At 36.6% G+C, this 89828-nt stretch carries 85 protein-coding genes, 3 pseudogenes and 2 riboswitches (1 of these 90 running past the window's edge); of the genes and pseudogenes, 59 read left to right on the forward strand and 29 right to left on the reverse strand.

All coding sequences use genetic code 11. The features are described 5' to 3' along the window. Both lysA and AN161_RS10995 read left to right on the forward strand, forming a co-directional pair. Window positions 1–668: the 3' portion of a diaminopimelate decarboxylase gene (gene lysA, locus AN161_RS10990; RefSeq protein WP_053594390.1), read on the forward strand. The gene continues 652 nt to the left of window position 1, outside the view; 668 of the gene's 1320 nt are visible here — the last part of the coding sequence; its start codon lies off the left edge, out of view; the stop codon is at window positions 666–668. Window positions 669–867: 199 nt separating this feature from the next. Beyond that, window positions 868–1242, forward strand: coding sequence for a GNAT family N-acetyltransferase (locus tag AN161_RS10995; protein ID WP_053594391.1), 375 nt, complete (start codon window positions 868–870; stop codon window positions 1240–1242). Here AN161_RS10995 and AN161_RS11000 read toward each other — a convergent pair. Continuing rightward, the gene (locus AN161_RS11000) at window positions 1236–1742 is read right to left on the reverse strand and encodes a DUF309 domain-containing protein (RefSeq protein ID WP_053594392.1); all 507 of its coding nucleotides are present in this window, start codon (window positions 1740–1742) and stop codon (window positions 1236–1238) included. The two genes, AN161_RS10995 and AN161_RS11000, sit on opposite strands and share 7 nt — an antisense overlap. A 55-nt stretch (window positions 1743–1797) precedes the next feature. Between AN161_RS11000 and AN161_RS11005 the strand changes: the two genes are divergently transcribed. From AN161_RS11005 to AN161_RS11070, 14 genes are all read left to right on the forward strand, one after another. Next, window positions 1798–2577 carry a segregation/condensation protein A gene (locus tag AN161_RS11005; RefSeq protein WP_053594393.1) on the forward strand — a complete coding sequence of 260 codons (780 nt, stop codon included), beginning with the start codon at window positions 1798–1800 and terminating at the stop codon, window positions 2575–2577. After that, complete coding sequence (gene scpB / locus AN161_RS11010; protein WP_053594394.1) at window positions 2549–3142, forward strand: SMC-Scp complex subunit ScpB; 594 nt, start codon at window positions 2549–2551, stop codon at window positions 3140–3142. The genes AN161_RS11005 and scpB overlap by 29 nt, the downstream gene beginning before the upstream one ends. Before the next feature lie 81 nt (window positions 3143–3223). Then, window positions 3224–4294: a serine hydrolase gene (locus tag AN161_RS11015; RefSeq protein ID WP_053594395.1), complete on the forward strand. Its 1071-nt coding sequence runs from the start codon at window positions 3224–3226 to the stop codon at window positions 4292–4294. 189 nt (window positions 4295–4483) lie between these two features. Further along, window positions 4484–5071 (forward strand): hypothetical protein, encoded by a 588-nt coding sequence (locus AN161_RS11020; protein ID WP_053594396.1) that lies wholly within the window; start codon window positions 4484–4486, stop codon window positions 5069–5071. A gap of 440 nt (window positions 5072–5511) precedes the next feature. Beyond that, window positions 5512–6243: a pseudouridine synthase gene (locus tag AN161_RS11025; protein ID WP_053594397.1), complete on the forward strand. Its 732-nt coding sequence runs from the start codon at window positions 5512–5514 to the stop codon at window positions 6241–6243. A gap of 327 nt (window positions 6244–6570) precedes the next feature. Further along, window positions 6571–7104, forward strand: coding sequence for a thiol-disulfide oxidoreductase ResA (gene resA, locus AN161_RS11030; RefSeq protein WP_053594398.1), 534 nt, complete (start codon window positions 6571–6573; stop codon window positions 7102–7104). A 13-nt stretch (window positions 7105–7117) separates the two neighbouring features. After that, a complete protein-coding gene (locus AN161_RS11035) occupies window positions 7118–8791 on the forward strand; it encodes a cytochrome c biogenesis protein ResB (protein WP_053594399.1) in 1674 nt (557 codons plus the stop codon). Next, complete coding sequence (ccsB, locus tag AN161_RS11040) at window positions 8788–9975, forward strand: c-type cytochrome biogenesis protein CcsB (protein WP_053594400.1); 1188 nt, start codon at window positions 8788–8790, stop codon at window positions 9973–9975. Before AN161_RS11035 ends, ccsB begins: the two co-directional genes overlap by 4 nt. Window positions 9976–10157: 182 nt before the next feature. Further along, entirely contained in the window at window positions 10158–10874 is a 717-nt protein-coding gene (locus AN161_RS11045) for a response regulator transcription factor (RefSeq protein WP_049668637.1), read from the forward strand. Beyond that, window positions 10867–12642, forward strand: coding sequence for an ATP-binding protein (locus AN161_RS11050; protein ID WP_053594401.1), 1776 nt, complete (start codon window positions 10867–10869; stop codon window positions 12640–12642). The genes AN161_RS11045 and AN161_RS11050 overlap by 8 nt, the downstream gene beginning before the upstream one ends. Before the next feature lie 64 nt (window positions 12643–12706). Continuing rightward, the gene (gene sigX / locus AN161_RS11055; RefSeq protein ID WP_075807222.1) at window positions 12707–13261 is read left to right on the forward strand and encodes an RNA polymerase sigma factor SigX; all 555 of its coding nucleotides are present in this window, start codon (window positions 12707–12709) and stop codon (window positions 13259–13261) included. Continuing rightward, window positions 13258–14556 (forward strand): hypothetical protein, encoded by a 1299-nt coding sequence (locus AN161_RS11060; RefSeq protein WP_053594403.1) that lies wholly within the window; start codon window positions 13258–13260, stop codon window positions 14554–14556. The genes sigX and AN161_RS11060 overlap by 4 nt, the downstream gene beginning before the upstream one ends. A gap of 219 nt (window positions 14557–14775) precedes the next feature. Further along, window positions 14776–14971: riboswitch (FMN riboswitch) on the forward strand. 222 nt (window positions 14972–15193) lie between these two features. Then, the gene (locus AN161_RS11065; protein WP_053594404.1) at window positions 15194–15781 is read left to right on the forward strand and encodes an ECF transporter S component; all 588 of its coding nucleotides are present in this window, start codon (window positions 15194–15196) and stop codon (window positions 15779–15781) included. A gap of 276 nt (window positions 15782–16057) precedes the next feature. Beyond that, window positions 16058–17404 carry a sodium-dependent transporter gene (locus tag AN161_RS11070; protein ID WP_053594405.1) on the forward strand — a complete coding sequence of 449 codons (1347 nt, stop codon included), beginning with the start codon at window positions 16058–16060 and terminating at the stop codon, window positions 17402–17404. 70 nt (window positions 17405–17474) lie between these two features. Here AN161_RS11070 and AN161_RS11075 read toward each other — a convergent pair whose 3' ends face one another. From AN161_RS11075 to AN161_RS11090, 4 genes are all read right to left on the reverse strand, one after another. Further along, the gene (locus AN161_RS11075; protein ID WP_053594406.1) at window positions 17475–17861 is read right to left on the reverse strand and encodes an STAS domain-containing protein; all 387 of its coding nucleotides are present in this window, start codon (window positions 17859–17861) and stop codon (window positions 17475–17477) included. Between the two features lie 246 nt (window positions 17862–18107). Further along, complete coding sequence (locus AN161_RS11080) at window positions 18108–19802, reverse strand: methyl-accepting chemotaxis protein (RefSeq protein ID WP_053594407.1); 1695 nt, start codon at window positions 19800–19802, stop codon at window positions 18108–18110. A 15-nt stretch (window positions 19803–19817) separates the two neighbouring features. Next, window positions 19818–20243: an ATP-binding protein gene (locus tag AN161_RS11085; protein WP_241774545.1), complete on the reverse strand. Its 426-nt coding sequence runs from the start codon at window positions 20241–20243 to the stop codon at window positions 19818–19820. Next, on the reverse strand, window positions 20243–21373 hold the full coding sequence (locus AN161_RS11090) for a SpoIIE family protein phosphatase (protein WP_053594408.1): 1131 nt from the start codon (window positions 21371–21373) through the stop codon (window positions 20243–20245). Before AN161_RS11090 ends, AN161_RS11085 begins: the two co-directional genes overlap by 1 nt. Window positions 21374–21810: 437 nt before the next feature. On the opposite strand from AN161_RS11090, the gene glnA reads away from it, so the two are divergent. From glnA to AN161_RS28765, 4 genes are all read left to right on the forward strand, one after another. Further along, entirely contained in the window at window positions 21811–23145 is a 1335-nt protein-coding gene (gene glnA / locus AN161_RS11100; RefSeq protein ID WP_053594410.1) for a type I glutamate--ammonia ligase, read from the forward strand. A 315-nt stretch (window positions 23146–23460) separates the two neighbouring features. Further along, the gene (locus AN161_RS28760) at window positions 23461–23637 is read left to right on the forward strand and encodes a sporulation protein Cse60 (RefSeq protein ID WP_143114725.1); all 177 of its coding nucleotides are present in this window, start codon (window positions 23461–23463) and stop codon (window positions 23635–23637) included. A 23-nt stretch (window positions 23638–23660) separates the two neighbouring features. After that, window positions 23661–23870 carry a hypothetical protein gene (locus tag AN161_RS11105; protein WP_053594411.1) on the forward strand — a complete coding sequence of 70 codons (210 nt, stop codon included), beginning with the start codon at window positions 23661–23663 and terminating at the stop codon, window positions 23868–23870. Window positions 23871–23903: 33 nt separating this feature from the next. Further along, the gene (locus AN161_RS28765; RefSeq protein ID WP_143114728.1) at window positions 23904–24110 is read left to right on the forward strand and encodes a hypothetical protein; all 207 of its coding nucleotides are present in this window, start codon (window positions 23904–23906) and stop codon (window positions 24108–24110) included. Window positions 24111–24331: 221 nt separating this feature from the next. Here the strand turns inward: AN161_RS28765 and AN161_RS28770 are convergent. Next, window positions 24332–24540 (reverse strand): annotated as a pseudogene (locus AN161_RS28770) (NUDIX hydrolase); the annotation flags it as partial. Between the two features lie 268 nt (window positions 24541–24808). Here AN161_RS28770 and AN161_RS11115 point away from each other — a divergent pair. After that, entirely contained in the window at window positions 24809–25672 is an 864-nt protein-coding gene (locus tag AN161_RS11115; protein WP_053594412.1) for an AraC family transcriptional regulator, read from the forward strand. Between the two features lie 67 nt (window positions 25673–25739). Here AN161_RS11115 and AN161_RS11120 read toward each other — a convergent pair whose 3' ends face one another. Further along, window positions 25740–26264 carry a GNAT family protein gene (locus AN161_RS11120; protein WP_053594413.1) on the reverse strand — a complete coding sequence of 175 codons (525 nt, stop codon included), beginning with the start codon at window positions 26262–26264 and terminating at the stop codon, window positions 25740–25742. 181 nt (window positions 26265–26445) lie between these two features. Between AN161_RS11120 and AN161_RS11125 the strand changes: the two genes are divergently transcribed. From AN161_RS11125 to AN161_RS11195, 15 genes are all read left to right on the forward strand, one after another. Continuing rightward, entirely contained in the window at window positions 26446–27237 is a 792-nt protein-coding gene (locus AN161_RS11125) for a GNAT family N-acetyltransferase (RefSeq protein ID WP_053594414.1), read from the forward strand. Between the two features lie 653 nt (window positions 27238–27890). Beyond that, complete coding sequence (locus AN161_RS11130) at window positions 27891–28631, forward strand: GntR family transcriptional regulator (protein WP_053594415.1); 741 nt, start codon at window positions 27891–27893, stop codon at window positions 28629–28631. A gap of 18 nt (window positions 28632–28649) precedes the next feature. Beyond that, window positions 28650–30176, forward strand: coding sequence for a xylulokinase (gene xylB, locus AN161_RS11135; protein ID WP_053594416.1), 1527 nt, complete (start codon window positions 28650–28652; stop codon window positions 30174–30176). A gap of 147 nt (window positions 30177–30323) precedes the next feature. Next, a complete protein-coding gene (locus tag AN161_RS11140; RefSeq protein ID WP_053594417.1) occupies window positions 30324–31100 on the forward strand; it encodes a glucose 1-dehydrogenase in 777 nt (258 codons plus the stop codon). 147 nt (window positions 31101–31247) lie between these two features. Next, window positions 31248–32315 (forward strand): substrate-binding domain-containing protein, encoded by a 1068-nt coding sequence (locus tag AN161_RS11145; protein ID WP_053594418.1) that lies wholly within the window; start codon window positions 31248–31250, stop codon window positions 32313–32315. A 113-nt stretch (window positions 32316–32428) separates the two neighbouring features. After that, window positions 32429–33910, forward strand: a complete 1482-nt coding sequence (locus AN161_RS11150) for a sugar ABC transporter ATP-binding protein (protein ID WP_053594419.1) — start codon at window positions 32429–32431, stop codon at window positions 33908–33910. A gap of 3 nt (window positions 33911–33913) precedes the next feature. After that, window positions 33914–34873, forward strand: coding sequence for an ABC transporter permease (locus AN161_RS11155; RefSeq protein WP_053594420.1), 960 nt, complete (start codon window positions 33914–33916; stop codon window positions 34871–34873). Window positions 34874–34893: 20 nt separating this feature from the next. Next, entirely contained in the window at window positions 34894–35931 is a 1038-nt protein-coding gene (locus AN161_RS11160; protein WP_075807223.1) for a zinc-binding dehydrogenase, read from the forward strand. A 13-nt stretch (window positions 35932–35944) separates the two neighbouring features. After that, window positions 35945–36970 carry an alcohol dehydrogenase catalytic domain-containing protein gene (locus AN161_RS11165; protein WP_241774546.1) on the forward strand — a complete coding sequence of 342 codons (1026 nt, stop codon included), beginning with the start codon at window positions 35945–35947 and terminating at the stop codon, window positions 36968–36970. 166 nt (window positions 36971–37136) lie between these two features. Next, window positions 37137–38081 carry a phosphoglycerate dehydrogenase gene (locus tag AN161_RS11170; RefSeq protein WP_053594421.1) on the forward strand — a complete coding sequence of 315 codons (945 nt, stop codon included), beginning with the start codon at window positions 37137–37139 and terminating at the stop codon, window positions 38079–38081. A gap of 8 nt (window positions 38082–38089) precedes the next feature. Continuing rightward, window positions 38090–39046 carry a hypothetical protein gene (locus tag AN161_RS11175; RefSeq protein WP_241774547.1) on the forward strand — a complete coding sequence of 319 codons (957 nt, stop codon included), beginning with the start codon at window positions 38090–38092 and terminating at the stop codon, window positions 39044–39046. Window positions 39047–39065: 19 nt separating this feature from the next. Next, window positions 39066–40010, forward strand: coding sequence for a shikimate dehydrogenase (locus tag AN161_RS11180; protein WP_053594423.1), 945 nt, complete (start codon window positions 39066–39068; stop codon window positions 40008–40010). A gap of 17 nt (window positions 40011–40027) precedes the next feature. Beyond that, window positions 40028–40603: a glucose-6-phosphate isomerase gene (locus tag AN161_RS11185; protein WP_053594424.1), complete on the forward strand. Its 576-nt coding sequence runs from the start codon at window positions 40028–40030 to the stop codon at window positions 40601–40603. Between the two features lie 11 nt (window positions 40604–40614). Further along, window positions 40615–41259, forward strand: a complete 645-nt coding sequence (locus AN161_RS11190) for a bifunctional 2-keto-4-hydroxyglutarate aldolase/2-keto-3-deoxy-6-phosphogluconate aldolase (protein ID WP_053594425.1) — start codon at window positions 40615–40617, stop codon at window positions 41257–41259. Window positions 41260–41376: 117 nt separating this feature from the next. Then, entirely contained in the window at window positions 41377–42000 is a 624-nt protein-coding gene (locus AN161_RS11195; protein ID WP_053594426.1) for an HAD family hydrolase, read from the forward strand. Between the two features lie 357 nt (window positions 42001–42357). Here AN161_RS11195 and AN161_RS11200 read toward each other — a convergent pair whose 3' ends face one another. The 4 genes from AN161_RS11200 to AN161_RS11215 all read right to left on the reverse strand — a co-directional run bounded on the left by AN161_RS11200 (window position 42358) and on the right by AN161_RS11215 (window position 44685). Beyond that, entirely contained in the window at window positions 42358–42702 is a 345-nt protein-coding gene (locus AN161_RS11200; RefSeq protein ID WP_053594427.1) for an antibiotic biosynthesis monooxygenase, read from the reverse strand. Window positions 42703–42921: 219 nt separating this feature from the next. Next, window positions 42922–43374: a hypothetical protein gene (locus tag AN161_RS11205; protein WP_053594428.1), complete on the reverse strand. Its 453-nt coding sequence runs from the start codon at window positions 43372–43374 to the stop codon at window positions 42922–42924. Window positions 43375–43553: 179 nt separating this feature from the next. After that, on the reverse strand, window positions 43554–43982 hold the full coding sequence (locus AN161_RS11210) for a hypothetical protein (protein ID WP_053594429.1): 429 nt from the start codon (window positions 43980–43982) through the stop codon (window positions 43554–43556). Between the two features lie 436 nt (window positions 43983–44418). Next, entirely contained in the window at window positions 44419–44685 is a 267-nt protein-coding gene (locus AN161_RS11215) for a Parvovirus coat protein VP1-like protein (protein ID WP_343069255.1), read from the reverse strand. A 216-nt stretch (window positions 44686–44901) separates the two neighbouring features. Here AN161_RS11215 and AN161_RS11220 point away from each other — a divergent pair, with 216 nt between their 5' ends. From AN161_RS11220 to AN161_RS11240, 4 genes are all read left to right on the forward strand, one after another. Continuing rightward, window positions 44902–45948, forward strand: a complete 1047-nt coding sequence (locus tag AN161_RS11220; protein ID WP_053594431.1) for a DUF418 domain-containing protein — start codon at window positions 44902–44904, stop codon at window positions 45946–45948. 149 nt (window positions 45949–46097) lie between these two features. Further along, window positions 46098–46439, forward strand: a complete 342-nt coding sequence (locus AN161_RS11225; RefSeq protein ID WP_053594432.1) for a hypothetical protein — start codon at window positions 46098–46100, stop codon at window positions 46437–46439. 564 nt (window positions 46440–47003) lie between these two features. Continuing rightward, on the forward strand, window positions 47004–47837 hold the full coding sequence (locus tag AN161_RS11235; RefSeq protein WP_053594434.1) for a hypothetical protein: 834 nt from the start codon (window positions 47004–47006) through the stop codon (window positions 47835–47837). A 118-nt stretch (window positions 47838–47955) separates the two neighbouring features. Beyond that, window positions 47956–48447, forward strand: coding sequence for a hypothetical protein (locus AN161_RS11240; RefSeq protein ID WP_053594435.1), 492 nt, complete (start codon window positions 47956–47958; stop codon window positions 48445–48447). 300 nt (window positions 48448–48747) lie between these two features. Here the strand turns inward: AN161_RS11240 and AN161_RS11245 are convergent, their stop codons facing one another. Continuing rightward, window positions 48748–49284, reverse strand: a complete 537-nt coding sequence (locus AN161_RS11245) for a hypothetical protein (protein WP_053594436.1) — start codon at window positions 49282–49284, stop codon at window positions 48748–48750. 818 nt (window positions 49285–50102) lie between these two features. On the opposite strand from AN161_RS11245, the gene AN161_RS31010 reads away from it, so the two are divergent. Beyond that, window positions 50103–50474: a glutathionylspermidine synthase family protein gene (locus AN161_RS31010; protein ID WP_277815936.1), complete on the forward strand. Its 372-nt coding sequence runs from the start codon at window positions 50103–50105 to the stop codon at window positions 50472–50474. Between the two features lie 5 nt (window positions 50475–50479). Next, window positions 50480–51358 carry a glutathionylspermidine synthase family protein gene (locus AN161_RS11255; RefSeq protein ID WP_277815937.1) on the forward strand — a complete coding sequence of 293 codons (879 nt, stop codon included), beginning with the start codon at window positions 50480–50482 and terminating at the stop codon, window positions 51356–51358. Between the two features lie 113 nt (window positions 51359–51471). Here the strand turns inward: AN161_RS11255 and AN161_RS11260 are convergent, their stop codons facing one another. Continuing rightward, complete coding sequence (locus tag AN161_RS11260; protein WP_053594438.1) at window positions 51472–51945, reverse strand: YbaK/EbsC family protein; 474 nt, start codon at window positions 51943–51945, stop codon at window positions 51472–51474. A 140-nt stretch (window positions 51946–52085) separates the two neighbouring features. Next, a riboswitch (guanidine-I (ykkC/yxkD leader) is annotated at window positions 52086–52182 on the forward strand. Window positions 52183–52483: 301 nt separating this feature from the next. Between AN161_RS11260 and AN161_RS11265 the strand changes: the two genes are divergently transcribed. Both AN161_RS11265 and AN161_RS11270 read left to right on the forward strand, forming a co-directional pair. Further along, on the forward strand, window positions 52484–52825 hold the full coding sequence (locus AN161_RS11265) for a multidrug efflux SMR transporter (protein WP_053594439.1): 342 nt from the start codon (window positions 52484–52486) through the stop codon (window positions 52823–52825). Further along, window positions 52825–53139 (forward strand): multidrug efflux SMR transporter, encoded by a 315-nt coding sequence (locus AN161_RS11270; RefSeq protein WP_053594440.1) that lies wholly within the window; start codon window positions 52825–52827, stop codon window positions 53137–53139. The genes AN161_RS11265 and AN161_RS11270 overlap by 1 nt, the downstream gene beginning before the upstream one ends. A gap of 412 nt (window positions 53140–53551) precedes the next feature. Here AN161_RS11270 and AN161_RS28200 read toward each other — a convergent pair whose 3' ends face one another. From AN161_RS28200 to AN161_RS11290, 4 genes are all read right to left on the reverse strand, one after another. Continuing rightward, window positions 53552–54427, reverse strand: coding sequence for a glycine betaine ABC transporter substrate-binding protein (locus AN161_RS28200; protein WP_053594441.1), 876 nt, complete (start codon window positions 54425–54427; stop codon window positions 53552–53554). A gap of 105 nt (window positions 54428–54532) precedes the next feature. Beyond that, window positions 54533–55387: a proline/glycine betaine ABC transporter permease gene (locus AN161_RS28205; RefSeq protein ID WP_053594442.1), complete on the reverse strand. Its 855-nt coding sequence runs from the start codon at window positions 55385–55387 to the stop codon at window positions 54533–54535. Further along, on the reverse strand, window positions 55380–56579 hold the full coding sequence (locus tag AN161_RS11285) for a glycine betaine/L-proline ABC transporter ATP-binding protein (RefSeq protein WP_053594443.1): 1200 nt from the start codon (window positions 56577–56579) through the stop codon (window positions 55380–55382). Before AN161_RS11285 ends, AN161_RS28205 begins: the two co-directional genes overlap by 8 nt. A 159-nt stretch (window positions 56580–56738) precedes the next feature. Continuing rightward, the gene (locus AN161_RS11290; protein WP_053594444.1) at window positions 56739–57374 is read right to left on the reverse strand and encodes a TrkA C-terminal domain-containing protein; all 636 of its coding nucleotides are present in this window, start codon (window positions 57372–57374) and stop codon (window positions 56739–56741) included. A 337-nt stretch (window positions 57375–57711) separates the two neighbouring features. Here AN161_RS11290 and AN161_RS11295 point away from each other — a divergent pair, with 337 nt between their 5' ends. The 4 genes from AN161_RS11295 to AN161_RS11310 are packed head-to-tail and all read left to right on the forward strand — an operon-like array spanning window position 57712 to window position 61231. After that, complete coding sequence (locus AN161_RS11295) at window positions 57712–58443, forward strand: GTP cyclohydrolase II (RefSeq protein WP_053594445.1); 732 nt, start codon at window positions 57712–57714, stop codon at window positions 58441–58443. A 15-nt stretch (window positions 58444–58458) separates the two neighbouring features. Further along, a complete protein-coding gene (gene ribD / locus AN161_RS11300; protein ID WP_053594446.1) occupies window positions 58459–59568 on the forward strand; it encodes a bifunctional diaminohydroxyphosphoribosylaminopyrimidine deaminase/5-amino-6-(5-phosphoribosylamino)uracil reductase RibD in 1110 nt (369 codons plus the stop codon). Next, window positions 59565–60650 (forward strand): FAD-dependent monooxygenase, encoded by a 1086-nt coding sequence (locus tag AN161_RS11305; RefSeq protein WP_053594447.1) that lies wholly within the window; start codon window positions 59565–59567, stop codon window positions 60648–60650. The genes ribD and AN161_RS11305 overlap by 4 nt, the downstream gene beginning before the upstream one ends. A gap of 17 nt (window positions 60651–60667) precedes the next feature. After that, window positions 60668–61231 carry an HAD family acid phosphatase gene (locus AN161_RS11310; protein ID WP_053594448.1) on the forward strand — a complete coding sequence of 188 codons (564 nt, stop codon included), beginning with the start codon at window positions 60668–60670 and terminating at the stop codon, window positions 61229–61231. 65 nt (window positions 61232–61296) lie between these two features. Here the strand turns inward: AN161_RS11310 and AN161_RS11315 are convergent, their stop codons facing one another. The 5 genes from AN161_RS11315 to AN161_RS11335 form a co-directional block, all read right to left on the reverse strand. Further along, the gene (locus tag AN161_RS11315) at window positions 61297–62064 is read right to left on the reverse strand and encodes an IclR family transcriptional regulator (protein WP_053594449.1); all 768 of its coding nucleotides are present in this window, start codon (window positions 62062–62064) and stop codon (window positions 61297–61299) included. Window positions 62065–62144: 80 nt separating this feature from the next. Continuing rightward, on the reverse strand, window positions 62145–63287 hold the full coding sequence (locus tag AN161_RS11320) for a CoA transferase (protein WP_053594450.1): 1143 nt from the start codon (window positions 63285–63287) through the stop codon (window positions 62145–62147). 18 nt (window positions 63288–63305) lie between these two features. Continuing rightward, window positions 63306–64112, reverse strand: coding sequence for an enoyl-CoA hydratase/isomerase family protein (locus AN161_RS11325; protein ID WP_053594451.1), 807 nt, complete (start codon window positions 64110–64112; stop codon window positions 63306–63308). A gap of 63 nt (window positions 64113–64175) precedes the next feature. Continuing rightward, the gene (locus AN161_RS11330) at window positions 64176–65252 is read right to left on the reverse strand and encodes an acyl-CoA dehydrogenase family protein (RefSeq protein ID WP_053594452.1); all 1077 of its coding nucleotides are present in this window, start codon (window positions 65250–65252) and stop codon (window positions 64176–64178) included. Continuing rightward, a complete protein-coding gene (locus tag AN161_RS11335) occupies window positions 65249–66403 on the reverse strand; it encodes an acyl-CoA dehydrogenase family protein (protein WP_053594453.1) in 1155 nt (384 codons plus the stop codon). The genes AN161_RS11330 and AN161_RS11335 overlap by 4 nt, the downstream gene beginning before the upstream one ends. A 220-nt stretch (window positions 66404–66623) precedes the next feature. Between AN161_RS11335 and rpoN the strand changes: the two genes are divergently transcribed. Next, complete coding sequence (gene rpoN / locus AN161_RS11340) at window positions 66624–67961, forward strand: RNA polymerase factor sigma-54 (protein ID WP_053594454.1); 1338 nt, start codon at window positions 66624–66626, stop codon at window positions 67959–67961. A gap of 96 nt (window positions 67962–68057) precedes the next feature. Here rpoN and AN161_RS28775 read toward each other — a convergent pair whose 3' ends face one another. Further along, window positions 68058–68273: a hypothetical protein gene (locus AN161_RS28775; protein ID WP_143114731.1), complete on the reverse strand. Its 216-nt coding sequence runs from the start codon at window positions 68271–68273 to the stop codon at window positions 68058–68060. A gap of 242 nt (window positions 68274–68515) precedes the next feature. Between AN161_RS28775 and AN161_RS11345 the strand changes: the two genes are divergently transcribed. From AN161_RS11345 to AN161_RS11375, 6 genes are all read left to right on the forward strand, one after another. Then, complete coding sequence (locus AN161_RS11345) at window positions 68516–69931, forward strand: amino acid permease (protein ID WP_053594455.1); 1416 nt, start codon at window positions 68516–68518, stop codon at window positions 69929–69931. A 168-nt stretch (window positions 69932–70099) separates the two neighbouring features. Then, a complete protein-coding gene (locus AN161_RS11350) occupies window positions 70100–71746 on the forward strand; it encodes a sigma 54-interacting transcriptional regulator (protein WP_053594456.1) in 1647 nt (548 codons plus the stop codon). 575 nt (window positions 71747–72321) lie between these two features. Continuing rightward, complete coding sequence (locus AN161_RS11360) at window positions 72322–73650, forward strand: aspartate aminotransferase family protein (protein ID WP_053594458.1); 1329 nt, start codon at window positions 72322–72324, stop codon at window positions 73648–73650. Window positions 73651–73688: 38 nt separating this feature from the next. Then, window positions 73689–75086, forward strand: coding sequence for an aldehyde dehydrogenase family protein (locus AN161_RS11365; RefSeq protein ID WP_053594459.1), 1398 nt, complete (start codon window positions 73689–73691; stop codon window positions 75084–75086). Between the two features lie 187 nt (window positions 75087–75273). Next, window positions 75274–77298, forward strand: coding sequence for a hydantoinase/oxoprolinase family protein (locus AN161_RS11370; RefSeq protein WP_053594460.1), 2025 nt, complete (start codon window positions 75274–75276; stop codon window positions 77296–77298). Between the two features lie 23 nt (window positions 77299–77321). Continuing rightward, window positions 77322–79301: a hydantoinase B/oxoprolinase family protein gene (locus tag AN161_RS11375; protein ID WP_053594461.1), complete on the forward strand. Its 1980-nt coding sequence runs from the start codon at window positions 77322–77324 to the stop codon at window positions 79299–79301. A gap of 304 nt (window positions 79302–79605) precedes the next feature. On the opposite strand, the gene solA is transcribed toward AN161_RS11375, so the two are convergent. From solA to AN161_RS11400, 6 genes are all read right to left on the reverse strand, one after another. Next, window positions 79606–80730, reverse strand: a complete 1125-nt coding sequence (solA, locus tag AN161_RS11380; RefSeq protein WP_053594462.1) for an N-methyl-L-tryptophan oxidase — start codon at window positions 80728–80730, stop codon at window positions 79606–79608. 123 nt (window positions 80731–80853) lie between these two features. Continuing rightward, the gene (locus tag AN161_RS11385) at window positions 80854–82206 is read right to left on the reverse strand and encodes a solute carrier family 23 protein (RefSeq protein ID WP_053594463.1); all 1353 of its coding nucleotides are present in this window, start codon (window positions 82204–82206) and stop codon (window positions 80854–80856) included. 53 nt (window positions 82207–82259) lie between these two features. Continuing rightward, a complete protein-coding gene (gene guaD / locus AN161_RS11390; RefSeq protein ID WP_053594464.1) occupies window positions 82260–83627 on the reverse strand; it encodes a guanine deaminase in 1368 nt (455 codons plus the stop codon). 535 nt (window positions 83628–84162) lie between these two features. Further along, entirely contained in the window at window positions 84163–84549 is a 387-nt protein-coding gene (locus AN161_RS11395; RefSeq protein WP_053594465.1) for a DUF5071 domain-containing protein, read from the reverse strand. Window positions 84550–84767: 218 nt separating this feature from the next. Further along, complete coding sequence (locus AN161_RS30575) at window positions 84768–84974, reverse strand: hypothetical protein (protein WP_075807225.1); 207 nt, start codon at window positions 84972–84974, stop codon at window positions 84768–84770. 431 nt (window positions 84975–85405) lie between these two features. Next, window positions 85406–86296 (reverse strand): LysR family transcriptional regulator, encoded by an 891-nt coding sequence (locus AN161_RS11400; protein ID WP_053594466.1) that lies wholly within the window; start codon window positions 86294–86296, stop codon window positions 85406–85408. Between the two features lie 118 nt (window positions 86297–86414). On the opposite strand from AN161_RS11400, the gene AN161_RS11405 reads away from it, so the two are divergent. From AN161_RS11405 to AN161_RS11420, 4 genes and pseudogenes are all read left to right on the forward strand, one after another. Beyond that, a complete protein-coding gene (locus tag AN161_RS11405) occupies window positions 86415–87617 on the forward strand; it encodes a YbfB/YjiJ family MFS transporter (protein WP_053594467.1) in 1203 nt (400 codons plus the stop codon). Window positions 87618–87803: 186 nt separating this feature from the next. Next, window positions 87804–88564 (forward strand): annotated as a pseudogene (locus AN161_RS11410) (class I SAM-dependent methyltransferase). A gap of 13 nt (window positions 88565–88577) precedes the next feature. Next, the gene (locus tag AN161_RS11415; RefSeq protein WP_241774548.1) at window positions 88578–88811 is read left to right on the forward strand and encodes a DUF6886 family protein; all 234 of its coding nucleotides are present in this window, start codon (window positions 88578–88580) and stop codon (window positions 88809–88811) included. Between the two features lie 113 nt (window positions 88812–88924). Continuing rightward, window positions 88925–89828: pseudogene (locus AN161_RS11420) on the forward strand (hypothetical protein); the annotation flags it as partial.

The raw sequence follows: 89828 nt of genomic DNA on the forward strand, positions 1-89828 counted from the left end.
TTGGCTTAGCAGGAGAAAAATTAATTGATAAAATTTCTGATTGGAACAAGACTCACGATTTTACATGTACTGTGTTAAACTTAGGAGGGGGCTTCGGAATTCGTTATACTGAGGAAGATGCACCGCTTGAGCCACAAGTATATGTAGAGGATATGATTACGGTTGTTAAGAACAAAGCGACTGTACTTGGTCTAACTATGCCTGAAATTTGGATCGAACCAGGACGATCACTTGTAGGCGATGCAGGAACATCACTTTATACAATTGGTTCACAAAAAACAGTACCCAATGTTCGTAAATATATTGCTGTTGATGGTGGCATGAGTGATAATATCCGTCCGGCATTATATGATGCGAAGTATGAGGCGGTCATTGCAAGTAAAGCAAATGAATCAAAAAGTGAAACATATACAGTGGCTGGTAAACTTTGTGAATCAGGCGATAAATTAATTATTGATGCTAAGCTTCAGGAAGCAGCTTCTGGAGATGTGCTAGCAATTTTCTGTACAGGTGCTTATGGATATTCTATGGCGAGTAACTACAACCGTGTGCCACGACCAGCAGTTGTATTTGTAGAAAATGGCGAGCATCAATTAGCGATTCGACGCGAAAGTTATGAAGATATTGTACAAAACGATCTCCCGCTAACGTTAAAAAAGGGTGAGTAAATTTGAGAAAAAACAAATGGGTATTACTAGCGTCCATGTCAACTTTTATTTTGTTGTGGGGCGTTGTTTATTGGGTATTGGCGTCTAAAGGTATTCTCGGACCTGGTTCGTAAGACAGAAATTGACTTGCGGTAAAAGTACAAATCGTGTAGGATAGTCAAAGATTATGTACAGCTAGAAAAAGAGGGAATAGACAAATATGTTAATTCGATATAAGAAAGCTTTCGAGAAAATAGCAATGGGGCTACTCTCGTTTATGCCTAACGAAAAAGACATAAAGAAGCTCAAAGAGACAATCCACTCCTATGAAAATGAAGATAATTGGGTATTATATTTATGGAAAAAGAACGATGAGTATGTTGGCATTGTTGGACTTATAACAGACAGTAATAATATAGCTACGATTCAACACGTTTCCGTTGTCCCTTCTTATAGAGGTGAAGGTGTTGCGAAGGAAATGCTACAGGAAGTAGCAGAACTTGGCCAGTACGAAAGTGTGCGTGCGACAGAGGAAACGCGTAAATTTGTTCAAAAATGTATAAATTGTATCGATGAAGAAGCAGACGATCATTGACGTCTGCTTTTTCTTTGTTTGCTTTCTTGTCGCTCTGTAAGAATATGTGAGCGATCTCGAAGCATATGTTTATGAAGAAGATAGTTAGAGCTACTTGATGGTAAAAGCTGTATGCGAGCAAATACTAATTCCTCCAATACGGGCGAAAGTGGAAGCTGAAATGCTTGGAAGGACTTGCCTATTTGGATGGCAGAAAGTGCATCTGATAGTTGTATTAGTAGTTTATCGTAGTCAATTTCGTCAAAAAAAATATGCCCGATATTATATTGAAAATTATGGAGTGCTTTTTCTAAGATTCGTGCAGCGCCTATATAATTGTCACGTCGCCAATGATATAGACCTGTTGCGAGCTGTACGTATCCAACAAGAGGGTGCTTTTTATCACCGGGAGCAATATCCTTCCAGAATTCCTCAAGTACTTCATGGCATTCAAAAAAATCTTGATTACCATTGAAGTAGGCACAGTAATCGATAAATAAAGTATGATGCTGTGGATGCATTTTGGACTCCTTTCCACTATACTAAAAGAACATAGAATCTCAGGGTGGTAAAACAATGTCGTATGAAGTAAAATTAGAAGCCTTTTCAGGGCCTCTTGATTTATTATTGCATTTAATTCACAGATTGGAAATTGATATTTATGATATCCCAATGGCTGAAATTACTCAACAATATATCGACCATATACATGCTATGCAGGTACTGGAGTTAAATGAGGCTAGTGAATATTTAGTGATGGCTGCAACATTATTGGCCATTAAAAGTCGTATGCTCCTGCCAATTCATGAAGGTGAGCTTGAAGATGCCGAATTAGAAGTCGACGGCCCAGACCCTCGTGAAGAACTTGTGCAACGTTTAATAGAGTATAAGAAATATAAAGAAGCAGCGAGTAGCCTGCAAGAGCTTGAAACAGATCGAGCACAGGTATTTACACGGCCACCAGCAGATTTATCAGAGTTAGCATCAGATGAGCAAATGGCGTTATTTGATTTGAACGTCAACATCTTTGACATGCTTGGGGCCTTCCAAAAACTGATGCGTCGAAAAAAATTGAAAAAACCACTAAGGACAACTGTAGCGAGACAAGAACGCTCAGTGAAGGATCAAATGCGTTCAGTTGTCGATACATTACGATCTACAGGTGGACGTGCATCATTTTTCGAGCTTTTTCCCTATGAAGATAAGCCAACGCTTATTCTGACGTTTTTATCTCTTCTTGAATTGATGAAACGTCAGGTCGTCATCGTAGAGCAAAATGGTAACTTTGAAGAATTATCAGTTACCTTACAGAAGGAGGAATGGGATGATGACGAAAACAATGATGCTACAGAGTAGAATAGAAGCCCTATTATTTGTTGTTGGAGACGATGGCTTAACTATTAAACAATTATCACAACTTTTGGGCGAACCGGAAGAGTTAGTCGTACAGGCAATGGAAGAGCTGCGTACAACATCTGAAGAAGATTTAGCTAGAGGTATTACTGTAAAAGAAATAGCTGGAGTTTATCAGCTCATAACAAAATCTGAACTTGCAGATACCATTCAAAGATTAGTAGAAAATCCAACTGTTCAATCATTATCGCAAGCCTCACTCGAGGTGCTTGCTATTGTGGCTTACAAACAGCCAATTACACGTGTAGCAATTGAGGATTTACGCGGTGTGAAATGTGAAAGACCAATACAAACGCTCGCTTCTAGAGGTTTAGTCAAGGAAGTTGGTCGCTCAGAAGGGACAGGACGTGCAATCTTATATGGCACAACAAAAGAATTCTTAAACTACTTTGGTTTAAATAGTATAGAAGAAATGCCACCTTTACCTGACGAAGAATTAGTTGAAACAGAGCAAGAAACAGATTTATTTATGACGAAATTCCAAGAAACCTTTAGTGGGGTAAAGTAGATGAGCAAGATGGTATAATGCTTTGCTTGAAACATAAATATATTTTATATTTTTCTATTACTTTAAATAAGGAGTGGCTCGTTGCTTCGGTTAGTACGTTTAATATTGTTCATGATAGTCGTGGTAATGTTAATGCTTCCACAAACCAGTTTAGCACGAGGTGGTAGCGGATATGCTGTCTTAGATGGGGATACGGGCCGTGTTTTATTAGGATCGAATAGTGATGCACGGTTACCAATTGCTAGCTTAACAAAAATTTGGACAGCACTCGTTGCTATTGAAAATAGCAATCTTCAAGATGAAGTGGTTATTTCACCGAGGGCTGCAATGGCGGAGGGCTCATCAATTTACTTGCAGGCAGGTGAAACAGTTACGGTAGAAACACTGTTATATGGTTTGATGCTACGCTCCGGGAATGACGCAGCAACAGCTTTAGCAGAGCATGCCGGGGGATCAGTAGAAGGATTTGTAAAGTTAATGAATGAGCGAGCCGTTGTTGCTGGTCTCACAAATACTGTATTTATGAACCCGTCTGGCTTGCACCATGATGAGCATTTATCGTCAGCGAGAGATACTGCTGAGATGCTGAGAATTGCTCTTCAAAATAAAACTTTTAAGAAGATTGCCTCAACAGTTCTATTTCGTGCCAATACTGAAAACGGGATGTTATGGGAAAATAAGCACCGATTATTACGAGAAGGGTCAGGGGTTGCTATCGACATAGACGATGAGACACAACAACCTGTTAGTGCATTAAAATCAGCAAAAGGTTCAGCATTTGCCGGAAAAACAGGCTTTACAAAGGTGGCTGGTCGGACCCTTGCAACCGCCTTCCAAAAGGACGGGCAAACCTGTATTGTTGTCACTTTGAATGAATCAGATGACTGGAATGTTCATCGGGGCTTAGCCAACAAGGTTTGGCAAGATTACAGCCTTGAGACTGTAGTGAAAAAAGGTAAATATAAAGTCAATAAAAACCTTTCCATTCGTTTAGAGCAACCAATAAGTTTGCAGTTAAATAAAGAAGAAAAAGAAAGTGTAAGGCAAGTGTTACATGTTTCTAGAAAACGTAAGGAAGGCGTTTTATCCATCTTTATCGGTGAAGAGCGTATTTATGCAAGGCCAGTATCAGTTGAATCAGCGGATCGTTAAAAGCGATACGCTGATTTTTCTTTGTTACGCCATTCAGGATAATGTTTGTGGGTTTAGAGCATAAACTATAGCGTGTAAAACGAATTAGATGTAATTAACAAATGAGATGGAATTTGGTAAAATAAATCAGGGTGACAGTTAAAATTAAAATTCTGAATTTTCGAATGTTAACGGGGGGGGGAAGTATTTATGACTACTGAATCAAACAGTAAGCAATACCAATTAGGGGTAATAATAATTTTATTTTTGTCTAGCTTTATCGCTCCCTTTATCTTTTTATACCCTATTCAAGAGTTGTTCTATCGACCTAAGGAATACTATTTTTTCGATACTTTTTATCAAGCATATATTATATTAATAATAGTTTTGATTGTGTTGGCAGTCATGTTATTAGTCAATTTTTTAGTGACTCCTAAAACAAAAAAAAGGAAGAATATTCAACGAGGAATTATGGGGACATCGTTTGTAATTGCTGGTGCATTCATATTTTTATGTATTAATAACTATCAATATATTGATACAAAAGGAATTCACATGAATCATTTTTTTAGTTTGCAAGAAGATTACATAAGTTGGGAAGATATTGTGAAGGTTGAACAAACTATTGTAGAAAAAAATGGTGTAAGTTTACCAGATAAATTGATTTTCACATTACAAGATGGTTCTACAATTGAACAAACTTTAACAACAAAGTTATCAAGTGTGAAAAAATTCATTAATAAAGAATTAAATAACTATGGACTTAAAATAGAAAATAAATATAGTGAAACTGAGTAATGATGAAGAGCTGCCCAAAATGGTGGCTTTTTATGTTTTAAAAAACTTTTAAAAGAGATTGCTATTTGATGAAAAGTAATGAGAAGATTTGATTAAAATTAGACCATCACTAAAAGTTGGGGATGATCGTTTGTTCAAACGTATGCCGTTTATCTAAGTTGATTTCCGTTCCGGTTGAACGCACCCAGCCGGAACGGAAATCGATCCCACATTTTGGTGATGACCCTTAAAATTCAGGTACAAGTTATCCAAAAACTAGCTGATGAAAACTATTTCAAATAATCAAATTACTTACGCATAATTAGTTTTTCTTTAATAATGTATAAAAGTATGACATAATTTTCACAGATTAGCGGGAAAAATAACCTTATTCATCATATGCGAATAAGGTTTAAAGTTTGGTGTCTATGCCAATGTGAATGAAAACTAGAGGTGAAAGAATGGAAAGATTACAAAAGGTCATTGCGTATGCAGGTGTTGCGTCAAGACGTAAGGCGGAGCAATTGATTTTAGAAGGTAAAGTAAAAGTGAACGGAGTCGTAGTGCGTGAGTTAGGTACAAAGGTTTCCAACTCAGATACGATAGAAGTAGAAGGCGTGAAGCTTGAGAAAGAGGATAAGGTTTATTATTTACTATATAAACCACGTGCAACGATATCAGCTGTAACAGACGACAAAGGACGCAAAACTGTCACAGATTTGTTTAAGTATATTCCACAACGTATTTTCCCAGTTGGCCGTCTTGATTATGATACATCTGGCTTGTTGTTGTTGACAAATGATGGGGAATTTTCCTATATGCTGACACATCCGAAGTTTAAGATCGACAAAACTTATATTGCTCGTGTCAAAGGTATTCCAACGATCGAAGGTTTAAAAAAGCTTCAACGCGGAATTAAACTAGAAGACGGCAAAACAGCTCCAGCAAAAGTTAGTATGACTTCTTTTGATGAAAAAGCAGGTAAGGCGATTTGTGAGATTACTATTCATGAAGGGCGAAATCGTCAAGTGCGTCGCATGTTTGAGGCAATCGGTACTCCAGTTGTTAAACTGAAACGCGAGCGCTTTGCCTTTTTAGATTTATTTGGACTAGCGCCGGGGGAATATCGTGAATTAACAAAGCATGAAGTGAAGCAATTGCGAGTGTTAGCGGAGACAGGGCAAATCGGATAATTAGCATTTTCTATGAGAAAGTGAAATACTGCTATGTGTAATAGTAATGTTTTCACTTTCTTATTAGTGAAATCGTTCATAAATCATTCATAATTATTAGCTAAGCGTTTGTGTTTCATTTTGCTATAATAGGTGAGAATAGTACACCTAGATAAGTTTCGTCCTGATGAAATCGTTTCCATAATTTATCAGGAGGTGTTTGGCGCAACCGAATGACAAACATAAATGTGGTAAATTAGACGATAAAATCTATACATATGAATGTTTGTATGAAAAGCTTAGCGTCAATTGAAACTCTAAGCCGTAATAGATAGGGGGGTTATTAACTTGGAGAAAAAGAAAAAACGTCTCGTCATTCGTACCATTATTTTGGCGGTTTTAGTATTAGCAATTGGTTACACGGTATACGGAACAGCGACAAAGGATAAAGTAGAGTTAATAGCAGTAGGCTCTAAAGCACCAGACTTCACGTTAGTAGATTTAAACGGTGAGAAACATAAACTTTCTGATTATAAAGGGCAGGGAGTATTTTTGAACTTCTGGGGAACTTGGTGTAAGCCATGTGAGAAGGAAATGCCTGCAATGGACCGTCAGTATAAAGTCTTTAAAGATCAAGGTGTACAAACATTGGCTGTCAATATTGCACAAACAGATTTTGAAGTACAGAATTTTGTCGATAGATACGATTTAACGTTCCCAGTAGTTATTGACAAAACGAAAAGCGTTATGACTGCCTACAATGTAGGTCAATTACCTGCAACACTCCTTATTGATCCAGATGGTAAGGTAGCCAAAATTATTACTGGTGAAATGACGGAGGGAAATATTGCTTCGTACATGGAATTAGTGAAGCCAAAATAAGGAGAAAATGACTATGGAAAACATCATTTGTGCTTGTGGTCATAGTAACCCATATGGCACGAAGCTTTGTGAGAAATGTGGTCGTCCTTTAACTGAGGAAGGTAAGCAGACAAAAGTTGTTGATATGCGCTACGATGGAACGGCGATTCGTTCAAAAACGTATAATAAAACAGTCATCGATAAAATTTGGAATTTCTTCTCGAATGTAAAAGTCGGGATTGCTCTCATTATTATAACGTTGGTCTCTGCGTCAATCGGGACAATCCTACCGCAAGAAATTTATGTAAATGCACCAGATGCTGGAAAAGCGGAGTATTATGAGAAAGTGTATGGTTGGTTTGGCAAACTCTATAATTATTTAGGACTTTCTGATTTGTATAGCACTTGGTGGTTCCAAATTTTAGTGGGAATGCTTGCGACATCTATTATTGTTGCGAGTTTAGACCGCGGCATCCCATTGCATAAGTCTCTGAAAAATCAACGAGTTAAACGTCATGAGAGTTTCATGAAGCGTCAACGTATCGTCGCAGAAGGACAAGTGCTAAACCCTGACGAAACACTTGATAAAGTTGAACAAAAAATGACTGAATTAAAATATCATGTTCGTCGTGATGGAAGTGCATTGTTAGCAGAGCGCGGCCGTTTTGCTCGGTATGGTCCATACATAAATCATGTCGGTCTCATTATCTTTTTAGCAGGTGTTATGTTGCGTTTAGTACCTGGTTTTCATGTGGATGAGACGATTTGGATACGTGAAGGTGAGACACGAGCTATACCAGGTATGGATGGTTATTTTGTAAAAAATAATAAATTTATTTTGGAAACCCATGACAATAAGCCGCAGGGCGAGCAAGAGAGTCAAGGTGTAAATGTTGTGGCGAAAAACTTTCAAACAGACGTCACATTATACAAACAACCTGAGGGTTCTCTTCCGGGAGACTTAGACAATCTTGAAAAGGTGAGAGATTACTCTATTCGTGTCAATCATCCATTAAAAGAAAGCGGTTTTGCGCTGTATCAAATGAATTATCGACTTAACGAATTGAAGCAGATGAATTTTAATTTAGTGAATAAAGGAACTGACGAATCATTTGGTCAAATTGAAATTGATTTAACGAATCCTAAAAAAGAATATGATTTAGGGAATGGTTCATCAGTACAGATACTTGTTTATACACCAGATTTTGATGGTTTTGAAAATGGTGAACCACAGACAAAAACATCAATACCAAATAATCCAGCATTTTTATTTAAAATGACCACACCAGAAACTCCAAAAGGTGAAGTAAGCTTTGTACAAATCATGCAACAACCACTTGAACCACTTGGAGAAAACAAATATAGAATGAAATTTGCTGGTGCAGAAACACGTAATACAGCAAACTTTACAATTCGTAAAGATAGTACGATACCAATTTTATTTGTAGGTGGTATTATTTTCATGATTGGTGTAGTGATTGGCTCGTATTGGAATCATCGACGTTTATGGTTACAGATTGAGTCAGATGGCCGAGTGTTGATGGCTGCCCATGTAAATAAAAATATGTTCAGTATGAAAAAGGATTTAGATGCTGTTTCTACATTTGCTGATCTACCACCATATAAAGATCAGTTAGAAAAGATAGAAGATGTTGGGAAGTCCACAAAGCGAGGCACTAAAGAAAAGGAAGGTGACAACACCTTATGAGTTTGATTGACATAAGTGGAAACCTGTTATATGTAGCGTTTGTAGCCTACTTAGTTGCAACTTTATTTTTTGGTGGTTCGATAAAGCAATCGAATGCTACAGGCAAGAATACTGATAAATGGGGCAAGCTTGCTATTGTTATAACAATTATTGGTTTCCTATCGCAGCTTGGTTATTTTATTACTCGTTGGATTCATACAGGGCATGCACCTGTTAGTAATATGTTTGAATTTACGACTGCGTTTGGGATGTTCATTGTTGCGGCATTCATTTTAATTTATTTTATTTATCGCGTGACAGCTCTAGGTTTAGTGGCATTACCTGTGGCGCTATTAATTATTGCCTATGCGGCGATGTTCCCGAACGAGGTTAGTCCTTTAGTGCCGTCTTTACAAAGTCACTGGCTAACAATTCATGTTATTACAGCTGCTTTAGGTCAATCGATTTTAGCGATTAGTGCAGTAGCAGGACTGATTTATTTATTAAAAGTAGTTGATTTAACGAAGCCTTCTAAACAACGTTTCTGGTTAGAAGCGGTCATGTTCTTCCTTGTAGTAGTCGTTGGTTTCGTAGTTGCTACATCAATATTTAATATGATGGATTACGAATCTACATATACTTACGTTGATAAAGAAGGTAGTGAACGTGAAATTACCTACAAAATGGCGCCGGTATTTGGTATGAATGAATATAAGGCAGTAGAAGAACATGGCATGTCTCCATTAGTAGAAATGCCTCCACTTATTAATGCGAAGAAATTAACAACGGTTGTTTGGTCATTATTAGTAGGATCTGTTTTATACTTATTAATCCGTTTAATTGCACGACGTCGAATTAGCGCGATATTCCAACCTTTTGTCAAACGAGTAAATTTACAATTAGTTGATGAAATCGGTTATCGTTCAGTGTTAATTGGTTTCCCAGTATTTACATTAGGGGCTTTAATCTTTGCGATGATTTGGGCACAACTTGCGTGGAGTCGTTTCTGGGGATGGGATCCAAAAGAAGTGTGGGCGCTTATTACATGGTTATTCTATGCAGCATTCCTACATTTACGTTTATCAAAAGGATGGGAAGGCCAAAAATCTGCTTGGTTAGCATTAATTGGTTTCGGAATAATCTTGTTTAACTTAATTGCTGTTAACTTAATTCTTGCAGGTTTACACTCATACGCTGCAGGATAACTAAGACGAATATCCATTTGATAAAAACTGATTAATTTGAGCACATATGAGATTTTCTACGTCGCTAGTATTTGAAAGAAAAGCCTTCTTGCTGTGGCAAGAAGGCTTTCTTTTCTTTTCAATATGTGCTGTACCATGTACAATAGAAGGTAGAGAAAGATTAGAAGAGAGGGATCGTGAAAGTGTCAGAAAATATTTCAGTATTAGTAGTAGATGACGAGGATCGTATTCGACGCTTATTAAAAATGTATTTAGAGCGAGAAGGATACCTTGTTGACGAAGCAGAAAATGGTGAACAAGCGATCGAAAAATCTTTAGAAAAAGAGTATCACTGTATCTTACTAGATATTATGATGCCTGAAAAAGACGGGCTCGAAGTATGTGCGGAAATCCGCGAACGAGCAGCAACACCGATTATTTTATTAACTGCCAAAGGCGAGGAAGCAAATCGAGTACAAGGTTTTGAGCTTGGTGCAGATGATTATATTGTAAAACCATTTAGTCCTCGTGAGGTTGTGTTACGTGTGAAGGCTATATTACGTCGTTCACAAGCATTCTCACCTTCGACAAATGCATCTTCTTCAAAAGATTTAGTTGTGTTTCAACATTTAATGATCGATCACGATGCGCACCGTGTAACAGCAGAGGGTATTGAAGTAAATTTAACGCCTAAAGAGTATGAATTACTTTATTTCCTAGCGAAATCACCAGACAAAGTATTTGACCGTGAACAATTACTAAAAGAAGTTTGGCATTATGATTTCTTTGGCGATTTACGTACAGTTGACACACATGTTAAACGTCTACGTGAAAAGCTCAACCGTGTATCTGAAAACGCTGCAAAGATGATCGTTACTGTATGGGGCGTTGGCTACAAATTTGAGGTTGTCAATGAATAGAATATGGAATAGTGTTGTCGGGAAGCTATGGGTAACCATATTGCTTCTCGTTTCATTTGTATTGTTTGTTTTCACGGTTCTAATGCTCGAGTTTCTTCAAAATTACCATATGCAGCAAGCAGAGAGTTCCTTGCGTCAAACAGCAGCAACCGTTGCTAGTATAGTAGATGATAATGAAACAGCTGAGTCGACTTCAGAATTATTAAAAGATATTTTACCTGAAAGTACGAATGCGCTTATTGCAACGAGTCATGATGTAGTATCATTTGCTTTGCAGGAAGGTGTAAATAAAAAAGAAATCCAGGATATGATTTTAGCCAATAAATCATTCCATGAAATTTTTCAATCAGATGAACCGATTACTAAGGAAATGATGATGCCGTCTTCTACAGACAAGGAAACAATGGAATCGTATGTTGTGCTCGGTTTCCCGCTAAATGTGGAAAATGCAGTGCACGGAGCTGTCTTTATTTATCAAAGTCCAGATGCACTACATAAAACATCGAAAGAAACGACGAAAATTGTCTTTCTGTCTGCTTTCATTGCCTTTGTGTTGACGACATTCTTTGCGTTTTTCCTTTCATCACGTATTACGTCACCATTGCGTAAAATGCGTGAATTAGCGTTTGAGATTTCTAAAGGAAATTTTGAAGCGAAAATGCCGACTACACAAAACGATGAAATCGGCCAGCTTGCTGTTGCCTTCAATCAAATGGGACGTCAATTGAAACACAATCTAGAAGTGATCAATCAAGAAAATGAACAGCTATCAAATATATTGACATCGATGACAGACGCGGTCATTACGTTTAATCGTGATCGTACAATATTATTAAGTAACCCACCGGCAGAGCGTTTAATGCAAACGTGGTTTGTTAATAAGGGCTCACAAAGTGCGAAACCGATTCCGCCAGAGCTTTATCATATGCTCGATCATGTGTTGATGTTTGAGGATAAGCTTGAAGAAGAAATTGAGATGGATGGAAGTTACTATACGTTTACGATTAGCCCTCTTTATAGTGAGGAATCGATACGTGGAGCTGTTGCAGTTATTCGTGATATGACAGAGCAGCATCGCTTAGAAAAACTGCGTTCAGACTTTATTGCCAATGTATCTCATGAGCTACGGACGCCAATTTCGATGCTTCAAGGCTATTCAGAGGCCTTAATGGATGATGATTTTATTCAGGATCAAGAAGAACGTAATGAGATTACAAAAATTATTTACGATGAATCGAAGCGTATGGGACGCCTCGTAACAGATTTATTAGACCTTGCGCGTATGGAATCAGGGCATATGACGTTATACAAAGATGAGCTTCCAATTAATTCTATATTTGAACGTATTACTCAAAAATTTGCACAGGTTGCAAAAGAGAAGCATGTTAGTCTGATATTTGACAGTGAATTTAATGATGAAGCTACGATTAGTATAGATGAGGATCGGATTGAACAAGTGTTAACGAATTTAGTTGATAATGCTCTTCGTCATACAGATGAAGGGTCAGTAACAGTGAAGGTTGAGCAAGAGCCTACCTTTGCAAAAATATCTGTCCAAGATACAGGACATGGAATTCCACAAGAGGACTTACCATATGTCTTTGAACGTTTCTATAAAGCAGATAAGGCACGTACGCGTTCTAAAGGCGGAACTGGCCTAGGTTTAGCTATTGCTAGAAATATTGTCAAGGCACATTCAGGTAATATTATGGTAGATAGTGTGCTGAAAGAGGGGACTACCTTCACGTTTTATTTACCATTCGATTAATATCATCGTACTATAGTGGTATTAATTGGCTGTAACTTCTGTGAACGTTTAGACGACAAATATAATAGAACGGGGGTGGAGTGCTTTGAATGACTCCGTGTTCCATCGACTATACGATGCATATCATCAAGACGTGTTCCAGTTTCTTATTTATTTAGTAAAAAACCGTACACTTGCTGAGGATTTAGCGCACGAGGTTTATGTACGCGTATTGCGCTCATATGATCAGTTTGCAGGAAATAGCAGCGAAAAGACATGGCTTTTTGCTATTGCTAAAAATGTCGCCATTGATCATTTTAGAAAGCAGGCTGTACGCCAAAAACATTCACTTGATTTTTTTGACTGGGAAACGGAACAGCTACATTCAACCACACCATCACCGGAAGATATGCTACAGGCCAGTGATGAATTTATGCAGGTACAATCAGCACTTGAAAACTGTACAGGCGACCAAAAAATGGTCATTATTATGCGCTACTTTCAAGATTTATCGATTACGGAAACAGCGCAAATACTAGATTGGACTGAAGCGAAGGTAAAAACCACTCAGCATCGTGCCATTAAATTTTTAAGGCAACAGCTACAACAGGTTAGAGAACAGGAGGCGAAACGGCAGTGACACATAACCAATTTGATGATGACCAACTGGAACATGTATTGAATAATGCCCCTAAGCTTTCTGACCGCCGTTCGAAAGAAGAAGTGTTAAATCGATTGTTGGCAGATGCTCGCTTGCAGGATAATGGCCATCTTCAAGAAGCCTTACAACAAAAAGATGACGAAATAACATCGCAAGAGCAACAGCATAGTATCCATCCGCAACAAGAGAGTACCGAGACAGCAACAAAGCAGAAAGTCCGTAAATGGCCAATCTTTACGAGTGTTGCAGCTGTTTGCGCCCTAACTGTGCTTGTAGGCTCTATGTTCATGAATAATAATGATGCAAATATGGACCAAGCTAATGCTCCTGAAACTTCTCAATATTCTACAATGCAGGATAATCGTGCAGCAAATAGCTCAGTCAACCATGACAATTTTATGGACTCCAACATAGTAGCGGAACATTCACGGATTATGTCTCTACGATCATCTGTTTATGATGAAGATTTAACAGATGCAGTAGTGTTCCGTATTGGTTTGGCAAATCGTGATAAGGAAAGTGTGCCGATGACATATATCATTCCAAATGAACGAGTTGCTACTGATTTTGGGAAGAAAAAGCCTACAACATTACAAATGTATGAAAAGTATGCGCCTCAAATTGATGAGGAAGAAAAGGGTTTTACTAACTATCATCCATATAAGGGAGAGCTAAAGGAGAAGGACGATAAACTGGTTCATGTATTGCCGAAGAAAAATGACTATGATGTCGCGTCGGCAGATACTAGCGAATATAAAGGGACATTACAGGATACATTCTCAGATTCAGAGTATAAAGATATTGAGTTTGAAAATCAGGATGGTACAGCATACGAGTTTTCCAAGGAAGAAGAGTCAAGTAAGCCTATGGAATTAACAAGCTCAAATCATTTTAATTATTATTTATATAAAGATGAAAATGGAACTGAGTATTTATCGCCTGATTCTCGCAAAACTTATCCCACTGTAACAGAAGCTCTTACCGTTATGCGAAATAAAAATGATGATGTATACGTTCCGGTAGTACCTGAAAATATAACATACTCTGTGACTGAGGTAGCAGAAGGCGTTATTGTTACATTTAATGAGCCACTTGATTTAACGACAATGGATGCGGTTCGTGCAACTCAATTAATTGAAGCGATGATGCTCACTGCTGCAAGCTTTGATAAACAAATACGTCTAGACAATGTTGTACAGGAGAGCTGGGAAGGATTTGATTTAAAAAACTTTTTGCCAAAACCTGTGGGAGCCAATAAACAATATATGCCATAAATAGCATGATGCTAAATTTGGACAAATGGATGCATGGAATTTAATAAGTAAATTTTTGGAGCATTTTCGCCATTGTCTGTGCGTGAATGCTCCTTTTAGTTAATGGTGCTTTTAGCGAGTATCGGTAAATCATACAAATCTAATCGGATTTTTTTGAGCAAAGCTATTTACTTTTTCCTAATAATTCATTATAGTAAAGCTAGAAACAAAAAAATATTGATTCATCTTCGGGGCAGGGTGAAAATCCCGACCGGCGGTAATAGAGTTGTAAATCGCTAATGTTTCTTTTAAGATACATTGGCTCGAATGATTTACTAAAGACTCTTCAGCCCGCGACCTGTGCAAAGTTTTTTGCATGGCTGACTTGGTGCAATTCCAAGGCCGACAGTTAAAGTCTGGATGGGAGAAGATGGAGGTACGATCGTCATTCGTTGTTATGAATTTAGCTATATACGAGCGTTTTTTTCGGTGTGACTTCACACAGCTCTTGCTCAAAAATAGCTAAATAATGGCGTTTTTTAATCATGCCTATTCTCCCTTATGCTCTTTTGCATAAGGGTTTTTTCATGATAACAATTGATTAGGTCGTAACCTTTCTTCTTGCGAGATTGAATCAGCAAAGAGGAGAGAGTTTTCAATGAAGAAAAATGTCAAACTCCAATCATTTATTACGATTGGCATGCTGAGCAGTATTTCGTTTTTATTAATGCTTTTTAATTTCCCAATTCCGCCATTCCCGGCGTTTTTGGAAGTCGACTTCAGTGATATGCCAGCATTACTTGCAGCAATCACAATGGGGCCAGTAGCCGGTATTTTAGTAGAATTATTTAAAAATGTGTTGGACTGGATTTTCTCAGGCACGCCAACGGGAGTACCGGTAGGACATATCGCGAACTTTACAACAGGTATTTTATTTATCTTACCAGTTAGTTTTATTTTTAACCGCTTCAAAACAATTAATGGTCTTATCGGAGGTTTAGCTGTTGGAACAATCACAATGGCAGTAGGAATGAGCCTTCTAAACTATGCAGTATTTTTACCAATGTACACTTACTTTTTAGGTATGGAGCCTGTTGTAGGTGATTCACTATATAAAATGATCGTGGCTGGAATCTTGCCATTTAATATTGTGAAAGGTATTTTAATAACGGTCATCATGGCGTTACTATTCACAACAATGCGTAAATGGATTGATCATCAGCGTTCCATGTATTTAACAAAATAATTAGGATGAAACCTCGAGTAGTTAAGTGCTCGAGGTTTTTTTATGTGAGACGGATAGAATTGCGGAAACGACGGATAGAGTTGTCAAAGTGATGGATAGAATCATCGAAGTGACGGATAGGCCCGCCGAAGTGACGGGTAGAATCAACGAAAAGACGGATAGAACCGCATAATCGAAGTATAGAATCGTTAAAACGACAGTTAGAATTTATCTAGTCGAGCTTAGTATTTTCATGTAGAATAAGGAAGAGTTTAGAATGTTGAGGAGTTTGAAGAGATGAGTGAAAAAAAGAGTCAGTGGTCTAGTAAACTAGGCTTTATTTTAGCATCGGCAGGAGCTGCAATCGGACTAGGGGCAATTTGGAAGCTTCCGTATGTTACTGGACAAAGTGGTGGAGGAGCATTTTTCCTTATTTTTGTTCTATTTACATTGTTGATTGGTTTACCGATGCTTTTATCAGAATATGTTTTAGGTCGTGGTACACAGTCTGAGGCTGTGACTGCATATAAAAAAATTGCACCAACGAAAAAAGGCTGGGCATGGGTTGGCCGTATGGGCGTGCTTGGTTGTTTTTTATTGTTAACTTTTTACAGCGTTGTAGGAGGCTGGATTTTTATATATAGTGGCCTTGGTGTGACTGGGGCTGTTATTGATCCTGCTAATGATCCTAGTGAACTATTTGGAAAGATTATAGGAACGCCTTGGATTACACTACTAGGTTTAGGATTGTTTACGCTAGTAAATGTGCTAATCATTTCACTTGGCGTGCAAAATGGTATAGAGAAGGCCAATAAGTGGATGATGCCGTTATTATTTATCATGTTTATTGTGCTTGTTGTGCGGGCTTTAACATTAGATGGGGCAATGGAGGGGGTTAAATTCTTCTTGTGGCCTGACTTTTCGAATATAACTGGAAAGGCTATTTTAGAAGCGTTAGGGCAATCCTTCTTTGGCTTAGCGGTAGGGTTTTCTTGTCTTGTGACATACAGCTCATATTTAAAGAAAGATGTGAGCTTGCCTAACTCGGCGGGCTCCGTAGTCCTTCTTACTGTGCTTGTATCGTTTTTAGCAGGATTAGCGATTTTCCCAGTTGTATTTGCTTTTGGTTTAGAGCCGAATTCTGGACCAGGCTTACTATTTATGGTTCTGCCAACAGCATTTAGTCAAATGCCATTTGGTGAAGTATTTTTAGCGATGTTTTTATTATTATTTTTATTCGCTACATTTACATCTTCCTTCAGTTTATATGAAATTATCGTAGCTGCATTTATTGAGAAGGGGCGTATGTCTCGTTCTGCATTGACGATGTTAATAGGTGTAGTAGTCTTTATTGCCGCGATTCCAGCAGCGCTTTCATCAAGTACCTTAGCGGATGAATCAATTTTTGGGAAAACAATTTTCGATGCAACAGATTTCTTAGTATCAAATTTAATGCTTCCGTTGGGTAACTTATTGATTGCTATCTTTATTGCGTATGTGGTTGATAAAGAATTTGTGAAGAAGGAATTACTGATAGGTAGTCAAATGGGACAAGGTTTCTATTCAACATATCGTCTATTGATGTTAATAGTAGTACCTGTTGTGATTATCGTTGTGTTGGTAAATATGCTTTTACAATATTAAGAAAGTAGGTTGTATTCCATCTAACAGGGATACAACCTACTTTTTTATAATGATGGGGGCAACAATAGGGTTAATATTCGCTAAGGGATAGTTCACCTAGCCAGCCTTCTTTAATAATCTGTTTCGCTTGCTCTTCGCTTTTAGTAATAGGGAATACTTTATCAACTTGCGAAATAGCGAACAAGTTGCGAATGAAATCATCGACGACAATAATGGCGATCTTCTTTTCTTTTACAGATACTTTCTTTGCGAAATTGACGATCATGCCAAAGCCTGTACTATCAATATTTGAAACTTTTTGCATATCGATAATGTATCCATGCTTTGTTTCTAAGTTTAACGATTGAAGCTCTTTTTTTATCTCTTCAATCATCCCGTATTCTAAATCGCCAGTAAACGCAATTAAAATATAATCAGCCTTTGTGTCAATATTCATCGCAATTTTCTTCTGATTCATACTATAGCGCCTCCATTTTCTTTTTAATGTTTGAAATTTAATTATGCCGCGGCGTCCGGAATCGTCTTTGTGCTTGCAAAAAGAACTCTTTTCCGATTCCGTGGCACGCGCCGTACTTCTTTCAGTGGATGTTTGGACACCCCTGAAAAGGGACTTAAACTAGCGTGCATCTCACCAGCTATAGAGGGGAGAGATTTCTATAGCTGGCGCTGTGCTTTCGCTACAAAAAACATTTGCTGAAAGAAGTTAAAACTTGAATTTATTGACTTCATTTTGTAATTTATCAGCAATTGAGGCTAATTCATCTGAACTTTGTGTAATTTCTGCAACAGTTGCATATTGTTCTTCTGATGTTGCAGCGATTTCCTCTGTTGCTGCTGCGGAGTCTTCGATGATACGAGAAATATCTTGAATAGCTTGTTGTACACCTAAGGAGTTGTCGTTTACATTTGTGAATGCAACCTTCATTTGCTCAACACCTTTTTCTGTTTCTTCAACCTTTTCAACAATTTCCTTTAAAGCAGCTCCTCCTTTATTAATAATGGTTACCTGCTCTTCTACTGCGAGCAGATTACTTTCCATTGTGCGAACTGTCACAGAGGTTTCAGCCTGGATATCATTAATAAGATTTGTAATTTGTCCTGATGCTAAGCTTGACTGTTCAGCTAACTGGCGTACCTCTGATGCAACAACGGCAAAGCCTTTTCCTTGCTCGCCTGCCCGTGCTGCTTCGATGGCTGCATTAAGGGCAAGTAGATTTGTTTGCTCTGCGATGCCGGTGATAACGGTAATAATGCCTCCAATTTCTTCAGATCGTTTACCGAGTTTTTGAATAGAATCTGTCGCATAAGATACTGTTTGTGTGACATCGCTTAAATGCTTGATGGCCTCATTAATCGCCTCTTCGCCTTTACGTGCAATATGAGTTGATTGTATAGCGCTATTTAAAGTGTCCTCGGCCTTTTGTAAACTACTTGATACTTCTTTAATCGTTTTTTGCATCATTGACACAATTTGTTCAGCTTGATCAGATTGTGTCGTAGTACCAACTGCAATTTCATTCATCGTAAGTGCAATTTGGTTAGAAGCCTCACTTGTTTGATGTGATGATTCTGCTAATGAGTGTGATGAGTTAGCTATTTGGCTGGCGCTACCAGCTACGATTGTCATCGTCTCTGTTAAACGATTTTTCATATCACTAAAGGCATTTGCTAAGACAGCAATCTCATCTTTACCTTTAGGGTTTAATAGCTTTACATTTAAATTTAAATCTGCTAACTCTTTGGCGTTTGTACTTAAAATATTGATAGGGGTGATGATTTGTCGTTGTAAAAACCAACTAATCCCAACAATTATTAAAATGGCAATTCCTAAGGAAATCGCTACATTTTCCAGTGCAGATTTTGTAGCAATGCTTATATAAGGAGCGGTTGGAACAGCTGTTGCCCATACTCCAATAACATCTCCTTGGCTATTTAAAATTGGATCATAGGCTCCTTGGTGCATACTACCTAAGACATTTGCTGAACCGATAAAACGCTTTTTTTCTCCTAACACAACAGTCGCAACTTCATCAGAAACCTTTGTATTTAATGCGCGATCACCATTTTCAACGATATTTGTACTAATACGAGTATCGTTTTGAAAGATTGAGACAGCGTTTCCGTTTGTTAACTCTCCAACTTTATCAGCGACGTCAAAATTGTCTACCATTTTGACGTCGCCTTTATACAATTGATCATTTTTAATGGACCATTCTCCAGGGAATTTAGCATCTAAATATTCATAGCTCACTTGAATATCTGATAAAAGCTTTGTATTTGCGCTTTCTAAAAGATTTTTTTGGGCAACATAAAAATTTATTCCTGCTAAAAGTGTAGTGAGTAGTAAAATACAACCAAATATAAGCAGGCTCATTTTTCTTCGGATTGACAGCTTCATTAAAACTCCTCCATTTTATACATGAATCTTTTTTGAAATACCAACTAAAAATTTCGTTTCAGAAATATTTTCAAACCAAATATGGTCGACCATATTTTTAACAAAAAATAAACCTCGCCCGCGATCTGAATAATCGAGTTCGTCTAAATCAAACTGTAGAACGTTATCCAAATCATTTTCGGCAATCCCTTTCGCTTCATCAATAACCGTTATTTTTATTTCTTCATTTGATTGGGATACATAAACTTGAATTTCCTTTTTGGAGCATGAGTCGATTTTTCCCATTGCTTCTACTGCATTGATAACTAATTCATGTACGACAAAACGTAATTCTCTTTTATGAGATAGATTATATATATTTGTATAATTTTCCATAATTTGATCTACAAAGGCTATAGCTTGTGTATCAGGATTTACTTTGAGTGTGAATTCCATCATCATCACCGACCCTGTAATGTAATTGTTATTGAAACTACTGTTATATCATCACTGTAATCATTGTCGAATAAATCGTATTTTTGAGAAAATTTTTGCAAGGCATAGCTATTGTCTTGTGAAGCGTAGGAATGGAAAAAGTCCATATCAATAACATGCTGTTCATTTATTGTCAGTAATCCATCCGTATAAAGTATTATGCGATGCCAGCCAGATAAAGGTATCGTTTTTTTATTGATAAAAATGGTTGGGAATAGCCCCAGGATGGGTGTAGTTGCTGGGAGAAACACCGTCTCTCCGTATTTTCCAAATAAAAAACCAGATGGGTGAGCCGCATTAACATAGTGTAAAGTTCCATTTTTCGTATCAATAAGTATGTAGATAGCCGTCATTAAAAAACGGTCCATATCTTCATCAGAAAATAGCTCGTAAATTTGGCGGTTAAGTTCTCTAATCACAGAAACTGGATCAATTAATGTTGTAATCATACCTTTTAACAGAGATCTAATGGACATGGTAACGAGTGATGCGGCAATGCCGTGCCCCATAGCGTCGTAAAGAAGAATGGCAGTTAAATGTTCATTAATCTTAAACCAGCAGTACATATCACCCCCTAATGTATTAGATGTAACATAAAGCCCATCAATCTGAATATGTTCAAGATTCAATGGAGGTGATAATGCATTTTTTTGAAATTTTTTTGCGACAATTAAATCTTTTTGAATAATGCTTTCTTGCTGCTTTCGTAGCTTGGCTTCCTTTTGATATTTGAGGGCAACCTGAATTCGAGTCTTAAATTGGGTGAAGTCAAATGGTTTTAAAATAAAGTCGAAAATACCAGCTTCAAAAACCCTATCAATTGTAATGTTTTTTTCGTAAGTAGTAGAAAGAAGGATAGGGGCATCAATCCAGTTTTTTAATGCGTCAATTTGCTGACAAATGTTCTCGCAATTTTTAAGTGTCATTTTTGCATCGAGAATAATTAATTCCAACTCTGCTTTCAAAGGATCTAATAAATAATTCATTGCAGCTTCAGGTGTTGTAAAGCAATGAACATTTTTGATGTCGATACGATGAAAATATTTTTGCAGACGCAACACATCATTACTTACGCTGCCAATAATTAATACTGACATGCTTCCTACATTCACCGCCTTATGTATCTTTAACTGAAGATTTCTAGGAATCGTATATAATAATTTCTGACTATTATTATATACGCCTTATTTACTTATCTGATGAATAATACAGAAATTCTAATTTGCTATAAATTTACCAATAAATATGACATTATACAAGACTATTGTGATATAAAATATGGAAAAAAAGTTTTTGTATCAAGTGATAAAGTCAAAAACTTTTAACTGAAATACTTTTTGGTGAGTCTAAAGACCTTAATTGGAAAGTGAGAGGAAAGTGCAGCTCTATCCATCTGAAAAAAAGATTAATATATTCGAAAAAATCTATGTAATAAAACCTAACATAAACATTGCGTTTTTTGTCCTTGTATTGTATTTTAAAAACAGTTGCAAAGAAATGATGTTAATTAAAATTACATTGGAGTGGTGGGAAAATGAAACATTATACAAGAGAAGATATTAAACGCCGAGTGAAGGAAGAAAATGTGAAATTTATTCGCCTACAATTTACTGATATATTGGGAACGATTAAAAACGTTGAAGTACCCGTTAGCCAATTAGAAAAAGCATTGGACAACAAAATGATGTTTGATGGCTCATCCATTGAAGGCTTTGTACGCATTGAAGAATCAGATATGTACTTACGTCCGGACCTTTGTACCTTCGTGATTTTTCCTTGGACTGCTGAAAAGGGTAAGGTGGCGCGCTTTATCTGTGATATTGTTAGGCCAGATGGTACACCGTTTGAAGGCGATCCACGCTCCAATCTGAAGAGGGTTTTAAAGGAGATGGAGGAGTTAGGCTTTAGCTCATTTAATTTAGGACCAGAGCCGGAATTTTTCTTATTTAAGCTAGATGAAAAAGGACATCCAACACTTGAGTTAAATGATAGCGGTGGATACTTCGACTTAGCCCCAACTGACTTAGGAGAGAACTGTCGACGTGATATCGTATTAGAGTTAGAAGGAATGGGCTTTGAAATCGAGGCATCACATCATGAGGTTGCGCCTGGTCAACATGAAATCGACTTTAAGTATGCAAGTGCAATCGAAGCATGTGATAATATTCAAACGTTTAAGCTTGTTGTAAAAACGATCGCTGCACAGCATGGATTACACGCAACGTTCATGCCAAAGCCATTATTTGGTGTCAACGGTTCTGGAATGCATTTCAACCTATCCTTATTTGAAGGGGATAAAAATGCGTTTTATGATGAAAATGCAGAATTGCAATTAAGCCAAACAGCGCGTAGCTTTATAGCAGGAATACTAAAACATGTACACGGTTTTACAGCTGTCACAAACCCACTTGTTAATTCCTATAAACGATTAGTGCCAGGCTATGAGGCTCCTTGCTATGTAGCATGGTCTGCACAAAACCGTTCACCACTTATTCGAATTCCAGCTGCACGAGGATTATCTACACGTATCGAGCTTCGTTCTGTCGATCCGGCAGCAAATCCTTATTTAGCAATGGCGGTTATTTTAGCAGCTGGGCTCGATGGAATTCGCAATGATCTAACCCCTCCAGATGCTGTAAATCAAAATATTTATAAAATGTCACGAGCTGAGCGGGAATTAAACGCAATCGATAGTCTCCCATCGTCATTGGAATATGCACTCCTTGAACTAGAAATGGATCATATCGTCCGTGAAGCACTTGGAGACCATATCTTTGAAAAATTCACTGCTGCTAAAGAAATAGAATGGAATAAATACCGCACACGTGTCCATGATTGGGAGAGGGAAGAATATTTGAAAATGTATTAGAAGGGGAGTGTTGGAGCTTTGGGGCTCCGACACTTTTTTGATTTAAAATACAAAGAAGAAGGCCAGGCCACCCAATCTTTCCTAAATAGGGATAGCCTTTTTTAGTTAGTTAGCTCACTTTGGATAATTAATTTGTATTTTTCATTTAGTTCTTGGTTAAAGATGTAAGTATTATTTTCAGTTGAAAATCTAAAAGTATAAGGTATTTCTAACCACCCTCCTAATATACAGCTTTTGCTTTTACTCCTGATATATTTTATTGTGACAAATCTTCCCTTTTATTCTATGATTAGAAGAAAAAGGGGGATAAAACATATGGCGCAAGCGACTCAAGTAGTTACCATCCAAAATAATGATATTGTGCAATTTGAAAATGATATTAATAATGCTCTATTAGATTTAAGTGGCTATCTGATTGTAGATATTAAATACAATACTTTATATATTGGTGATCAGACAGTTATACATTCGGCTTTAATTATTTATAAATAGCTTACTTAAAGGGGAGATAGAACTTGTCAAAAGTATATTGGGTATCAATTGCTAAAAGAACAGATGAATCTGAAGTGGAGCAGAATGTCATTGAAAAAATATTTGCCAAGAAATCTGAGCTAAAGGATTTTCTAGATAAAGAAGGTTATTGTAAGGCAGCGAAAAATCAATATATTAAAATCAATGATGAATCGATATACGAAGCGGCAATTGAGAAAGTAAAAATGAAATAATCATTGATATAAGAGTTTACCCGCGGAAAAGAAGTGAATACCCGCGCGAATCAGGGAAATACCCGCGGAAGAGAAGCGAATACCCGCGCGAATCAGGGAAATACCCGCGGAAGAGAAGTGAATACCCGCGCGAATCAGAGAAATACCCGCGGAAGAGAAGCGAATACCCGCGCGAATCAGGGAAATACCCGCGGAAGAGAAGCGAATACCCGCGCGCCAGAGAAATACCCGCGAGAATAATGTCGCAATTACCCTAAGCCATGCTCACTTGATTTAAGCATGACTCCATTATTAAAATAATGATAAAAGAAATTGCTTATCTTCAGGGAAGGTTAATGTTAAATTGAGTAATTCATCTTTTGATTTCCAGCATTTTCATAAATCAGTTCATCAGGATAATATCATCATTTGTCCACCGATAATGATTGTCTCAAAGTAACGAACTTCCACTGCGTCATTATTTTTATGTAACACTTCTTGACGACATCTACTACAAATCCAGTTTCTTCATATACTTCACGTATACAACATGACTCAAAATTTTCGGTAGCTTCCTTTCCACCTGATGGTACTGCCCATGTTTTTGCTTCTTTTTTTGTACCTTGCAAAACCATTAATAATTGATTGTCTTCATTGAAGCAAATTATGCAGCTCCTTGCCACTTAATCAATATCAAAACCTCCAATCCGTTTCGGTCTTTTAATTCTATTTTTAACCAATAATACTGATTGTGTAAATTAATAAGGCCCAAGGAGTCGCCCAGTCGGAACGAAGATCAACTTATATACGTGGTATACGTTTCAACATATGTTATCCCTTATTTTTGGTGATGTCCCAATAAAAAATAATGCTTTCATTTTAACCAGTCCAAAGTTAGCATAAAAAGACAGGAATAACGAATTCAGATATTTTAAGCTATAAGCAAGGAGTGAGAGCACTTGAGTTGGATTGAGTCGATTCAAAAAGCAATTAATTATATCGAGGAGCATTTATTAGATGACATCACAATGGAGCAACTCGCGCGAGAGGTAAATTCTTCGGTCTTTCATTTTCAACGGACTTTCTCAATTCTAACAGATATGTCTATTGCAGATTATATAAGACGCAGAAGATTAACATTAGCGGCACAAGAATTAATGAATACGGAGCAAAAAATAATCGATCTCGCCTACAAATATGGCTACGACTCTCCTGAAGCTTTCACAAAGGCATTTCGGAAGCAGCATCATGTATCGCCTAGTGAAGCAAGAAAGAAACAAGGACAACTACAATCATACAATCGCCTGGTCATCCAGGTGAGCTTGAAGGGAGCAGAACCAATGAAGTATAAAATCGTAGAAAAAGAAAAGTTTCAAGTGGTTGGAGTAAAAAGAACGTTTGATTGTCAGAATGGTGAGAATACGCGAGGCATTCCTCAATTTTGGGATGAAATAAACAGCAAAGGGATGGACGATCATTTATTTAAATTAAATAATGGAGAAATTAAAGGGGTACTTGGTGTATGTGTACCAAATGCCGGGGAAGAAAAAAATGGCCTAATTGATTATTGGGTTGCAACGGATCATATGGGCGATGTCCCAGAAAATCTATTAGCGATGGAAGTACCAGCATCTAAATGGGTTGTGTTTGAAGTACATGGCCCTATGCCGGATGCTATGCAAAATACTTGGAAACAAATTTACTCTGAATGGTTCCCATCTAATTCATACGAACCTACTGGGACGGCTGAGCTGGAAGTGTATTCAGACGAAGATCCATTTAGTCCTGACCTTTATTCTGAAATTTGGATTCCGATTAAGTAACAGAAATGAAAGCAGCCAAGAATGTTCTTAGGTAAACATTCTTGGCTTTTATATTTTTTATTTCAAGTTATTTTAATAAAGAGTAAACATTAATGTCATAAAAAGATTCTTTTGATTCTTTGTATTCTTGAAATGTTCCTTCAAACGTAAAATTCAATTTCTCTACTACTTTTATAGAATTACTATTACCAGGCTCTACTTTTGCTTCAATTCTATTTATGTCCAAGGTGTTGAAAGCATAATCAATCAAAGCTGAAATACTTTCTGGCGCATAGCCCTTTCCCCAATATGCTTTAGCAAGATCATAGCCAATTTCTGCTGTTGCGTTCTCTACGTCAAAAGAATTGAATCCACAAGAGCCGATAATCTCATTGGATTCCTTCTCAATAATTGTTAAGCGAATAGCTTTATGCTCCTCAGTCAATTGATCAAAAAGCTCAATCATTTCCTTTGCTTGTTCTTCGTGAGTAAAATTGGTGATATTCATAAATTTAGTAACTTCCGGGTCTGACCAAATGTTAAATAAACTATGTGCATCAGCCATCTTCATTTTTCTTAAATATAATCTTTTTGTATCAATTTGTTCTATCAATACTTTTACCTCCAAGTTTTTAATTAAGTTTGGATGAAAAATATTGCTATCTGCGCATAATTCAGTCCCTTCAAATTTTATGTACTTATTATACATAATTTCAATATTAAACAACAGTTCTAGTATTTACTATTAAAGTTATAATGTATGAAGATATATCAAAAGAATGGAGGAAATGAAAATGATAAAGGTAACAGCTGAAAATTTTCCCGGAATAAAAGAAACGATAAAGAGTGCACCAACATTTGTCTACAGTATACTAGATCAGGTAATAGAAGGCACTGTCTATGCCGACGATGCAAGCTTTCGTTCACTACTATTTCAAACCAAAGCAGGGATATACTTTGTTCATGGCGATTCGTCCAGCGAGAAAGTTATAAGTAAACTCGCGGCTTTATTAAAAGAATCGATTGTGGAAAGTAAACGTTTCACATTATTCAGTTATTCAGATGAATGGAGCGCAAAAATTGAGCAACGATTAAATAATTATGTGAATAAATTAGAAAGATACAATTTTAGCTTTGATATAAATGCTTATAACAATAGAGAGAAACGAGATTCACTTGATTACGAATGCATTAAAATCAAGCAACATCAAATTGATCATAGTTTAGAATTTGACAATCAATATTATGAGGAATACTGGGGATCTACTGATGATTTTCTAGAAAAAGGCTTTGGTTTTTGTCTTCAGCATGAAAATAAGATCATTAGCGAAGCAGTTTCTATTTTTAAATCTCATCAATTTGCAGAGATTGATATAATAACTGATTCCAACTATAGAGGAAAAGGATTAGCAGGCTTCATTGTAGAAAAATTTATTGATGATTGCCTTTTAAATGATTTACAGCCTTGTTGGGATTGTGATATTGATAACCATGGATCTTATCATTTAGGCGCTAAGTTAGGCTTTACTAATCCAGTAAAATATACAGTTTTTTATAAAAGCACAAAAGTTAAGCTCACGGTGTAGAAATAACATCGTGAGTTTTTTTTATTATTCAAAAGAATATATTACGCATATCAAAGATATTTTAGAATAATTTGGTATCTCTAATTTCAATATTTTAAATGTGAGAATATCATTATGTAATGACATAATGATATTGATATATTTCAACTTAGTGCTATAATGAACGGTAAGTAAACGTTTACCATTCTCGGAAGTCAGAATATTCTTATATATATTCAACGCTTGTTCATTATTAGTTATATAGAGAGGTGAACTAATTACATATATCTTTACTATATTGTAAGAGAAAGAAGTTCGAAAAATTTTAGTGGGATTAGTTAATTGTGAGTCATCTCTTTAAAGATGATGAAAATATATCATTCACATTCGGTTTGTATAAATAAAGTCCGATTTGTACTGTTATCAATTTCGTCTCAGCTAATGTTGTTCAGATTTTTCCCAGAAATACTTTTTTAAATCTGTGACATATACTAGAGGATTTATCTTGATTATTAAATTGATCACTAAGATGTATGTAAATATTTCAAAATACTTTGCTTTTAACTAGAACATTTATAAAATAATCTTAGGGAAAGTTTTATATATAATAAGGAACTTTACGACTAAAAAACGGACTTATTTATTTTAAATAGCTGCATGTTGGAGGTATAAATATGGCTCATCAATTAGATAAATCAATACCAATCCCTTTGTATTACCAATTAAAGGAATTGATTTTAAACGATATAAAAAATGGAACATTAAAAGTAGGTGATGCGATACCAATAGAAAAAGAATTAAGTGCTATTTATGGCATCAGTCGAACAACTGTACGTCAAGCAGTAGCTGAACTCGTTCAAGAAGGATGGTTATACAGAGTAAAAAGTAAAGGAACATTTGTAAAAGCGCCAAAAATTGAACAAAGCTTTATTCAAGCACTTGGTTCATTTAATGATCAAATAAGAGACCTTGGTATGACACCAAGCACGGAAGTAGTGGAATTAGAAGTAATAGATGTACCTGGATTTGTATCAGAGAAATTAAATATTCCATTAGGCTCAAAAGTTATTTATTTACATCGAAGAAGGTTTGCAGATAATGAGCCAATTGTGATGGTCAAAACGTACCTTCCATATGATAAATGTAAATTTGTGCTCGAAAAGGATCTTGTAAAAGAATCTTTGTACCCTATTTTAGGTGAATTTTCAGAAACACAAATAAGCAAAATTAGACGTTATATCGAAGCTGTTGAAGCGGAGAAATATGATTTTGACTATTTAAATATGGAAAAAGGTAAGGCAATCCAAAAATTTATTTCCATTGGATTTAACTATCGAGATGAACCAATTGAATACTCCATTGCACGATATAGGGGAGATAAAAATAGTTTTGAAATTATAATTACAGCTACTTAAATAGAGGTGAGCAGAAAAGTGGAAAGATATATCTTAGCGCATGATCTTGGTACTTCTGGAAATAAGGCAACGTTATTTCATGAATCAGGAAGATTAATAGATAGTTATATTTCTTCGTATCCCACTCACTATTTTAATGAAAATTGGGTAGAACAAAACCCAAATGATTGGTGGGATGCGGTTTGTTCATCTACTTTGAATATCCTTAAAAACTCAAATATTGACCCAAAACAAATAGAAGTGGTGAGTTTTAGTGGCCAAATGATGGGGTGTTTAGTAGTAGACAAAAAAGGTGAACCATTACGTCCCTCCATAATTTGGGCTGATCAACGTTCAGTTAAGCAATCAATGGAATTAGAGAAAACCATTGCTCAAACAGAGTTTTATCAGATTGTTGGACATCGTAATACACCTTCTTATGGTATACAAAAATTAATGTGGATACGTGATAATGAATCTGAAATTTATAAAAAAACTTATAAGACGCTAAATGCTAAAGATTATATTGTATTTAAATTAACAGGGAAATTTGTCACTGATTACTCAGATGGAAACAGTATGGGTTGCTTCGATTTGAAAACATTTACATGGTCTAAACGCATTATCGAGGCGAGTAACATTGAGATATCGAAATTACCTGACTTAAAACCATCTACTTATCAAGCAGGTGTAATTTTACAAGATGCAGCAAAAGTAACTGGTCTTGCTGAAGGAACAAAAGTTGTCATTGGTGCTGGAGATGGTGTGACAGCGAGTATCGGTGCGGGATCTGTTAGGGAAGGAAAGACGTATTGTTCCCTAGGTACATCTGCATGGGTTACTACGACTTCTAAAAACCCTATTTTTGATCCAGAAATGCGCATTGTAACATGGGCACATGCAATTCCAGGATATTATGCGCCTAACGGTACAATGCAATATGCAGGTGGCTCGTTCAACTGGATGAAAGAAACACTATGTCAGGCTGAAATACAAACTGCTGAGCAAACAGGTAGTTCACCATATGATCTAATAAATAAAAAGATTGAAAAGGCGTCCCCTGGTTCGCAAGGAGTTCTATTTTTACCGTATCTTTTGGGAGAGCGAGCTCCACGCTGGGACACCGTCTCTAAGGGGAGTTATTTAGGCATTAAATCAGATACCACCCATGAAGAGATGCTAAGAAGTGTTGTAGAAGGTGTTACCTATAACTTGGGGATTGTTTTTGACATTTTAAAGGAGCATATCGACATTGAAGACCTAATTGTGATTGGTGGTGGCGCCAAAAGTAAGGTTTGGTGTCAGATTATTGCAGACGTATTTCAGTTACCTGTCCATATCCCTAATTATTTGGATGAAGCTGGATCTATGGGTGCTGCAATTATAGGTGGTGTGGGCGCAGGTATTTATGATAGCTTTGATGTTATTGAAAATTTCTTGCATATTCAAGGTTCTCAACAGCCTAATCCACAGTTGGTCGAAACGTATCAACTTGCTAAAAGACAGTTCGATGACTTTTACTTTGCTATACAAAAGGTATATGAAAAATATAAATCTGTTTATTAGTTTAATAATGAAGGATACGTATCTAAGTAAATCATTAAGCTGAAATTCCATTATGTACCTTTAATATTCAGAATATTACGACGATTAAATCGATGATATAGGCAATATTGATTTGAATAAGGTAGACGAAAAAAGGGAGGTATAGATGTGCAAATACTGACAGAGCTATTTTCATTAAAAGGAAAGGCCGTTTTAATTACAGGAGGAGCTCGTGGCATTGGCAAGACTGTTGCAGAAAGTTTAGCTGAAGCGGGAGCTAATGTAGTTATTTTTGATATTAATGGTGAACAGGCAGAAGAAACAGCAAAAGAAATTGCAGAGAAAACAGGGAGAAGGACATTTTCTCAGGAAGTAGACGTTACTGATTATCAAGCCATTCAAAGGGCATTAGAACGTTCGATTTATGAAATGGGTAGTATTGAGTTACTTTTGAATAACGCAGGAATTGTTATTCAAAAGCCTGTAATTGAGTCAACACCAGAAGAATGGAACCGCGTTATAGATGTAAATCTAAATGGAGTTTATTATGCTGCTCAATTATTTGGTAAGTATTTAGTACAAAACCAAATCAAAGGTTCTATTGTAAATACAGCATCAATGTCAGGTATTATTGTTAATTATCCACAATTACAGGCATCATACAATACATCGAAGGCGGGTGTTACACATTTAACAAAATCATTAGCCTATGAATGGGCTCAGTACGGCATCCGAGTAAATTGTATTAGTCCAGGATATATGTTTACAGAGCTTACAGCATTTGTTCGAGAGGATTGGCAAGAACAATGGGCTACATGGACACCAATGAAACGTCTAGGTGACCCAGCTGAATTAGTCGGGGCAGTTATTTATTTATTATCAGATGCAGCATCTTTTACTACTGGAAGTGAGCTTGTAATAGATGGAGGATTTACGATTATTTAATATTAAAAGACAGAATTTACTGAATAGTTTTTAAATGAGGTTGTAAACGCTTCCTTTAGATAGTATAGTATGTCTTATTAAGTTGTAATGTCATTACATAAGGATGTAGTGATATTGCGATAATACAAATATAAGGAGGAAAAGACCATGAAAGTAAAAAAGTTTATGTTATTTCTAGCATTATTTGCAGTGATGCTTATCACAGCAGCATGTAGTGGGGATTCAAATTCAACAGGAGATGGAAAAAGCGATAACACATTTAAAGTAGGTTTTTCTATAAAAACGCAGGATTCACCATATTTTGTATCCCTTGTAGAAGCTGTTAAAGAATATGCAAAAGCTGAAGGGTGGAAAATAACTATACTTGATGCGAATGGTGATTCAACAAAAGAAGCTGAAAACATGGAAACATTTATTGCACAAGGTATGGAGTTAATTTTCCTAGATGCAACTGAACCAGATGCAGTAGTACCAAGTATTAATAAAGCAGCTGAAGCTGGTATCCCTGTTATTAACTTAGATAGTGGTGTAGCAGAGGAAGCGAATAATGTAACGACTGTTTACTCTGACAATAAGCAAAATGGTAGGTTAGTAGGTTTAGCATATGCAGAGAAAATGGGGGATGCAGAAATTATCTCAATCATTTTAAGTGGAGCAAAAGGAAATGTAGCAGGTATGGAGCGTAGAACAGGCTTATTTGCTGGTATTTTAGAAGGTAAATTAGGTGTGTCAGAGGACGAGGCTTGGAAATTAGCAAACGAAATGGATGCACAACTTGCTTCAAGTGGCAAAGCTTCAAATGCTGATGCGAAATTTTCTGTAGTTGGTCAAGGATGGGGTGCTTGGACTCGTGAAGCGGGTTTAACTGCTGCGGAGGATCTTATTACAGCAAACCCAAATATTACGACTGTCTTAGGTGAAAATGATCACATGCTATTTGGTGCTATGACAGCCCTTGAAAATGCTAATAAATCAAATGTAGACATTGTAGCGGCAGCAGACGGTGCTATCGAAGCCTACGATTTAATTAAAGAAGGTAAATATTTCGCAACTGGTGAAAACAGTCCATTCAAGGTAGCTAAATTAGGTGTAGAAATTGCTAAAGAAATTTTAGTGGATGGCAAAGATCCAAAAAGCTATGAAGAAATTACGTTGACTCAACCAGCAGCTGTTACAAAAGATAATGTAGATGAATATTACGAGTTTGGTTTCTAAAAGTTTCATATAAAGAATCCCTCCTTTCTAAAGGTGAGAGTGGGGATTCTATATACATATAATTTGTTTAGTTTATAAGAAAATTGAAAAAATAAGGAAGGGGTGTAAGAAAATTGGATTCTAAATACATCATCGAAATGAATCATATATCAAAAAATTTTGGTGGTATTCAAGCACTGAATGATGTGCAATTAAAGGTGCAAAAAGGAGAAATACATGCTCTTATTGGTGAAAATGGAGCAGGAAAATCCACATTGATGAAAATATTGGCTGGTGCTTATGCGAAAGATACAGGCACGATTGTTATTGATGATCAAGAAGCAAAAACAGCAACACCGAAAGCAATGATTGATATGGGAGTTTCGGTTATTTACCAAGAATTTATGCTTGCTCCCGATTTAACAGTTGCTGAGAATATGTATATTGATAACTTAAGCAACAGTGGTATTTTTATAAATTGGAAAAAAATGAGGGAAGATGCACAAAAAGAGTTAGATAAAATTGGGTTTGGTCATATTGATCCGAATACAAAGGTAGGAGAATTAAGTGTAGCCTATCAACAAATTATTGAAATTTGTAAATGTCTTGCGAAAAATTCTAAGATTCTCGTATTTGATGAACCTACAGCAGTACTTACTCATTCTGAAACCAAAAAATTATTGGAATTAATCAAAAAATTGCAGGCACAAGGTGTAACAATTGTATATATTTCACATCGTCTTGAAGAATTATTTGCTATTAGCGATAAAATTACAGTTTTAAAGGATGGAAGATATATTGATACGGTAGAAACGAAATCAATTACAAAAGAGCAACTTGTCACAATGATGGTTGGACGAGAAATTCAAACATTATTCCCTGAAAGACAAGCTACAATCGGTCAAGAAGTTCTAAGAGTTGAAAATCTATCTACAGAAGAACTTATTCATAATGTAAGTTTTTCTATTCAAGCTGGTGAAGTGGTTGGATTTAGCGGTTTAGTTGGCTCAGGTAGGACAGAGACGATGAGAGTTATTTTTGGTGCTTCACCAAAAAAGGATGGGAAAATTATTTATTTTGGAAATGAAATTAATGTAAGGAGTCCTAAACAAGCCATTAAATTAGGAATTGGTCTATTACCTGAAGACCGAAAAAAACAAGGATTGTTGTTAAAACAATCTATTCGTATAAATACAACAATGGTTTCCAATCAATCTAATGGATGGATAGCACACTATAAAGAAAAACAGGAAGTCGCAACACTATTAGCGCGTATTAATACAAAGTATGGTTCAACAGAAGATCTAGCTGATAGTTTGAGTGGTGGTAATCAGCAAAAAATTGCACTTGCTAAATGGTTAGCAATTGATACGAAATTAATCATTTTGGATGAGCCAACACGTGGGGTAGACGTAGGTGCTAAAACGGAAATTTATAGGCTTATCAATGATTTGGCGGAAAAAGGCGTTGCTATTATAGTTATCTCCTCAGAAATGCCTGAAATTATAGGGCTTTGCGATCGCGCAATAGTAATGCGTGAGGGACAAATTACAGGAAGTTTAGAGAAAGAATCTTTAACAGAAAATAATTTAATCAAATTAGCGATGGGGGTTTAAGTGATGACATCTACAGCTAAAAAATTTAACTGGAAAGGATTCCTAATTAATAATAATACTTTTATTATTTTACTGCTGCTCATTATTATTAGTGCAATACTTTCTGATACATTTTTAACGACAATGAATATTCGAAATATTTTACTGCAGCAAGCAGGCCCCATACTTGTAGCAATCGGTTTGCTTTATGTTATTTTAGCTGGTGGTATTGACTTATCAGTAGGTTCAATTATGGCATTAGGGGCTACTATATCAGCGCTTTTAATTACTGATATAGGCTTACACTTTTCTGTATCCATTGCGGTAGCAGTTATTGTGGGGCTATTATTTGGGATTTTTTCTGGTGCACTTGTAGCTTATACCGGTATTCAAGGTTTTGTAGCTACCTTGGCAACAATGACAATTGCTAGAGGGGTGGCCTTTGTTATAACAGAAGGTAGACCCATAAAGGTTGAATCTGGAACAATTGATGTGCTGACGAGTAAAGATTTTCTGTATCCACTTATTTGGATAGCGGCTTTATTGGTTGTGATGTTTACACTTATACAACGTTATACAGGTTTTGGACGTAAGATTGTAGCAATTGGCAGTAATGAAACAGCTGTTCAGTTAGCGGGTGTCCGTACAAAGGTTTATGTGATGTCAACCTATGCAATTTCTGGTGCACTTGCTGCATTAGCAGGAGTGTTTATAGCTTCGCGTACATCTACTGGTAGTGCCACTATTGGAATGGGACAAGAACTAGATGCCATTGCAGCAGTTGTTATTGGTGGTGCGAGCTTAATGGGTGGGAAAGGCTTTGTACTAAATACAGTAGCAGGCGCTTTAATTCTTGGTCTTATTGGAAACATAATGAATTTAATGGCTGTACCATCTTACCCTCAGGATATTATTAAAGGAATTATTATTATTGCTGCTGTACTTCTTCAAATTATGACTAGTAAAAAGGAAAGAACTATTTAGATAAAGAAGGGGGAGGTATATTGAAAACGCTAATTGTTAATGCCGAAAGTGAGCTGTTTCTTAAAGAGGTGCCAATGCCAACTATTACTACAAAGCAAGCGCTTGTTAAAACATTAGCATGTGGTATTTGTGGTACGGACGCCACAATTATAAAAGGTGGATTCAAAGGCTTTAAGGCATCATCATATCCAATTATGCTTGGGCATGAGGCAGTAGGTCGTGTTGAAAAAATAGGGGCGGAGGTAGTTTCCTACAAAGAAGGAGACATCGTTATATTGCCTTTTGCACCAACAGTTCACCTAGATGATGGAACAATAGTTACTTCAGGTTGGGGTGCTTTTAGTGAATTTGGTGTAATCGATGACCAACAAGCACATGGAGACGATGAGTGCTCAGAGGTTGCTTATGCTCAGCAAGTATTGCCTGCTAATCTTTTAATAGAAGAAGCCCCAATATTAGTAACATTGCGAGAAGTATATAGTACGATTCAATATTTTGACATTAAAAAAGGTGCAACAGTATTAGTTTATGGTAGTGGTCCTGTGGCATTAGCATTCATTAAGTTGATGCAATTAAGTGGTATCGAATCAATTGCAGTAGTTGTTAGAAATGGAGCGAAGGAAGAATTAATGCGTAAGTTTGGTGTAGCAACCATTATTAATACTGAAAACGGAACAGTAAAGGAACAAATCCAAAAAATTTATCCGAACGGCGTTGAATATGTATTAGATGCTGTTGGGAATGAGCGAATTTTGAATGAAGGCCTTACTTTATTAAAAGACCGTGGAGAATTACTTTGCTACGGTGTTCCAAAAGGAAACCAACTGTATTTAGATTATGAAGAAGCCCCTGGCAATTGGAAAATCAACTTCCAACAGATGCCTTATAAAAATGAAGAAGGTGCTTGTCACGAAAAAGTTCTTCAGTGGATTGATGAAGGAAGGCTAGTGTTACGTGATTTTTTATCAGATGTTTATTCCTTTGAAAATATTATGCAAGCGCTTGAAGATTACTTATCTGGCAAAACAGAGCGCAAAGTAGTCATAGTGTACGGATAGAGGAGGAAATGGCATGAAAATGAAACAAGCCATTATGACAAAGCCTGCCACAATTATATTTCAAGAGGTGGATGTTCCAGAGGTAGGAGACAATCAAGTAAAATTAGCAATCAAAAAAATTGGTGTTTGTGGATCGGACATTCATGTTTATCATGGTCAACATCCTTACACGCAGTTTCCCGTAGTGCAAGGTCATGAAATAGCTGCTGAAGTTGTTCAAGTAGGTACTAATGTATCCTCTGTGCAAATTGGAACGAAAGTGACAGTCCAGCCTCAAGTAGTTTGTGGAGAATGCTTCCCATGTGAAAATGGCATGTACCATGTTTGTGAGGATTTAAAGGTGATGGGCTTCCAAACAACAGGGCTTGCTTCTGAATATTTTGTTGTTGAAGCAGATAAATTAACAGCGCTCCCTGATAGCCTTTCGTTTGATGAAGGAGCTATGGTTGAGCCATTGGCTGTTGCCGTACATGCTGTGGGAAGAGTTCGGAATATTGGAAATAAAAATGTGTTAGTAATCGGTGGAGGACCAATAGGCAATCTTGTTGCGCAAACGGCTAAAGCATTTGGGGCAAATAAGGTCGTTGTGTCAGAGCTAAGTGAAGCAAGACTAGAAATGGCTAGAAAAGTTAGATTAGAGGTTATTGATAATAAAAGTGAAGATTTACAAGAGGGTATTATTAGGTATTTTGGTATGCAAAAGGCAGATGTGATTTTTGAGTGTGTTGGTTCTTCTTTTACTGTAGCAAATTCTATTAATATTGCTAGAAAAGGTAGCACAGTAGTTATCGTAGGTGTTGTTTCAAATCTTACAGAAGTAAATATGGGCTTTGTTCAAGATCAAGAGCTACAAATTTTAGGTACGGCAATGTATCAATCACAAGATTTTGATAAAGCTGTCGAGTTATTAACAAATAAAGACATTGAGGTTGGATTATTAATTACAAATCATGTGAAATTTGAGGATTATTTAGAGGCGTATCATATTATCGAGGAAAACAAAGATAAAGTAATGAAGGTCATTATTGATGTTGATTAACTTCTTTCAGCAAGGTCCAAACACTGCTGAAATAGAGGAACTCAGTCTAAGAACGCCACGTCATGTGGCAACGACCGAGTGGCCAACATCGTGTTGGCCTAAAGCCTTCGGACGCTGAGGCATAATTGATTATGATTTGTAACTTCATATAAAAGGAGAGAAGCAAATGCCGAAAATATTAATTACGCCAAAATCATTTCAAAAATATAAAGAAAAGCCAATAGAAATGCTAACAGCTATGGGCTATGAAGTAATCGAAAATACGACAGGTAAAACATTAACAGAGGAGCAATTATTGAGCTACATAAATCAAGATATTATAGGGATTATTGTTGGTGTAGACCCTTTAACAGAAGAAGTATTACAGAAGTTTCCTAGTTTGAAGGCAATCTCAAAATACGGTGTAGGAATGGATAATATTGATTTACAGGCAGCCGCAGCACTAGGGATTAAGGTAGGAAATGCAAAAGATACAAACAATATTTCGGTATGTGAGTTGGCGCTTGCTTTAATGTTTGAATGTGCAAGAAAGTTGTCTTCCGCAATCAAAGGTGTCAAGGATTTCGGGTGGGATCGTTCTATCGGAATTGAACTAACAGGCAAACATTTATTAATTGTCGGTGGCGGGAAAATAGGAAAAGAAGTTACAAAACGTGCCAAAGGCTTAGCGATGGAGGTTACGATTTATGATCCATATATGCGAGATGAAGAATTCCTTCAAGCGCACCAAATTGGATACGCGACTGATTTTGCAGAAATTATTCAGCAAGTGGATATCGTCTCCTTGCATTTACCCGCGACGCCTGAAACAAAGCACCTTATGAATGCGACAGTTTTTGAAAAAATGAAACCGTCCGCGATGCTCATTAATACAGCACGTGGGGAATTGGTAGATGAACAAGCGCTACTAAGTGCATTGGTTCAAGGACAAATTGCTATTGCTGCTCAAGATGTTTATTCGGTGGAGCCTCCAGAAGTAGGAGATGCTCTTGTTCAACTCGATAATTTTATTTTAACGCCACATATTGGTGCTTATACAGAGGAAGCGGTAGAGCGCATGGCGATTGTTTCAACACAAAATATACTGAACCTGTTGAATGAGCAGGGGTGAATAGTAAAGTGCAAACGGCTATTACAACGATTATTGGTAAAAAGGGAATAAATGAACTTGGTATTACGCATCCACATGAGCATCTTTTTTTAAAAAAGGGCGTCCCGATGCAGGTAGATCCGTCACTTGTTATTGATGACTATGAAAAAACGAAAAATGAAGTGATATTGGCAATGGCGCACGGTGTGCAAACAATTGTAGATGCACAGCCAATCGGTGCAGGAAGAAATGCAGCATTGCTAAAAAAAGTGTCTGAGGAAAGCGGGCTAAATATCATAGCATGTACAGGTTTTCATAAGCTTGTATTTTATAAAAGTAATCATTGGATTCATAGTGCTTCTTCAGAAAAATTGACGGAATTATATGTCGATGAGTTAACGAATCATCTTTACCAGGATGGTGAAGACAACTGGCCGTCTACAATCGTTGATGGTAAAGCAGGACTAATTAAAACCGCAGCAGATATGCAAGGGGTAGCAGGTCGATATTTCTCATTATTTAAGGCGGCAGCTACAGCTTCAAAATTAACAAATACAGCCATCATGTCTCATACAGAACTAGGCTATCATGCTTTAGAGCAGATTTCTTTTTATGAAAAACATGATATAGCACCTGAAAAATTGATTATTTGTCATTTAGATCGAAAGACGGAAAACTTGGAATATATGCTTCACGTAGCTGAGAGTGGCGTTTATATCGAGTTAGATACAATTGGTCGTTTCCGTTATCATTCGGATGAAGATGAGATAATTATGATTTTAAGACTTTTAGACAAGGGCCATGAGGATCGTATTTTACTTAGTCTTGATACAACAAATAAAAGAATGCGTCATTACGATGGAGGTAATTTTGGCTTAGATTATTTACAGACAACTTTTTTACCAATACTAAAAAAAGCAGGTGTTAGTGACAGCATGATCAGAAAAATGACGATAGACAATGCTGCTCGCGCATTAGCGAAGTAAATGGGAAGGATGACTAAACATGGCTAACATACCGCAAGTAGCAACCGTACCAACAATGTATTTTATAGGTGTGACAACAACTAAATCTTCTATTATGAAGATTTTTCCAGAATGGATGAAAGTTTTAGGATTTCCAGAAGCAAAGTTAATTGGCATTGATTTACCTATTCATGCAGCGAAAGAGGAATATAGAGCAGTTGTTGAATTTATAAAAAATGATCCACTATCTTTAGGTGCACTTGTGACAACGCATAAAATTGATATTTATGTCGCAGCTAAAGATTTATTTGATGAACTAGATGAATATGCTCAAATGTTTGGTGAATTGTCATGTATATCTAAACGTAATGACAAACTAGTAGGTCATGCTAAAGACCCGATTTCTAGCGGACTAGCATTACAGCGCTTTATTCCTAGCGGATATTGGCAAGAGCATAATGGAGAGGTCATGCTATTAGGTTCTGGGGGCAGCGCTATAGCTATTTCATCTTATTTATTGAACAAAAATAAAGGGCAAGAGATTCCTCAACGTATGATTATTACCGATTTAGATAAAAAACGTTTGGAAGAAATCGAGCATATTTTGCAAGATGTAAATCATGAAGCAAAAGTCAAATATCATCTAGTTACCTCACATGAACAAACGGATGAATTATTATCTTCATTACCGCCGAATTCATTGGTTATAAATGCAACTGGATTAGGAAAAGACCGAAAAGGCTCACCACTTAGTGATAAAGCTGAATTTCCGCGCAATAGTTTTGTATGGGAATTAAACTATAGAGGAGAATTGGATTTCCTTCGACAAGCAGAGAAGCAAAAACAAGTGAAAAATTTACATGTAGAAGATGGCTGGATTTATTTCATACATGGCTGGACACAAGTAATTGCTGAGGTTTTTGATATCCAGCTGACAGATAAAATAATGGAAGAAATAGAACTTACTTCAGACGATTTAAAATAAAAAATGGAGGAATTTATATGACACAGCCAGTAAAAGCATTTACTACAGATTTTGATTTAACAACAGGTTTATCTAAAAAAACACCTTCAGTAAAACGGCAACTATCAAGTATGAAGAATATGTATGCTAATAAACAAGCATATGATGGGAAGCTACAAAACGAAAATAATCCGCTAATTTATGAATTTTACGAACTGGATATTCCACAAACAAGTGGTGACATTTTATTTGGTACGAGCGTTCTATACCCTGGCAAAGTGGGTGATGAGTACCATATGACAAAAGGGCATTTCCATACAATTTTAGAAACAGGTGAAGTATATTATTGCTTAAGCGGAGAAGGATTTATGTTAATGGAAAACCCTGAAGGCGATTGGCAAATTGAGAAATTCAGTCCAGGACAAGTAGTTTATGTGCCGCCGCGTTATGCACATCGAAGTATTAATACAGGTAATAAGCCACTTATTACTTTTTATGCATTTCGTGCAGATGCTGGCCATGATTATGGAACAATCGAAACAAAAGGCTATCGAAAGCTAGTCGTTGAAAAAGATGGTCAGCCTGAGGTTATTGATAATCCTAAGTGGAATTAAGGAGTGTCACAATGATTACAAAACACCATACATTAAAGCAAATTACAGATGCTGGACTTGTTGCAGTTGTACGTGCAGAAAATATTGAACAAGCAAAAAAAATTACCGAAGCTGCCTTAAATGGCGGTGTTGCTGCAATTGAAATTACCTTTACCATACCAGGTGCAACAAAGGTGATTGAAGAACTAGCTAACACTTTCCAATCAGATACTATTTTAGGAGCTGGCACAGTATTGGATGCCGAAACAGCTCGTATCGCAATTCTTGCAGGGGCAAAATATATCGTTAGTCCAAGCTTTAGCGTAGAAACAGCGAGGCTATGTAATAGATATCAAATTCCTTATATGCCTGGTGTCATGACGATTGAAGCTGCGATACAAGCAATGGAATATGGTGCAGATTTGCTAAAGGTTTTCCCTGGCGAGTTAATGGGACCGAAAGTAATTAAAGCATTTAAAGGGCCTTTACCACGTGCTAATTTAATGCCTACAGGCGGTGTCAATATTAGTAATGTAAGTGAATGGATTCGTGCAGGCGCTGTAGCTGTTGGTGCGGGTGGTAGTCTTATCGGCAATCCAGAGGTTGATGGATACGATAAAATTACACAAACAGCAAAAGTATTTTTACAAGAAATACAGCAAGCACGAAATAACTAAGCTTAAAGCAGGCCCTTACGACCACTGTAGAAGCTTTGTTTATTGTTGCGGGATGTTGAGGAATTTTCGCGTTTCTCAACATCCTTAATTTGTATAATGTAATGAAGGAGGTTGCATATGGACATAGATAGCATTATTTTCGATTTGGATGGGACACTTTGGGATTCAAGAAAAACAGTAGCGCAATCATGGACGCAGGTAGTTCAGGCGTCTCCTTTCGGTAAAGGGAAAATAACCGAAGAAGATTTATCTAAAACGATGGGGTTACAAATTAAAGAAATAGCCGCTGTATTATTTGATTATCTTGATGAAGAAAAGCAGATGGAGCTTATTTTAGCATGCTGCCAGCAAGAGCAAGGTGATTTATTACGTAATGGCGGTATTTTATATCCGCAGTTAGAAGAAACTTTACTAGCTCTTTCAAAAAAATTCCGCTTGTTCATTGTGAGTAATTGTCAGGAGGGCTACATTGAAACATTTTATGCATTTCATAAACTAGAGAAATATTTTCTCGACTTTGAAAATCCGGGGCGTACAGGCTTGTCAAAGGGAGAAAATATTCAATTAATTATGGAAAGAAATCACATGAAAAACGCTGTATATGTGGGAGATACACAGGGAGATATGCTTTCTACAAAGATTGCAGGGATTCCTTTTGTGTTTGCTTCATATGGTTTTGGCAAGCCAGAGGAGTATGACTATATCATCGAAAAGCCAATAGATTTATTGAAAATATTTTAAACTTGAATTATAAAAAGTACAAATCAAATTTCAAAAAATGAAGGTATTTTGAAATTACTCCAACAGAAGAACAGTATATTTCAGAAAACGAAAACAAATGGGTTACAGCTCATTTTGAATCATTTAAGTAGTAAAAAGAGACAGCAATTGCTGTCTCTTACTAAAACTAACGCACCCGTTCAATAACATCCACAGAATTATAGCATAGTAAGACCCAACGTATCACAATAATGGCTGCAATAGAAAAAGCAGAAATGGGAGACTACAAAATATAGTTTACAGACTTTGTTTCAGTCCTTTCTTTAAAATAAGAAAGAGCAACCTGTTTTTTAGACAAGTCACTCTTTAAATTATTTATTAATCTATCTTTTGGTTTGTTAAATTAGTTCTCCACTCATTCGTTGGTGTAAGATAACTAATTATTCTTTCATCGATTAAATCCACTAGTTTATTCTCATATGTTTTTCTATAAGGTTTAGGAAGTTCTTCTTTTAGCCAACTTTCCTTTGTTCCTTTCCAGATTTCAAAAAGAGTAACTTCATTTGGATTATCTATATCATCTGAAAGAACGGCACTTACAAAAGCTGGTTCATGTTCCATCGCTCTCATATTAGCAGATAATAATTCTTTGAATTCTTCCTTTTTTTCACTTTTAATTCTAAATCTTATATAGAGAATTACGTTTTCTTTATTATTACTCATCAATATCCTCCAACTTAATAATTTTAGACTTATCATCTAAGAAATCATATCATGTTATAGGCATTGTAACCATGATATTGAATATGTTTTTCATTTAATGCAGTGTTGATCTATTTAGTTATTCTACACAGTTAGCCATCCATGTAGCGTAAAATCAACACAACACCACAGAAAATGAAAGATTTTTACGTTCTTTCATGGGAGTTTAAGTACATTTCTTCACATTCTTTTCTTTAAATAAAATGAGCAAAATCCTGAAACACAAAGGCAGGCTATAAACGTCCAGAAGTTAAAAAATAAATGATTAGAAAAAAGATTTAAATAGGATATTTCGTATTCAAAATATGGATTCATTTCATTTCGAAATGAAACGATTTGGTAAATCGTCATTCCAAAAATCAGCACAAACACCCCTGAATAGCAGGCTTGAAATAGTTTCCTTTTCACTGAAAAATGTTCATGTAACTTTTCAAAAACAAACATCATTGCAAAGAAAAAATAAAGAATAATTAACATCGGAAACATAACAAACATTAAGCCTGGGTTTCCATTTCCTCCAACAAAATTGTCACCTGTGGGGTCGAATGAAGTAGTAGTCATATTAGTGAATGCAAAACCGACAACACTTACAATTCCCGAGATAACAACACTTAGCAAAAAAAGAAAACGCATTATACTCCTCCTCAACAAACCTGCACCGTTAGTTCAATAAAGAAATAAAGAGCTGCCTATGCATAATGATCTTTAATTAAAGCACCCATTCGTTTAATAAGAAAAGAGACGCTTCTTCCACAATCGCGTCCGATTGTTGAAAATCATTAATTTGACCTTTAAAGAAAAGTCCCCATTAGTTAAACAAATTTTATATTTTTCTTCACAGAATTTTCTACCAGAGCATAGAGTAAACCTGCAATCCCAAAAATAATAATCGAACTAACAATACTTAAATTATATTCTACTATAAAACGGGAACCATATATTATTTCAAAAGAAAAAGCCCCTATCACCCCACCAAATAAAGTAAAGGTAATTATTTTGAACATCCGATTTTTTACAAATTTACTTACGATAAATGTTAGTGGCAAAAATGAAATAGGGTATAGAATAAAAGCATAAGAACCCGTTAAGAACAAATAGCCAACTCCTAAATCACGAAGTCCCATCATATATTCTGATGTCCTGATTTTATTTCCTTCTAAAACTTCTAAACCGATTCCAGCTAAAGCAAACAGCAATATAAAGGGTATCCACATTATTAAACAATGATAAAAAGTTTTCATTCTAATTCATCCTCTTATGAATTTTATAATTGGTACAATTAAACTTCTTAATAAATTAAACGAAAATAGTGGAATAAAGTTACAATGTTTCTTTGACTAACCTGCCCAGTTAGTTGAATAGCAACAATCTTTTAGAAAACAACCTATATCTTTTATTACTTAGAAGTTTAAGAAATAGGCTTAAATGTACAATTAATAATTGATATAAGCTCCTTTTAAATTACTGCAACATTAGATTGATTTAATTGTTGTAGTAAATAGGGTCATCTGTGGTAAAAAAGAGGATAGATAGAGCGAATTTATTTAAGCTCTTCTATCCTTTTAATTTCTATACATATAATGTGTGACATTAAATAAGAATTCACTATTTAAAATAGTTTCAGCTTATAACTTGACTTTTAATAAAAAAAATAACATCGTGAGCATTCTTTATAGCTTAAAAGAACCTATTACGCATTTCGAAAATATTGTAAAACAATTTAGCATCTCTAGCCATTTTATTATTAGCGTTCATCTGTGGTCGTAAGCACTTTTGAAACATTTCATCGCAATATCTTGATCTACCATATCGAGCATAACATTCGTCGTGTAATTTGCAGCATGAATCTACAGCGTTGATAGGTCTACCTGGTCCTGAACATCCTGGTCCACAGTATTTATAACCAGGGTAGCAAAAACCAAATTTGCGGTATCTGTGCATCATCTAACCTCCTTTTCTAAAAGATAATTTTTACTATAAAATATGAAATTTTTGCTTGTAGAAGGGGATTAAAAACTAATGTAAATGAAAAAAGGTACTAGCTGATGAGTCAATCTATATTTGTAAGGTTTCTGTAAGCTTTAAAAAAAACTACTGTAAGGATGGGAAGCTATGATAGCCATAGCGCAGTAAAGTATGAAAGATAAGGAGTTTTACAGAATGAATCTATCCGTTACTCAAAAAGAAAGAATCGTTTCCTTAGATATTATTCGTGGGTTAGCATTATTTGGCATTTTGTTTATAAATGTAGCGGCCTACCAATTAATAGTAGAGGGAGGACCGATGCCTGACTATAGTGGAATAAATGGTATTATTAATACGCTCATTGATATTTTTATTGAGAAGAAATTCTTTTCGATTTTTTCATTCCTCTTTGGTGTAGGTTTTTATATTTTTGCTTCACGTGCAGAAGCTCGTGGCGATAAGCCAAGATGGCGTTTTGCAAGACGTTTACTAGCTTTATTATTAATTGGCATTGTCCATATTTTTGTTTTCTGGGGCTCAATCCTTGCTTTTTATGCATTGATAGGTTTTTTACTGATACCTTTTTATAATGCAAAGATTTCAACGATTAGTAAATGGCTATTTGCTATCATTACTGTTCATGTGCTTTGTATCATTGGACAAATATTTCTGCCAAATCAAGAAGCCTTTTTAACTGTTTTTGGTTTATTAGGTAATGATGCAGTTGCTATTTTTATCATGTTTTTAACTGGTTTTTTAGTAGCAAAAGCTGATTGGATTAGTCATGTAAGTGAATACTCAAAACAAATAAAGTGGATACAATTTGTGACATTTCCGCTCTTTGTAGGCATCTCGCTTTGGATTTGGTTTGCCTCTCAAGGAGAGACTGAAAATCTAAAATTAATTATTGGTTTAGGGGTAATTCCGACAACGTATTTTTATTTAACTTGTCTATTTGTTATGTTGGAGAATAAGAAAATCACGAAGCTTCTTCAGCCAATTGGACGAGTTGGTCAAATGGCATTTACAAACTATTTGTCTCAAAGCTTTATTGGCCTAGCTATTATTTCATTAATGGGGCTTGAGGTTGTTTCACCTTCTGATGTAGTGATCATTGCAATCCTAATTTTTGTCATTCAAATTATCTTTAGTGTCATCTGGTTTAAATTCTTTAAAATGGGGCCATTTGAAAAGGTATGGCGCTTTATGACATATGGAAGAAAAGCAGTGCCAAATAAATAAAACACTTTTGTGCGAAACTCCCTGACAGTAATTGATTTCAATCTGCCAGGGAGTTTTAGTGCTATAACGAAATGTATGAAATTGTAAAAAATGAAACCTAAAGAGAGAGATATCCGTAAAATAGATAATGAAATAAAGGAGTAATGGATATGGCAAAACAAATGAAAAAATATTTAGCAGTCACAACAGCGTCATTTATGGCTATGCAATTAGCTGCATGTGGGAATACAGAAACTCAGACTGTTGAAGAGTCTACTAATACAAATAATACAAATAATTTAACGGAAGAAAATAATACGACAACAACTGGAGATAATTTACAAAGTGTTTATGACAGCGACATGGCAAATGCATGTGATAAATGGAAAGAAAGTGATGATGGTTCGTTCGAGTGTTTAGATGAGGATTCGCCTCATTACGCACATCATTTCTTTAATGGACTTATGTATGCAACTGCCGGAGCAATGATAGGAAGTGCTATGTATATCTAAATAAAAAGATATGCACATAAATAGAAAAAAATAAATGCTTTTCTCTGAAGGTAGGAAAAACTCGTCACGGACATATTAAGTAATGACTCAAGGTCATAAAGCACATGTACTAGGGTGTTGTCCCTTATTCTCAAGCTTTTTAAAGATTTACAAAGTTCTTCGATTATATCATAGCAAACAGCTACCGTTTGAGATTTTTTCAACTACTTACCACCTCTCTTAAAAGATTCTTTGCATTATCTTTTTGCATATTTCTTTATTTTTACTTTGTAACTAATACTGCAACTGTAGAATTAAAAGCTTGCTTCAATCCATATTCTTCATGAAAAAAGTGAATTAATTCGTGCCCTGCAAAAGATTTAAAAGAGTTGATACAGCTGTAAAAAAGAAGGGATTGAATAGCCAGGGTGATGTATTGTCGCTTTGCATGGTAAGAAGGTTTATAAACTTTTTAGAAATTGTTTAACAAAAAATTTAAAATAGTGGTTTTTAAACCATTAATTGTATTATAATTACAGTGAATTAACTTATTAATTTAAAGATTCAGAAAAAGGGGAGAAGAATATGAAGAAAATTATTACTATATTGTTTGCAACTCTATTTATTTCTTTAACAGCTTTTGAATCTAATTCTTACGCTTCTGAAATTGATGCTACTAGCTATAGTCAAAAGAAAGAAGTAATTATGGCTAATGACTTTAGCAATGCATCAAACTCTCAAATTATTACAAACTTATCATTCTATAAAAAACAAATTCTTAATTTAACTGATGAAGAGTTTGATAGATTTATGTTTAATGTCGTAAAAGATAATCAAAATAATCTTGATGAGGTTAAAACAAATTTGGAACTAGTTGGCGTTACTCTAAACATAGATAATAAAGGTGCGGATGTAGGAATTGAACCAGCAGCTATCAAACCTTCTCAAATGACTCTAACAGCTTATTCAACTAAAAAATCAGGAGATTCTTTCTGGAGATTAAATACTAGTTGGACTACTAATGGAGTAAGTGAAGTTTATGCATCAACTATAGACGTAGTATCAATTGAATGGAACGCTAATGATGGTACTTATTATGATGCTGCTGTACCAGGTAGTCCTGTGTCTAAAAGAGATGGTAGTAAAAGTAGTTCTGGTGTCTACCTATTTAACGTAGAAGATGATAAGCTAAATTTTGATTCTTATGCAACTGTGTATATAAATAAAAAAACTAATAATGCTTTAAGTTACGGAACAAAATATATACACACTTATTCGACAGTTAGTACAACTGTTGGTGGTTCAGCAAGCGTTAACTACGAAAAAGGAAATATAACAGGTGGCCTTTCATTTGACGTTAGTATAAGTACTAATCAACAAAAGTGGTCGGTATGGGATGATAATGTATTATACTGGTAAGTAGTTATTAAAGTAAGGTAAATTAATAAGTTAATTCAATCGTAATTGATGATAGAAAGACAATAACCTATGCTTGAGCATTAAGTTATTGTTTTTCTTTTTAAGTAGGAGGGATATTTTGAACAAAAATATGTTCATAGTTGTTCTTTTGCTAGTTTTTTTAGTAGTCGGCGTAGGTACTTATACGTATTATCGCTTTAACCCAATAATTAATATTAATACTAAAATAATTGAGCTTGATGAAAAGTCTCAGGAAAAATACAATAATATAGATAAATCTCAGAAAAATAACTTTAAAAAACTAGAATTTATATTAAATATAGATTATTCTGACAATATAGATGATTTAGAAATAAACATACCCCATTCATTTCGTGAGCTATTAGGGGAAGACGTTTATTGGAACGGTTCTAGTTATCAAGATAAAGATCCAGAAAAAAATAAGATAGAATATAAAGACGAAATCATTATAAATTATAAGCAGCTTGAAAATAAGGATATCAAAGATTTATTGAGTAAAGGAACGATCACAATAACATGGAAATTAGACGGAAAGAAGAAAAGTAAAACATTTAATATTGGAGAAACCATTACATTTTCCAAGGCATAGAGTGTAGGTGATTGTATTAAAAACCTTGGGGAATTGAACTGCCCCGTAAAAGTTAGACGTTTATTTGACTAATTTAAAGAGCATACTATTTACTGTATAAAGTAAAGACGAAAGATTAACTTTAATCCATTATTTCATGAAATTCAATAGCCATTGTTTTGAAAAAGGTAGATCAAAACAATGGCTTTATTTAATTTTAAAAGTTTTTTAAGGAATTTTAATATAACCATCACTGAAAAGACAAAAGAGGCTTTCTTAAATAAAAGCAAGCCTGTATGGCCTAAGAGTTTTTATTACTATTTAATCCTTTTGTTCAAAAATAGCATTAAATTTATTAGTAATAACATTTAAATTTTGTTCTTTTGATTTAGTTTCCGAATTATTAGTTTGTTCTAATATTAAATCTTCTGTTTTAGGAAAATGAGTAATAAAATTCAATAAATCAGTATTTTTACTAATATCAGATTTGAAATCTAATAGTTTACCAATTCCTAATTTTGATCTTAACTGTGTAAAGTTACTTGAAACCACCATTTTAGTATATAAATCTTCGAAATGCTTCGCATATATTCGAGTATTATTTAATTCTTTTTTTAAATTTTCGTTTTCAGCCTCATATTTCTTTAATAATCGATTTTCCTCTTTAAATTGTTGTAACTCTTCATAAAGTTCGTATAATGTTATTTCAAATATTAATAATTCGTTTTTTAAAACATTTTTCTCTTCCCAATATTGTTCTATACAATCTTCAATGTTGGGTAAATATATGTCCTCGTTAGCATTTAATTCTATACTTCTTATTAAGGGGCGATTGAGCTTTGCAATCGTTTCTGTCATTCTTCTACTCCAAGTCATTCTACCAATACCTGTTTCTTTTTCTAGTATAGATGGATTAATTTCTTTACCTCCTAGCTTGTGTTTGACTTGTAGTGCTAATTGTTTTAATTTGTCATCTGAGAATTTTTGTTTTTTGTTTTCTTTGTGTTTTTTCTCTATTGATTGATCATCGAAAATAATAAAGTCAATCCAAACTTTTGTAACGATAAATTTGAAATTGTTTTTTTTTGAATAAAATTACATTATCATTAACCAAAATGATCACTTCCTTAATAATGTTTATTGGATTTAAGTAATCATAAACAATTGTATGAGCTAAATCAATATAAAGTCTAAATTTTCCGATAAGTTTAATTTTATAAACGGATTAAAGATCTATACTTAATTATTTTGTGTGCATTTTAATTATGTGCAATTATATATAGATATCCATTTATAAAAGTAACAATCTAAGAAATGGTACAGATAGAGAGGATAAAAGTGGCGGTTCAGCAACACCACGTACGACTAATAGTAATACTAGCGAAAGTAAAAATACGAAATCAAATGGAATCACGACGAATGGCTCTCAAAATACGCCTGGTACTACATCAGGTAGCTCAAATAGCTCAAATAGCTCAAATTCAAGTACGAGTGGTTCCAATTCCTATTCGAGTGGTCAGCGTTCATACTCAAATAGTTCAGGTTCATCGACAAACAGTTCTAATTCTTATTCAAATAACTCATCATCAAGCACGGGGAAATCAGGCTTTGGCTCAGGTGGTGCCTCTCGTGGTGGCTCTTCATCTTCTTAATTGATTTGAAAAGGAGAAATCAACATGGACAATCATTTTCAGCAACGTCAAGCTTTTTATTCTCAATTTCCTGATTTCTTCCCTGACTTTGAGGACCTAGAATACGCCTTATACGACGTGCTAGATTTACCTAAAGAGAAAATCGATGAAATCAACTATGCATCTACTATACTTTGGAAAATATTTTTGAAGGTTGGTAAACAATTTAAACATCTATCGGAAGAGCAACTTTTAGCACTGGGCATTCGTTCTGAGATGCTGCCTTATATCGAATTAGATTATTTACAACAACAATCGGTACTTGCTCGCTTCGATTTTATTTGCACAGAGGACGGGCAAATAAAATGTCTTGAATTAAATGGTGAAACGCCATTTCTTGTGAAACTTTTGAGATAAACGAAGTGCTTTGTCAGCATTTAGGATTTGATAGTCCGAATGATGTTTCGGCATTACATAAAACCTTGTCTGGTGCACTCTTTGCGGCTATGCATTATTTAAATGATTTGAAAAAACCTAAGATCGTCATTTCAGGGAAAACGGCTGCGGAAGATTATGAGGAATATTGTCAGGTACAGTTTTTAAAGAAATGTATACCTTTTGATGTGGAATATGTGCCTATACATGAGCTAATAATTTTTTCTAGTGACAGTGGTAACATAGCTCGAGGCCTTTATACGCCTGCAATGGAGAAAATTGATATTTTATATCGTCCTGCACACCCGGTGGAATTTTTAATGGATGATGTGTCTTCCGATGGTGATCGAATTGGTCTGTATTTACTAGAACTTGTAAAAGATGGACAGCTTGCTATTATCAACGCACCAGCTGCATATGTACTGCAATCGAAAATTTTATTATGGCTGATTTTGGAACGAAAAAATGATCTACTTCTTTTTAATGCAGAGGAACGAGCTGCCATTCAAAAATATATGTTGCCAACGTATATTTCGGCAGAGCCATTTGTTCAGGAAAATTTGCCGTTTGTAAAGAAACCTGTCTATTCACGTGAAGGGAATACTGTAGAAATTTATGCAGGGGATGGTACGAAAACTAATGCTTCTGCATATACCCACTATGATGATAATCTGTTTATTTATCAGCAGTATGTGGAAATGCCCTCTATAACGATAAAGCTAAAGGATGGATTACAGACAAAAAAATGGTTAATCGGCTCATTTATAGCTGATAATCGTGCATGTGGTTTATCTTGTAGAGTAGGCAATCAAATTACAGAATGGGATTCTCACTGGTTAGCTGTAGGATATAGGGAAGAAACCTAAAGCAGTTTCCCCTGGGCGTAATCGTAGCTGAAGATTCGCTTTTGCCACAATAACCATTACTGAAGATAAAAATCGGCGAGGCTTTCTATCAAGTTTCGCCGATTTTTGATCTGTTACTCGTTCCAGCCTTTGCAGACATCAATCCATTCCTGATAGGGTGTATAGGTTTCTAGTTCAGAAATAGTAAGCTCAATGGCGGAATTACTGCTACCACATGCAGGGAATACTGTTGTGAAGCGTTTGAGTGATTCATCTAAATAAATAGCAACGCCTTCATTCACGCCGAAAGGACAAACACCACCTACCTCGTGCCCGATTTTTTCGAGTACTTCATCTTTCCCAAGCATCTTTGCCTTTGTATCAAAGACAGCTTTATATTTTGCATTGTCGACTTTGGCATCACCTGCCGCAACAATTAATATCGCTCCATCGTTTACGAGAAATGATAAGGATTTCGCAATGCGTTCAGGTTCGCATCCGAGTGCCTGTGCTGCTAGTTCAACAGTCGCTGAGCTTTCATTTAGCTCCTGTATTTTATGTTCCACATTCCATTGTGCTAAATGTTTACGTACCTTTTCAATTGCCATATGTAATACCTCCTTACAATACTACGTTTTATTCTAACATAATCTTCTGAATATATCGGTATTTATCTTTCTGATTAATCTTGGCTCTGTACGAGTAGAAAATGACTGAATAGTTTGCTATACTAGTAGCACAATCATATATGATAGTTTTCTAGGGTTCCGTAGCAAATGCTAGTCTGGTCCGAGAGAAAACCACAAATTGATTTTGTGACACGGAAGGATAAAAGCCTGGGAGATACTGTTTACAGCAGTGTTCCTTAGGCTTTTTTTATTGGGCTAAAATGATGGCTGAGGGAAGGAAGTTACAGGAACAGCTCAATTTGGAGTTAGACAGAATAATTTGCTCCGTTTTGCAGGAGAACCTCCCAGGTTTAGTGGGGAGCCCCCTCCGCTTGGGGTAAGAAGCGCTCGGGTAGGTCAGAGAACTGATCGGGTAGGCCGGAAAACCGCTCAGGTAGGTCAAAGAAGAACTCACTCACTTTGCTCAAAGATAACTGCTCAATAATCCGTGTCTAACAATAAAATGGAGGAAATCGCAATGAATAAACAATGGTTAAGTGTCGTAATTGCTGCTTTTTTTGAAGTCGGCTGGGTCATAGGTTTAAAGCATGCAGGAAGTGTACTCGAATGGATTGGTACCGCTATTGCAATTTTTGTTAGCTTTTATTTACTAATTAAGGCTGGAGAAAACCTACCAGTCGGCACTGTTTATGCAGTATTCGTAGGCTTGGGAACAGCGGGAACCGTGTGTGCTGATAGTTTGCTGTTTGGAGAGCCATGGAAGCTAGCCAAAATTTTATGTATCTTTGTATTACTTGCGGGGGTAGTGGGCTTAAAGCTAGTGACAGGGGAGTCTAAAGATCAAGAGGTGAACGGATAATGGCATGGGTTGCATTAGTAGTTGCAGGGCTATGTGAGATGATGGGTGTTTATATGATTAGTAAATATAATGATGCTAAGAGTACTAAAAATTTAGTGTTATTGATTGTTGCATTTACCTTAAGCTTTGCTGGCCTTGCATATGCCATGGAAACATTACCGATGGGTACAGCGTATGCTATTTGGACAGGAATCGGAGCGGCGGGTGGTGCTTTACTCGGTATGTTGTTTTTCAATGAATCTAAGGACTGGAGACGTATTGTTTGCATTGGCCTAGTTTTAGGGGCAGCGATATTTTTGAAATTATTATCTTAATTAATCAATCAATAAAAAATTTATTCAATCTTAAATAGTCATCTGGCATCGATCTAATCATTGCGGGGTGACTATTTTGATTATCATACATAACGATGATAAAGAGCTCTTTGTTCATATTAAAATCGCTGTTGCTTTAAAAGATATAAATTTAATATTCAAATATTATGCATAATTTGTTAAAATAAGGATATGCGTAGTTAGTCATTAGGAGATTTTAAAGATTATTATTTGGAAACATAAATAAGTAAATGTAGATTATTCGTATTCTTTACTAAAAAATCATTGAGGCGTTGTTATTTTATAGAGGAAATTGTAATTACGGATAGTAGTCAGACTGTTTTTCAGTAAGAAGTGAAGAACCTAAAAAAGACAGACAACCATTCGTTAGTTGTCCGTCAATTTTTGAAAGTTATTTTTTTACATCCTTTGTCCATTCAGCAACTTTGTCTGAATTAGCTTCTACCCAATCTTTAGCAGCATCTTTTGGATCCTTGCCATCCATAACTTCTAGCATAATAGTCTCTAAATCGTCTGCTGTCCAGTGGAAGTTATCAAGTACAGAATAAACATCTGGTTGATCTTCTTTTAAACCTTTACGAACGAAAGTGTTAATCGTTTCTTCGCCGCCATAAACAGCTTTTGGATCTTCTAAATATTTAAGATCATATTTTGCGAATTTCCAGTGTGGAGACCAGCCTGTCACGATAATTTCTTCTTTATCTTTAATCGCTTTAGCAAGAGCAGTTGTCATTGCACCAGATGAAGAAGTTAATAGATTCCAATCAGCTAAGTTATCATATTCATCTAATGCTTTTTCTGTAGCAGCTGTAATTCCAGCTCCAGGCTCGATACCTGTAATTGTATGATCTGCTTGATTTTTTAAATCCTCAATCGAATTAACGTCCATATAGCTTGGTACTACTAAACCTATTTTGGCGCCAGTAAGGTTTTCACCTAGCTCATCAAGATTATCCTTATATTTTTCATACTGTGAGGCATGTGTATGTGGTAACCATGCAGCAACCATACCATCTGCTTCTCCTTTTGAAACAGCCTCCCACATAATTGCATTATCGAGTGGTGTTAATGTTACATTGTAGCCTAAATCCTCTAGCACCTGTCCAACGACATGAGTTGAAGCAATTTCTGTATCCCATTCAACGTAGGCTAGATTGACGTCCTTTGAGTCACCCTTGCTTTTATTTGAATCATCGCCACTACATGCAGCTAGCAAAAAGCCGAGACCTAAAGCCATCCCTAATTTAGATAATGTTTTCAGTTTCATCGAATCTTCCTTTCTTATTGTAAAAAATTATTATCAAACTACAAAATGCAAATCTCAGCAGTGAAAGTGAAGAGCTAATACTTTCGCTAAAAATTGCCTCTTTTTCTAAACGGCTTTCTTCTTATTAAAGCTTTGCGTTAAGCGGTCTATAACAATGGCGAAAATTACGAGACCTAAACCTGCAACAAAGCCATTCCCAACCTGTGTACGTTGTAGTGCCGTTAATACTTCACGTCCTAGACCAGGTGCACCAATCATTGAGGCAGTTACAACCATTGAAAGTGATAGCATAACAGTTTGGTTAATCCCTGCCATTATAGTTGATTTGGCAAGAGGGATTTCTACTTTAAATAGTTTTTGCCTTGAGGTACTACCATATGAATCCGCAGCTTCCACTAATTCTTTTGGTACTTGGCGAATTCCTAGGTTCGTCATTCGTACAGTTGGTGGTAGGGCGAAAATAACGGATGCAAATACGCCAGGTACAATCCCAATACCAAAGAAGGCAACGGCAGGAATCAAGTACACGAAGCCAGGCATTGTTTGCATGAAATCGAGTATCGGCTTAATTATATTTTCTGCTACAGTTGACTTAGACATTAGAATGCCAAGTGGAATACCTAAAATGATTGAGATGATACTTGAAAAGAGCACAAGTGTAGTTGTTTCCATCAGGTGTGTCCATAAGCCTTGATTATAGATAAATAACAAACCAATTAATGAAAACGTTGCGAGCCCAAATTTTCTGCCGGTAACGAAAAAGGCAAAAATGACAACAAGTAAAATAAGAATAATAGCAGGTACGCTAACTAATAAATCAGTGACCTGATTCATGAGTAGTTTTCCATTTTTTTGAATCAAGTTAAAAAACACTGAAAAATTACTCGTCAACCAGTCCATAACTGATTCTACCCACGGTCCCAGTGGTATAGCTGGGATATTGTCTAAAAAATTATTCATGTGCAGCTGCCTCCTCATCGCTAGTTGAAAGTGCTTCGATGACAACGCCCCGGATGAGAACACCAAGTAAGCGTTCATCTTTTACAACTGCAATAGGAGTAGGAGAATTATAAATCATACCTAATATATCCTGTAAAAGCATATCTGGTGGAACGGTTAACATATCAGATTGAACAATTGAATGTACCGTTTGTTCTTGTCTTTTAGCAGCAGCCCGTGCGTCATCAGCAGTAATATAGCCTTTTAAATGTCGATTTTTGTCAACAGCCATTAGTAAACTAACCGTTTCTTCACGCATTCTTTTAAGTGCTACGGTCGGTCCATCTACATCTACGTTGACATATATAGGCCGAACCATGGCATTTTCAGCTGTTAATACTTTAGAGCGATCGACGTCTTCTACGAAGGTTTTAACATAATCATTTGCAGGATTTGTTAAAATTTCTTCTCCAGTACCAATTTGAATGATTGAGCCATCTTTCATAATGGCGATACGATCACCAATACGTAATGCTTCATTCAAATCGTGGGTGATAAATATAATCGTTTTTTTCAATGTGCTTTGTAAGTCGAGTAATTCATCCTGCATTTCTTTACGAATTAATGGATCGAGTGCTGAAAAAGCTTCATCCATTAGTAATATTTCAGGATCATTTGCAAGTGCGCGCGCTAATCCAACACGCTGTTGCATACCGCCCGATAATTGACTCGGATATTGGTCTTTATAAGCGAGTAAGCCTGCATTTTCGAGAGCCTGCTCCGCTTTTGATTGACGTTCTTCCTTTGAGATGCCTCTAATTTCAAGGCCATATTCAGTGTTTTGAAGAAGTGTACGATGGGGGAATAAACCGAAGTTTTGAAAGACCATACTCATTTTGTTTCTTCTTACAATACGTAAATTCTCTTTGCCCATTTTAGAAATATTTTCTCCATCGATATAAATATTTCCGCTTGTAGGCTCAATGAGGCGGTTTAAAAGTCGGATAAGTGTGGACTTCCCACTTCCTGATAATCCCATGATAACGAAGATTTCACCCTCATTTACAGTAAAACTTGCATCGTATACACCAACAGTTGCACCTGTTTCTTTTAAGATATCAGTCTTGCTTTTTTGTTGCTTGACGAGTTCTAATGCTTGAGGAATATGTTTCCCAAAAACTTTGGAAACATGTTCCACTTTAATTTTTTCCAATAGAACCACTCCTTTCGTAGATCTATACTATTTGAGGATAATGATACCCAAAAATAAACAAGTAACAACTTAACACTAACAAAGAGTTGTTACTTTTGTCAAATCGACAAATGAGAAAAAATCCGTTTAAACGCTGTTATATCAGCGTTTAAACGGATTTTAATTTGGATATAAAAAGCTCTGTACTCGAGCGAAACTTTCATCATTACCGACAAAGTAAATGATATCTCCTTCTTCAAACGACACATATGGACCGGGTGATAATAATAATTCATTGCCACGACGAATTCCGACAATTGTGCACGATGTATTTTGCCAAAAATTTAGACCTTGTACTGTTTGATGGATGCAAGGACTTTCAGCTGTCATCTCTAATTGATAAGGGATAAATGGATTGACAGATCGGAAATGTTCAGTTCGACTAATAAGCTGTTTGGTCTTATCCTGCAAGTTTATTAATTCTTGGTGTTGCTTCTGGATACTAGTCATAAGCTCATGTTGTAGTTCATGGACAGATTGAACATCATGGAATTGTCGGACAAAATGTGCAGCCTTTTCATATGATTTAATAATAACCCCACTGCCTTTTGAGGCCTCCACAATTTCCAAGTCTTGCAAAACAGCAATCGCTCTTCTTGCAGTTTCCGCAGAGACATTGTATTGGCTGGCTAGAGATGATCTCGCATAAATTTTATCGCCAATTCGATATTTTCTTTCCACGATTTTTGAGGCTAGATCGACAGCTATTTGCTGGTATTTTGGCTGCTTCACCTGCACATTTTTTTCTAATTGCATTCTAAACTTCCTTTCGATATTACAGTTACCACAGCTTATTATAGACTAGCCTGCACAGAAAAAATAGCATCTCCATAAGCTATTAGTATATGATAAAAACGTCATGTAGCAGTTTTTGTTTCTTATTAATTGTTTTTAACATCGTTCAGCAAATATTTTTGTAACGAAAGTGCCACGTCAGTTGGCCCAAAGCTTCTAGCGGATTAAAATAGAAGCTGATGTTTGACAGTTCTTAGTTATTATTATAAACTAAGTTACGTTATGTAAGTGATGTGGAAATACAAGTACTCAGTTAGTAGATTTAGCTAGCTGTTAACAATAGAAGGTTGGAGAAAATATGACAATTACTACTAAAGTTATGGATATAGTGAAAGACAAAATGACAATCGTGAAGCAATCTGAAACTGAAAGCATTTGCCTAGTTGGTCCAGTGAAATTACCGGTAAAACAGGGTGAATTTTCAGAGACATTTCAATGGTATAACTGGTTAAAAGTAGATGCGAATCTATCAAAAGAAGAAATTATTGATGGATTAGCAACTGCAAATTTAGCTTTTTTACAGCAGTCATCAGTGCTTGTATATGGAGATTTTGCACGTGAAGAGGATGCTTTAATTCGCATGCACAGCATTTGCCATACAGGTGATATTTTTGGGAGCCAGCGCTGTGATTGTGGTTATCAATTACATGAATCGATGAAAATGATTGCAGAGCACGGCTGTGGTGCTATTTTCTATTTAGCAGATCATGAAGGTCGTGGCATCGGGCTATTCTCGAAATCTCTTGCTTATTTACTACAAGAAGAGGGGTTAGATACGGTTGAAGCAAACCATGCTCTTGGCTTCCCAGATGATACTCGTTCTTATGAAGATGCCATTACTGTATTAACTGCACTTCGTTCAAAACCAGTTACACTGATTACTAATAATCCGAAGAAGCTTGCCGCATTACAGGCGCATGGCTTAACAGCAGAAGGACATGTCCCATTGTGGGGAGGATTAACGGAGACAAATCGTTTTTATTTAGACACAAAAGTAGAGAAATCTGGACATTTGCGCGAAGAGAAGTGAGTGGGGGAAACTAACATGACAACAGATGAAAAATATATGCAGCTAGCACTTGATTTAGCTGCTAGTGCAAAAGGGAATACGAACCCTAATCCACTTGTAGGGGCTGTAATCGTGAAAGACGGTGTAATTGTTGGAACAGGTTTACACAGAAAAGCAGGTGAACCCCATGCAGAGGTGCATGCATTCCGTATGGCAGGAGAACATGCTAAAGGTGCAACACTTTATGTAACTCTTGAGCCATGTTCACATTTTGGAAAAACACCTCCTTGTGCAAATTTAGTGAAGGATTCAGCAGTTAGTCGTGTTGTTGTAGCAATGCAAGATCCTAATCCTACTGTAGCTGGGCGTGGTATTCAACTATTACGAGAAGCGGGTATTGAGGTAGAGGTGGGTGTTTTAGAAGCTCAAGCTCGCCGTTTAAATGAACGCTTTATTCACAATATGCTAACAAAACGACCATTTATTATTTCAAAATACGCGATGACCTTAGATGGCAAAATAGCTGCCCACACAGGACATTCCAAGTGGGTAACTGGAGAGGCAGCACGTGAAGATGTTCACCGTATTCGTCATGAGGTAGATGGAATACTAGTTGGTGTTGGTACTGTTTTAGCCGATAATCCATCCTTAACGACAAGGTTAAAAGAAGATTACGGAAAAAATCCAGTACGCATTATTATGGATAGCTCACTTCGTACACCAGCTCATGCCAATGTTCTAAATGTAGAAGAAGCTAAAACGATTATTGTTTGCAGTGAGGATGCAAGCTCAGAAAAAATAGCAACAATAAAAGAAAAGGGTATAACGGTAATGCCAGTTCGCAGCGATGAAGAAGGGCTTATGATTGATGATATGCTTGAAAAGCTTTATCAGCATGGTATTACTGATATTTTAGTAGAGGGCGGAAGTACCGTAAACTCTTCATTTTTACAGCAAGGTGCTATTAACAAATATATGATTTACATAGCGCCAAAGGTTCTCGGTGGTCGGTTATCATTAACACCTATTGCTGGTCAAAATCCGTCTACCATGGATGAGGCATGGGATGTAGAATTTTCTTCGTTTGAGCAGGTAGGGCAAGATTTACGTATTATTGCGTATCCAAAGAAAGGTGAAGAAAAGTGAATTATCAAGCAGATGTTTGTATCGTAGGGGCTGGGCCAGGTGGAGCACTTCTTTCGCACTTACTAGCGAAAAAAGGTCTTTCCGTAATATTACTGGAACAAAACGCAGCACTTGGGCAGGCATTTCGCGGAGAGCATTTAAACGAGGAGGGCGAGGCTGTTTTAAAAAGTCATGAGCTTTTTGAAGCAGTCGAGGCGCTCGGCTTATTACGTATGGGAAAGCTTGAATATTACACAGAAGGTAGAGCATTTAAAACCATTTTGCCTGATAAAGTTGTAGGACATTTAGGTATTCATGTGCCGCAAACAAATCTATTAAAGGGTATTTTACAAGAAACACAGCATTTTCCGCACTTTTCTTGTTTCCTAAATACTAAGGTGACGAAGCTCATAGTTGATTCTTCGGGCAGATATACGGGTGTAATCGCAACAAGAGATGGAGAAACAATTGAAATTAGTAGTCAGTTAATTATCGGTGCTGATGGTCGTTACTCTACTATTCGTAAGCAAGCGCATATTGACTTTCAAAAGCGTAAACATGGCTTTGATTTACTGTGGGCTAAAATTCCTGCCCCACAAGGTTGGGAGCCATCGATAAAAATGGCATTAATCGGTGATAAGCAGCTATCATTGTTCACACAAGTAGGTGGGTTCATTCAAATCGGCTGGAATATTGAACAAGGAAGTTTTCCTCAGCTCAGAAAAAAAGCATTTACACCATTTATCCAACAGCTTACGGATCAATTTCCAGAATTATCTGATACTGTTATGGGACATATAAAATCTTGGCAAGATTTCGTATTGCTCGATGTATTCAGTAGTCATAGTAACTCTTGGGGAACAAAGGGACTTGTACTATTAGGTGATGCTATTCACACGATGACACCAACAGGAGCATTTGGGCTTAATAGTGCACTCAAGGATGCAGAATGTCTTGCGTCACTATTAAATAAAAATACGCTTGCTCATTTTGACGTACAAGATTTTCAACAAATACGCGAGCAAGACATTGAGGAAGTATTAGCGAAGCAAATTGAAAAAGAGCAAACATTCGCGGCTAACTTCATAAACAAGGCTTCTTGAAGGGAAGAAAAAACTAGATGAAATTTGGCTTTGATATAGATGACACACTTATTGATTTACGAGCACACGCTTTTTCACTCTATAATACAAAACTTGGCAAAAATGTTGCACTAGAAGCATTTCAAGCTTTGCAAAGAGTTGAAATTCACGAACCTTTTGGATTAACAGATGCTGAAGGATCGGCGATGTGGAGTAGTTCATTAGAGGAAATTTATTTTACGGATTGTCCTTCTTTTGAGGGAGCACTAGAAACGCTCCAAGCTTTGGCACAGCAGGGACATGATATATATTATATTACCTCGCGTCCCAAACAGCATTGTAAGCAAACAAGTGAATGGATGAAAGCACAAGGATTTCCAATCACAGAAGGTCATTTTTTCTGCGGAATGCAGGATACAGAAAAAGTGGCAATCATCAAAGAGCTAGCTTTAGATGTTTATGTAGATGATAAACCAGCTGTATTAGAAACACTTCAAGATGTGAAAACAAAAGTAATTTTAAAAAATCAATCGTATAACCAGCATGTTGAACTGCCACGCTTAAATCATTGGCATGACTTTTTAGAATTAGTAAATAATTAAAGCACTAAACCCGAATAGATATCACTTAAAAAAGTGAACCTATTCGGGTTTATTCATTGTTTCGATCAATACAATTGCTTTTCGATGTCTAATGCAACGCTTTGAATGGTTTCAATTAACTGATTTTCATCATAGTCGCTGTAGCGTATTTCTGGTATGACCAGTGTCACGGATGCGATGATTTGGTGAGAAGCATTTAAAATCGGTGCTGACACAGAACATGCTCCACGCACACGTTCGCTATTACTTTTCGCATAACGTTGTAAACGGATTTGCTGTAATTCCTTCAACAACTGCTCTTTTGAAAGTAATGTCTTATCTGTGATGGGTTCAAGACTGATATTCTCTACATATTCTTCAACATTTGGCATAAATGCGAGCAATATTTTAGATGATGCACCTGCATAAAGGGGAGAGGTGTCACCAACAAACATTTTCGTTGAAAGCGGATATGTTGAATCATAGTTTAAAATACATCGTCTCTCCAATCCATCAATAATATTCATGGAAACACTTTCGCCGATTTCTTCGTTCAGCTTTTTTAAAATAGGTTCTGCGACAATGATAAGACTTGATTCTTCTTTTACTAAATTTCCTAAATAGAGAAGTGAATGACCTAATTGATAGCGCTTTGTACGCTCATCTTTGTGAAGAAAGCCTTCGTACACAAAGGTAGAAACGAAACGCTGTAAACTGGAAATGCTTATCCCTGTTTTTTTACTTAACTCAGTTAGGGAAAGGCTAGGCTCATCTTTTGTGAAAGCTTTTAACACTTTAATAGCTTTGTGCAACGATGACATTGTATAGTTTTTTTCGAAAATCTCTTGATTCATCCCGTCACCTACGTAATAAAATAATTTTCCTCGACATCCGTCGGAGCATTTATCTTCATAAATTCTATTATAGCGTAATTTTATTTTTGTAGAGAGGACTTTTGGAATTCATTTGTATGTTCTCCAAGTATCGGTGGTGCTAATTTATATTGAATAGTTAAATCAGAGAACTTTAACGGGTTTTTGATGAATCTGATTGTACCATATTGTTCGTGCTCTATTTCACCAATCATGTCGCGTGCCATAAATTGCGGTTGTTCTAGTGCTTCAGCAATCGTATTCACACGTCCTCCAGGGATTTTGTATTGTTGTAATAAGGTAATCCATTCATCCCGTTTTTTTGTCATTGTCATGTCAGTAATCATCTGAACTAGCTCCGCTTCATGTTGCTTGCGCATCGTATTTGTTAAAAAGCGCGGATCATTGGCCCATTCTTCACGTTTCAACATCGTGCAAAACTTTTTAAATTGTCCATCTGTACCAACGCAAATCATTAAGGGGCCATCCTCACAATTAAATACTTGATACGGAGCAACATTATTATGACGATTACCTAGACGTTCTGAGATAAAGCCTGTATTTAAATAAGCGCTTGCTACATTCGCTAAGCTACTCATTTGAATGTCTAATAAAGCTAAGTCAATAAATTGCCCTGTATTTGTTTGATCGCGCATTCGTAGAGCGGCTAAAATACTAATGACAACATAATTAGAGGTTAAAATATCTGCAATAGGAACACCAACTTTTGTTGCCTCTCCTTCAGCTGAGCCAGTGACATGCATTAAACCACTCATTGCTTGAATAACTGGGTCGAAGCCTGGTTCGTGAGCAAGAGGACCAGTTTGACCGAATCCTGTTACTGCACAATATATGATTCTTGGATTCACTTTTATTAGTTCCTCATAGCTTAGCCCCATCCGCTCCATATCACCCGTCTTAAAATTTTCGAGTACGACATCCGCATCTTTGACAAGCTCTTTAAATCTTTCTCTGTCTTCTATTGTTTTTAAATCTAACGTGATAGATTTTTTATTGCGATTCGCACATAAATAATACGTGCTTTGTTCATTCACAAATGGTCCCCAGTCACGCATACTATCAGAGCCATCCGGATGTTCAATACGAATTACTTCTGCCCCTAAATCGGCCAACATCATGGAGCCAGCAGGAGCAGCATATACACGTGATAAATCTAACACTCGAATATTTTCAAGAGGTTGCATTGTTCTTCCTCCTACACATCATTTATAAACAGGCTTACGTTTTTCTACGACTGCGCTTACACCTTCTTTAAAATCATCTAGCTCTGTTACAATGGCCATCTGTGATGAAATATAGTCAAGCGCAGTACGTAAATCCATCTTTTGACTTTGATAAACAGCACGCTTAATGAATTGTAATGTCGTGGTTGGGCGACTCGCTAATTCCTTTGCATAATTTAATGTGTATTCGTCAAGTTCATGGTCTTCTACAACAAATGTCACAACACCTTTGTCCTTTGCTTCATCAGCAGTTAATACACGAGCTGTCCAGAACATATCCAATGCTTGATCGATGCCGATTAATTTTGGTAAATAATAAGCGCCACCATCGCCCGGCACGATCGCAACGTTAATATAGCTTTCTGAGATCTTTGTAGATTTTGCGGCAATCCGTATATCGCACATTAAGGCCATATCAAGTCCTGCGCCCATTGCAAACCCATGTACCTGTGCAATAACAGGCTTATCAATTTCTTCAAGGAGAAGGGGGATACGCTGAATCTTTTTCCAAAGAGAATTTTTGCGTGCTAAACCTGTTGAAGAGATATCGTCCTCGCTTTGGAAAAATCCTTCACCAGCTTGCATGGCCTTAATATCGCCACCAGCGCAAAATGATTTCCCATTACCTTTTACGATGACGACACGAATATCCTCTGAATCACGGACATTTTCAAGGGCTTCAATCCATTTAGAGATCATTTCTTCACTGAAAGCATTGTACGCCTCAGGTCTATTTAATGTAATTGTGGCAACATGGTCTTGCACTTCAAAAAGTAAATCAGTCATTGCTAACACTCCTTATCTTGTCATTAGTAGTTTGTCACAAATTAATTTTGATTATTGAAGTCTCTATCCTTCCACTTTGAGAAGGGGAGAGCTTGAGCTAAATGATGTTAAATATCCCCATAGACTATCTCCGCTATTTTCCAAGAGTTGTGTTGCGACCAAATTAGTCCAAGAAGAGGTGCTAGCACCTTCATCGCGCCAAGACCAAAGTCTGCGTGTAAATTGATGCAAACTATGTTCGTGTGTTGTACCAATTGCAGCGTGTACTTGATGTGCAATGGTTGTCACTGTTTGAATGATTTCTTCAAAACGAATGCGGGCGTATGCAACCTCACTATTTTGTTTGTTCATCTGAAGGGCTTCTGTTACATTATTAAATGCTGCTAATGCAATAGCCGTTTCACCTGCCAAATGTACAATATGCTGCTGAACGAGCTGAAAGCGATGAATCGGACGACCGAATTGCTCACGTTCTTTTGTATATTGAACAGTTAAGTCATTTATTTTATCGATGGCACCAGTCATCAGTGCTAATTGAAAGGCTGTATTGAGTGTTGTTATAGCGTGCATCTTGTCAGGTGATAACACAGCAGATACTTGGGAAACATTAGCATGATGGAATATCGCGGTATCACGAGGTTCGCCTGCTAAATTCGTACCATGCTTAATTTCTGCTTGGCTTAAATCTATTTCTACAAGATGTGTACCCTCCAAGCTATGGGCAAGTGTCACTAGGTGTTTTGTATGGCGTGCCCAAGGGATTTGAATCGCCTCTCCCGTTAATTTGCCATTCTCTAACGTAAAGGCTTGGTTAGGGCAGAGCATATACGTCGCCAAATCCTCAATTACTTGTAAACTAGTGAACTCTAATAAATAATTTGCAAATGTTGTTTCTGCGAATGGAATCGGTGCAGCGTATTTTCCAGTTAAACGCACAATATTCAATAAATCCTCTATATCGCCACCTGCACCTCCATTTTCTTCTGTAATGGCTACAGCAGTCATACCGTTTTCTTTAAACAGATCCCATAGTTCTGGTGCCCAATTACCTTGTTCTACTGTATCGACTAAATCTTTATCCACTTTTTCTTTTAACATGCGCTCTACAACATCAACGATCATGTCTTTCATTTCACTCATTGTGCTATAACCCCTTTCGCTACAACGCCATATAATACCTCTGAAGTTCCTCCTCGAATTGTAAAACCTGGTGCATGCAAAATGGATTCAGCCATAAAGCGATCGATTTTACGATGCGCGTCAAGGGTTGGATAAGTTTGGATGATTAAGCGTGTGATTTCAGGAATACTTTGCTCGAATTTCGTCCCGAATGCTTTTACAAGTGCTGCGGGAATAGATACGTCTTCACTATTACCAGTTTCTAAAAGCTGGGCTACTCCAATTGACAAATTCCGTAGACTCCAAAGACGGGCTACAATTTTTGACGCTTGTTTTAAACCTTCTAAATTGTTTTGGCGCTTTAACTCTTGAATAAGCTCATCAATTAATGGGAATGTACTCAATATTCGCTCTGGGCCACTGCGCTCAAAGGCAAGCTCAGCTAAACCTTGAGCCCAGCCATTACCAATTTCTCCAACTACCATATTGTCAGGTACAAAAACATTGTCAAAGAACACTTCGTTGTAATGATGTTCACCAGTTAAAAATTTAATGGGAACAACGGTTACACCTTCTGCATGTAAATCGACGATTAACTGACTAAGCCCTGCGTGTTTATTTTTACCATCAAAAGCACTTGTACGTACTAAAGTAACCATATAATGGCAAAGATGAGCATTACTCGTCCATATTTTTTGACCATTGACTAACCAGCCACCTTCTACTTTTTCAGCACGTGTACTGACTGAAGCTAAGTCAGACCCACTATTTGGTTCACTTAAACCTATGCCAAAGTAGCATTCACCTTTTACAATTTTCGGTAAGAAATATTCACGCTGCTCTTCTGTCCCATATCGTAAAAGAAGTGGTCCTGTTTGGCGATCGGCAAACCAATGAGCTGCAACTGGAGCACCAACGGCTAAAAACTCCTCCGTTAAAATGTATCGATCAATAGTACTACGCTCTTGGCCACCATATTTTTTAGGCCAAGTTAAACCAATCCAGCCTTTTTGACCAATTAATTTAGAGAATTCTGGATCATCTCCACTTAGCCAAGAGTCACATTTAGACGTGAAGGTCCCTTTTGCTAATTCATCTTGTAGAAATGTTCGGACATCTAAGCGAAATTGTTCCTGCTCTTGTGTAAATTGCACAGTTGGTAAATGAAACATTTCATCACTCCTTTTGTTTTACCGTAATGTGGTAACTATTATTGTATATGTGTATTTTATGATGACTTATTAATGTAGTCAATTACTTTTTTGGAATTATTAGAAAATTCTACGGAGGAATAGAGGAATATCTAAATAAAATAAAAATTTAATGAAAAAATGGAAAAACAAAGAATAAACATGTTACTATGTAGAAAATTCTGTCATGGAGGTGTAGGGTATGCAAATGGCTATCAAAACTTCCCAAAAAGTAATGCAAGTTTTATCAGCGCAACTAGTACAGCACTTAGAAATACTGCAATATTCATCCAATGAGCTAGAACAATTTATTTATGACAAAGCTAATGAAAATCCACTGTTAGTTGTCACTGACGCAACGGTGAAAAGTCAATATGAGGAAATTATGCAATTAGCAAGCTATTCCTTAAAAAGTTATACTGCGCAAAATAATGGATTGCTAAATAATTCATTTAATCCTATTGAGATGAAACTTGCTGCAAAAGAAAGCTATGAGCAGTTTTTATTGGAACAAGTACCTATGCATAAAAATTTATCTTCAGTAGATTTAAAAATCTTAACGTTTTTAATTCAATCCTTAGATGATCGTCTATTTTTAGATGTTGATTTAGAAATTGTTGCACATAAATTTAAAACAAATGTTTTGCATGTAGAGGCACTATTGGATTTACTTCAAACTTTCGAGCCAGTAGGAGTAGGAGCGCGTAATTATAAAGAGTATTTACTTATTCAAGTGGACAGGGATGCACTTGCACCAAAATGGACCTCCCAATTTATCAAAACGGATTTAGAGCTAGTGGCAGCGCAGAGCATTAAACAGTTAAGTAAAAAGTATAAAACTTCTACACAAGAAGTGAAGAAAACTGTCCACTATATAAAAAATTTAAAACCGGTGGTGACAGGAGATAAATTCGAAACGATTCCATATGTCATTCCTGAAATCGAAGTAGAGAGATTGGGGGAGGAATGGCTGATTAAATTAAATCGTGGCTATTTACCAATTGTTTCAATCGATAAACATTATGTTGAAATTTTAAAAAACGAACCAAATTGTAAAACATATTTTCAAAACACAATGAAAGATGCTCTTTTATTATTACAAGGAATTGAACAACGTGATAAAACACTTTACGAATTAGCTAGATTGTTAGTGGAATTGCAAGAGGATTTTTTCTATAAAGGAATTGAGGCAATAAAGCCTATGCGGTTAAAAGATGTAGCTGACATTTTAAATCTACATGTGTCTACGATTAGTCGAGCTGTTCGTGGAAAATATATCAAAACCTCTCAAGGTGTCTATGCTTTACAATCGTTGTTTACAAAAGGAGTAATGAATATTTCAGGGAAAATGGATTCTATTATGTATATTAAAAAGCGACTCAAACAGTTGATTGAAGCTGAGGATAAACAAAAACCTTTAACAGATCAGCAGATTACAAATATTTTAAGTACTGACGGTATCCATATATCCAGACGGACAGTAGCGAAGTACAGGGAAGAAATGAATATTATGAGTTCATTCAATCGAGTATATGGATAGAACAAATGATGCAAACGAACTGTTAATGATGTGTTTTTGCATCAAAATTTCGAAATCGCATATGAAAGATTCATAGATTTTTCTCACTCAGTAATTTTAAGGCTCTTCGCAAAACGAGGGTTGATTTCCGTTCCGACTGGGCGCTTTGTTGCTGCCGCTACGCTTTCGCACAGATAAAACAATTGTTGCTGTCGCTACGCTTTCGCACAGATAAAACAATTGTTGCTGTCGCTTCGCTTTCGCGCAGAGCGGAGCTTCCTGGAGGCGTCCGATGAGCCGCTTCACTCGCGTTCCTCTATCGCTGATCCCCAAGGAGTCGCCCAGTCTCCACTCCAATCAACTTATTAAAAATACTACGTTTTATAAAATGTCATCAACAATTTTTGGTGATAGGACAACTTTTAAATACAACAATAGATGTACAGATTGATAATTTTTTGGAAATTTTAATAATTGAATAGGTTTGGCATCAGAATTGCTCATTAAACAGTAGACATTGAATTAGAGGAAAGGGGCTAGTAAATGTCTACATAAAACACTAAAGGGGTGGTTTAATGGGAGCTTTGCAAAAATCACTGAAAACACGGCATATTACAATGATTTCCATTGGAGGGGTTATTGGTACAGGGCTATTCGTCGGGACAGGGAAAAATATTTTAAGTACCGGCCCAGCAGCGGTGGTTTCATATACGATTGCGTGCTTACTCATAGTTCTAATCATGCAAATGGTTGGGGAAATGGCATCAGGAGAAATAGTATTAGGGAAGAAATCAGGTGGTTCGGCAGAGTTAGGTTCATTTGCTTCATATGCAGGAAAGTATATTGGTCCATGGGCAGGTTTTACAGTAGGCTGGCTTTATTGGGCAAGCTGGGTGTTTATTGTAGGGTTAGAAGCAGCACTCATAGGGGGAATGTTGCATAATTGGTTTCCGATGATTCCAACTTGGCTAGGAAGTGTAGGCATAACATTATTGATGACAATTATTAATATTTATTCAGTAAAATCATTTGGTGAGTTCGAATATTGGCTTTCCTTCGTTAAAGTTACAGCTATTGCCGTATTTTTAGTAGTTGGTATAGCAATGATTTTAGGCATTTGGCCAAATTATGAACCGAAGGGGTTAGGTATTTTAACAGAATTTGGTGGATTTGCACCAAATGGTATTGTCCCAATTTTAACCGCAATTGTTTTTGTCATTTTCTCAATTTGTGGTGCTGAGGTTGCAGCCATCGCGGCAGCAGAGTCTGAAAATCCAGCGAAAAATATTGTTCGCGCCATTCGCAACGTTGTATTTCGCTTAGGTTTATTTTTCGTAGGTTCAGTAGCCATTATGGTTTTGATTATACCTTGGAATGATTCAAAAATGTTGGCAGCACCTTACGCAAATATTTTAACGATAGCGGGGCTTCCTATTGCTGCTCAACTAATTCAAATCGTCATTTTTATTTCACTTATCTCTGTTTTAAATTCCGCTCTTTATACAAGCTCACGTATGTTACTTGAAATGTCGCGTCAAGGGGATGCACCAAAAATATTCTCGCAAATTAAAAATCGTCGGGGTGTACCTGTACCGGCTATTATTGGCAGTACAGTGGTAGCGTATATTTGTGCGATGCTATACTTCATTTCACCTGAAGTCATTTTCTATTTTTTGGGTAATTGTGTTGGAGGATTAATGATCGCTGTTTATATTTTCATTGCTATTTCACAAATTCGTTTCCGGCGTTATTATGACAAGGTTTCAGATGAGCCATTAGCGATTAAAATGTGGCTATTCCCATACCTATCGTATGTCGCAATTGGTATATTAACAGTCGTTTATTTATGCCAAGCCCTCATCGGATCTTTACGCTCTCAATTCTATTTAAGTACATCAGTATTAATTGGCTCAGTTGTATTGTTCATGATTATGCGAAAACTGTCGACAAGATCAGCGGAGCAAATAGAGGAAAAGCTTGCCTCGGAATAGAATGTTATAAAAATACAAAAAATTCGCAACATTTCTGCGAGATATCAAGCCTTGAAAGAACTTACAGGATGCTTTGGCACCTTTTAGGCTTGCAGATGCCCCGTAGAAAGTGAGCGAATTTTTTTGTATTAATGAAGAAGTTTTAAAGTTCAAGAGGGAGTGGTCTATATGCCGATAACTCAGCTTCATAAAGATGAACATTTTTTTATTGTAAAAAATGGTGAAGTAATACTTAAAAGTGATGTCCAAATAGAGATTCTTGAAAAAATAATAAAAAAATATAGTAAAGGAACGGAAACGTTTGAGGCAGAAGGTTATTTTATTCATGTACTAGAGACTTCACAAGGAAGCTTATTTCATGTCAAACCATTCATGCAGTTTAGCCATATTGATTTTATGAATCCACTATCAAATAAAGTATTAAACTCCATATCAGATGGCGTTACAATATGCGATCGCGATGGAAAAATACTATTTCAAAATGATATTGATATTGAAATTGTTGGTATCAATTTAATGGGAAGATATGCAAAAGACGTAATTGCTGAAGGATTAATGAGTGATTCAATATCGATGAAAGTAATTGAATCAAAAGAAAAAGTAACTATTTTACAAACGTTCATTAATGGAAAATGCTTTTTAGTTTCTGGCAAGCCAATATTTGATGAATATGGTGAATTACAATACGTAGTAGCAATTACACGTGATATGACACAATTAAAATTGTTAGAGAAAGAAGTAAAAAAATTAGAAGTCCAAAACGAGAATTTTAAAAATAAGCTACAAGCCTTACATACTAAAAAATCAACAAAAAGTAGTTTAATAGCCGTGTCTTCTGCAATGATGCAGGTTGTAAAGCGTGTTATGAGAGTTGCAGAGGTAGATTCTACTGTATTAATTGGTGGTGAATCGGGCGTAGGTAAAGAAGAAATTACAAAGCTTATTCATGCAAATAGCCGACGTAATCATAAGCAAATATTAACGATTAACTGTAGTGCTATTCCAGAAAATTTATTAGAATCCGAACTTTTCGGCTATGAGGCGGGAGCGTTTACAGGAGCGGCAAGAGGTGGAAAAGCAGGGTTATTTGAGATTGCATCAGGTGGTACAGTGTTTTTAGATGAAATTGGAGAGATGCCCTTGTTACTACAGGCGAAATTATTACGTGTGCTCCAAGAATCAGAGGTTCAGCGTATTGGTAGTGGAAAGCCTATTCCTATTGATGTACGCATAATCGCTGCAACGAATCGCAATTTAGCGGAGATGGTGAGGCAAGGTGATTTCCGTGAGGACCTATATTATCGTTTAAACATTATCCCGATTGAAATTCCACCTTTAAGGCAACGCCGTCAAGATATTATCCCACTAGTCAACCATTTTTTAGCTATAGTTGGAGAAAAATATGGCATCCATCGGACGATTGAGTCATCTGCTATGAAAATATTAGAAACTTACGATTGGCCAGGAAATGTACGTCAGCTTAAAAATATAGTGGAGCGTATTTGCTTACTAGCAACGCAGCCAGAAATAACAGCGTATATTGTGCAACAAGAGTTGGATAGTAACCCGACTATTGTACGTGATGTAGAAAATCCTGTACAAATACAAAATATCCAGGAAACGGTTGTAACTCCAAAGTTTAGTGGCACATTAAAGGATCAGGTGGCCGCGTTTGAAAAGCAAATTATTAAGGAAGCTTTATCTAAATATCCAAGTATAAGACAAGCTGCTAAATCACTTGGCTGTGATCAGTCAACATTGGTACGTAAAATACAAAAGTTCCAATTAACGAAACAAATTTCATATGAGGATTAATGATGTATTTTTGCATCAAAATTTCATTCCTGCACAATAAGATGTAATATTGCAATACTCAATGATTCATACAAGGAAAATGAAGAAAAGCATCATTAATATGTTAATAGATATCGAAGAAAAGAGGCATTTTCAAAAAAGAAAGTGTCTCTTTTTCATTTTGTTGCAGTTGCTGTGAATGTTCCTTCATTCTCATAACGTGTGGTTGATTTCCGTTCCGGCTGGGCGCTTTGTTGCTGTCGCTTCGCTTTCGCACAGAGCAGAGCTTCCTGGGGGCGTCCGATGAGCCGCTTCGCTTCGCTGCAGGGTCTCGGGCCAACAGGATGTTGGTCACGAAGGCGTTATCACAGGACGTGATGCTCTTAGCCTTCGTTCCTCTATTGCAGATCCCCAAGGAGTCGCCCAGCCTCCACTCCAATCAACTTATATTTATGGTATACGTTTTAACAAAATCATTCCTTTCTTTTAGAAATTAGTCAAAAAATTACAACACATTAAAAAAAATTTCATCGGTTGGCACGAGAATTGCTATTAAAAAAGTGTATGAAATTTTAAACGAAAAGAGGTTGGTATTTATGACAATTCAACTAAAAGAAGAGTTAAAAACGTTAGATCAAAAGCATTTTCTACATCCAACAACGTCGATCGAGCAACAACAAACACAAGGTCCAGCAGCCATTTTTACAGAAGGGAATGGCATTTATTTAAAAGATATTGAAGGGAATATCTACATTGATGGCATGTCTTCTTTATGGAATGTAAATGTTGGGCATGGTCGTAAAGAAATTGCCGAAGTCGCAAAGGAGCAAATATCTACATTAGCCTTTAGTTCCTGCTTCGCATCATTTAGCAATGAACCAGCTATTCGTTTAGCGACGAAAATTGCTTCATTGACTCCGGGCGACTTAAACACTGTATTTTTCACTTCAGGCGGCTCAGAGTCGAACGATACAGCGATTAAATTAGCACGTCATTACTGGTTACTAAAAGGACAGCCAGAGCGCCAAAAAATTATTTCACGTACCCATTCATACCATGGTGTAGCAATGGGTGCTACAAATGCGACAGGCTTACAGGCATTTCGTGACTTTACGAATTCGCACGCACCTGATTTCCACTATGTATACAGCGAATCCGTACGTAATTTACGTGAAACGATTGAAGCGTTAGGCCCTGAGACTGTGGCAGCATTTATTTCTGAACCTGTACAAGGTGCAGGTGGGGTTAATATTCCACAAAAAGATTACTTTAAAGAAGTGCGAAAAATTTGTGATGAGTACGGTATTTTATTTATTGCAGATGAAGTCATTACCGGGTTTGGTCGGACAGGTAAATTTTTCGGTATGGAACATTACGGCGTAGTGCCAGATATGATGTCATTCGCTAAAGGAGTTTCAAGTGGTTATGTTCAACTTGGTGGTGTGGCAATATCCGAAAAGCTGCATCAAGATCTTTGCGAACTTTCTAAAGGGACATTAATGCACGGATATACTTACAGCGGTCATGCACTAGCTTGTCAAGTTGGGTTGAAAAATATAGAAATCCTCGAGCGTGAAAATCTAGTTGAAAATGCTGCAAACATGGGCGATGCCATGTTAGAAGGATTCCAAGCACTGCAAGAAAAATATAGCTTTATCGGACGCGTGCGTACTCTTGGATTACTTGGAGCCATTGAATTAGTAAAGAGCCGTGAGACAGGTGAATTGTTTGAGTCTCCTCTTAGTCCAATTTTTGTACAAGAAACGATGAAACGAGGTTTAATCCTACGAACGGTCACGTATGATCAAGATACAGTTGTTTTTGCCCCACCTCTCATTCTATCAAAAGTAGAATTAGACGAAATGTTACGTATTTTAGACGAGACATTTGAGCATATACGTAAAACAATTGTTGAAAAAGTGTAATGTCGACAAAAACGATCACTATTTGAAGGAGGAGTTTTATGACAACTATCGTTAGAGAAATACGTGAACAATTTAATCCAGCTCGACCATCTCAATGTATTGGTCAAGTTGAGCTTTTAACAATAGATGAAACGAAAGACGTTATCGTTGCAGCTCAGGATGCATTTGAGGGTTGGAAAAATACGTCTTCTGTTGCACGTGGAGAGATTTTACGCGTGACAGCAGATTTGCTAGAGAAAAATATTGATAAAGTAGCTGAAATAGCTTCGAGTGAAATGGGTAAAACGAAAAATGAAATGCTTGGTGAAGTTAAACGTGGTGCTTCCATTTTGCGTTATTTTGCACAAGAAGGGATGCGTGCAACAGGTGAGGTGCTACCGTCAGCCAATGAAGCGAAATTATTGTACACAACGCGTGTACCCCTTGGTGTCGTTGCCGCAATAACTCCTTGGAATTTTCCTGTCGCTATTCCTTTATGGAAAATTGCACCCGCATTGGTGTACGGCAATACAGTAGTTTGGAAGCCTTCTATTGAAAGCGCTTTAACCGGTAAATTAATAGGAGAATTATTTGAACAGGCTGGCTTACCAAAAGGCGTGTTAAATGTTGTGCAAGGCCGTGGTTCAAAAGTGGGGCAGGTATTATTGGAGGCACCTGAAGTAAAGGCGATTACATTTACAGGTTCAAATAGTGTGGGCCAAAGCATTTTAGATACTGCTGGATCTACTAATAAAAAAATTCAGCTCGAACTTGGAGGGAAAAATGCAGCGATCATTTTAGCTGATGCCAATATCAATCAAGCTGCAAAATTAACGATAGAAGGCGCGATGAAGCAAACGGGACAGCGTTGTACAGCAACTAGTCGAGTGTACATTGAGGAAGCAGTTTATGAAAAGGTAGTAGAGCAGTTAATTGAAGAAGCTAAAAAAATTGAAGTTGGTGTCACGATGGGGCCAGTGTCATCTAAAGGACAATATGATTCTATATTATCCGCCATCGAGAAAGCAAAAGTTGAGGGAGCAGAGCTAGTATTTGGCGGTGGTCCTACAAAAGGTATATTTGAAGGATACTATATAGACCCAACAATTTTTACGAATGTAACTCATGAGATGTCGATTGCCCATGAAGAGATTTTTGGACCAGTTTTAGCGGTCATCAAAGTAAAAGATTATGAAGAAGCGATTCGATTATCGAATGATTCTAATTTTGGATTGAGTGCTTCTATTTATACTAATAACATTCCGAAAGCATTTGATTTTATTAACCGTAGTGAAGTAGGACTTGTACAGGTTAACGATGAAACAGGTGGAGCTGAGCCTCAAGCGCCGTTTGGAGGAATGAAAAACTCAAGTACCGGTGCCCGTGAGCAGGGGCAGGCAGCGAAAGAGTTCTTTACAACGTTTAAAACTATTACGATTGGCACAAAAAGTGAGTAAATGAAGGAAGTTTAGGATAGAAGACAAAAAAATATACGTCACATATGCTTCGGTGTAATGGCCCAGATTTTTCTCAAATTGTACGCAATCACTTTAAAAAAATCTGGGGCATCCGCTCGAGGCATTAACTTTATACACAAAAATAATTTTTTGATTTTAAATTTATTAAACGAAAGAAGGTAGAGCTATGGCACAAAGTCGTTTAGCAATTGATGTCGGTGGAACGTTTACGGATGTATTTGTTTTTAATGAAGAGACGGGAGAAGTATTTGTCACAAAAACTTCGTCTACACCTTCAAATCCGGAGCAAGGAATTTTAAATGGAGTAGAAAAAGCAGCATTAAATGGCAAAGATATTAAAATTTTTTCTCATGGCACAACAGTTGGAACGAATGCGTTAATTGAGCGCAAGTTGCCAAAAACAGCTCTTATTACGACAAAGGGCTTTAGAGATGTCATTGAAATTCGCCGGGGAACGAAAGAAGATATTTGGGACACATACAAAGATACAGCGAGGCCTTATATTCAACGACGGGATCGATTTGAAGTGACAGAACGAATAGATTATGAAGGAAATATTCTTCAGGTTATTGATGAAGAGGAAATTCGTTTATTAGCCAAAAAATTAAAACGACGAGGAACAGAATCCATTGCCGTATGTTTCATCAATGCCTACGTGAACGGGGAAAATGAGGCGAAAGTCAAAGAAATTTTAAAAGAGGAATTACCGGATGTATATGTTTGTATTTCAAGCGAGGTGCTTCCGGAAATTTTTGAGCATGAGCGTATGAGTACAACCATTATCAATGCAGTGCTTGGACCAATTATGAGTAATTACATTAGTAAGTTAAGCAATGAAATGCAGAAAAAGGGCTATGAAGAAGAAATATTAGTTTTGCATTCTGGTGGCGGTGTCATGACTTCAAGTACAGTTCCCCGCTATGCTGCTAGATTGGCAAGTTCTGGGATAGCCGCCGGAGCTATTGCGAGTAAGCATATCGCAAAGTTATGCGGATTTGACAATGCAATCGGCTTAGATATGGGAGGTACAAGTACGGATATTTCACTGATGTATAAGGGAGATATACGAATTACAAAGGACTGGTCGATAGAATATGGCTATCCAATTGGTTTCCCAAGTATTGAAATATTAACAATAGGAGCAGGCGGAGGTAGTCTCGCCTGGAAAGATGAAGGCGGTTCATTACGTAATGGACCACAAAGTGCAGGGGCAGTACCAGGACCAGCTTGCTATGGCCGAGGAGGCACTGAGCCCACTAACTCGGATGCAAATTTAGTGTTAGGACGTCTAGGTGTGGATTTGTTAGATGGGACGATGCAGTTAAACAAAGAGGCAGCTAGAGAGGCTGTGAAAAAAATCGCCAATGCATTCGATCAAACGGTTGAGGAAGCGGCAAGTGCCATCATAGAAGTTGCAAATGCCAATATGAGTGATGCAGTTCGATTAATATCGGTACGGAGAGGCTATGATCCCCGTGATTTCGCGCTTGTAGCCTTTGGTGGTGCAGGTCCATTACACGGTGCCTATTTGGCAAAAGATTTAAACATTCCAAAAGTCATTATTCCTACGCATCCAGGTGTAGCAGCGGCAATGGGGTGCCTACTTGTAGATGTACGCCATGATATTTCTAAAACATATGTGAAAAAACTAGATGAAGTAAGTGTAGAGGAACTGACAACTCAATTTAGTGAATTGCGAGAAGAGGCAAGAGAATTATTAGAAGAGGAAGGAATAGCAGAAAACACATCGTCATTAACGAATTATATAGATCTTCGTTATAAGGGACAATGGAGATATCTAGCTGTTCTCGTATCCGATCAAATCACTTCCCTAGATGCTATTTTGGGAGCGTTCCATAAAGAACATGAACGAGAATTTGCATTTTCCGATAAGGACCAAGCAGTAGAAATATTTGGCCTACGTGTAACGGCTATAGGCACAGTACCAAAGCCTAATTTCCCGCAATATGTTCCTGAAGGCTCGCTTGAAGATGCTTTCAAAGAAACACGTCCAGTTTATTTTGAGGATAAATATATTGAAACTAACGTATATAATCGCGATAAAATACCTGTTTACACGCAATTTGCTGGTCCAGCCATTATTGATCAGCTGGATACGACGACTGTTATTCCACCAGGATTTACAGCGGAAGTAGATGCCTATAAAAATATTATTATTACGGTGAACTAATACGCGATAAGGAGGAATTGGCTATGAGTACAACGAAATTGGAGACAAATCATAAGGTTCAAAATCTAGACCCAGTAACATTTGAAGTGTTAAAAAACGGCTTTGTGAATTTAGTCGATCAAATGGCTGAACAAATGCTGCGTACATGTTACTCATTTGTTATTTATAATCGAGACTTCAGCTGTGCATTATGCGACGCACAGGGGAATACGATTATGCAAGGAACGCAAGATATTTCTGTACATGTAGGGACATTGCATTTAACTGCAAAAGCTGTCTTAGAGGATTTCGCTGATGACATCCATCCAGGTGATGTATTTTTAGTAAATGATCCTTATCGTGGAGGAACACATTTCAGTGATGTACGTGTGATTTTACCAGTATTTCATGATGACAAACTGATTGCACTCATGCAAACAAATGGACACTGGGCAGATGTTGGTGGCTCTAACCCGGGTTCCTTTGATATTACAGCAAAGGAACATTACGGGGAAGGACTGCGTATCCCACCTGTACGTATTTATAGTAAAGGTCAATATTTAACAGATGTTGTAAAGATTATTGTTATGAATATGCGTATCCCAGAAGAACGTATTGGAGATTTACGTTCTCAAGTGGAAGCGGCGAAGGTTGGAGAGAAGCAACTCAAGGAAATGATTGAAAAGTACGGCATCAATACGGTGCTAGTAGCTTTTGAGGAAGTCCAAAATTATGTAGAGCGATTAATGAGAGCGAAAATTAAAGCTTTACCTAAAGATCAGTGGGAAACAGTGGACTATATCGATATGGACCCACAATTAGGAGATGGCCTCATCCCAATTCGTGTGAAAATGACCATTACGGAGGATGAAATAGCTTATGATTTAAGTGATTCACATCCTTATATTAGCTGTTTTTTAAATGCAGGGTTTGGTTCAGCACTTTCTGGTACTTATGCAGGAACCAAAACATTTTTCCCAGAGATCCCGCTGAACTCAGGATTTTATCGTGTTGTGAAAATATTTCTTCCTGAAAACTCCGTCGTTAACGCACCTAGCCCAGTAGCTGTTTCTGGCTATTGTTCAGGGGCGTTTGAAAAAATTATGAATGCCTGCTTCGAATTATGGTCAAATATTATGCCTGAACGCGCTATCGCATGTTCATTTAATTTAGAGTATTTATTAATAGGCGGGTATGATCAGCGGAGAGATAGTAGTGAATATTTTATGTGGTATGACTGGATGGCAGGTGGCCATGGTGGACGTATTGACCGAGATGGTGCGAATACAACCTCACCAGTGTTCGGGGTAGGGTTAAGTGTTCAGCCATGTGAAGGGCAGGAACGTTTGTCACCAGTTGTGACAACGAAACATGAAATTATTATAGATTCTGCTGGTCCAGGTAAATACCGTGGTGGCTGTGGTGTAGAAAAGGGAGGCATTTTAACAGATGTCAACCAAACAGTGATGTCCTATTGCTGTGATCGCTCTCGCTCCATTACATGGGGGATTATGGGTGGCTTACCTTCTATCGCACAAGGGGCAATTTTAAACCCAAACAAAGAGGATGAAAAATTTTTAGGCACGATTTTCTCCAATATTGAATTGAAGAAAGGTGATTCCTTTACACGTCCCTCAGCAGGAGGCGGTGGTTTAGGTGACCCATTAGCACGAGATGTAAAAGCTGTTTTAGAGGACGTTATTGATGAATATGTTTCGATTGAACGTGCCAAGCTTGATTACGGCGTAGTCATTAACGAAATTGACCGCGATATGGATGCCTTCGAAATTGATATGGCTACTACATTAAAAGAACGCGATTATATTCGCAAAAATCGCCATAGATGGCTGGAAACAGATCCAATAGAAGTTGAGCTGATGTATAATAAAGGTGAAATTAATCAAATGGATGTTGTTCGAAGATATGGTGTCATTATGGATTACCAAACAAATAAAGCATTGCCGATCTCAACAGAGCAATACCGAGAATCGATGAAGAAACGTTCTTTGGCCTATTGGGGATAGACATAACGTTCTAGCGGCGGGGTCAAGTATCAACTAACTTTAATCATAAATAAGAGAGTAGTTCGCACTACTCTCTCTGCGAAATTAGGGTATACAAATTTTTAATGTCCAGTAATGCATATACTATGAAAAATATCACTACATAACTTAAAAACTCTAAAGGTAAAGAGTTGTTGTTTAATATTCCTATATCACTTGAAACTTTTTGAATGATCAATGTTAAAAACATAGCTAATCCAATCATTAAAAGCTTACGGTCTTGTAAACCCGACACAGTAGTAAGTGCATTAGGAGAAGCAAAGTGTTAGTGTGTATTAAATCGACTAAGCCTAAAGATTGATAAATCCTGTTTACTTTTCCCGTTTAGAGTTAAATCAGTTAATACCTCACCAACGGCACTACTGAATTTAAAACCATGTCCTGAGAAGCCTGCTGCAATAACAATATTTCGATGCTCAGGTAAAAAATCAATAATGAAATCTTCATCTGGTGTCATCGAATATTTACATGTTTTTCCGAATTTCAGTGTACCGTGCTGAGGCATAAAACGATTGATAAAGCTTTGTAAATCTATTGTATCCTGTTCGTCGAATGGGCGAAGAGGGTCGTTTGGATTGATAGCCTCACCACCATCATGTCTGCCAAGCTTCAGGCCAGCTCCATCAATACTCGGAAAACCATAGTACGAGGAATCTGCGAATTCAAAACAATAGGCTGGGAAAACATTTTCACGATAAAGTTGCTCATCCGCTTCAAACCACGCAAAGGTTTTTCTAGTTGGTGTAACCGGGATGGTGATGCCCATTGATTGTAGTAACTCAGTCGCCCAAGCACCAGCTGTTACGATTAAATGCTTTGCTTCGTAAACGCTATTTGCCGTTTGGACACGTACAATGTTTCCAGCTTCGATGTTCTGCACTTTTTCATTTGTATGTAAGGTTGCTCCTGCCTCGATAGCTAAAGTTTTATAAGCGCGAATGCACGCTTCTACACGAAGGACACCAGCAGTAGGCTCATAGCAAGCAACAAAGTTTTCAGGTAAGGATAATCCAGACCATTTTTCCATTGCTTCAGCTGCTGAATACTGTTCTAATGATAAATCGTATAGCTTAGCACTGGTTTTCACATTTTGAATAAAAGAATGGGTTTCTTCACCGACATTCATGACACCTGTTTGTAAAAATAAAGATTCATCCGTTAACGCTTCAAGTTCTTTCCATAATTCACCTGCTCTTTTGACAAAAGGTACATAGCTAGCCCCTTCACCATACGCAAAGCGAATAATTCTTGTATCGCCATGATGGCTACCTTCTTCGTGTGGTGGATCAAAGGCATCAAGCATCAAGACGTTTTTTCCTGCTTTCGCTAAATTATAGCCTGCTGCCATCCCCATTGATCCTGCACCAATTATAATTACGTCATATATCATTACAATCCCTACTTTTTTGCTCTAGTATAACAAAACAGAAGAAGATAAGACAGAAATTTCAGGAAATAATTTAAATAAGAAACTGCACAACTATTCCTATAAGAAAAGTTGTGCAGTTTAAAGTTATTTCCCACTAGGTAATAATTTATTCAACAATATGGCTGCTATAGCAGCTGTTGCTATTGGGGAGCCGAATAAGTATTGAACGGTTGTTGGTAATGAGTATAAGAAATCTTTTGGAAGTAATGTTAGAGCTAATGTTAAAATCACCGGTACAGCGATTACATACATTTCCTTTTCACCGATGCTTTCATTTTTCATTACTTGTAAACCACTGATTGCAATGATGCCACAAACAATCACGAATACACCACCGATAACTGCTGATGGAATAGCAGAAATAAGAGCAGCTAATTTTCCAGAGAATCCGAATAAAATAAACCAAAAACCTGCAGCAATAAAAACTCGTCTACTTGCGATACCTGTAATCGATATCACACCTGCATTTGTTGAATAGCCAGTGACAGGAGTTGAGCCTAGTAATGATGCAATAAAACAACCAATTCCTTCGCCGATCACCCCGCGATTAATTTGTTTATCAGTTAATGGTTTATCGATGACGTTACTCACTGCAAACCATGTACCTGTTGTTTCTGCCATTAAGACGATATAAATAATCACCATTGTAATGATGGCAGAAAAATTAAACGTGAAGCTGAAATCTGCAAATGGAACTTGAGGCATACTAAACCATCTTGCTTGTGACACTGCTGATAAATCTAAAACACCCATAATATTTGCTGCAATACAACCTGCGATTAAAGCGATAATTACTGAAGCGATACGAAATACGCGGCCTTTTTTATGAAAGACAGAACCTAACATGACGCAAAGGATTAGAACGATAGCTGAAGTTAAAGCTAAATAAATGTTTTGGTTAATAGATGGGCCTGCTGCATTATAAATGTTATTACTTAAACCTACAGGCATTAATGAAAGACCGACCACAAAGATAATTGTCCCTCCGACAATTGGCGGAATGAAAGTTTTCACGATTTTATTGAATATACCTGTAAAACCTAAAATAATAACTAAGATGGCGCCGACTAAACTTGCTCCTAATACAGTACTCCAACCAAGATCTCCACCACCACTAGCTGCATAAATACCTACAATGGCACCGATTGGAACATATGAAGGACCTTGTGCTATCGGTAACCTCATGCAAAAGTGAGTTTGAATAATCGTTGCAATCCCTGCCGCAATGAAAGTCGATTGAATCAAAGCGCTTGATTGACCTGATTGTAAACCGATTAACATGGCAATTAAGAAAGGCACTACGTAGACATCCATTGCCATGACGTGCTGTAAACCAAGTAGGGCGGATTGGCCGAATGACACCTTCTCATCTGGTAAAACTGTTAACTGCTGAGTTTTTATTTTATCGTTAGCTAATTTGTTATGTTGCGTTTCCACTAAGATGTACACCTCAAAATTGTAAATTTATTATTTTTTACGCAAGAGACTATTTATGCTCTAGCGTGAACTTTATTTCCTTGTACCCAAACTTCACGGATATTTTCAGGGCGCACAAGATACATAATTTTTTGGAAAATATCCTGTAAATCTTCCTTGTGATCAAAAATAGGAAGTTTTGCAGAAGGTATGTTAGTATCGATGATTTGTACATCCCACGTGTAGTTTTCCTGTAATCGACCAATTGGTAGGCTCAAGCTTTCTCCGCCACCTGCTGTTGCTAAATAAAATGCTTCATTAATCGTAATACGTGAATTTGGGACACCACGTTTTTCAGCAGGAATAGATGTATCCACACCGTCTTCTAGCATTCTAGATGACATGACTGCTTGTCTAGCATTATCGAATAGGCTTGGTGAGAAACCACCAGAAATATCTGACCCTAATCCGATATCAACGCCTTTTGCATGGAAGCGAGCAATTGGAATGACACTATTTGCAAAATAAGCATTGGAAATTGGACAATGACCAATCGCAGTGCCTGTTTCAGCAAATAGCTGTGCATCGTCATCGTCTAAGAAATTACAATGTGCCATCACAGATTTATCGCCTAATAGTCCAAAATCATGTAGGGCAAAGGCATCATTTTTCTTAAATCGTTCCTTTACGTAGCCATGCTCCCAATCGCTTTCACTACAATGTGACTGGATATGTGTATCGTATTTAGCAGCTAATTCTCCCAAGCCTTTTAGTGCACCGTCTGTACAGCTTGGAATAAAGCGTGGTGTTACAACTGGATAAACACCCTGTTTCGTTGATTTGGCTAATTCCTTCACAGCTACAATAAATTCTTCTGTATCTTTTAGTGCAGTCTGAGTATTTGCATCTCGATAATAGTCTGGATTTTGCTCAGGATCATCCATCACAACTTTCCCGACTAGACCTCGTTGACCTTTTTCAGCACAAATTTTCGCTAATAGCAGGCTTGCTTCTTTATGGACAGTGGCAAAATAGAGTGATGTAGTCGTTCCATTTGCAAGAAGAGTGCTTACTAAATCTTCATAGACCTCTTGTGCAAACTCTAAATCGGAGAATTTGGATTCGATAGGGAAGGTGTATGTGTTTAGCCAGTCATAAAGTGGAATATCTAATGCAGTTCCAGCTTGTGCCCATTGCGGTGCATGTACATGCAAATCGACAAAGCCTGGTAAGAAATATTGTCCATCGGCTAATTGATGGAAAATTTCTTGATGTTGATATGTAGTTAGTAGATTTTGATAGTCTGCATGCTCAGGAGCTGCTGTTTTTTCAATCATCCCGTCAGCATTAATGAAGAATAAATAATCCTTTAAAATTTGTACTTTAGAAGGAGACTTACTTGAAAAAGCTGTCCCTTTGAAAATTAACGTATATTCAGTCATAAAAACCACCTTAATGTTCGTGTATTAATGAATGCATGGATTATTATAGGTCATTAAAACTGATTCGTCTACAAAAAAACGAATATTAATAGTTTTGTTTCAGGATTTTTAAACGGAGTTCACTATTTTTTTACAGCTTTTACAAGCATTAAGATGAATCCTCGCCAAAAGTGGGATGACATTTGTCAAACCTATACTAATATAGTTGATTGGAGTGGAGATTGGGCGACTCCTTGGGGATCAGCAATAAAGAAACGAAGGCTAAAACCATCACATCCTGTGATAACGCCTTCGTGACCAACTTCGTGCTGTTGCCGCTGACGCTTCGCTTTCGCGCAAAAAACATCTGTCGGCCCGAGATCATGGAGCTCTAGCGAAGCTGTCACTTTTGAAAAAAGATTGATTAAAATTTGCTGGCAATCCTCAGTTTCCTGATTAAATAAAACCTCGTATTTTGAAAATACGAGGTTTTATCTGTTTGTCTCTATTCATTTTTATAATAAAGATTGATTATTCTGGAACGCTAAAGCACCTTTTAGATTATTTCCAAAATCTCTTTTGCGATTTCATCAAGTTCTTCTGCGAGTTCATTATGTGTAGGTGTTTCAGCCACTCTTGTTAAATACTCTCTAAACTGAACTCTGGACTCTATCGGTAATTTTATAACTAAAAAGTGTAAAATAAACCACTTCCAGTTATCATCATCTGAAGATAAAACATCTTGCACATGTGGGACAATTTCTTCTGGAAAAGTTAAAAGTAATCCTAATACGCTTGGTGCCACAGGCCAATTCATATCTTGAATCCATTCGAGGAGGTTAGGCAGTATAGGCAATATTTTATCTCTATCCATTTTTTTAATCATTTCTACTCTATCATTATCAAATTTATGTCTTGGTAAAAGATCTTCAAAGTTTTCCATATGCATCCCTCCCTTAGATTTTTATACACGGCAATCTATTTATTATATCCATCTTTATTAAACTAATCTGCTCGTTAGTTCAATAAAAAAAGAGCTGCATATGCAACTCAATGTTCTTCAAGTAAAGCCCTCGTTAGCCATCCATGTAGCGCAAAAATCAGCACTTCACCACAGAAAATGAAAGATTATTACGTTCTTTCATGGGAGTTTAATAATTTCTACCCAAAATTTCTATCCAAAAACAGAAGCATATAACTAACTGCACAAAGATAAATTGCAACTTGAGTTATGATATAAATCGAAAACTCAAATGAAGTTAATCTTCTTTCTCTCCTAATTTTCTTAAAGTGCCTATAGTAATAGAATGAACATAGGAGTAATATTATTGCTGATATTTGGAATGTATTTTCCAATAGACTAACCAAAAAATCATCTCCTCACATTAATAATATTTTTTCATTTAACTCTTCTGTTCCTAGTTCAATAAATATATAAGTTCTCCTGAGAATAGACAAATCCTTCTTCAACTATTCTACGTCGTTAGTTTAAGTACATTTCTTCACAATTTTTATAGTGACATAAATATCTATCCAATAAAAAATCATCTCTCAACTAAGAGCTCTCTAGAGGGAAGATGATTTTAATCAACCTTTATTAAAAATTATCGAACTTTGTTATAAATTTTCAGAAGCGGTCATCGGGCACCCCAGGAAAGCACCAGGTCGGAACGGAAATCAATCCCATGGTGATGAGACTATGAGATATAGTAGATTACAATTTTTTGTAAATAAAAAAACTACACAACAATTCGTTATTGCACAAATTTTGTGTAGTTCAAACTTTTGAAAAGTATTTGTTATGAAATTGAGTCATTGATGATGTTAATAAAAGTATTAAAGGTCGAAGAGGTATTTTGTTCATTTTTTCTTGTACAAAGATAAATAGGACGCTGAATATCGATGTCTTTTATAAAAACTCGCGCTACTTGCTGTCGTTGAATAAAGCTAGAAGCCGCTATGGATGGAGCTAGCATCGTACCATACCCAGCTGCAATGGCGTAAATGGATTCATTGATACCGTCCAATTGTAGTCCTACTCTTGGTGGTGGAATTTTATGAACTTTACATAAAGCATTTAAATATTCTTTTGTAGAGCTACCATCTTCTCGTGAAACAAATGGCTGCTGCATTAATTCCGTTAATGACACTTTCTGATCTGCCAGCGGATGACCAAATGGGACGATAAACCAATAATCGAGATTCATGAGAAATTGATAATTAATATCTGGATGATGACCATCCTCTTTTACGATAAAAGCCATATCAACCTTATAGTGAAGTAATTCTTCAATAACTTGCTGGGAATTAGCCGTTTTAATGTGGATATTAGTTGTTGGATAGGCTTGTTTATACTTTGCGAGCCATTTCGGTAATAAGAAATGGGATGGAACATGGGTAGAAGCTATTTGTAATTCTTCATTACCTGTATTTTTTAATTGCTCTAGTTTGTTTTCAATATCCAATTCTAAATCGAATAATCGCTGAGCCTGTTTAAATAAAAACTCGCCATTTTGTGTTAAAGCAATTCCTCTACCTTTCGATTCTAAAAGAGTCAAGCCTAGTTCTTTTTCTAAATTTCTAATTTGAATGGTAACGGCAGGTTGACTAATCATTAGAGCTTGCGCTGCCTTTGAAACACTTTTAAGCTCAGCAACTTTTGTGAATAATCTAAGCGCATGTAAATTCATTATGTATCCCACCTCTTATAAAAATTTTTTATCCTTTTATATAAATTATATATTAGATTTATTAATTTTCACTCTGTATCCTTTTAATTACAAGAAGATTTTAGGGGGTGGGGACAAGATGAATCGACAGCACATCGGAATTTTATTTGGTGGGGTGCTATTACTTGTAGTGGCTATGGGGATTAGCCGGTTTGCATTCACGCCAATTTTGCCATTTATGCGTCATGATGTCGGATTTTCGTTTGAAGTTGCAGGATTTTTGGCATCGAGTAATTATATTGGCTATTTCATCGGTGCATTGTGGGCAGGATTTATCAATCGCCAAAAGAAGAACTTTTTATTGTTAAGTGTTGTCTTGAATGTCCTTTCTGTTGTTCTTATGGGAATCATTGAAATATATAGTGTTTGGCTTGTGCTTCGTCTGATTGCAGGCATTACAGGGGGACTTATTTTTGTATTAACATGTAGTATTGTTATGGATTATTTAGCAAAGCATTCCCTTACAAAATGGTCTGGCTATTTATTTGGCGGTATTGGATTAGGAATTGCTATTTCAGGTTTATTAGTCCCTGTAATTGAAGTACGTTTTGCTTGGCAAGGTACATGGATTGGCTTAGGGATATTATCTGCTGTTTTTTTAGTGGTGACATATATACTTTGGAGAGATTTGCATGTACAAGATAGTGTGAAAACTGCTAAATCCTCTGATGCGAAAATGACAAAGGGCTTTATGCCATGGCTAATTGTTGCATATGGTTTTGAGGGGTTAGGCTATATTATTACAGGTACTTTTTTAGTAGATATCATTCACAATATTCCTTCACTACAAGCATACTCTTCATATAGCTGGGTCATTGTTGGGGTAGCGGCGATCCCGTCAGCACCTGTTTGGACTGTATTATTAGAAAAATTCTCTGCCATCAAAATTTTGTTTTTCGCATATATATTACAAGTAATAGGCATCTTGTTACCAGTATTTTCACAAACAGTATGGAGCGTATTATTATCGTCATTTTTATTCGGCTTAACATTTGTAGGAATTGTGACGTTAACGACCTCCTATGCACGTCAGCTATTCCCAACACAAAGCGGTCCAGTAGTATCATTGTTAACAACGTTTTATGCATTTGGACAAATTATCGGACCAATTATCGCGGGTCAGCTTGTGGCGGTTTATAGTAGCTACAAGGCAGCGCTTGTATTTGCAGGAGTCATTGTATTTTTTGCATTGATTGTCATGTTATGTGGAAGATGGATCACTGTTAAACGACAGGCCACTGTAGACAATGCTTTACCTATCAAAACTCAATCTAGCCCTTAAAATAAGAAAAGCCAGAAATCCGATTGGGAATTTCTGGCTTATATTTTTACTAAAGATGGCGTGCCTCAATCTAAATGATATAAAAAAATAAAATAAAAGTCTATAACTTTTTGGGTGTATATGAAAAAATAGTAATGTGCACAAGGGACGTAACGTTACGATTCTATACAGAGATGAGGGAATTGTATGGCAAGAACAGTACCGACAGAAGAAGCGATTAAACGCTGGGATCAACATGCAGAAAGGTTTACAGCAAACTACGATGAACATGGTGGCATACACCGTGAAGTATTATTAAATCCAGCCATTTTTCATTATTAGAAGAGGTGAAAGGAAAAAGGTTACTAGATGCAGGCTGCGGAGAAGGCTATTTAAGTAGAATACTTGCTCAAAAAGGGGCTATTGTAACAGCAGTTGATTATTCAGAAAAGATGCTAGAAATTGCTAGAGAAAGAACATATGAGGAAGTTCCTATACAATATAAACATGGAAATTGCGAAAAACTAGATTTTTTATCAGATGAACAGTTCGATTGTATTGTTTCCAATATGGTCCTTCAAGATCTAGAGGATTATAAGGCAGCTTTGAGTGAAATGTATCGTCTTTTAAAACCTAATAGTACTTTCATCTTTTCTATTCTTCACCCGTGCTTTGTTACGCCGAATAGTGGATGGATAAGAAATGAACGGCTTGATCAACAGTATTGGAAGGTTCAGCGTTATTTTTATGAAGGGGTATATGATCAAAAGCTTCCGCTAGATTCCGATGAAAAAATTGTATTTTATCACCGAACATTAGCGAGCTATATGAAAGCAATTATTCAAACAGGCTTTTCTATAGAGGACGTTATCGAACCGATGCCTTCAAAAGAGATGCTAATAAAGTATCCACAATTCGAGGAAGATTTGCATTGTGCAGATTTTATCGTATTTAAATTAAGAACATAAAGGAGGGGAGCATGTGCGTATATTTCATGTGAGTGAGGAAAGCGATATTACCGTATTCCATCCCCGATTACCTGATCGACTAGATTTAGATCCAGAAAAAGGTCTAGTATGGGCAATTAACGATACATGTTTGCCGAATTTTTTAACACCTAGAAATTGTCCGAGAGTGTGCTACCATATTGGTGTCGATACAACTGAACAGGATAAACGAGCCTATATAGCATCGGCATCATGTTCACAGAAGTGAGCTTCAGGAAGCCCCCTTCTTCAGAGGTGGGAGGAATGAAGTGCTTTTTCTTTATAGAACATATGTTTATATTGTATATTGTGAATAATCGAAAAACAAAGGGGTGGCGGGTAATGACGAAATGGAAGAAAGATTGTTTTATTATAGAACTCAAGTTACTTATAGATACATGGCAAAAGGATCTCCTATTAAAACGTTTTGAAATTGCTCGTACACTCTATAATACAACTTTGTCTTATGCAGTAAAACAATATACTTTCATGCAAGATTCAAAACACTATCGAAAACAATTACGTTGTTACCAAAAAGCGAAAAAAACGAATGATTCAAAAGAATTGAAGCAGATCGCAAAAGAATTAGATAACATTCGTCAATCTTTTGGATTAAGTGAATATCAACTGCATGCGTATATTAAAAAGCATCAACATAACTATAAAAAACATATAGACAGCAATACTTCTCAGAAAATCGCCTCTACTGTCTGGAAAGCGGTTCAAGATGTTCTATTTAAAGGGAGTAAAGCACACTTTAAACGGTACGAAATGCTTCATTCTGTAGAAGGGAAATCTAATAAAGCAGGCATTCGATTTAAAGAAAATATTGTCTATTGGAATGGATTAACCCTTCCTGTTCGTATTCGTAAACAAGATTTGTTTGTAAAAGAATCCCTTGCCCTTCATACCATTAAATACTGTCGTCTAGTCAAAAAAGTGATTCGTGGAAAACATATTTTTTACGTACAACTTGTGATGGATGGGATTCCTCCTGCAAAGAAAATTCCATCAACAGGAGCCTTTCGGCATTCCTATCAAAAACAAAAACGAGTAGGTATTGACATGGGTCCTTCTACTGTTGCGATTGTTTCAGAAGAAACAGTTTTCATCCAACAACTTGCTCCAGAAGTACCTTTATTGGAGAAACAAAAAAGACGTTTATTACGCAAGTTGGATAGAAGTCGTAGAAGTACCAATCCTACCAATTTTAAAAAGGATGGGACTATAAAACATCAAACTCCGT

Source organism: Lysinibacillus sp. FJAT-14222 (assembly GCF_001278875.1).
Taxonomy (GTDB): domain Bacteria; phylum Bacillota; class Bacilli; order Bacillales_A; family Planococcaceae; genus Lysinibacillus; species Lysinibacillus agricola.

Bases quoted from the DNA above. Each gene is read 5' to 3' on its own strand.
- AN161_RS11245 (WP_053594436.1), bottom strand. From the start codon at position 49,284: ATGACAGAAACGATTGCAAAGCTCAATCGCCCCTTAATAAGAAGTATA.
- AN161_RS11235 (WP_053594434.1), top strand. From the start codon at position 47,004: ATGAAGAAAATTATTACTATATTGTTTGCAACTCTATTTATTTCTTTA.
- AN161_RS11330 (WP_053594452.1), bottom strand. From the start codon at position 65,252: ATGAGTGAAATGAAAGACATGATCGTTGATGTTGTAGAGCGCATGTTA.
- AN161_RS11290 (WP_053594444.1), bottom strand. From the start codon at position 57,374: ATGCAATTAGAAAAAAATGTGCAGGTGAAGCAGCCAAAATACCAGCAA.
- AN161_RS11075 (WP_053594406.1), bottom strand. From the start codon at position 17,861: ATGAATCAGAAGAAAATTGCGATGAATATTGACACAAAGGCTGATTAT.
- AN161_RS11090 (WP_053594408.1), bottom strand. From the start codon at position 21,373: ATGTCAGTATTAATTATTGGCAGCGTAAGTAATGATGTGTTGCGTCTG.
- AN161_RS11320 (WP_053594450.1), bottom strand. From the start codon at position 63,287: ATGCAACCTCTTGAAAATATTCGAGTGTTAGATTTATCACGTGTATAT.
- AN161_RS11170 (WP_053594421.1), top strand. From the start codon at position 37,137: ATGCCGAAAATATTAATTACGCCAAAATCATTTCAAAAATATAAAGAA.
- AN161_RS11200 (WP_053594427.1), bottom strand. From the start codon at position 42,702: ATGAGTAATAATAAAGAAAACGTAATTCTCTATATAAGATTTAGAATT.
- AN161_RS11190 (WP_053594425.1), top strand. From the start codon at position 40,615: ATGATTACAAAACACCATACATTAAAGCAAATTACAGATGCTGGACTT.
- AN161_RS11265 (WP_053594439.1), top strand. From the start codon at position 52,484: ATGAATAAACAATGGTTAAGTGTCGTAATTGCTGCTTTTTTTGAAGTC.
- AN161_RS11025 (WP_053594397.1), top strand. From the start codon at position 5,512: ATGGAAAGATTACAAAAGGTCATTGCGTATGCAGGTGTTGCGTCAAGA.
- solA (WP_053594462.1), bottom strand. From the start codon at position 80,730: ATGATATATGACGTAATTATAATTGGTGCAGGATCAATGGGGATGGCA.
- AN161_RS11165 (WP_241774546.1), top strand. From the start codon at position 35,945: ATGAAAATGAAACAAGCCATTATGACAAAGCCTGCCACAATTATATTT.
- AN161_RS11125 (WP_053594414.1), top strand. From the start codon at position 26,446: ATGATAAAGGTAACAGCTGAAAATTTTCCCGGAATAAAAGAAACGATA.
- AN161_RS11020 (WP_053594396.1), top strand. From the start codon at position 4,484: ATGACTACTGAATCAAACAGTAAGCAATACCAATTAGGGGTAATAATA.
- guaD (WP_053594464.1), bottom strand. From the start codon at position 83,627: ATGACTGAATATACGTTAATTTTCAAAGGGACAGCTTTTTCAAGTAAG.
- AN161_RS11000 (WP_053594392.1), bottom strand. From the start codon at position 1,742: ATGCATCCACAGCATCATACTTTATTTATCGATTACTGTGCCTACTTC.
- AN161_RS11195 (WP_053594426.1), top strand. From the start codon at position 41,377: ATGGACATAGATAGCATTATTTTCGATTTGGATGGGACACTTTGGGAT.
- AN161_RS11050 (WP_053594401.1), top strand. From the start codon at position 10,867: ATGAATAGAATATGGAATAGTGTTGTCGGGAAGCTATGGGTAACCATA.
- AN161_RS11130 (WP_053594415.1), top strand. From the start codon at position 27,891: ATGGCTCATCAATTAGATAAATCAATACCAATCCCTTTGTATTACCAA.
- AN161_RS11365 (WP_053594459.1), top strand. From the start codon at position 73,689: ATGACAACTATCGTTAGAGAAATACGTGAACAATTTAATCCAGCTCGA.
- AN161_RS11145 (WP_053594418.1), top strand. From the start codon at position 31,248: ATGAAAGTAAAAAAGTTTATGTTATTTCTAGCATTATTTGCAGTGATG.
- AN161_RS11325 (WP_053594451.1), bottom strand. From the start codon at position 64,112: ATGACTGATTTACTTTTTGAAGTGCAAGACCATGTTGCCACAATTACA.
- AN161_RS11210 (WP_053594429.1), bottom strand. From the start codon at position 43,982: ATGAAAACTTTTTATCATTGTTTAATAATGTGGATACCCTTTATATTG.
- AN161_RS11220 (WP_053594431.1), top strand. From the start codon at position 44,902: ATGAATCTATCCGTTACTCAAAAAGAAAGAATCGTTTCCTTAGATATT.
- AN161_RS11035 (WP_053594399.1), top strand. From the start codon at position 7,118: ATGGAAAACATCATTTGTGCTTGTGGTCATAGTAACCCATATGGCACG.
- AN161_RS11215 (WP_343069255.1), bottom strand. From the start codon at position 44,685: ATGATGCACAGATACCGCAAATTTGGTTTTTGCTACCCTGGTTATAAA.
- AN161_RS11260 (WP_053594438.1), bottom strand. From the start codon at position 51,945: ATGGCAATTGAAAAGGTACGTAAACATTTAGCACAATGGAATGTGGAA.
- AN161_RS11335 (WP_053594453.1), bottom strand. From the start codon at position 66,403: ATGTTTCATTTACCAACTGTGCAATTTACACAAGAGCAGGAACAATTT.
- AN161_RS11395 (WP_053594465.1), bottom strand. From the start codon at position 84,549: ATGGAAAACTTTGAAGATCTTTTACCAAGACATAAATTTGATAATGAT.
- AN161_RS11185 (WP_053594424.1), top strand. From the start codon at position 40,028: ATGACACAGCCAGTAAAAGCATTTACTACAGATTTTGATTTAACAACA.
- AN161_RS11005 (WP_053594393.1), top strand. From the start codon at position 1,798: ATGTCGTATGAAGTAAAATTAGAAGCCTTTTCAGGGCCTCTTGATTTA.
- AN161_RS11405 (WP_053594467.1), top strand. From the start codon at position 86,415: ATGAATCGACAGCACATCGGAATTTTATTTGGTGGGGTGCTATTACTT.
- rpoN (WP_053594454.1), top strand. From the start codon at position 66,624: ATGCAAATGGCTATCAAAACTTCCCAAAAAGTAATGCAAGTTTTATCA.
- AN161_RS31010 (WP_277815936.1), top strand. From the start codon at position 50,103: ATGGACAATCATTTTCAGCAACGTCAAGCTTTTTATTCTCAATTTCCT.
- AN161_RS11345 (WP_053594455.1), top strand. From the start codon at position 68,516: ATGGGAGCTTTGCAAAAATCACTGAAAACACGGCATATTACAATGATT.
- AN161_RS11225 (WP_053594432.1), top strand. From the start codon at position 46,098: ATGGCAAAACAAATGAAAAAATATTTAGCAGTCACAACAGCGTCATTT.
- AN161_RS11085 (WP_241774545.1), bottom strand. From the start codon at position 20,243: ATGATGATGGAATTCACACTCAAAGTAAATCCTGATACACAAGCTATA.
- AN161_RS28200 (WP_053594441.1), bottom strand. From the start codon at position 54,427: ATGAAACTGAAAACATTATCTAAATTAGGGATGGCTTTAGGTCTCGGC.
- AN161_RS11065 (WP_053594404.1), top strand. From the start codon at position 15,194: ATGAAGAAAAATGTCAAACTCCAATCATTTATTACGATTGGCATGCTG.
- AN161_RS11080 (WP_053594407.1), bottom strand. From the start codon at position 19,802: ATGAAGCTGTCAATCCGAAGAAAAATGAGCCTGCTTATATTTGGTTGT.
- AN161_RS11350 (WP_053594456.1), top strand. From the start codon at position 70,100: ATGCCGATAACTCAGCTTCATAAAGATGAACATTTTTTTATTGTAAAA.
- AN161_RS28205 (WP_053594442.1), bottom strand. From the start codon at position 55,387: ATGAATAATTTTTTAGACAATATCCCAGCTATACCACTGGGACCGTGG.
- AN161_RS11205 (WP_053594428.1), bottom strand. From the start codon at position 43,374: ATGCGTTTTCTTTTTTTGCTAAGTGTTGTTATCTCGGGAATTGTAAGT.
- ccsB (WP_053594400.1), top strand. From the start codon at position 8,788: ATGAGTTTGATTGACATAAGTGGAAACCTGTTATATGTAGCGTTTGTA.
- AN161_RS11180 (WP_053594423.1), top strand. From the start codon at position 39,066: ATGGCTAACATACCGCAAGTAGCAACCGTACCAACAATGTATTTTATA.
- AN161_RS11070 (WP_053594405.1), top strand. From the start codon at position 16,058: ATGAGTGAAAAAAAGAGTCAGTGGTCTAGTAAACTAGGCTTTATTTTA.
- AN161_RS28760 (WP_143114725.1), top strand. From the start codon at position 23,461: ATGGCGCAAGCGACTCAAGTAGTTACCATCCAAAATAATGATATTGTG.
- AN161_RS11270 (WP_053594440.1), top strand. From the start codon at position 52,825: ATGGCATGGGTTGCATTAGTAGTTGCAGGGCTATGTGAGATGATGGGT.
- glnA (WP_053594410.1), top strand. From the start codon at position 21,811: ATGAAACATTATACAAGAGAAGATATTAAACGCCGAGTGAAGGAAGAA.
- AN161_RS11315 (WP_053594449.1), bottom strand. From the start codon at position 62,064: ATGAATCAAGAGATTTTCGAAAAAAACTATACAATGTCATCGTTGCAC.
- AN161_RS11155 (WP_053594420.1), top strand. From the start codon at position 33,914: ATGACATCTACAGCTAAAAAATTTAACTGGAAAGGATTCCTAATTAAT.
- AN161_RS11370 (WP_053594460.1), top strand. From the start codon at position 75,274: ATGGCACAAAGTCGTTTAGCAATTGATGTCGGTGGAACGTTTACGGAT.
- AN161_RS11310 (WP_053594448.1), top strand. From the start codon at position 60,668: ATGAAATTTGGCTTTGATATAGATGACACACTTATTGATTTACGAGCA.
- AN161_RS11360 (WP_053594458.1), top strand. From the start codon at position 72,322: ATGACAATTCAACTAAAAGAAGAGTTAAAAACGTTAGATCAAAAGCAT.
- AN161_RS11375 (WP_053594461.1), top strand. From the start codon at position 77,322: ATGAGTACAACGAAATTGGAGACAAATCATAAGGTTCAAAATCTAGAC.
- scpB (WP_053594394.1), top strand. From the start codon at position 2,549: ATGACGAAAACAATGATGCTACAGAGTAGAATAGAAGCCCTATTATTT.
- AN161_RS10995 (WP_053594391.1), top strand. From the start codon at position 868: ATGTTAATTCGATATAAGAAAGCTTTCGAGAAAATAGCAATGGGGCTA.
- ribD (WP_053594446.1), top strand. From the start codon at position 58,459: ATGACAACAGATGAAAAATATATGCAGCTAGCACTTGATTTAGCTGCT.
- AN161_RS11400 (WP_053594466.1), bottom strand. From the start codon at position 86,296: ATGAATTTACATGCGCTTAGATTATTCACAAAAGTTGCTGAGCTTAAA.
- AN161_RS11295 (WP_053594445.1), top strand. From the start codon at position 57,712: ATGACAATTACTACTAAAGTTATGGATATAGTGAAAGACAAAATGACA.